This is a genomic window from Ferrigenium sp. UT5 (assembly GCF_045866295.1).
Taxonomy (GTDB): domain Bacteria; phylum Pseudomonadota; class Gammaproteobacteria; order Burkholderiales; family Gallionellaceae; genus Sideroxyarcus.
This window is the reverse complement of the sequence record NZ_BAAFRY010000007.1, coordinates 1-99,221: the sequence shown is the minus strand read 5'-3', so window position 1 is coordinate 99,221 and position 99,221 is coordinate 1. Positions and strand designations below refer to the sequence as shown.

Sequence of the window (99,221 nt, the reverse complement as noted above, 5' to 3'; positions counted from 1 at the left end):
GAGAAATCCTCCCGTTTCCCGCGACAGGTGCAGACCGGATTTTGCCAGATGCCACAAGGCTTGCAGAGGATTTCATGCTAAATTCTACCCACACTCTTTCACGAAGACCCACAAAATCAAAGATACCCAAAGTCGCGACGACGATGCCGCGACAGCTAGAACAAAGCAGTGCCAAGAAAAATATTCGGATGGTTATAGGCTACTCAAAGAGAAATGTCGTCAGCCAGTTCTCGTGGTTCCACCCAGAGCCCCCTCACGATAAAATCAACAAGCGGAATTAAAATGGAATGACAACTTGATCAGCGTTTCCCTAAATAATGACTTGGATGACAGCACTGGATTCCGGCATTCGCCGGCATGACGAAGGAGGGGCCATGCAGGCCAGCGAGAATCAGAACACCCATTACCAGCGCATCGGCGGCGAAGCTGCGGTGCGCCGTCTGGTGCAGCGTTTTTATCAGTTGATGGACGAATTGCCGGAAAGTCACGGCATCCGCAAGCTGCACCCGGCCGACCTGAAGACTTCCGAGGGCAAGCTGTTCATGTTTTTGTCGGGCTGGATGGGCGGGCCGCAACTGTTCATCGAAAAATTCGGGCATCCGCGTTTGCGTCAGCGTCATCTGCCCTTCGCCATCGGCGCGGCCGAGCGCGACCAGTGGATGCTGTGCATGACCCAGGCGCTGCACGAGGTGGTGGAAGATGCTGTCTTGCGCGCGGAATTGCAGGCGGCCCTGGGCAAAGTGGCCGACTTCATGCGCAATCAGGCAGAATAGCGTCATGCAGAACACCCTCAAGACAGCGGACAAACAACTCAGCCTGCGCATCGGCCTGGTTTTTGTGCTGCTCGCGCTGCTGGAATTGCTGCTCGTCCACAGCCTGTCTCCGCTGGAGAACCGCCTGTCCGATGTGTTCGTGCGCAGCCAGGCGCAGGCCCTTGCGCCCGATCCTGACATCGTCATCGTCGATATCGACGATGCCAGTCTGGCGCAATTGGAGGACGAGGCCGGGCGCTGGCCGTGGCCGCGCGCCATCCACGGCGAGCTGGTGCGCGGGATCGCGGCGCAGCAGCCGCGCGCCATCGTGTTCGACATTTTGTTCAGCGAACGCGACCCCTTCAGGCCGGATAGCGATGACGCCTTCAATCAGGCGCTGCAAGGCATCAACAACGTGTATTTTCCGATGGTGCGGCGCAACCCCGCCCTGGATGCGCAAGGCGCGCCCGCGGCACAGATCGCGCCTTTGCTCGGTCTGCAACGCGGCGCACAGGCCGACCCGCAGGCGCGCATCGCGGTGCTGCCGCCGCTGGCGCTCGATCCCGCGCATTGGCATGTCGGCACGATCAATTTCGAGGAAGATGCGGACGGCGTCGGGCGGCGCTACCAGCTCTACACCGATGCCTACGGCTGGCTGATTCCGTCCCTGCCCGCGCGCGTGGCGCAAGACCTTGGCTATGCCGTGCCGCAGCAGGCCGACCTGATTCTCGCCTGGCGCGGCCTCCCCAATTCCTATCGCCATATTTCATATTCCGACCTCTATGCGGACTTCAATCGCGAGCAGCGGCAGCGCCCCGCGGACGAACTGAAGGACAAGATCGTCATCATCGGCACGGCGGCGACTGGCATGCATGATGTGCGCGTGACGCCGCTGGCCAGCCTGTATCCGGGGGTCGAGATGCTCGCCACCGCCATCGACAATCTGAAGAACGGCCGCGCCATGCGCCAGGCGAATCGCGATTTTGCGCTCGGCCTCGCGTTGCTGCTGCTGGGGCTGTTGAGCCTTGCTTTCATGCGCGGCATCCACATCCTCAAGATTGGCGGCATCCTTGCTGCGGCCAGCGTCCTGTTGCTGGCCGCGGCCTATCTCGCCGTGGCGCAATTGCTGTTGTTGCCGGTGCTGTCGCCGCTGCTGCTGGCCTGGGCCGCCTATTTCACCTTTTCCCTGCGCGAGTACCTGCGCGAAAGAAAGTCGCGCGAACAGGCGGTGCAGATGTTCAGCCGTTTCGTCAATCCGCATGTGGTGCAGGAGCTCGTGGCGCACGGCGGCTTGAGTCGGGCCGGCGAGAGCCGCCAGGTCAGCGTGCTGTTTTCCGATATCCGCGGCTTCACCACGCTGTCCGAAAAACGCACGCCGGAACAAGTGGTCGAATTGCTCAACCGTTATTTCAGCCTGCAGGTCGAGGTCATCTTCCGCCACGGCGGTTCGCTGGACAAGTTCATCGGCGACGCGATCATGGCGTTCTGGGGCGCGCCGCTGGACGATGCGGAACACGCGCGCCATGCGGTCGAGGCGGCGCTGGAAATGGGCGAGGTGTTGCAGCGTTTCCGCCATGAGCTGGGCGAGGCGGATGCGAATTTCGATGTCGGCATCGGCATCCATTCCGGTCCCGCCGTGGTCGGTTTGATTGGCTCCGAGCAGCGGCGCGAATACACCGCCATCGGCGACACGGTCAATCTGGCCAGCCGCATCGAAGGGCTGACCAAGGGCGTCTCGCGCATCCTGGTGTCGCGCGAGACGATGCAGGCGTGCGGCGATGCGTTCGCATTCCAGTCGTTCGGTTCGTTCAAGGTCAAGGGGCGCGAGCAGGAGGTCGAGCTGTTCGCGCCTTCGCGCAAAGAGGAGAAAACGGAATGAGTAAATTTAAATTCCTTGTGTGGTGTTGTGCGTTGAGTTTTGTCGCGAGCGCGTGGGCGGCTGAAGAGGCTTATACGATCCGCGCCACCGAGCTCAAGGCCAAACCCTACAGCGATGCACAAACCCTGGTGACTCTGCCTGCGCGCAGCAAGGTGACGGTGGTGCAGCGGCGCGCGTCGTGGACGCAGGTCAGGGCGGGCGAGACGGCCGGCTGGGTCAAGATGTTGAGTATTCAACTGGCGCGCGGCAGCACCGGGCGCCGCGCCGATAATGGCCTGCGTTCCCTGTTCAATGTGGCGCGCAGCGGCGGCAGCGGCGCCACCGTGACCACCGGCGTGCGCGGACTGTCGGAAGAACAACTGAAGAATACCCGTCCCGACCCGCAGGCGCTGGAGAAGGCAAGACGCTATGCGGCGAGCAAGGCCGAGGCAAAGCGGTTTGCCGCCGAGGGCAAACTGAAGTCGCAGCAAGTGGATTATTTCGCTGCGGGAGGTGGGCGATGAACGCGTTGATACTTGTTCTTGTGTTGAGTGTGTCGGTCCCGGCACAGGCCTTCGACTTCGGCAGCATCGACTGGGACAAGGCCGTCAAGACGGTGCAGAAAGTGAAGAGGGCCAATGCCGATGTGAGCGAGCCGCAGGAGATCGAGCTCGGCGGCGGTATCGCCAGCAGTCTGCTGGGGGCGGCGCCCCTGCTCGACAACCCGCCGTTGCAGCGGTATGTGAACCGGGTCGGACGCTGGATCGCCCTGCACAGCGAACGCCCCGATCTGCCCTGGCAATTCGGGGTGCTGGATGACGCGGACATCAATGCCTTCGCCGCGCCCGGCGGCTATGTGTTCATCACCAAAGGCTTGCTGGCACGCATGAACAATGAAGCGGAACTGGCGGGGGTGCTGGCGCACGAAATTTCGCACGTGCTGCGCAAACATCATTTGCAGGCGCTGAAGAAAGGCGCGCGGCGCGAGCTGATGGCCGATCTCGCCGACGATGCGATCAAGTCTCGCGGCGGCGACGAGCGTCTGCGCAAGCTGGTCAGCGCCGGCACCGAACTGTATGCGCGCGGTCTGGACAAGGAGGACGAGTTTGAATCCGATCGCATGGGGGTGGTGCTGGCGGCGCGCGCCGGTTACGACCCGTACGGTTTGCCCGCCGTGTTGCAGACCCTGCAATCGATCAATCCGGCCGACTCCAATCTCGCGCTGATGTTCAAGACCCATCCGGGATTCGACAAGCGGCTGGAATTGCTGGGCCCGCTGATGTCGCCCGCGCTGGACGATCTGGAAGGGTTGCCCGATCTCGATCAGCGTTTCGCGGCGGCGCTCGGCGGCAAATAAGGCAGTCGTACCGCCTTCAGGATTTGGCGCCCAGTTGCAGGGCGCGCAATCTGCCCTGTTCCAGTTGTGCGGGATCGGGCGCGGCCAGCCAGCCGTGCAGGTTGTCCAGCACCAGTGCGGTCAGGGCGTGGATCCACTCTGGGCGCTCGTTGAGGCAGGGGATGTAGTGATACTCGCCGCCGCCTGCGTGCTGAAAATCCGCGCGGCCTTCCAGCGCAATTTCTTCCAGGGTTTCCAGGCAGTCCGCCACAAAGCCGGGACAGACCACATCCACCCGGCGCAGTTTTTGTTTGCCCCATTCCTGCAGGGTGGCGGTGGTGTAGGGTTGCACCCACTCGGCGCGGCCGAAGCGCGACTGGAAACTGAGCGCGTACTGTTCCGGTTTCAGACCGAGTTCCTGCGCCAGCAGGCGCGCGGTCTTGTGGCACTCGCAATGATAGGGATCGCCTTTTTCCAGGGTATAGCGCGGCAGGCCGTGAAAACTCATCAGCAGTTTTTCCGGACGCCCGTTCTTCGTCCAGTAATCATTCACATTGGCGGCCAGCGCCTGGATGTAGCCCGCATCGTCGTGGAAATGCTTTAGGGTGCGCAGGGCAGGGGTGTTGCGCCAGTGTTGCAGTTCGGCAAACACGACATCGGTCGCGGTGGCCGTGGTGCTAGCGGCGTATTGCGGGTACATCGGCACGACGAGGATACGCTGGCAGTTCTGGTCTTTCAGTTTCTTCAGCGCGGCCGGAATGGACGGGTTGCCGTAGCGCATGGCGTACTCGACCACCAACGGCGCCCGCGTCTTTTGGCTCAAATAACCCTGCAACAAAACCGCCTGCCTTTCAGTGTGGACGCGCAGCGGAGAACCTTCGGGCAGCCACACCGAGGCGTATTTCGCGGCGGATTTTTTCGGCCGCACGTTGAGGATGATGCCGTTCAGGATGAACCACCAGACCAGGCGCGGAATCTCCACGACGCGCGGGTCGCCGAGGAATTCCTTCAGGTAGGGGCGCACCGCTTGTGTGGTCGGTGCATCGGGCGTACCGAGGTTGATGAGCAGGATGCCGGTTTTTTCCGGGGTGCCGTGGGAGAAGCTTGGTTCTGTCTGATAGCTCATGTTGAATTTCAATGTTGTGAGAGCGCGTTGCTCAATAGTTTGGCGGTGATATCCACGATGGGCACGACGCGCTCGTAATCCATGCGTTTCGGGCCGACCACGGCCAGGGTGCCGACGATTTCGCCGTCGCCCGAGGTGTACGGGGCGCTGACCACGCTGCATTCGTTGAGGCCGGCCAGCCCGGATTCGTTGCCGACGAAGATGTGCACGCCCTGCGCGTGGCGGCCGGCATCCAGCAGTTGCAGCAATTCGGTTTTCTGCTCGAACACGTTGAACAGGTTGCGCAACTGTCCCATGTTGGCGGCGAGGTCGTTGCTGTGCAGCAAATTGCGTTCGCCGCTGATCACGTAATCGTCATGCTTGTGCGCCAGGGCCTCGTCGCTGGCGGCCATCGCCGCCGACATCAGCGCGGTCATGTCGTGCTGCAACTGGCGCAATTCGTTCTGCACGCGCCGATGGATGTCGCCGAACGCCAGGTTGGCGTAGTGATGGCTCAGAAAATTGCCGGCCTCGGTCAGCTGCGCCTGGCTGTAATCCTTGGGCGTCGCCAGCACGCGGTTCTCCACTTCGCCGTCCGGCATCACGATGATGAGCAGTACGCGCTTTTCCGACAGGCGCAGGAATTCGATCTGGCGCACGGTGATGCGGGTGCGTCTGGGCGTGGCGACCACGCCGGCGAAACGGGTGAGATCCGACAGCAGGTGCGACGCCTGGGCCAGCACCCGCGACGGGTTGTCCGGCAACAACTGGCTCTTCAGTTGCTGGATACGCGCGGCCGACAGCGGCTGCACCACCATCAGGGTGTCGATGAACAGGCGGTAGCCCTGCGCGGTCGGCATGCGCCCCGCCGAGGTGTGCGGGCTGGCGACCAGTCCCATCGCTTCAAGGTCGGACATCACATTGCGGATGGTGGCGGGGCTGACGTCGAGGCCGGAATATTGCTGCAGGGCGCGCGAGCCGACGGGCTGGCCGTCGCTGATATAGCGTTCCACCAGGGTCTTGAGCAGGATCTGCGCGCGTTCGTTGAGCATGGCGCGGATTCTAACAGGTGTGGCGTGGCTGTAACCTTGCGAGAGGCGATTTCATGGGAGCCCGATTGATCGGGCGAACAACCAGACACACCTGCACCCTTATCGTTTTGCCATCATTTGACTGGTATAAAGGGCGCTATGCTGGGGAGTGGATTGGAAAAGGGGAAGTGGAGAATGAAGATCGTCTATTTTTTTATGTTGCCGCTGATTTTATTGAGTGCCTGCGGCCAGGAGACGCCCGCGCCACCCGCTGCCGTGCGACCCGTGTCGATGTTTGTCATTGGCGACACGGCTGCCGCGCAAACGCATCTGTATAGCGGCGAGGTTCGTGCCCGTCATGAAACCGTATTGAGTTTCCGTACCGGCGGCAAGATCATGGCGCGTCAGGTGGAGGTGGGCGAGCGGGTCGCGGCGGGACGGGTGTTGGCGCGCCTGGATCCGACGGACAATCGCTTGCAGGAAGAGGCCAGCCGCGCGCAATACCGTCTGGCCAAGGATGAGATGGAACGCTATCGAGAATTACGGGACAAGGGCTTTGTCAGCCAATCGGCGCTGGATGCGAAAGAAGCTGCATTCAAGGCAGCCGCCGCACAGGCTGGAATGGCCGTCAATCAACTGGCTTACACTGAGTTGAGGACGGATCACACGGGCGTGATTACCGCGATTTTGGCTGAAGTGGGGCAGGTGGTGAGTGCGGGGCAGCCGGTATTCCATCTTGCGCAAACGGGCGAACGCGAGGTCGTGATTGCCATTCCGGAATCGCGCCTGGATGCTGTCAAGGTGGGGGCACCGGCGGTCATCGAGATCGGCGCGGCCGGGGATGGATCACACACGCTGAATGGAGACGTGCGGGAGATCGCGCCTGTTGCCGATGCGGCGAGTCGAACCTATGCGGCACGCGTCGCATTCAAGTCAACGGATGCGTCGGTCGCGCTGGGGATGACGGCACGGGTCTGGCTGGAGGAGGCGGGTCGAGCACAGCACGCACGGGCGTATCGCGTGCCCCTGACTGCCATTTTCCAGCAAGGCGAGCAGGCCGCGGTCTGGGTGATCGAGGCGGACAATACGATCTCGTTGCGTCCGGTCAGGATCGGTGCATATCGCGATGAGGGGGCGCTGATCGTGGAGGGGGTCGAGGCGGGGCAGCGCATTGTCAGTGCCGGGGTGCACAAATTGACCGCAGGTGAACGGATTCAGCCCGGTGCGGGGGGGAATCCGCAATGAAGTTACCCAATTTATCAGCCTGGGCACTCGAACATCAGCAGTTTGTCGTCTTTCTGATGGCGGTGCTGGCGATCGCCGGCATGGTGTCCTACTTTAGTCTGGGGCGAGCCGAAGATCCCGGGTTTACGTTCAAGGTGATGGTGGTTCGAACCCTGTGGCCGGGCGCGACAGCACAGGAAGTTGAGCGCGAATTGACCGAGCGCATCGAAAAAAAATTGCAGGAGACCCCTTGGGTGGATGTGTTGCGTTCAGCCTCCAAGCCGGGCGAATCGCTCATCTTCGTAGTGCTCAAGGATTACACCCCGAAAACCGAGGTGCCGGAATCCTGGCGTCAGGTGCGCAAAAAACTGGATGATATCCGGCATACATTGCCACCCGGGGTGCAGGGCCCGTTTCCAAACGATGAGTTCGGCGATGTGCAGATCAACCTCTTTGCCTTGACCGGGGATGGCTACGATCTGGCCGCACTGCGCCGCTACGCAGACCGCATGGCGCTGGAATTGCGGCGCGTCAGAGATGTGAAACGCGTTGAACTGATCGGGGTGCAGGAGGAAAAGATTTTTATCGATGTCGAGCCGCAGCGTATGGCGAGGCTGGGCATTTCGCCGTTGCAAGTGGCCGATGCGCTGCAACAGCAAAATGCGATCAGCCCGGGCGGTTTCATCGAGACGGACAGCGACCGTATTCATCTGCGGATCAGCGGCAGTTTTGACCGCGTCGAACAGGTGCGCAATACCGAATTGCGGGTGAATGGCCGACATTTTCGTTTGGCTGACATTGCCCGGGTGAGCCGGGGATTTGCCGATCCGCCCAGCCCGCGGATGCATTGGAACGGCCAGCCGGCGATCGGCGTCGGCGTGGTGATGGACAAGGGTGGTGACGTGATTGCGCTGGGCGGGAATCTGCACCGCGAGACGGCGCGAATCGGCGCCGAATTCCCGGCCGGGGTGGAAATACATACCGTCGCCGATCAGCCGCAAGTGGTGCAGGGCTCGCTCAGCCTGTTTCAGAATTCGCTTGCCGAGGCGGTGCTCATTGTGCTGGCAGTGTCGTTTTTGAGTCTGGGGGTGCGCACTGGGATGGTGGTGGCCTTGTCCATTCCGCTGGTGCTTGTGACCACCTTCTTTGCCATGAAACTGTTCGGGATCGATTTACAGCGCATCTCGCTCGGGGCGCTGGTTATCGCTTTGGGCCTGTTGGTGGATGATGCCATTATCGCGGCGGAAATGATGGTGGTAAAAATGGAGCAGGGCTGGGATAAATTCAAAGCCGCGACCTTTGCCTATACTTCGACGGCCTTTCCGATGCTGACCGGAACCTTGATTACGGCTGCCGCGTTCACTCCGGTGGGTTTCTCCAAATCGGCCGCCAGTGAATACACCGTTTCAATTTTTCAGGTGGTCACCATCGCGCTGGTAATCTCGTGGGGGGTGGCCGTTATTTTTACCCCGTACATCGGCTACCACGTGCTGGATCAGAAAGCGCTCATCGCCAAGGCGCAGCAGCATGGTGGAGACATTTATGACACACGGTTCTATCGGTTTTTCCGGGCGCTGGTCACGTGGTGTTTGCGCAATCGCTGGAAGGTCATCCTGGTCACGGTATTGATCTTTGTTTTGTCGATACTGGCGTTTGGGAAATTCGTGCAGAAACAATTTTTCCCGTCAGCCAGCCGCCTGGAACTGATGGTGGATGTATGGCTGGCGCAGGGCGCTTCGTTGCGGGCAACCGCACATGAAGTGGCGCGCATCGAGCAATTGCTTCAGAACGACCCCGCCGTGGTCTCTTCCTCCGCCTATATCGGGAATGGTGCGCCGCGCTTTTTTCTGTCGCTGGACCAGCAATTATTTGCCGACAATTTTGGCCAGCTGGTCATTGTCACGAAAGATCTGGCGGCACGCGAAGACCTCAAGCAACGCCTCGAACAGCGTTTTGCCGCAGCAGATTTTGCCGCGATCCAACTGCGCGTGGTGCGTCTGGAGAATGGGCCGCCGATCGGTTATCCGGTGCAATTCCGGGTGATTGGCGATGACCTGGTTGTGTTGCGCCAGGCGGCCGAGGACGTCGGCGCTGTCCTGCGTGCCGACCCGAGCCTGCGCAATGTCAATTTCGACTGGAACGAAAAAGTGAAGAGTGTGCGGGTCGAAGTGGATCAAGATAAAGCGCGCCGTCTCGGGGTTTCCAGCCAGGACGTGGCGCGCGCCCTGCAGGGCTGGCTCAACGGCCTTCCGCTCACCCAGTACCGTGAAGGTGACCAGTTGATCGAGGTGGTCTGGCGCGGGAAAAAATCGGATACCCGTTTCCTGAATCGACTGCCCGATCTGGACATTCCGCTGGCGGATGGGCGCTCCATACCGCTGGTGCAGTTGGCACGTCTGGTGCCGGTGCAGGAAGAAGGCATTATCTGGCGGCGCAACCGCCAGCCCACGCTGACCGTGCGTGCAGATATGGCGGATGTGACCCAGCCCGCCACGGCATCGGAACGGCTGAATCGGGAACTGGACGCGGTGCGGGCGCGCCTTGCCCCTGAAGTGCGCATCGAAATGGGGGGGAGTATCGAAGAGTCGGAAAAAAACGGAAATGCGATTGCTGCGGTGATGCCGTTGATGCTGGCAGGGGTCATCACCTTGTTGATGATCCAATTGCAAAGCATCAGCCGTACGGTGATCGTATTGCTCACCGCTCCCCTCGGCCTGATCGGCGTGGTACTGGCACTTTTGGTATTCCAGGTGCCGTTCGGTTTTGTGGCCAACCTGGGCTTCATTGCCCTGGCCGGCATGATCATGCGCAACTCGGTCATTTTGATCGACCAAATCAGGCAGGACGAGGAGTCTGGCATTCCGCGCCATGAGGCGATCATCGGCGCCACCGTGCGCCGTTTCCGCCCAATCATGCTGACCGCTTCGGCCGCGATTCTGGCCATGATCCCGCTGACGCGACAGGTGTTCTGGGGGCCGATGGCGGTTTCCATCATGGGCGGCCTGATTGTGGCCAGCGTGCTCACCTGCTTGTTTTTGCCGGCACTGTATGCCGCGTGGTTCCGGGTGCGGGAAGAAATCCCGGGCTGACGTGGCGGGCGTATCGCCGATATGGTTTAATCGCGCACCATGAAATTTCCTTTTGAAACCATCGCCATCATCGGCAAACAGAAGTCCCCGGACGTGGCCGTTCCCATGTTTCTGCTGGGGGATTTCCTGGCCGAGCGCGGCCTCAAGGTGGTGGTGGACGGGCTCTCCGCCGAGCATATCAAAGGCCATTCGTTTTCCGCGCTCAGTCTGGACGAGATCGCGCGCTCGGTCGATCTGGCCGTGGTCATCGGCGGCGACGGCACCATGCTCAACATCGCGCGCACCCTCGCGCCGCACGGCGTGCCCATCGTGGGCGTGAACCAGGGGCGGCTGGGTTTTCTCACCGACCTCAGCATGGGCAACATGATCGCCGGCATTGCCGCCATGCTGGACGGCCGTTTCGTGACCGAGCAGCGCCTGTTGCTGTCGGCCACGGTGGTGCGGGACGGGGCCGAGGTCTTCACCGGCCTGGCGTTCAACGAAGTGGTGGTGCACCGCAGCAACATCAGCAGCATGGTCGAGTTCGAGGTGCGCATCGACGGCGAGTATCTGTACAACCAGCGCGCCGACGGCCTCATCATCTCCACCCCCACCGGCTCCACCGCCTATGCCATGTCGGCCGGCGGCCCCATCCTGCATCCCGGTCTGGACGTGCTGCAACTGGTGCCGGTGTGCCCGCACTCGCTGAGCAACCGCCCGATCGTGGTCAAGGGCAGCGCCGAGATCGAGTTGCTGATGCACCGCACCGGCGACATCTGCGTGCGCTACGACAGCCACACCAACATCGACCTGCAACTGCACGACAAGATTCTCGTCACGCGCTATGCGCAGCCGGTGAACCTGCTGCATCCGGAGGGACACAGCTACTACCACACCCTGCGCGAAAAGCTGCTCTGGAACCAAACCCTTTAAGGCTATGCTGAAGTTTCTTTCCATCCGCGACTTCGTCATCGTCGATACGCTCGAACTCGAATTCTCCGCCGGTTTCACCGCGCTCACCGGCGAGACCGGCGCGGGCAAATCCATCCTGATCGATGCCTTGTCGCTGGCGCTGGGCGAACGCGGCGATGGTGGCATGGTGCGGGACGGTTGCGCGCGCGCCGAGATTTCGGCCGAGTTCGACATCAGTGGCTTGCCCCGGCTGCAGGCCTGGTTGAACGCGCAGGATCTGGCGGGCGACGCGGGCGTGTGTCTGCTGCGGCGCACGCTGGATGCCGCCGGGCGTTCGCGCGGTTTCATCAATGGCAGCAGCGCCACGCTGCAGCAGTTGCGCGAGGCAGGCGACCATTTGCTCGACATCCACGGCCAGCATGCCCACCAATCCCTGCTGCGCGCCGACGCGCAGCGCGAGCTGCTCGACGGCCATGCCGGACTGGCGGGGGACAGTGCACACGTGGCGGAACACTACCGGGCATGGCAAACCCTGCACCGGCGGCGCGTGCAACTGGAACAGAATGCGGAAGCCGTTGCCGCCGAGCGCGAATTGTTGCTGTTTCAGCGCGCCGAGCTGGAGGGATTGAATTTCACCGCCGAGGACTGGCTCGCCCTGCAGGCTGACCATGCACGCCTGTCGCATGCCGCGGCCCTGCTGGAAACGGCACAGTTCGGCGTGGACGTGTTGAGCGAGGCGGACAACGCCTGTCTGGCGCAGTTGAACACCCTGGCCTCGCGGGTGCGCGCGGAACTGGAATTCGACGCGGCCTTGCAGGACACGCTGGTGTTGCTGGAAAGCGCCCAGAACGAACTGCAGGAGGCGGTGTATGCCTTGCGCCATTACCAGGACAAGCTGGATGCCGATCCGCAGGCATTGCAGCAAATGGAGTCGCGCATCGGCGATGTGATGGCGATGGCGCGCAAATACCGCGTGAAGCCGGAGCAGTTGCCGCAGGCGCAGGCCGCCATCGTGGCGCGCCTGGACGAGCTGGGCGGCACGGCCGATGTGGCCGAGCTGGCCGCGCAGGAATCGGTCGCGCACCAGGACTATCTGACCCTGGCGAAAAAATTGAGCGCGGCGCGCAGCAAGGCGGCGGCCAAACTTTCCGCCGAGATCACGACCGCCATGCAGACGCTGGCGATGGAAGGCGGCCAGTTTGCCGTGGCGCTGTTGCCGCTGGATGAGGGCGATGCGCATGGCTTGGAAAACGTGGAATTGCAAGTCTCCGCCAATCCCGGTTCGCCGCTGCGCAGTCTGGCCAGGGTGGCTTCCGGCGGCGAACTGTCGCGCCTCAGTCTGGCGATCCAGGTTGCCGCCAGCCGTGCCGCCCGCGTGTCCACCCTGATTTTTGACGAAGTGGACAGCGGCATCGGCGGGCGCGTGGCGGAGATCGTCGGCCGGCTGTTGCGCCAGTTGGGTACGCGCCATCAGGTGCTGTGCGTCACCCACTTGCCGCAGGTCGCGGCGCAGGCCGACCAGCAATGGCGGGTGAGCAAGGCGGTGGAGCAGGGCGTCACTTTGAGCCATATCCAGGCGCTGCAAGGCGAACACCGGGTGGAGGAGATCGCGCGCATGCTGGGCGGCGCCAAAATCACCGAGACCACGCGCAAACATGCCGCGGAGTTATTGGGCGACGCCGCTTGAGGTATGATGCCGCCTGTTTTGTGAAAGTAAGCCATCCCATGCGTATCGCCGTCATCCTCTTTTCCGTGCTGCTCGCCGCGTGCAGCAACCCGGGCAAGTACCTGCCCACCTTTACCCCGCACAAGATCGACATCCGTCAGGGCAATCTGGTCACCCAGGACATGCGCGCGCGCATCAAGCCGGGCATGAGCGAGGCGCAAGTCAAAGCGGCGCTGGGCACGCCGCTCGTCAATGATGTTTATCATCCGGAGCGGTGGGACTATATCTATCGTCTGCAGCGACGGGGGCGCGTGATTGAGCAGCAGCGTCTGACGCTGTATTTCGAGAAAAATATCCTGGTGCGCATCGACGATGCCACGCCGTTACAGGCGGCGCTTCCAGCCGAGCCGCCGTCGTCCGCTTCTCCGCCACCTGCGGCAGCACCTGTCGCGGCACCTGTCGCGGCACCTGTCGCGGCACCTGTCGCGGCAGCGGAATCCGTTGCGGCGGCAGAACCGGTGGCATCCGTCGCCGCACCCGTTGATTCTGTGGCCGAGGTGCGTCAGCGCGTGCAGGACTGGGCAGCCGCCTGGTCTGCACGCAATGTCGATGCGTATCTCGCCGCTTATGCGCCCGCTTACCGCCCGGCCGGGCTGTCGCGCCAGCGCTGGGAAGCGTTGCGGCGACAACGCGTCAGTAAACCGCACGCGCTCCGGGTCGAATTGAGCGATATCGCGATCACGCTGGAAAATGCGCACCACGCTGTCGTTTCGTTCACCCAGGACTATCGCGCCGACCATTATCGTGATCGGGTGCGCAAGACACTGCGGATGGAGCAGCTCGACGGCCTCTGGCTGATCGTTGACGAACACGTAGATCAATAGGAGAGAACCGATGTCCGGAATCAGAACTGTCATCGCCGGCTGCGGCGGGCGCATGGGCAAAACCCTGCTGGAATGTGTGGCGCAGGCGGACGATCTGGTGCTGCATGGCGCGCTGGAACACGCGGGGAGCCCGCTGCTCGGCAACACCGTCGCCGCAGGCGTCAAGATCACGGACGACATCGAAGCGGCCTTGTCGGGGGCGGACGTGCTGATCGATTTCACCCGCCCTGAAGGGACGCTGCGCCATCTGGAGCTCTGCCGCAAACTCAAGGTCAACATGGTGGTCGGCACGACGGGACTGGATGCACGGCAAAAAACCAGACTCGGCGCGGCGGCGCAGGACATCGGCATCGTGTTCGCGCCCAATATGAGTGTGGGTGTGAACCTCGTCTTCAAATTGCTGGAGACCGCTTCGCGCGTGCTCGACAAAGGCTACGACATCGAGATCATCGAAGCGCACCACCGCCACAAGGTAGATGCGCCTTCCGGTACCGCACTCGGCATGGGCGAAGTCATCGCACGCACGCTGGGGCGCGATCTGGAAAAATGCGCCGTGTATGGCCGCGAAGGCGTCACCGGTGAGCGCGACCCTTACACCATCGGCTTCGCCACCGTGCGCGGCGGCGACATCGTCGGCGACCACACCGTGCTTTATGCGGGCACCGGCGAACGCATCGAGATCACCCACAAGGCCAGCAGCCGCGCCACCTTTGCGCTCGGCGCGCTGCGTGCCGCACGCTTCCTGCATGCGAACGGGGCGGGCCTGTACGACATGCAGGATGTGTTGGGGTTGAAGTAACTGACTTCTGTTTCCGGCATTTGCAGAGCCAATCGCAGTGATAGGGTTGAGTGTTAGCTCATCGGTCGCAGATTTTTTTCATGCTGCCGATAGGGGCCATTAGCAGCCGTTGATCTATCCTCAAACAGGTTTCCATCCAGCATCGGGACGCAACAAGGGCAATCCAAGTGAGTGATTCGGTACAATGCCGCAACACACACGATTGCAGCGAAGCCTTTTGACTATGAGCCTGATCAAATCTCGCCAACGCGTCGCCGACCACGGCGAGGTATTCACGCCCGCGTGGATGGTCGATGCCATGCTCGATCTGGTGAAGGAAGAGTCGGAGCGCATTGACTCCCGCTTTCTGGAGCCGGCCTGTGGCAGCGGCAACTTCATTGTGAAGGTCTTGCAGCGCAAGCTTGCGGCCGTCGAGCACAAGTTCGGGAAATCCGATTTCGAAAAGCAGCACTACGCGCTCTTGGCTCTGATGTGCATCTATGGGATCGAGCTGCTGGCAGACAACATAAAAGAGTGCCGCGAGAACATGCTGGAAATCTTCACGGGGTATCTCAACATCGACGAGTCGGATGATTTCTACCGCGCCGCATTCTATGTGTTATCGCAGAATCTGGTTCATGGTGACGCTCTGACCATGCGCGAAAGTAGTGGTGAGCCGATCTCTTTTGCTGAATGGGGCTACCTCGGCAAAGGCAAGTTCCAACGGCGCGACTTCCGTTTCGACGTGCTCACCGGTTCGTCGGCCTTCAGCGCGGAGGGCGATCTCTTCGCTCATCTCGGCAAGCACGAGATATTCTTGCCGACCAAGACCTACCCATCGATGACGGTGAGCGAGCTGGCGGCTAATTGTGGCGGATATGCCGCAATGGTGAATCAGGCGGAGGAAACGAGAACATGAGCGACAAGCCAGTGCGCCTGACCGCGCCGCCCGAAGGTTATGCCGACTGGCTGGCCGACCTGAAAGCCCGCATCCACAGCGCCCAACAGCGCGCCACGCTGGCGGTCAACCGCGAGCTGGTGCTGCTCTACTGGCAGATCGGGCGCGACATTCTGGCGCGGCAAGCCGAGCAAGGCTGGGGGGCCAAGGTGATCGAGCGGCTGGCGCAGGACCTGCGCAGTGCTTTTCCGGAAATGAAAGGGTTTTCCCGCGCCAACCTGATGTACATGCGCGCTTTTGCCGAGGCGTGGCCGGATGCCGAAATTGTCCAACAGGCTGTTGGACAATTGCCCTGGGGACACAATCTGGTGCTGCTCACCCGTCTCAAAGATGCACAACAGCGGCTGGCTTACGCCCAGAGCGCCATTGTGCACGGCTGGTCGCGCAACATGCTGGACATCCATATTGAAACCCGTCTGCTGGAACGCACTGGACAGGCGATCACAAATTTCGAGACCAGCTTGCCAAAACCGCAATCCGATCTGGCAAGGGAGTCATTAAAAGATCCCTATCGCCTTGATTTTCTCGGGCTGGGGCATGAGGCAGGCGAGCGCGAAATTGAAAGTGCCTTGGTGAAGCATGTCACCGAGTTCCTGCTAGAACTGGGCGCGGGTTTTGCGTTCGTCGGGCGGCAGGTATTGCTGGACGTCGGGGGTGACGAGTTCTTCATCGACCTGCTGTTCTACCACCTCAAGCTGCGCTGCTATGTGGTGATCGAACTCAAGGGCGGCAAGTTCAAGCCCGAGCACCTGGGACAGTTGAGCTTTTACCTTACGGCCGTGGATGAGCAAGTAAAGCACCCACAAGACAATCCTACGATTGGCCTACTGCTGTGTCGCAGCAAGAACAAAGTAGTTGCGGAATATGCCTTGCGCACCAATGCTCAACCCTTGGGCGTTGCCGAATACAAATTACTCGAATCCCTGCCTGCCGAACTTCAAACCAGCCTGCCCAGCATCGAACAGATCGAGCGCGAGCTGACGGGCGATGCCTGCCCAAGCAACGCCCCCTCTCCCCTTGCGGGAGAGGGTTGGGGAGAGGGGTGATGGAGCAACGAGAATTCGCCAGACACTTGCGCAGCCACATGACAGAAAGCGAAAAAAAGTTGTGGCGACAACTGCGTGCACACCGATTGAATGGCGAAAAATTCAGGCGCCAGCAACCCATAGGCCCCTATGTGGTAGATTTTGTGCACTTTGGCGCACGCCTGATCGTGGAGGCAGATGGCGGACAACATAACGGTGCGCCTCATGATGAACAACGCGACAACTGGTTGCGCAAACAGGGATTCACGGTAATGCGTTTCTGGAATAACGAGATCATGGGCAATTTGGATGGCGTGTTGGCAACCGTTATGAATGCAGTGACCAATCCCCCCTCTCCCCCAACCCCTCTCCCGCAAGGGGAGAGGGGAGACTCAAAGCCCACTCACCTCGCGCGCGATGCTGCCTCCAAGCCCCTCTCCCCAAGTGAGGGTGGAGATGCCGCTTCAAAGCCCCTCTCCCCTTGCGGGCGAGAAGATGCCGCCTCCAAGCCCCTCTCCCCTTGCGGGAGAGGGGTTGGGGAGAGGGGACAAAAGCACACAACCCCCCAACATTCAGGCGGCGAATCATGAATCAAGTCAGCTTCACCCTGCGCGGCCGCAACCCGGATGTGCTCACCTGCATCGCGAACCTTTCCAACGACGAAGTGTTCACCCCGCCGGAGTTCGCCAACCGGATGCTGGATACGCTTGCGGAAGCGTGGGCGGCCAGCCACAACGGGGCGAACCTCTGGGCGGACAAGACGGTGAAGTTCCTCGACCCGTGCACCAAGTCGGGCGTGTTCCTGCGGGAAATCACCAGCCGCCTCACCAAGGGGCTCACAGACGAAATGCCGAACCTTGAAAAACGGGTCCATCACATTTTGACCAAGCAGGTGTTCGGCATCGGCATCACGAATCTCACCAGCCTGCTGGCGCGGCGCAGCGTGTATTGCTCGAAACACGCCAATGGGCAGCACTCCATTGCCAAGGGCTTTGATAGTGAGGCGGGCAATATCTGGTTCGAGCGAATCGAGCACACCTGGGCCAATGGCAAATGCACTTTTTGTGGCGCCAGCCAGGCGGCGCTCGATCGCGGCGAATCGCTGGAAACTCACGCTTACGCGTTCATTCACACTGACAACATTACGACTCGGGCCGCCGAGTTGTTTGGAGGCAATATGCAGTTCGATGTCATCATTGGAAATCCGCCATATCAGTTGGACGATGGCGGCTTTGGTGCGAGCGCCATGCCGATTTACCAAAAGTTCGTTGAACAAGCGAAGGCATTGGAACCGCGTTTTCTTACGATGGTTATTCCATCTCGATGGCTTTTCGGCGGTCGCGGCTTGGATGACTTCCGCAATACGATGCTCAACGACAGGAGGATTCGTAAGCTTGTTGACTATCCAGATAGTCGCCAAGTGTTCCCCAGTGTCGATGTCGCAGGTGGCATTTGCTACTTCATTTGGGACAGGGAGAATCCTGGAGAATGCCGCGTAGTCGAATTTGAGCATGGCATGGAGCCGTCAGAGTCTGTGCGACCGCTTCTTGAAAAAGGTGCGGAAGTCTTCATTCGCAGCAATCGCGCGCTGCCGATTCTGAAGAAGATTGTTGAGATAGAGCGCCGCGACGCACAGCACAGCACAGCACAGCAGAATTATTCGCTCGCGCTGCCTGATAGCAAGCGCTTCGATCGACAGGTTAGTTCGCAAAAGCCATTTGGACTGCGCACATTTTTCAGGGGCGTGGAAAAGAAATCGTCAAAACATGACATCCTCGTTCTTCAGAGCGGAGGACGAGCATGGACATCTCGCGCAGAAATAACGACTGGCGAAGATTTGATCGACAAATGGAAGGTATTCACCTCCAAGTCATCGTCGGAGCACGCCGGTCAAGTTGACAAGAACGGGCAGCGGCGAGTGCTCTCGCTGTCGGGTGTCATTTCGCCAGGATCTGTGGTCACGGAGACATACATACTCCTCGGCGCATTCGATACAGAGAAAGAGGCGCGAAACTGCTTTTCGTATGTTGTTACGAGACTCTTTCGGTATCTCATCGCCGTGCGGTCATCCGCACAGGATCTTGCGCGCTCGGCCTACCAATTCGTGCCGATTCAGGACTTCTCAAGGCCGTGGACTGATCAGAGGCTGTTCGAAAAGTATGGGCTGACGGATGACGAGGTTGCCCATATCGAGAGGTTGATTAGACCCATGGAACTCGACGATGAGTAAGACCATCGAGGAAATCCTCGCCCCCAAGCCGGAAGCCCGGCCGCGTATCTACGCCTACTCGATCGCCGACGCGGCTCACAAGGGGCTGCTCAAGGTGGGGCAGACCACGCGCGACGTGAAGCAGCGCGTCGCGGAGCAAGTTGGCGAACCCAAAGGGGAAACCCGTGACACCGCTTGAGAATTTTTATACGGAAGACCCCCGGTGGCACGAAAAAATCGGCGCCATTCACGCCTTGCTGGAGCGCGTCAAGATCAGCGAGGAACAGTCGGGGGATGTGCTGCATCTGCGCAAGCTCAACCGCATTCTCTCGGTACACGCCTCCACCGCCATCGAGGGCAACCAGCTCACCTTGAGCCAAGTCACCGATGTCATCAACGGCAAGCCGGTGTGGGGGCCGCCCAAGGACATCAAAGAAGTGCAGAACGCGTGGCATGCCTACAACGAGATGCCTGGCTTTGACCCGTGGTCGGTGAGCGACTTGTTGCGGGCGCACGCGCACCTGACGGAGTCGCTGATCGGCGAATCGGGCCAGTTCCGTTCGGGCGGTGTGGCGGTGGTGGGCAGCGATGGCGCGCTGTTGCATCGCGGCGCGCGATCGGCACAAGTGCCCGACCTTGTCGCGCAGTTGCTGGATTGGGGGAAGTCCAGCGCGGCGCATCCACTCATCAAGAGCTCTGCGGTTCACTACCGGTTGGAATACATCCATCCTTTTCGAGATGGCAACGGAAGAGTCGGGCGCTTGTGGCAGACGCTGATTCTTTCCCGGTGGAATCCGTTGTTCGCCTGGATGCCGATCGAAACGCTGGTGCATCACAATCAGGCGCTGTATTACCAGGCCTTGCAGGATTCCCATGCCGGCGCGGTGGATTGCCGCCCGTTCATCGACTTTATGCTCGACGCCATCGCCAATTCGCTTTACAAATTTATCGATGTGGCCACAGAGACGGTGGCCGACGTCGGTGTAAATGTCGGTGTAAATGTCGGTGTAAATGTCGGTGTAAGCGACAAGATTTTGGAATTGTTGCTGCGGCAGCCCCAGTTGTCTGCCCGGGAGTTGGCGACCCTGTTGAACAAGACAACGAGGACCGTGGAACGCCATCTCAAGACGCTCCGCGAACAAGGCAGGCTCATCCGTGTTGGCTCCGACAAGGTTGGCCATTGGAAAGTCAGCGAAAAATTGCCATGAGTAAGCCCTCTATCGAAGAAATCCTCGCGCCCAAGCCCGAAGCCAGGCCGCGCATCTACGCCTACTCGATCGCCGACAAGGCGCACGAGGGTCTGCTCAAGGTGGGGCAGACCACGCGCGACGTGAAGCAGCGCATCGCGGAGCAGGTAAAGACCGCCGCCATCAAGAACTACAAAATCGAGCTGGATGAATCCGCCGCGCGCGACGACGGCACCCTGTTCAGCGATCACGAGGTGCGCGCGGCGCTGGTCAGGAAGGGCTTCGAGAACGTCGAGCTGGAGTGGATGCGCTGTTCGCTCAAGGACGTGAAAACTGCACTCATCGAACTGCGCACCGGCCAGTGCTTCACGGGCACGCACCACGAAACCTTCCCGATGCGTCGCGAACAGGCCGAAGCGGTGGACAAGACCTTTGACTACTACCAGTCAATCTGGGCCGAGCAGAAAAATGCTGCGCCGCGTTTTCTGTGGAACGCGAAGATGCGCTTCGGCAAGACCTTCACCGCCTATCAGTTGGCCAAGAAGCTCGGCGCGAAGCGGGTACTGGTGCTCACCTTCAAACCGGCGGTGGAAGATGCCTGGCAGACCGACCTGGAAAACCATGTGGACTTCAACGGCTGGCAATACCTCTCGCGTTCGTCTGGCAGCGATCCGACGCAGATTGACCGCAAAAAACCCGTCGTCTATTTCGGCTCCTTTCAGGACTTGCTCGGCCGCGATGCGGTGGGCAACATCAAGCCCAAGAACGAGTGGCTGCACACGGTGAATTGGGATTTGGTGGTGTTCGACGAATATCACTTCGGGGCGTGGCGCGACACCGCCAAGGAACTGTTCGAGGGTGAAGAGGAGTCCGTCGCGAAGAAGGAGGCCAAACTCGAATATGCCGCCGGGCTGGAAGACATGAACGAAGACTTCACCGTGCTTTCGGAGCAGGAAACCGAGTTCCTGCCCATCACCACGAAAGCTTATCTGTATCTCTCCGGCACGCCGTTCAAGGCGCTGGCGACGGGTGAATTCATCGAGGAACAGATTTTCAACTGGACCTACACCGACGAGCAGCGCGCCAAGGAGGCGTTCGCCGCGACGCATCCGGGCCAGCGCAACCCCTATGCGGCGTTGCCGCAGATGCGCTTGCTGACCTATCAGATGCCGGATGAGCTGCTGGCCATTGCCAGCGGCGGCGAGTTTGACGAGTTCGATCTCAATGCGTTCTTCGAGGCATCGGGTACGGGCAAGGCGGCGAAGTTCAAACACAAGAGCGATGTGCAGAAGTGGCTGGACATCATCCGTGGTGGTTACGCGCAGAAATCGGTCGAGCACCTGAAAACGGGCACGCGGCCGCCGTTTCCGTATTCCGATGTGCGCCTGCTGCCTTACCTGCAACACTCGTTCTGGTTCCTGCCCAACGTCGCGGCTTGCCATGCGATGGCGAACCTGCTGGCCGAGAAGCACAATGTGTTTTGGCGGGACTACGATGTGTTGGTTGCGGCAGGCGCCTCGGCGGGCATCGGGCTAGAGGCACTGCCGCCCGTGCGCCATGCCATCGGCAGCGGCTTCGAGACCAAGACCATCACGCTGTCGTGCGGCAAGCTCACCACCGGCGTCACCGTGGCGCAGTGGTCGTCCATCCTGATGTTGCGCAATCTCAAGTCGCCCGAGACGTATTTTCAGGCGGCGTTCCGCGTGCAGTCGCCGTGGTCGATCAAGAACCCCAACGGCGATAACCCGAGCGAGGAGGAAATCCTCAAGCCCGTCTGCTTCGTGTTCGACTTCGCGCCCACACGCGCCTTGCGGCAACTGTCGGAGTACGGCATCGGCCTGTCGCCCAATGAATCGAACCCGGAAAATGCGGTCAAGGAGCTGGTGTCATTCCTGCCCGTGCTGGCGTATGACGGCGCGAACATGACACAGATCGACGCCGGCGGCATTCTCGACATTGCGATGGCGGGCACCTCGGCCACGCTGCTGGCGCGCAAGTGGGAGAGCGCGCTACTGGTGAATGTAGATAACGACACGCTGCGGCGCATCATGGACAACGCCGACGCAATGGCGGCCGTTGAGCGCATCGAGGGTTGGCGCGCACTGGGCGACAACATCATCGAGACCATCATCAACAAGAGCGAGAAGGTCAAGGAACTCAAGAACAAGGCGAAGAACAAGGAGTTGACGGAGAAGCAGAAGAAGCAACTCACCGAGGAGGAGAAGGAATACAAATCCAAGCGCAAGCTGGTGCAGGAAAAACTGATCAAGTTCGCCACTCGCATCCCGGCGTTCATGTACCTCACCGACTTCCGCGAGAACACCTTGCAGGACGTGATCACCAAGCTCGAACCGGAACTGTTCCTCGCCGTCACCGGCCTGACGGTGCAGGACTTTCATCTGCTCGTCCGTCTGAAAGTATTCAACACCGAGCAGATGAATCAAGCCGTGTTCGCTTTCCGGCGTTATGAGGATGCGTCGCTACGCTATACGGGAATCGAGAGCCATGAGGGCTTAAGGCACTATGGGCTATATGACACGGTGGTGGCGAAGGATTGAGCGAAGTGACTCTAATGGCGGGAATCTGCCCGGTTGCTGTTGTGGGTGCGAATGTGGTCGGTCGTCTCCCAAGGCCGAGAAGTTGACGTGGGTTTCGGTTGAGGATGTGCTGATTTATTTGGCTTCCCCCGGTATGACGCATAAATCAGCGCTCCCTTAAGTCAATCATTTTTTGGGTGCACTGCCCGAGGTCACATCACCAGCATCTTCACCCCGATCAAAATCAACACCACCCCGCCGAACACCTCTGCCTTGCTCTCCAGCCAGGTGCCGCTCTTCTCCCCGATGCGCACGCCGAGCCAACTGAAAGCAAAGGTCGTCACGCCGATGATGAGGCAGGCCAGATAGATATTGATGTCCAGCAGGTTCAGGCTAAAGCCGGCAGCCATGGCGTCAATGCTGGTGGCGATGGCGAGCAGCAGCAGGGTCTTGTGGGTGAGGGCTTCGATGTCCTCCTCGATGTCGTCGCTCAATCCTTCGTGGACCATCTTGCCGCCGATCAGCGCCAGCAGGCCGAAGGCGATCCAGTGCGAATAAGCTTCCACCCAACTCAGCACGCCACGGCCACCGAGATAGCCGATGAAGGGCATCAATGCCTGGAATGCGCCGAAATAGAGCCCGGCCTTCAGGCCCAGGCCTTTGGTGTTGCCTTTTGAGCCCAGACCGATGGCGACAGCGAAGGCGTCCATGCTGAGGGCGACGGCCAATACCATGACTTCTAACATGCTGGGATGGAGAGAATGAAAAAGGGGGGCGGATTATACGGGGTCAACCAGGCGCGTTTGATACGTTTTGCCTGTGCCCCCGAAAAACGTATTTCTTAACGCGCCCGTTATGCGGTCTTCTCGATAAACAGTTGGAGGAAAAAAGGAGATTGACTTTGAAGGCGCGGTGTTTCAGGATTCTGGCGTAGTGGTGCAAGTTAACCGGCACTTATACGTGCAGCGAAAACGGTGTTGTGGGTCGGGTTTCACCCGGCATGTCGGACTGAAGTCCGACCCACAAAGGGCTCGGGTTTCACCCAAAGGGTGCGCGAACCCCTGCGAGGTAACCCGACCCACAAGTGCTTTCCACACCTTGGCATAAGTACCCGATCGTACACAACACTACATTAGCCGATGAAACCGCACACCATACGACAATATAAAAATCGGCGTGTGCCGCTGCTGATCCTGATGGGGATGTTGTCCGGCATGGCCTGGCCGGTGCTGGCGGATGAGACGGCGGATTTTCTGCGCCGTCATTGGGCGCAGCCCATTGCGCCGCAAGGCCGGGCCCCTCAATCCTTCTCCGCGCTGGAGGCCTCGCTGGAACCGGCTGCCTGCGGAACGTGTCATCGGCGCCAATGGCTGGATTGGCAAACCAGCCTGCATGCGCATGCCGTGGGGCCCGGCCTGATGGGGCAGCTCGTGGATGTGCCTGATACCGATGTACCCGCGCTGCGTGATTGCACGCGCTGCCATGCGCCGTTGGCCGAGCAGGAAGCCGATCTCATCCAGCAATTGCGCGGACAGAAAAACCACGCGGCCTTGCACCAACAAGGGCTGGTGTGTGCGGCATGCCACGTGCGCCAGCATGTCCGTTATGGTCCGCCTCCGCCCAAGCCTGCACCTGTTGGCAAGCCTTCGGGACCACACAATGGCTTCGTGAGTGCACCGGCCTTCGAAGACGGGCGCTTTTGCGCCACCTGCCACCAGTTTGGCGCGGATGGCTATGCATTGAACGGCAAACCGCTGGAGAACACCTATGCCGAGTGGCTGGCCTCTCCTTATGCGCGGCAGGGAAAACAATGCCAGAGCTGCCATATGCCCGGGCGCCGCCATCTGTGGCGCGGGATCCATGATGCGGAAATGACGCGCCAAGGGGTGACGATAGAGCCGGTTCCGCCCGTCCTTCGTGACGGGCGCGTGTCGGCGCAATTGGCTTTGACCAACCGGGGTACGGGACACCATTTCCCGACCTATGTGACCCCTCGGGTGCGGATGCAAATCTACCAGGCCGCCGTTGACGGCACACCCCTTGCCGGGACGTTGCGGGAGCTGATCATTGCGCGTCAGGTGACGGCGGACTTGTCGGCGGAGCTGTCCGACACCCGTCTGGCACCCGATGCGCAGGCCGTGCTGGCGTATCGCATCGCGCGCCATGCAGCGGCATCCGAGGTCGTCATGCGGGTTCGGGTTGAACCGGATTATTTTTATAGCGGTTTATATCGCGCCCTGTTGCGTAGTGCACCGGACGGCGAAGGGCGCGCGTTGCTGCAAACGGCGCTCGAGCATTCGCTCCAATCCGTCTACGATCTTGAGCTGCTGCACTACCCTTTGCCAACACCCACGGCGCAGTAAGGCCGGTCCGGATCAAACGCGGTTCACCCCGGATTGCGGCCGGAGCTGCCGACGCATCGCCCAATCCTGAAAATAAGCTACTTTCACCCGTTTATTCCGCAGATGCCTGGATTCCCCTGCTGTTAAGTTGGGCGCATGCCGTTTTGGGCATTGACGCACAGCGAGGTAAAACATGCCTGCCCCCAACAAGATCCGCCTGGTATCTTCCCGCGATGAAGAGCAACAAGCCGAATCCGAAGCCATTTTCGAATCGCGCAGCCGGGTCGAGGCCGAGATCGATGCCCAACTCGCAGTTCAGGCACGCGCCCGCGCCGAGGCGCATGCGCGCGCCATTGCACAGGGCAAAGCCCGTGGGGAGAGCGAGATTGCCGCGCAGATCGAACTGCGCAATCGCGCCGAGGCGCAACTCGTCGAGGAAGTGCGTGCCCGGCTGGAGCAGGAACGTGCCTTGGCTTTGGCGGCACAGGAGAAGTTGGCAGCGGAGGCTGAGCTGGCCGAGGCGGTGCTGGCCAGGCAACACGCCGAGCAAGTGGCACAACAGGAGTTGGCGCAACGGCTGGTCGCCGAGCAGAAATTGATCGACGAGCAGCGCCGGCGGGCCGAAGCTGAACATGAGGCCGCGCTGGTGGCACAGGAGCGGGCTGACCGCGAGGCGACCCTGACCCGGGTGGCGGCGGAAAAACTGAAGCAGGAAAAGGAAGTCGTGGCGCGGGTCAACGCCAAGCTGGCAGCGGAACGATCGGCGCAGGAGGCGATGGTCGCGCGCGAGCGCAGCGAGTCACTCGCGCTGGCCGAAACGCAAGCCAGAATCGCCGCGGAGCTGGAGGGTGAGCGGGCTGCCGCGGAGCGCGCCGAAGCGGAGCGCACGTTGACGGAAAACATCGAATTGCGCGCGCGTATCGAAGCACAAGCCCAGGAAGAAGCGCTTGCGCGCAATGCCGCCGAATGCCGTGCGGCAGAAGTGGCACGGCAGGCGCTGGAACAGGAACAGGCAGCGCGAGTCGGTGCCGAGCACAAATTGCGGGCCGAGCAGGAGGCGCTGCAATCGTTGAGCGCAAGAGCCGCGATCGAGCAGCAGGCGGCGCAAGAGCGGGAACAGGCCAACCGCCTGTTGCGCAAGGCCGAAGAGGATGCGCGTGTCCTTCTGGTGGCGGAGCAGCAAGCGCAACGCGCGGCGGCTGCACGTGCCCAGGCGCAGCAGGAACTGGTCAGCCAGGCGCAGCAAAGGGCAGAGGCGGAAATGTTCGCCGCGCGCGCCGTCGAACAACAACTGGCTGCGGAGCAGGAAGCGATTGACGCCGCCCTCAAACAGCGCGAGATGGCCGAGCGCGCCAGCGAATTGGCGCGGCAAAAAGCGGAATCCGAACGGCAACTTTATCTGGCCGCACAGCAGCAGGCGGCGAACGACAAGCAGGAAGCGCAGTTGCTGCAGCAGAAACTGGAAGCCATCAACAGCCAGTTGGCCGCTGCGGAAAACACGATCCAGCTTGCCTTGTCCGCGTACCAGGCCGAACAGGACAGGGTGGATGCCGAACTGGCTGAACAGCAGGCAGCACAACAGCGGATCGCCGCCGAAGCAGAGGCGGCCGCCGCCGCCACCCAACGTGCCGCTCTGGAAACGGAAGCGGCAGAGGCCGCGCAACAGCGCGCCATTTCAGAACAACAGGCCATCGAGACGATCACCGCGCGCATGGAGGCGGAGCTGCAGGCGATCGAGACCAACAATCGCTGTCTTGAGCGCGAGGTGCGGGCACAGGAGATCGCGGCGGCAAAACTGGCGGAAGACAAAATCCTGCTGGAAAACCTGCGCGAAAAAGAGGCGCAGAACCTGCGTGCGCTGAATATGGCAAAGTTGAAAGCGGAGACCGAAGAACAAGCGTTGCGCGCGGAAGAAGAGGCATTGCGTGCCGATGCGCGGGCAGTGGTGGCTGCACGCCAGCGCATCGAGGCGGCGCAGGCGGCAGCGCAGGCATCGGCACGAACGGTCATCGAGGAGAATGCGGCGCTGCAAGCAGAAATTAACGTACTGGAAAAGTCCGTCCTGCAGCGTGAGATGAGAAAAAACACGAAATTAAGAAATGCGCTACAACAAACACAGGCCCAGCTCGAAACGGAAATGCTGCTGGGTAAATTGCGCCGCAGCATGCGTTTCAATCGCGGCGCACAGGGGGTTTTTGCGCTTTCGATGATTTTCGGGGCAGGGTTGTGGTTGTTGCAACCGACCGCTCCGACCAGGCCGGCACCGGCGGTTGATGCCACCCGGGTACTGCCTCCCAGAACTGCGGGCGGCAGCGTGGAGAGTTTCAGACTCTCGACTGAATTGAGCCAACCTCCAGTGCGCGTGACGGCGGAGGACTGATCTGCCGGGGAAACAAAAAGCGATGGCATCGCCATCGCTTTTTTGACCGCGCATTTATTTAACGGGCATGGCGATTCTGCCACCCAAGACGATAAAACTTGCCATGCCCGTTTCGCCCTGTCCAGCTTTCCCCCGCAAGCGGGAGAAAGGGCGAACGAATCGCCGTGCGAGTTTCAGGCTAATGCGTGACGCGTACCACGCCGGCGCTGTCGATCACGCGCACCTTGTCGCCCACGGCAAAGGTCTCGTCGTTGACCGATTTGGCTTGTACGACAGAGATATGGCGGCCATCCTCAAGCTGGATGGCGAATTCGATGCCATCCTCGCGCGTATAGCCTTCTTCCGCCGCCGCTCCCACCACGCCCCCGACGACGGCCCCGAGAACACCCGCGACGGCGCTGCCCTTGCCTCTGCCGACTGAACTGCCAGCTACGCCGCCGACTACGGCACCCGCACCGCCGCCGATGGGGGTTTTAGTGCCCTCGATACGGACTTCGTGCAAGCCTTCGATGATGCCGACGCGGTAGGTCTGGATCTGCCGCACCTGGTCGCGCGTATAGACGTCGCCGGATTTTCCGCTGGCGCAGGCGGCCAGCAAGGTGACGATGCCCAGGGCAAGAACGAGTCTGGAATTCATGGTGTTTGTCTCCTGTAAAAATTAAATCCGGCTATCAGATGGATGCCGCGCGATTTGGTTCACTCGGCTGCCAGCGTTTCAGCAGCAGGGCATTGCTGACCACCGAAACCGAGCTCATCGCCATCGCCGCGCCGGCGATCACCGGATTGAGCATGCCCAGCACCGCCAGCGGGATGCCCAGCACGTTATAGGCAAAGGCGAAGAACAGGTTCTGGCGAATCTTGCGCAGGGTGGCGCGCGACAGCGAGATGGCATCGGCCACCGCCATCAGATCGTTGTGCATCAGGGTGATGTCGGCGGCTTCCAGCGCGATGTCGCTGCCGCTTTTCATGGCGAAGCTGACCTCCGCCGCCGCCAGTGCCGGCGCGTCGTTGATGCCGTCGCCCACCATGCCGACGATTTCATGCTCACCCTTGAGCGACCGGATCAATGCGGCCTTGTCCTGCGGCAACACCTCTGCACGGAATTCGGCGATGCCGGCCTGGTTGGCGATGGCCTGTGCCGTGGCGTGATTGTCGCCGCTCAACATCACGACGCGGATGCCCATGCCGCGCAATTTGGAAACGGCCCGGCGGCTGCTTTCGCGCAGGCCGTCCGCAAGGGCGAAGGTGCCGAGTGCGGTACCGTTGCGCGCCACCACGATCAGCGACTTTCCCTGCTGTTGCAGGGCATGCAGTGCGCTGTCATTGAGAGTGACGCCATTTTGCGCGGCAAAGGCGGGCGAGCCGAGCAAACAATCGGTGCCGTCGAGGCGGGCGCTGACTCCCAGCCCTGCATATTCGTGCAGGTCACTGACCTCGACGGTTTGCGCCGTGCCGAGAGGGTCGAGCAGGGCGCGTGCCAGCGGGTGAGTGGAGTGTTGAGCCAGCGCGGCGGCGGTGTGGCGCAACGCGTCGCCGGCGATTCCAGGAGCGGCGAGCACATCGGTGACGCTGGGCTTGCCTGCGGTCAGGGTGCCGGTCTTGTCCAGCGCCAGCACCGTGAGGGCGTGGGCGCGCTCCAGCGCGGCGGCATCCTTGACCAGAATGCCGGCGTGCGCGGCGCGTCCGGTGGCGACCACCACCGCCGTCGGCGTCGCCAGGCCCAGCGCGCAGGGGCAGGCGATCACCAGCACCGACACCGCATTGATCAGCGCCCCGCTGAATTCGCCGCCGATCCACCACCAGCCGATGAAGGTGAGCGCGGCAACGGCCAGCACAGCCGGCACGAACACCGCCGAGATGCGGTCGGCCAGGCGCTGGATCGCGGCTTTCGAACCTTGTGCCTGTTCCACCAGACGGATGATGGCGGCGAGCTGGGTGCGCGAGCCGACCGCCAGCGCGCGGCAGCGCAACAAGCCTTGCTGATTGAGGGTGGCGGTATAGACCTTGTCGCCCGCCTGCTTCATCTGCGGCAGACTTTCGCCGGTGAGCATGGCTTCATCCACGCTGGAACTGCCTTCGAGCACAATGCCATCGACCGGCATGCTTTCACCGGGACGCACCACGAAGATTTCGTCCGGGCGCAGGGAGCCGGCCGAGACATCGAGCAATTTTCCGTCGCGTTCGGTGTGCGCCAACTTCGGTTGCAGATTGATCAGCGCTTCCAGCGCGGCGGAGGCCTTGCCCTTGGCATTCGCTTCCAGCAGTTTACCCATCAGCACCAGGGTGATGAGCGTCGCGCTGGCCTCGAAATAAACCGCCTGGTCGAGCCCGAGCAGCCACACGGCACAACTCATGAAATAGGCGGCGCTGGTGCCGAGCGCGACCAGCACATCCATGTTGCTGCTGCCGGATCGCAGCGCACTCCAGGCGCCGCGGTAAAACCGCGCACCGGCCCAGAACTGCACCGGCGTGGCGAGCAGCCATTGCAGCCACAGCGGCAACATGACGTGGATACCGGCGAACATCAGTAGCATCTCGACGATGAGCGGCAGGGTGAGCAGCACAGCGATGAAAAACTGCCGGCGCTCGCGGCGCAGCACGGCCTGGCGCGCGGCCTTCTCGGCGGCGAAGTCGCGCGCCGGGTGGGCATCGAAGCCGGTTTTGCGCACGGTCTCGATCAGGATGTCGAGATCGGTGGCGGCAGCATCGAACGTGATGCTCGCCTTTTCCGTGGCGATGTTCACCACGGCGGTGACGTGTGGCAATTGGTTGAGGGATTTCTCCAGGCGCGCAGAACAGGATGCGCAGTGCATCCCGGTGATCTGCAATTCGGCGTGTTGGGTTTGTGGGGTCATCGGGTGCGGAATTTAGCACTTTCCACGGGGGCACGTAACGCGGATGCCAATAGGGTATTTTGGTGCGCGGGCAAAAAAATGCCCGACCAGGTCGGGCAAAACAGGGAGAAACGAATTACTTTTTTTCCAGCGGGCAGGTGCTCAAGCCAAACAGGGCATAGGCCGGGCAGAACTTGAAGAGGCCGGTGAGCAGAGGCACGACGCCGATATAACCCCACACGCCGACCGTGCCGCTGGCGGCGAGACCGATCAGAACCAGACCTGCGATGATGCGCAACACGCGATCCGTACTGCCAACGTTGAATTTCATGGTGTGCTCCTTTGGGTAAATGGTTGTAACGGAGGCTGCATGGTAGAGGGGGTTGGCTGAACTGTCTGTGAGAAACATCACCGAGGTTCGCTTGAGTCGGTCCGGGATTCCTGTTTCAATCCACATCCGTTTTCAGGCAGGGGATTGCACTATGGCACAGGCAAGTATCGGCATCATCGGCGGCAGCGGCGTGTATGACATCGCGGGGTTGGAGAACAAACGCTGGCAGCGGGTCGAGTCCGCTTTTGGCGAGCCGTCGGACGAGTTGCTGCTGGGTGAACTGAACGGCATCAAGCTGGCCTTTTTGCCGCGCCACGGGCGCGGACACCGGATCCCGCCGTCGGAGATCAACTTTCGCGCCAATATCGATGCGCTCAAGCGCGCGGGGGTGAGCGATGTCATCTCGGTCAGCGCGGTCGGCTCGTTGCGCGAGGGGCTGCCGCCCGGCACCTTCGTCATTGTCGATCAGTTCATCGACCGTACCTTTGCACGCGAGAAATCCTTCTTTGGCACCGGTCTGGTGGCGCACGTGTCGATGGCGCATCCCGTCTGTCATCGACTGGGCGATCATCTGGAGGCGGCCGCCCGTTCCGCCGGCATCCCGGTGGTGCGCGGCGGCACCTATCTGGTGATGGAAGGGCCGCAATTTTCCAGTCTCGCCGAATCCGAACTGTATCGCGGCTGGGGATGTGACGTGATCGGCATGACCAATATGCCGGAGGCCAAGCTCGCGCGCGAAGCGGAGCTGTGTTACGCCACGGTTGGGATGGTCACCGACTACGACTGCTGGCATCCGAATCACGATGACGTCACGGTCGAGCAGATTATCGGCGTGTTGCTAAGCAATGCCGACAAGGCGCGCACTCTGGTGCAACAGGCGGTGCCGCGCCTTGGCCACGACGCCACTGCGGGTGCATGCGGCTGCCGCAGTGTGTTGCAGCATGCGCTGATCACCGCACCCGAAGCACGCGATCCGGCGCTGGTGGCCAGATTGCAGGCGGTGGCGGGGCGGGTGCTGAAATGAGCGACGAACAGGCGTTGCGTGCGGCGCTGCTCGATGTCTCGCGGCGCATGGTCGAGCTGGGATTGAATCGCGGCACGGCGGGCAATGCTTCGGTGCGTTGCAGGGAGGGGGTGCTGCTCACGCCCTCGGCGGTGCCCGTGGCGGAGATGAGCCCCGCGAGCATGGTGCGGATGACACTCGACGGCACGGTGCAGCAAGGCGGCAGGCCCTCCAGCGAATGGCGTTTCCACTGCGACATTTTCAAGGCGCGCCCGGAGATCGGCGCGGTGTTGCACATGCATTCGCCGTTCGCCACCACCCTGGCCTGTTTGCGCCGCGAGGTGCCCGCCGTGCATTACATGATCGCGCTGGCCGGAGGGGATTCCATCCGCTGCGCGCCCTACAGCGTGTTCGGCGAACAGCAATTGTCGGACGATGCGCTGGAGGCACTGCAGGGGCGCAAAGCCTGTCTGCTTGGCAACCACGGCATGATTGCGCTGGGGAGCGATCTCGACGAGGCGCTGGCGGTGGCGCAGGAGGTCGAGTTTCTGTGCGAGCTTTATTGGCGCACGCTGCAGGCGGGCGTGCCGCAGTTGCTGACCACGCAACAGATGCATGCCGTCAAACAGAAGTTTGTTGATTACAAAAAACGCGATTAGGAAACCAATATGCCGATCAAATCACGTGTCCGCACTGTCCCGCATTACCCGAAGCCAGGCATCCTGTTCCGCGACATCACCACGGTGCTGAAAGACCCGGTCGGCCTGCGCCTGACCGTGGACGAACTCGCGCGCCGCTACCGCGACATGAAAATCGACAAGATCGCGGGCATCGAATCGCGCGGTTTCATCCTGGCGGCCCCGCTGGCTTATGTGCTGGGCAAGGGTTTTGTTCCCATTCGCAAGAAAGGCAAGCTGCCGGCCGCCACCATCGGTCACGACTACGAACTTGAATACGGCAGCGACCGCATCGAGATCCACACCGATGCGATCGAAAAAGGCGAGCGGGTGTTGCTGGTGGACGATCTCATCGCCACCGGCGGCACCGCGCAGGCTGCCTGCATCCTGATCGAAAAAATGGGCGGCCAGATCGTCGAGTGCGCGTTCATGATCGACCTGCCCGACATCGGTGGGCGGGCGCGGTTGGAGCAGGGCGGACACACGGTGTTCGCCCTGTGCGAGTTCGAGGGCGATTGAGTCCGCCCCGACCGGGATGAAGCGGGAGTGCGCCGGCGCAGTGTAGAATGCGCGCCGTTCGCCGGCCTTCATTCATGTCCTCACCCGTCAACTACCACTGGCGCATCGCCGGTTTCTATTTTTTCTACTATGCCTTCGTGGGGATGTTCTCGCCCTACTGGAGCCTGTATCTGCATTCCCTGCAATTCGATGCCATCGATATCGCGATCCTGATGTCGCTGCACCCCGTGATGCGCATGGTCGCGCCCAATGTCTGGGGCTGGCTGGCGGACCGGTCGGGAAAAAGGCGCGAGGTGGTGGTGCTGGCGGCGGGTTTGAGCGCGCTGTTTTATCTCGGCGTATTTGCCACCACCCGTTTCTGGGGGCTGTTCAGTGTGTTGCTGCTGATGAGTTTCTTCTGGAGCGCCTCGATGCCGCTGGTGGAGGCGACCACCTTGAGCTGGCTGGGCAAAAACACCGCGCATTACGGGCGCCTGCGGTCCTGGGGCTCGATCGGGTTTATCGTGTCGGTGGTGGGGCTGGGTTACGCTTTCGATTACATCGCCATCGCCTGGTTGTTGTGGGCGGGTCTGGTGTGCGAAGTGGGCATTTTCATCTTTGCCCGCCAGATCCCGCCAACCGAGGTGCTGGCGCACCATACCGATCAACAGCCGATCAAACAAATCGTGTTGCAGCCGCGCGTGCTGGCTTTGTTTGGCGCATGCTTTCTGATGGCGGTGGCGCACGGACCGTATTACACCTTTTTCTCCATTTACCTGGTCGAACACGGCTACGCCAAGAGCATGGTGGGCGGACTGTGGGCGCTGGGCGTGATCTGCGAGATCGGAGTGTTTTTCCTGATGCCCGCGCTGGTACGGCGGTATGGCTTTGTGCGCATTTTGTACCTCAGTTTTGCGGCGGCGGTACTGCGATTTTTCCTGATTGGCTGGGCCGTGGACAGGGTGCTGCTGTTATTGTTGGCGCAAGTGCTGCATGCGCTGACGTTTGGCGCTTACCATGCCGCCTCGGTGGGGCTGGTGCACGAATTCTTTCGCGGGCGCCATCAGTCCAGGGGGCAGGCGCTGTTCGGCAGTCTGACCTACGGGGCGGGCGGGGTGCTGGGCGGTCTGGCGAGCGGCCCGATCTGGCAGCATTGGGGCGCTGCGGCGCTGTATTCGTTCAGTTCCGTCATGGCATTGCTCGGCCTGATGTTGCTGGTCTGGCGGCTGCGCGGCTCGATTCCGGGAGCGCAATGATAAAATCGGACACTTTCCAAACCGTGACGACACCATGAATCGAGTCTTCCTGTACGACACCACTTTGCGTGACGGCACGCAGCGCGAGGATATCTCCCTGTCGGTTGATGACAAACTGGTCATCGCCAAACGCCTGGCCGATTTTGGCTTCCATTACATCGAGGGTGGCTGGCCAGGTTCCAACCCCAAGGATGCGGAATTTTTCGCGCGCGCGGCCAAACTGGATTTGGGACAAGCCAGACTTGCCGCCTTTGGCCGCACGCGCCAGAAGAACAAACCGTGCGAGCAGGACGGCAATTTGCAGGCGCTGCTGGAGGCCGCCACCCCGGTGGTGACCCTGGTGGGAAAAAGCTCGGATTACCACGTCAAGGTCGTGCTCTCCGCCACGCCGGAAGAGAACCTCGCGATGATCCGCGACAGCGTGGCCTACCTGAAATCGAAGGGGCGCGAGGTGATGTTCGATGCCGAACATTTCTTCGACGGCTTCATCGCGAACAAAGACTATGCGCTGGCGACCTTGCGGGCGGCGGCGGAATCGGGTGCGGACTGGCTGGTGTTGTGCGAGACCAACGGCGGCAAGCTGCCGTGGGAAGTGGAGGAGATCGTGCGCGAGGTGAAGCGGCAGATCAGCACGCCGCTGGGGGCGCATTGCCACAACGACAGCGGCTGCGGGGTGGCGAATTCGCTGGCGGCGGTGCGCGGCGGTTGTACCCAGGTGCAGGGCACGATCAACGGGTACGGCGAGCGCGTCGGCAACGCCAACCTGACCACGGTCATCCCCAATCTGCAACTCAAGATGGGCAAGCTGGCGGTGACCCCGGCGCAGTTGCGCGAGCTGACCGCGCTGGCGCATTTTGTCGCGGAGATGGTCAACTTGAAGCACTACAACCACGCGCCTTACATCGGCCACAGCGCCTTTGCGCACAAAGGGGGCATCCATGTCGCGGCCATGCTCAAGGCGGCCGACACCTACCAGCACATCGACCCGGCCCTGGTGGGCAACGAGATGCGTTCGGTGGTGTCGGAACTGTCCGGGCGCGGCAACATCCAGTTCAGCGCGCAGGCGCTCGGGATCACGCTCAACAATGAAGACGCCCAGCGCGTGCTCAATCACATCAAGCATCTGGAACATGAGGGTTTCACCTTCGAGGCGGCGGAAGCCAGCATGGAGCTGATGCTGCATCGCCTGCGCCCCGGGTACACGCAACCGTTCGAGCTGATCGATTATGTGGTCATTACCGAGCGTCGGCAGAGCCGCGGCCTGCTGTCGGAAGCGACCGCCAAGGTGAAGGTGGGCGACGAAGTGAAGTTCATGGCGGCGGAAGGCAACGGCCCGGTCAACGCGCTGGCCGGCGCCCTGCGCAGCGCGCTGGCCGCCGCCTATCCCGTGCTGAAGGCCGTTCGCCTGATCGATTACAAGGTGCGCATCCTGGATAGCGCCAATGGAACCTCCGCGCAGGTGCGCGTGCTCATCACCTTCCAGGGCGGCGGCCATGTCTGGACCACGGTCGGCGCGAGCAGCAACATCATCGATGCCAGCTGGCACGCGCTTTCCGAAAGTCTGGAGTATGCCCTGGTGAAATTGGCCGATACCCCGGCCTTGACCGATTGAACTTTGTTATGGGCGCGATACGCTGTGGCATAATCGCCGGCCCGCGAAAGTATAAAAAATGAACGCACAAACACTTTACGACAAACTCTGGAACAGCCATCTGGTTCGCACCGAGCCGGATGGAACGTCATTGATCTATATTGACCGCCATCTGGTGCACGAAGTGACCAGTCCGCAAGCCTTTGAGGGCATGCGCCTGGCACTGCGCAAACCGTGGCGTACCGGTTCCATGCTGGCGGTGCCGGACCACAACGTGCCGACGACCAAACGCGGCGGCGGCATCGTCGATCCCATCTCGCGCCTGCAGGTTGAAACGCTGGATGCGAACTGCGCCGAACTAGGCATCACCGAATTCAAGATGAACGACATCCGCCAGGGCGTGGTGCATGTGATCGGCCCCGAACAGGGCGCGACCCTGCCCGGCATGACCGTGGTGTGCGGCGATTCCCACACCAGCACGCATGGCGCATTCGCGGCGCTGGCGCACGGCATCGGCACTTCCGAGGTCGAGCATGTGATGGCGACGCAATGTCTGGTGGCGAAAAAATCGAAGGCCATGCTGGTCAAGGTGGAAGGCAAGTTGGGGCACGGCGTGACTGCAAAAGACATCGCGCTGGCGATCATCGGCCGGATCGGCACGGCGGGCGGCACCGGCCATGCCATCGAATTCGGCGGCGACACGATTCGCGCCTTGAGCATGGAAGGCCGCATGACCCTGTGCAACATGGCGATCGAGGCGGGCGCGCGCGCCGGCATGGTGGCCTGCGACGACACCACCCTCTCCTACATCAAGGGGCGGCCGTTCGCGCCACAGGGCGAGAACTGGGACAAGGCCGTAACTTGCTGGCGCACGCTGCACAGTGATCCCGGGGCAAAATTCGATACCACGATCGAAGTGGATGCCACCCGGATCAAGCCGCAAGTGACCTGGGGCACTTCGCCGGAGATGGTGCTGCCCGTTGACGGGAGCGTGCCGGATCCCGCCACCTTCGGCGATGCCGTGAAGCGCGGCGACGTTGAGCGCGCGTTGCAGTACATGGGGCTGCAGGCGAACACGCCGATCACCGCGATCAAGATCGACAAGGTGTTCATCGGCTCCTGCACCAATGGTCGCATCGAAGACATGCGCGCGGCTGCAGCAGTCGCCAAGGGCAAAAAGGTCGCGGCAAACGTGAAGCTGGCGCTGGTCGTGCCGGGTTCGGGTTTGGTCAAGGCCCAAGCCGAGCAGGAAGGATTGGACAAAGTTTTCCTCGCGGCCGGTTTCGAGTGGCGCGACCCGGGGTGCTCGATGTGCCTGGCCATGAACGATGACCGGCTGGAACCTGGCGAGCGTTGTGCCTCCACTTCCAACCGCAACTTCGAGGGGCGGCAGGGACAAGGCGGCCGCACCCATCTGGTCAGTCCGGCCATGGCTGCGGCCGCGGCGATTGCCGGGCATTTCGTCGATGTGAGCAAATGGTGAAAGGTGCAGGCATGAAAAAAATTGTGATCGGTGTGGTGGTTCTGGTGGTGCTAGCCGGTTGTAATACGTTTAAGGGTTTGGGTGAGGATATCCAAAAAGGCGGGCAAGCGATCGAGAAAGCGGCCACCAAATAACCATGCAAAAATTTGAAAAATTCTCCGGTTTGGTGGCGCCGCTGGACAGAGCCAACGTGGATACCGACGCGATCATTCCCAAGCAATTCCTGAAATCGATCAAGCGTTCCGGCTTCGGTCCTTACCTGTTCGACGAGTGGCGCTATCTCGATCACGGCGAACCCGGGATGGATTGCCGCAACCGTCCATTGAACCAGGACTTCGTGCTGAATCAGCCGCGCTATCAGGGCGCCCAGATCCTGCTGGCGCGCGAGAATTTCGGCTGCGGTTCGTCGCGCGAACACGCGCCCTGGGCGCTGGCAGACTTCGGCTTCCGCGTCATCATCGCGCCCAGTTTTGCCGACATCTTTTTCAATAACTGTTTCAAGAACGGGTTGCTGCCGATCAAGCTGGGTGCGGAGAAAGTGGATGCGCTGTTCAAGGCGGTGGCGGCGAACAGCGGTTATACGTTAGACGTCGATCTGGAACAGCAAACGCTTACCGCAGCCAATGGCGTCAGCTATGCTTTCGAGGTGGACGGATTCCGCAAGCACTGCCTGCTGAACGGGCTGGATGACATCGGGCTGACGCTGCAGCATCAGGACGACATCCGGGCGTTCGAGGCAAAGCACCGTGCCGCGCAACCGTGGTTGTTTGCATAATTCAAAAAGGTAATCAAATGAAAATCGCAGTTTTGCCGGGTGACGGCATCGGGCCGGAGATTGTCGCGCAGGCGGCCAAAGTGTTGGAAGTGTTGCGCAGTGACGGTCTGAAAATCGAGTTGGAATACGCAACCATTGGCGGTGCAGGCTATGACGCCGCCGGTGATCCTTTTCCGCCGGCAACCGAAAAATTGTCCAAGGAAGCCGATGCGGTGCTGCTGGGTGCGGTGGGCGGCTATCAATACGACACCCTGCCGCGGCCAATGCGTCCGGAACAAGGATTGCTGCGGATTCGCAAGGGGCTCGGCCTGTTTGCCAACCTGCGCCCGGCGATGGTGTATCCGGAGCTGGTGAATGCTTCGACGCTGCGTGCCGATATTGTGTCCGGTCTGGATATTTTGATCGTGCGCGAGCTGACCGGCGATGTCTATTTCGGCCAGCCACGCGGCATCCGTACCTTGGAAAACGGCGAGCGCCAGGGTTTCGATACCATGCACTACAGTGAATCCGAAGTGCGCCGCGTGGCGCATGTCGGATACCAGATCGCAATGAAGCGCGGCAGGAAATTGTGTTCGGTGGACAAGGCCAATGTGCTGGACACCAGCATGTTCTGGCGCGAGATCGTGAGCGAGGTGGCCAAGGAATATCCACAGGTAGAGACCTCGCACATGTATGTCGATAACGCAGCGATGCAATTGGTGCGGGCGCCGAAACAGTTCGACGTGGTCCTCACTGGCAACCTCTTCGGCGACATTCTGTCGGATGAGGCGTCGATGCTCACCGGCTCCATCGGCATGCTGCCCTCGGCTTCGCTGGATTCCAACAACAAGGGGCTGTACGAGCCCTGTCACGGTTCCGCGCCCGATATCGCCGGCAAGGATATTGCCAATCCGTTGGCGACGATCCTGTCGGTGGCGATGATGATGCAGTACACCTTCAACCTCCCCGACGTCGCAAACCGCATCGAAGGCGCGGTGCACAAGGTATTGCAACAAGGCATTCGCACCGGTGACATTTATGAATCTGGCATGCGCAGGGTCGGTTGTGCGGCGATGGGCGATGCGGTCGTTGCTGCGCTTTAACTCACAAGGAAAGTCATGAAAGTCGGTTTGATCGGTTGGCGCGGCATGGTGGGCTCGGTGCTTATGCAGCGGATGCGTGAAGAACAGGATTTCGATTTATTCGAGCCGGTATTTTTTACCACGTCCAATGTTGGCGGCGCGGCGCCTGCCGAAGGCCGTGGCTTGCCGTTGCGGGATGCGCACAACCTCGACGCACTGAAGTCGATGGATGCGGTCATCTCCTGTCAGGGCGGGGATTACACCACCGCGATATTCCCCCGGCTGCGGGCTGCGGGATGGCAGGGCTACTGGATCGATGCGGCTTCCACATTGCGCATGGAAAAAGACGCGGTGATCATCCTCGACCCGGTCAATCTTGACCTCATCAAGAAATCATTGGCAAACGGCGGCAAGAATTTTATCGGCGGCAATTGCACCAACAGCATCCTGTTGATGGGCTTGGGCGGCCTGTTCCATGCGGGCCTGGTGGAGTGGGTTTCTTCCATGACCTATCAGGCGGCGAGCGGTGCGGGCGCGCAGAACATGCGCGAGTTGCTGGTGCAGATGGGCGTGGCATATGCTTCCGTGGCTGACTTGCTGGATGATCCAAAATCTCCCATTCTGGAAATCGATCGGCGTCTGTCGGAAAAACTGCGTTCGAGCGAGATGCCGACCGCCAATTTCGGGGCGCCTCTTGCGGGCAGCCTGATCCCCTGGATCGACAAGCAACTCGACAACGGCCAGTCAAAAGAGGAATGGAAGGGATGCGCCGAAGTCAACAAGATACTTGGCACGGCGCAAGTCATTCCGGTGGATGGTTTGTGCGTTCGCATCGGTGCGATGCGCTGCCACAGCCTGGCGCTGACCCTCAAGCTCAAACGCGATTTACCCTTGACGGAGATTGAGGCGTTGATCAAGGGTGCCAATCCATGGGTCAAGTTCGTGCCGAACCAGCGCGAGTTGACGGTGCGCGAACTCAATCCTGTTGCGGTTGCCGGCAAACTGGATATTGCCGTGGGCCGGGTGCGCAAGATGGAGATGGGCGCGGAATATGTCAGCGCTTTTGTTTGTGGCGACCAGTTGTTGTGGGGCGCGGCGGAACCACTGCGTCGCATGCTGCGTATTTTGCTGGACCAGTAGCTCTGGAAAATTGTGGTTGATTACCGCCATTTAGTGCCAAAACCTAGAGGGTGGATGAGCTTGCATCACTAACCCTCTGATGTTAGTCTGATTATTGTCAGGGAAAGAAAAAGGTGGCAGCGTGCTGAAAACAATCTTTAAGAAATCCGGACTCGTGGCTTGTTGGCTGCTTGCATGCAGTGTGGCCAATGCGACGGGACTGGGCGGGATTACCGTTACGTCCAATCTGGGGCAACCGTTGCGGGCGGAAATCGAACTGCTTTCAGTGGATAAGGCGGATCGGTCCAATATTTCGGCCAAGCTGGCGGCGCCGGAAATGTTCAAGAGGGCCGGAGTCGATTTTCCATATGAGCTGCCGCGTCTCAAGTTCGAAATCGTCGATCGCGAGACCGATCGGCCACGCATCAAAATCTCAACCCTCCAGCCCGTCAATGAGCCGTTTGTCACGCTGCTGGTAGAAGTGATGTGGTCGTCCGGCAAGTTGCTGCGTGAATACACTTTCCTGCTTGATCCGATCGGCTTCAACATGCCCGCGCAACCCGCTGCGGAAATTATTCCGGTGGCTCCCGCCGTTCCGGCAGTGGTTACTGCGGAACAATCGCCTCAATCCGAAATTCCTGTCGTGCCCAATGAGGCTGAAGCTGCGGCGGCATCTGCGCCTGCGGTGCCGGTGGCACTCGAATCCGAGGCTGTTGCCGCAGGCCCGGCAGAAGCGGTTGCGGGTCAGGCTGGCGCAGTGCCGGCGGACACATCGCCTGCCGAGCTGGGGGGGCAAGAAAACGGATTGAGCACGGAAGCGTCGCGACCTGTGGTGGAAACGCAAAACGCACCCATCGCTGTCGTGCGAGGTGATACTTTGAGCAAGATTGCGTTGAAAACCAAACCGGCAGAGGTGAGTCTGGAACGCATGCTGGTGGCGCTGTATCGTGCAAATACCGAGGCATTCAGCGGTAAAAACATGAATCGATTGCGGGCCGGAAAGATCATTCGTCTGCCGGATGCTGCCGAGATCGAGGCAATCGGACAACGCGAGGCCAAACAGGAATACCGTGCCCAAGTCAGGGAGTGGAACAGTTATCGCCAGCAATTGGCTGCCGCACGCGCGCAAGCCGTTGAGCAGGGCGCGGCGCAAGCCGCATCGGGCAAGGTTACCGCCGCCGTTGCCGAAACCGCCACTGCGCCAAAAGAACCCGCCAAAGAGATCCTGAAACTGTCCAAGGGACAGGCGCCGGGAGACACGGAAGTCGCCGGAAAGTCGAGCGTCCAGGCAGAAGATGCGATTGCCCGTGAGAAGGCTTTGCAGGATGCGCAAGAGCGCGCAGCGTTGCTGGAAAAAAACGTAAAAGATTTGCAGCGCTTGGATGCGCTGAAGCGGGAGCAGGCTCAATCGGCCGTACTTGAAGTGCCTGCTTCAGCATCTGCGGCAACGTCAGTGGTTAACCCGGCTCCCGCAGCGGTCAAGCCGGTCGCAAAACCGGCTGTTCCGGCACCGCTTCCGGTACCCGAGAAAAATGCGCCCTCCTTCCTGGATGAATTGCTGGAGGCCCCGATCATGTTGGGCGGAGGCGTTGTGATTTTGTTGCTGCTGTTGGTTGGTGGGGTGTGGCTCTCACGTCGGCGCACGCTGCGATCGACAAAAAACACCTTGGGAGAAGACGAGGGGAGCACGACCGGGCGAATCACCGTACCCGTGGCGCCCTCGCCAGAAACCGGTGACTTTACGCACGTTCTGGTTGAGCAAGATACGGCGGTAAAGTCGGACAGCGAGGACGTTGATCCGATTGCGGAAGCAGACCTGTTCCTGTCGTTCGGCCGTGATGTTCAGGCAGAGGAGGTGCTGAAAGACGCCCTTGCGGACAAACCGGGCGATTTGCCCATTACCCTCAAACTTCTTGCCATCTATGCCAATCGCAAGGATGCCGAGTCCTTTCTTGCCTACGCGCGCCAGGTCCAGGCTGACGGAGATGAATCCGCGTGGAATCAAGTGGCCGCAATGGGGCGCGCGCTGGAGCCGAATAACCCGCTGTACGGTGGGGACGGGGAATCGGTGTCCGAACCGCCTGCGGCGGCGCCGGCCGCAGAGGCTGCGGTGGATTTCGACCTCGGCTTTGGAGGGCAGTCGCAACCGACAGATTTCTTGGATACCGTGATCTCCGACCGTCCGCCGGCAACAGCGCAAGACAATCCTCCTGCGCCTGAGAACCGGGTTGAGAAGTCAAATGCAACACCGCAACAGGAATCTACGACGATCCTGTCCGCCGATGAACTGCGGGCGGCACACGGAATGGCTATGGATTTTGATGTTACCGGAACCCGGCCACCCGTGGCTGCAACAGACGAGGGGGCGCCGGTCGCGACAGACGATCTGATCTTTGATGTGACCGCGACGAATCCGGGCAGAGGAACGAGTGTGGCAGAGAGGGTGGATGCGGAAGTGCCACCACAGCATGTGGGTGATCTGCAGTTCGATGTGACGGCGAAGCCGGAAATCATGGCGATGGAAAAATCGAAGCAGCCTGCCTTGGATGAGCCGTTGGCATTCACGCTGGACATTCCTGATGATTCCAGCCAGGCCGCACCGGCGGAAACGGAAGCGCCGCTCGATATCGGTCTGGGTGATATCAGTCTGAATCTGGGCGGGATTGGCACCGGGGCGAAGGAAGGCGAAACCGGAAGCAAGGATGAGCGGTGGCAGGAAGTCGCCACCAAACTCGACCTGGCAAAAGCCTATCAGGAAATGGGCGATGCCGCGGGGGCACGCGAGATTCTGGACGAGGTCATGCGCGACGGCGACGAGCAACAGCGTGCAAATGCCCAAGCCATGCTCGCCCAACTTTGAGCCATGCGCCTGATCGCAACGGCAGCCGTCCGGCTGCCGTTTTCTTTTGAGTGAAGCGACGATGATGCCGCACCCGGCCGTACAGATTCTGCTCTGGCTGTCCCTGGCATTTCTGGCGCAACGCCAGCCGGCTCTGCACGTGGCAATTCTGTGTGTGCTGCTGCTGGTATTTGCCTTGCATCTCTGCCCGCGGCAATTGCGGCAATTGCTGCGCCGCACGCGCTGGATAATGTTTTCGCTGTTGCTGATCTATGCTTACTCGACGCCGGGGACGGCGCTGGTGGCAGCCTGGGGAGTCTATGCGCCAACCCTTGAGGGATTGACGGATGGCGCCCTGCAACTGGGGCGTTTGCTGGCCACGTTGTCGGGTTTGGCAATCCTGTTGGCGCTGCTGAAGCGCGAACAATTCATCAGCGGCATCTATGCGCTGGCGTATCCCGTGCGCTGGATCGGTATTTCGCGCGAACGTGCTGCCGTGCGTCTGGCCTTGACCTTGCATTATGCCGAACCGGCCATGGGCGACACGGCAGCGGACTGGCGCGGCACGATCCGCAATGCCTTGCGTCGCCCGAAAATGGCAGCGGGACAGATCGAGTTGCCGCGCCAGCCTTTGCGCAGGATCGATGCCATGCTGCTGGTGTTCAGTCTGGCGCTCATGGTTTGGGGGGGGCGATGAGGATCGCGCTGGGGGTGGAATACGACGGGCGCGCCTACAACGGCTGGCAGAGCCAGCCCGATGTGCCGAACGTGCAGGATGCGCTGGCCGCGACGTTGTCCAGGATCGGCAGCGAACCGGTCACGGTGCATGCGGCCGGCCGTACGGATACCGGGGTGCACGCGCTGGAGCAGGTCGTGCATTTCGACACGGCGATGGTGCGCCCGCTTTCTGCCTGGGTACGCGGGGTGAATGCCCTGTTGCCGAAGGATATTGCCGTGCTCTGGGCGCACCCGGTGACGGACGAATTCCATGCGCGCTTCTCGGCGCAGGCGCGCAGTTATCAGTATGTGCTGGTCAACCGTCCGCAACGCTGCGGTGTGCATCACGGCAAGGTGGGCTGGTTTCATGCACCGCTGGATGTGGCAAAGATGCGTCAGGCCGCGCAGTATTTGCTGGGCGAGCACGATTTCAGCGCCTTCCGCGCCGCCCAATGCCAGGCCAAATCCCCCGTCAAGCGTTTGCAGCAACTCGACATCCGGCAGCGGGGGGACACGCTTTTTTTCGAATTGACCGCCGACGCTTTTTTGCACCATATGGTGCGCAACATCGTCGGCTGTCTGGTTTATGTGGGCAAAGGAAAGTATCCGCCGCACTGGTTGCAGGGCGTGCTGGCGGAACGCGACCGCCGTCTTGCCGCGCCCACCTTCGCGCCGGACGGTTTGTATCTGAAACACATCCGCTATGAGGCCAAGTGGGGTTTGCCACAGCTGCAGTTTGATTAATGGGTAAAATGCCCGCATGGCCAAAAGCTTTCGAACACGGATAAAAATTTGCGGCATCACCCGTGCCGAGGATGTGCATGCGCTAGTTGCCGGCGGGGCAGACGCGCTTGGGCTGGTGTTTTATGAAGCCAGTCCGCGCCATATCACGATCCCCCAGGCTGCCCATCTTGCCCATGCGTTGTCGCCTTTCGTCAATACCGTGGGGCTGTTTGTCAATCCGCAGGCCGCGGAGGTCGAGACGGTATTGCGCTTCGTCGCCTTGGATACCCTGCAATTCCATGGTGATGAATCGCCCGAGTTCTGCGCGCAGTTCGGCAAACCCTATCTGAAAGCGATCCGGGTAACTGCAGAAACGGATTTGGTAGAATGCGCGGCCCGCTATGCCGCTGCGCAGGGTTTGCTGCTCGACGCCCATGTCGAGGGCGTGCGGGGTGGCAGCGGGGCGACGTTCGACTGGCGGCTGATCCCGCCCGACCTGCCGTTGCCGCTGATCCTGTCCGGCGGCCTGCATGCGGGCAATGTGGCAGAAGCGATCAAACAGGTGCGCCCCTACGCGGTGGATGTGTCCAGCGGCGTGGAGGCGGCAAAGGGAATCAAGGATGCGGTGAAGATCGCGGCATTCGTCAATGAGGTCAAACGAGCAGATGTACAACTATCCAGATAACAGCGGCCACTTCGGCCAGTTCGGCGGAACCTACATGGCCGAGACGCTGATTCCCGCGGTGGAGGAATTGACCGCGCAGTATTTGCGTTTTCGCGACGACCCGGAGTTCCAGGCCGAACTGGCGTACGAGCTGAAACATTACGTGGGCCGCCCCAGTCCGATTTATCACGCCAAACGTCTGTCCGAGCATCTGGGCGGCGCGCAGATCTATCTCAAGCGCGAAGACTTGAACCATACCGGCGCGCACAAGATCAACAGTGCCATGGGGCAGGCGTTGCTGGCGCGGCGCATGGGCAAGCGGCGCGTCATCGCCGAGACCGGGGCCGGCATGCACGGCGTGGCGACGGCCACCGTGGCCGCACGTTTCGGCATGGAGTGCATCGTGTACATGGGCGCGGAAGACATCCAGCGCCAGGCGCCGAACGTGTTTCGCATGAAGCTGCTGGGCGCGACCGTGGTGCCGGTCGAGAGCGGTTCCAAAACGCTCAAGGACGCCTGCAACGAGGCGATCCGCGACTGGGTCACCAACGTCGAGAACACGTTTTACATCTTTGGCACGGCGGCCGGCCCGCATCCCTATCCGATGATGGTGCGCGATTTCCAGAGCATCGTCGGCAAGGAAGCGAAAGTGCAGATGCCGGAGCTGATCGGCCGTCAGCCGGATGCGCTGATCGCCTGCGTCGGCGGCGGTTCGAATGCCATCGGCTTGTTCCATCCCTACATCGACGAGCAGGGCGTGCGGATCATCGGGGTGGAGGCCGGCGGTCACGGCATCGCCAGCGGCGCGCATGCGGCACCGCTCACGGCGAATGCGAAGGTGGGCGTACTGCACGGCAACAAGGTCTATCTGATGCAGGACGAGAACGGTCAGATTACCGAGACGCATTCCATTTCCGCGGGTCTGGATTATCCCGGCGTCGGCCCGGAGCATTGTCTGCTGAAGGAGATCGGACGCGCGCAATATGTCGCCATCAACGACGACGAGGCGCTGGCGGCGTTTGATGCGCTGTGCCGTTTCGAGGGCATCATCCCCGCGCTGGAATCCAGCCATGCGCTGGCGCATGCGCTCAAGATCGCACCGGCCATGGACAAAGACAAAGTGCTCCTGGTCAACCTGTCCGGGCGTGGCGACAAGGACATGAATACCGTGGCCGAGATCAAGGGCATCACGCTATGAGCCGCATCGATACAACTTTCGAGAAACTGAAGCAGCAGCAGCGCAAGGCGCTGATCCCTTTCATCACCGCAGGTGACCCGGAACAGGCACTCACCGTGCCGCTGATGCACGGGCTGGTGGCGGCGGGTGCAGACGTGCTCGAACTGGGGGTGCCCTTCTCCGATCCGATGGCGGATGGCCCGACCATCCAGCGCGCATCCGAGCGCGCGCTGAAGAACGGCATGTCGCTGCGCGGCGTGCTGGAGAGGGTGGCCGAATTCCGCAAACAGGATACAACCACGCCGGTGGTGCTGATGGGCTACGGGAATCCCATCGAAGCGATGGGCTGGGAAACGTTTGCAAAGCGTTGCGCCGAGGTCGGCGTGGACGGGGCACTGACCGTGGATTTTCCTCCGGAAGAAAGCCACGAGGCATTCGAGCATCTGCAGGCGCATGGCATCGCACCCATCTTCCTGCTGGCGCCGACCACCAAGGAAGCGCGCATCGCGCAGGTCGCCAAACTGGCGCGCGGTTATGTGTATTACGTCTCGCTCAAGGGCGTGACCGGTGCGGGCAACCTCGACCTGTCGGCCATCGAGGAAAAGATGCCGCAACTGCGCAAGCACATCAAACTGCCCATCGGTGTCGGCTTCGGCATTCGCGATGCGGCGACGGCCAGGGCCGTCTCGAAACTCTGCGACGGCGTGGTGGTCGGCAGCCGGATCGTTGAAGAGATCGAGCACTCGAGCCAACAAAAAGTAGTCGCCAATGTCATGCGGCTGGTGCAAGAATTGCGACAGGCAATCGATCAATAGACGCAACGCGCACGCGTTGCATAAGCACCAAACAACGAGAAACACTACACGGGAAGGGAGTGGAAATTATGGGCTGGTTTCAGAAATTATTGCCGCCGAAGATCAAGCGCCGGGAAGGCGAGGACAAGCGCAACGTGCCGGAAGGCCTGTGGTTCAAGTGTCCCGATTGTCAGGCGGTGCTGTACCACGCCGACCTTGAAAAGAACCTCAGCGTGTGTCCGAAATGCAACTATCACCACCGCATCACCGCGCGCACCCGTCTGGACTGCCTGCTTGATGGCGAGGGGCGTTTCGAGATCGGCGCGGAGATATTGCCGGTCGATACACTCAAGTTCAAGGACCAGAAAAAATATACCGAACGCCTGGTGGCTTCGAAAAAAAGTACCGGAGAAGACGATGCACTGATCGTGATGCAGGGCAGTATCCATGCATTGCCGGTGGTGGCGGCGGCGTTCGAATTCACGTTCATGGGCGGCTCGATGGGATCGGTGGTGGGGGAGCGTTTCGTGCGCGGCGTACAGGTTGCGCTCGAACAACAATGCCCGTTCATTTGCTTCTCCGCCAGCGGCGGCGCGCGCATGCAGGAAGGCCTGCTGTCGCTGATGCAGATGGCCAAGACCAGCGCCGCGCTGACGCAGTTGAGCGAAGCCAAGCTGCCGTTCATCTCCGTGCTCACCGACCCCACCATGGGCGGCGTCTCGGCGAGTTTTGCGTTCCTGGGCGACGTGAACATTGCCGAGCCCGGCGCCCTGATTGGATTTGCCGGGGCGCGCGTGATCCAGCAAACCGTGCGCGAGACCTTGCCGGAAGGTTTCCAGCGGGCCGAATTCCTGCTGGAGCATGGCGCCATTGACATGATCGTTGACCGCCGCCAGATGCGCGATCAGCTGGCCACACTCATCACGCTGCTGACCAAGCAGGATGCGGCCGTGAAGCTGGAGGCGGCTTAAGGCAGATGCTCTACTACGCGCTCAAGGTCGGAATTTCCGCGCTGGTTATCGTGGCGATTGCCGAAATCGCCAAGCGCAGTACCGGGTTTGCTGCACTGCTTGCCGCCTTGCCGCTCACCTCGCTGCTGGCATTCATCTGGATGCATTTTGACGGCGTGGCCCCTGCACAGATCGCCGAACTTTCGGGACAAATCTTCTGGCTGGTGTTGCCATCGCTGGTTTTGTTTCTGTTGCTGCCGCTGCTCCTCAGGCTGGGTTTCGGATTCTGGCTTGGTCTCGGGATTTCCGTTTCGGCCACTGTCGTTTGCTACTTGGTCATGTTGCCGGTATTGCGCAAGTTCGGGGTACAGTTGTAATCCCAGACTCACAGAAATGCCCAATACATTAGCCGGCTGGCTGACCTACCTCGAATCCCTGCACCCCAAAACCATCGCGCTCGGTCTGGAGCGCGTGGCACAGGTCAAGCAGCGGCTGAACCTCGATCCTGATTTCCCCCTCATCATCGTCGGCGGTACCAACGGCAAGGGCTCGGTGTGCGCGATGCTGGAAGCCATCCTGCATGCCGCCGGCTACAAGGTCGGCTGCTACACTTCGCCGCATCTGCTGCATTACAACGAACGCGTGCGCATCGCCAAGCGACAGGCGAGCGATGCGGAGTTGTGTGCTTCGTTCGCGGCGATCGAGCGGGCGCGTGTAGGTCGGGTTTCAACCCGACAAGGCGATGTCGGGATGAATCCCGACCTACAGATTCCGCTCACTTATTTCGAATTCGGCACGCTGGCGGCCATGCAGTGTTTCCTCTCCCACAAGGTGGATATCGCCATCCTCGAAGTCGGGCTGGGCGGCAGGCTGGATGCGGTGAACGTGTTCGATGCCGATGTCGCGGTGGTGACCGGCGTGGATATCGATCACGTGGATTATCTGGGCGACACGCGTGAGCAGATTGCTTTCGAGAAGGCGGGCATTTTTCGCCCAGGCAGAGTGGCGATCTGTGCTGATACGGATGTGCCACAGGCTTTGCGTGCGCATGCGAGCAACATCGGCGCGGAACTGTGGTGCCTCGGCAGTGAATTCGGTTTCAGGCCGCATCAGGGACAGTGGGACTACTTCGGCAAGGACGGGGGGCGCAGCGCCTTGCCGCTTCCGGCTCTGCGCGGTGCGTTCCAGTTGCACAACGCCAGTGCGGTGCTGGCCGCGCTGGATGTCTTGCAGGTCCGATTGCCGGTGAGCATGGCTGCGGTGCGGCGCGGGCTCACCGAAGTCGAGCTGGCGGGGCGCTTCCAGTTCGTGCCGGGCAGGCCGCAACTGATCCTCGATGTGGCGCACAACCCGCAGGCGGCGCGCGCGCTGGCGCAGAATCTGGCCAATCTGCCGCCGGCCAGGACTTTTGCGGTATTCGCCATGCTGAAAGACAAGGATATGGCGGGGGTGGTGCGTGCGCTGGATGCGCAGATCGATGTCTGGCTGGTTGCCGGGATCGATGCGCCGCGCGGTGCCACCTCGGACGAACTGGCGCGGGTAATGGCAGAAAGCGGCATACGCGGTGAGATCGTGGTGTGCGCCTCCTTGGCGGAAGCGCTGCAAGAGGCGAGCAATCGCGCGGGCGAAAATGATAGAATCGCCGCCCTCGGATCATTCTATACGGTAGCGGAAGTCATGCGTGTGCGCGGGGTGCGCGGTGCATGAGTTCCCCCGATTTCCAAGATGGCAAAACAGATCAGGACCGACGACGAATTTAACTTGCAACGCCAGGCCAGACGCCGTTTGATCGGGGCGATTGCCCTGATGCTTGCGGTGGTGATCTTCCTGCCGATGATTTTCGATGCCGACCCGGGCGCAACGGTGAAGCAGGATATCGAACTGCGCATCCCGGAAAAAGCGGCGCCGCTGCCGGCGGCGGAAAGTGCGCCGCAAAAAGTTGAAGCAACGGCGGCTGATGCCGTTCCCGCCCCCTTACCTGTAGTCGCGGTCGAACCCGTACCCGCGCCGGTCGTTGCTGAGATGCCGATGGCGCAGCCGGTGGAGAAACCGCTGCCGAAGCCGGAAGCAAAACCGGTCGTGAAGCAGGTGCCTGCCGCACCCGCCAAGCCGGCCAGCCAACGCGCCGGCTGGGTGGTTCAGGTCGGTGCGTATTCCAAGGCGGATGCGGCCAAACAAATGGCGGCGAACCTCAAGCAACGCGGTTATCCGGTTTACACCGAGCAAGTCGGCAGCATGGTGCGGGTGCGGGTCGGGAGCTATCCCGGCAAGGCGGCGGCGGACAAGGTGCGTGCCAAGCTTGAAGCCATCGGTTTGCATCCGAACGTGCTCAATCTGGAATAGGCATCCATGACGATTTTTGATATTGCGGTTGTCGCCATCCTGATCCTGTCGGCCTTGCTCGGCTGGTGGCGCGGATTCATGTATGAGCTTTTTTCGCTGCTCGGCTGGGTGGCCGCCTATGTCGTGGCGCGCACGTTCTCGGCGCAGGTGACCCCGTATATTCCGCAGGCAATCGGTGCGGACAGCCTCCGTTCGGCGACCGCTTTTGCGCTGGTGTTCATCGTGGTGCTGATCGTGGGGGCGGTGTTTGCCTGGTTCCTGTCGAAACTGGCAAAATTTGCCGGACTGGGCGGAATGGACGGCAAGTTCGGCGCAATGTTCGGGGCGATGCGCGGCATCCTGGTGGTGCTTGCGCTGGTATGGCTGGCGGGGCTGACCCAAATACCCCAGCAAGCCTGGTGGAAGAATGCCTGGACCAGCAAACCGTTGCAACAGGCGGCGCTGTACGCCAAAGATTTCGTGCCGGAAAATGTGGCGCCGAAATAGTCCGATCAACGATACGAAATAACGGGAACGACCATGTGCGGGATTCTTGGGGTGGTGGCGAATACACCGGTGAACCAGTTGTTGTATGACGGTTTGCAGGTGTTGCAGCATCGGGGGCAGGATGCTGCGGGCATCGCCACGCTGGAGGGGCGGACTTTCAATCTGCACAAGGGAAACGGCTTGGTGCGAGACGTGTTCCGTACCCGCAACATGCGCGCGCTCAAGGGCAATGCCGGTATCGCGCATGTGCGCTATCCGACCGCAGGTTCGGCGGTCGATCACAATGAGGCGCAACCGTTTTACGTCAATTCGCCGTTCGGCATCGTGCTCGGGCACAACGGCAATCTCACCAACACGGATGAGTTGCGGCGCGCCATGTACCAGCAGGACTTGCGCCACATCAACACCGGTTCTGATTCCGAAGTGCTGCTGAACGTGCTGGCGCACGAACTGCAGGAAAAGGCCACCGGCTTCAAGCTCGACCCGCAGAAGATATTCGCCGCCGTGTCCGGCGTGCATCGCCGTTGCCAGGGCGCCTATGCGGTGGTGGCGATGATTGCGGGCTATGGCCTGCTCGCCTTCCGCGATCCGCACGGTATCCGTCCGCTGGTGGTCGGCCGCAATCCGGCGGCCGACGGGGTCGAGTATCTGGTCGCATCCGAATCGGTGGCGCTGGATACGCTGGGTTTCAAGTTCCTGCGCGACATCGCGCCGGGAGAAGCGGTGTTCATCGACCTTGAGGCAAATTTCCACAGCCAGCAATGCGCCGAGCATCCCCGCCTCAATCCCTGCATCTTCGAATACGTCTATTTCGCCCGGCCGGACTCGGTGATGGATGGAATCTCGGTCTATGCCACGCGCTTGTTCATGGGCGAGTATCTGGCGGAAAAGATCCGTCGCGAATGGCCGGATCACGATATCGACGTGGTGATCCCGATTCCGGATTCCAGCCGCCCGAGCGCGTTGCAACTGGCCAACCATCTGGGAATTCCTTTCCGCGAAGGTTTCGTCAAGAACCGCTATATCGGACGGACTTTCATCATGCCGGGGCAGACGATGCGCAAGAAATCCGTGCGCCAGAAACTGAATGCCATCGGCATCGAATTCAAGGACAAGAACGTGCTGCTGGTGGACGACTCCATCGTGCGCGGCACCACCAGCCGCGAGATCGTGCAGATGGCGCGCGATGCCGGCGCGCGCAAGGTCTTTTTCGCTTCCGCCGCGCCGCCGGTGAAATTCCCCAATGTGTACGGCATCGACATGCCGACGCGGCAGGAACTGATCGCGACCGGCCGCAGCGACGAGCAGATCGGCCAGGAAATCGGCGCCGATCGCCTGATCTATCAGGATCTGGACGATCTCAAGGCGGCCGTGAGCAAAGCGAATCCCGACGTAACCGTTTTTGACGCATCCTGTTTCGACGGCTGTTACATCACCGGCGACATCACCGCGGAGTATCTGGATCACGTCGAGGCCGCGCGCAACGGCCATGGCAAGGAAGCGACAACGGACGACGAGCAGATGGAACTGGATCTGGTGATGAGCGCGTCGTCGATGTGAGTTGACGGTTTGCGGCGGGAAGTGCTACTTTTCGCCTGCGCCGATTTGAGGAACAGCTTGCGGGCGCATTACAAATACAGCTAAAGCGGGGAGAACCCGGTTTGGCGCCAAGCTTTCCGGGTTTTTTGTTGCGCGCGCGATCTGCCGCGCGGGAGGTGATGATGTCTGATTCCGAATACCAGCTTGAAACTTTGGCCGTCAGGGCGGGGCGCGTGCAAACCCCTTTCATGGAACATGGTGAGGCGATGTTCCTGACTTCGAGTTTCACTTTTGACAACGCCGCACAGGCGGCCCGGCGCTTCATCGGTGAAGAGCCGGGCAACATCTACGCGCGCTTCACCAATCCCACGACCAGCATGTTCGAGGAACGGTTGGCCGCGCTGGAAGGGGCGGAGCAGTGCGTGGCGACCTCAAGCGGCATGTCTGCCATCCTGTCCTGTTGCATGGGCTTGCTGAAGGCAGGTGATCACATCGTCGCCTCGCGCAGCCTGTTCGGTTCGACCATCAACCTGTTCAACAACTACTTCAAGAAGTTCGGTGTGGAGACGAGTTACGTCTCGGCAACCGATGTCGCAGAATGGCAGGCGGCGGTGCGGCCGAACACGAAACTGTTTTTCCTGGAGACGCCGTCCAATCCGCTGACCGAGATCTCCGACATTGCCGCCATCGCGGCGGTGGCCAAGAAATGCGGCGCGCTGCTGGCGGTGGACAACTGTTTCTGCACGCCCATCCTGCAACGCCCGCTGGAGCTGGGCGCGGACATCGTCATCCATTCCGCCACCAAATACATCGACGGACAGGGGCGCGTGCTGGGCGGCGCGGTGCTGGGCAGCAAGAAACTGATGGAGCCGGTGTACGGCTTTCTGCGCACCGCCGGGCCGACCATGAGCGCGTTCAACGCCTGGGTGTTCCTGAAGGGGCTGGAGACGCTCAAGCTGCGCATGGACGCGCACAGCGCCAATGCCTTGCAACTCGCGCAATGGCTGGAGCAACAGCCGAACGTGGCGCGCGTGTTCTATCCCGGCTTGCCGTCGCATCCGCAACATCAGCTTGCGATGAAGCAGCAGAAGACCGGTGGCGGCATCGTGGCGTTCGAGGTGAAGGGCGGCAAGGAAGCGGCGTGGCGGGTGATCGATAACACCAAACTGTTGTCCATCACCGCTAACCTCGGAGACACCAAGACCACCATCACCCATCCGGCGACCACCACCCATGCGCGCATCTCGCCGGAAGCGCGCGCGGCGGCCGGCATCACCGACGGCTTGATCCGCATCGCGGTCGGGCTGGAGGCGGTGGTGGACATTCAGAACGATCTGGCGCGCGGCCTTTAGTGGGCGCAAAAAACAAGACAATAATTTAGGCGCTGCTATCTGAGATAGAGCGGCGACGCCTCAAACAAAGCTCTGGATTTTGCGCTTCATCTTGGGAGGGTTTTCTGCGCAACAAGATTCGTGCGATACAAGGCAAGGCCGCGAAAGCAAATATCGGCCTGCATTTTTCTGCCGATTGCGACGATGCCGATACGACGCAGTTGCCGCGTATTGAGCGCAAGCTGAATCCGGTGCGGAACGAAAGCCGTGAAGGGGATGCGCAGTGTTTGCCAATGCGCACCAGCGGTAAAGCTGTGGCGGTAGGACTGCCAAACCCTTTGCGTATCGGCAGTCCGTAGATGCAGGTTGTAGCGGTCATTGTTTCCGCACACCTCGATTTCGATGCCATCAAAACCGCTGGCATCCAGCAATCCATCCGTCCCCAGATCAAGGCTGGCTTGCACAAAGCCGCCGTTGTTCTCCAGGCGTACTTCACCGCTTAAACGCAGGCACGGCTTGCCGTCAACCATCGTGGCGTGCAATGCCGCTTGCGATATTCCGCCCATGACGGTATCCGTCACCGCTCGCCACGGCTTGCCCTGGTTCGCGAACGCATCATCGCGCTCCCGGTTGTCGAGGCTGAAAGTTGATGTCTCGGGCATGGGGTGCGCCTAGCTTTTGAACCAGGACAACAAAGACTTTGGCTTGTCTTCTGCGCGATTTGAATTGGCGAGGGTGTGTGCCACTTCATGCAAAAACGCATTCGCTTGGGCCGCGTTGAAATCATAGGGTTGGAACAGGCCATTTTCGCTGTAGCGCAAGACCATTTCGTTGTTGTTGCCGTTGAACGCGACATAATCCATGGACCAGGTCGGGAACAGGCGCGCACTGATTTCGCTATAGTCGATCAGCACGCACTTGGAATGGCGCGGGTCACTGCTGATGCGCAAGTAAGTCTGGTTCACATCGCGCCGTTCACCTTCCAGGCATTGGAAGAAATAGCGGTCCGAGTACATCAACATGCCGGTGACGAATTTGCTCTTGTTGTTGATTTTGGATTTTTCCAAAATCTGTTTAAGGTCTGCTTCAGACACGTCATTTTTGGAATAACTGATGTAGATCAAGCGAACGAGCATGGCAATTCCTTTCTTGAGTTGGTTAGAGTGTACGGGGGGTTTTTTGCAGGCTGGCAGGCATCGTCAGGGTTTGCATGTCCCATTTTTCCAGCAGCAGAATCTCATGCAAACACGCTTCGAGTACCGCATGCGCGCGTTCTGCATCGGATGCGATGCGCTGATGGACCGCGACATCGGTGTCGGTTTGATTGAGGCAAGCTTGTTGGTAAGCGAAAAGGTCGCGCAGACCGATGATGTGTTTTGCCACTTGTGCCGGGCAGGCACATTGATAGATCAATGACTGATCCAGGATGTGACTGAGTTGGGCATCTGAAAATTGTGTGTTCAAGGTAGCTCCTTTTTTTTCGGATGAATGTGGGCACAGGCGACAGGTGTCTTGAAACCGCGCACGGAAATGGTTTCGGCGACAGGGGCGGCTAAAAAATCAAAGCGTGCACGGTTCGCCACCTCTTGGGTTGCCAGGATTTCCCGGCCTTGCGCGAGGGCGCACAGGCGCGCAGCCAGATGCACATGGGCGCCAACCACATCGAAATGCACATGCTCATACGTGCCCAGGAGTCCGGTCAGAATCAGGCCGTCGCTGATGCCGATGCCAACTTCAACTTCGTCAATGCGGGGCAGGGCCTGTATCGCATGTGCACACTTCAATGCCAAATGGCAGCGTGCCGCGCCTTCGAACACCGCCAGCAACCCATCTCCGGTTGTTTTCACCACCATGCCGTCATGCATACGGATGAGCCGGGCTTGTTCTCCGAGGGTGCGATTCAGCCGCGCAAAATAGTCTTGGGCCGAGCTTTGTTCGATATGGCGTGACGAATTGCGGATGTCGGTGAACATGACCGTCATGTCAAACAGCTCGGCCCGGCCCGGTTCGGGTTGCTTGAAGATACGGCGCAGCCCGCCGGTGGGGAAGAAGCGCAGCAGGTCCAGGTGCTCCGCATTGAGCTGGCGCGAATCACGCTGTCTGTGCAGTTCCTCTTCAATATGTTTGGCAAGCGCATCCGGATCGATAGGTTTTTCAATCAGCGCATCCACTTTCCCGCTTTGCCGCAAGGGTTCGAACGCCTTTTTCTGTACGCCGGGACTGACGATGACGATCAGATGCAGCGAGGGCCGTTCCTGCTTCAAGCGGTCCAGGAGCGCAGAAGGTGGCGCGTTCGTCGTGTGATGATTCAGCAGCACAATCCCCGTCGCGCTTGGGAGTGGTGCGGTTGCCAGCGAATCCAGGGTCTCGTGGGCATGTAAAGTACAGCCCGCGATCCGGGCGATGCGCTCAACCAGCAAGGAGCGCGTGTAGACACCGCTATCCGCGATAAGAATGCCGATATTCTGCGGCAACGGCGTGTTTGGCATGGCGGCAGACGGTTTCATGGGCCATTCACCGCTTTGCACAAAGGTGTTCTCGCGGTAAGGATCGGGGTTTGTGTCGTGGTCAGCAGGCTGCATGTGTCGTAGCCATTGGATTGCAGACGGTTCGCGATTGCAGTCAGGTCTTGTGCGCTGATTTGCGGGGTTCTGGCCAGCACCCATGCGTATTCTCGACCGGGGTGGCCGACCACGGCATAGCGATAATCAGGTGCAAGATCGATGATCCAGTAATCGCCGCCGAATAGATAACGCCATCCAAACAGATTGACAAAGGTCACTTCCAGCTTGGCATTGCTTTGGGTATCCACGATGCGTGCCTGGCCTTGTGCCTCGGAAATCTCGCCGGATGCCGTGGCGCAACGGTTGATGACCGAGAGTGCACCGTGCTTGAGCGCATATTCAGCCGTGACATCGCGCACGCACTGGCGTTGAAAGTACTGGGGAATGCTGGCGATCTCGTACCACTTGCCGACGTAGCGATCCAGATCGACCTGCGCAACCGTGGCCGGCGGCTGGGCCAGTGCCAGGGCGGGCAATAGCCAAAACAGGCCAAAACACCACTTGCCTTTACGCATCGCCGCTTCCTTCATCAAGGCTGATGGGCGATACGGATGCGGTGCGCCACTTTGCCAGCGCATCGCGCAGGTCGGACAGTGGCCCCATCAGCATCACTCCCTCAATGGCAGGTGGCTGTTTTAACACGCCTGATCCGCCCGCCCACAAAGCGATGGGGGCGGGAAGCGCTGCGCGCGCCTGCTGCAGGCCGGTTTTAACCTGGGCGGCGGAAACCGCTTCAGTGAAAGAAAGCACCACGATATCGGAACGATGTGCGCTCGCGGCTGAAACGATTTCCCGGATGGGGGTCTGCACGCCCAAATTCACACAACCCGCGCCGTAAAGACTTAAGGTGGCTTCGGCCATCATCAGGCCCAGCGCATGTTCTTCGCCGGGAAGGGTGGTGAGGAGCACGCGCGGTGACGCATCGGGATCGCGCAGTGTCGAGATGGCGTTGCGTAACACATGGGTGATCTGCTCGCTATACAGATGTTCTTCAAAGATGCGGATCTCGCCGCGCATCCAGGATTCCCCGACCAATTGGTTGAGCGGATCGATTGTCTTGGACAAAAAATCATCAAGTCCTTGTTGCAGCAACGTGCGGTTCAACGCGGTGCGCAGCGCGGGGCCCTGGTGGGCTTTGACGAGTTCTATCAAGTGAACGATGTGGGCGGGCTGATCCGCCCTGTCTGGCTTCGATTCGGCAAGGAGCGCATCCAACTCGCTGGCAGCCAGCCCGACCACCTTGGAAGGGCGCAAGCCATTGCCTAGCAAACGTTTTATTAACCTTAGCTGCTCGACTTGAGCATGCGGATAGAGGCGTTCGTCGCGTTCGGCGCGAACAGGAACGGGAAATCCGTAGCGTTTTTCCCACACCCGAAGGGTGTCTTTGCCGATGCCGGTTTCGCGCTCTACGCTGGCAATGTCGAAAAACTGATCAGTCGTTTTCATTATCTGTCCTAGACAAGTTTGACAATTAAAGCATAATTGCTCTATTCTCGCACCATAAAATTTAATTTGTCTAGGACATTGTGATGGTAGATCGCACTTCAAGCCTGCAAATCGCCGTTATTGGCTCGGGTATTTCCGGCCTGGCGGCGGCCTACCGTCTAGGACAGGCGGGTCATGCCGTGACCCTGTTTGAGGCGGAAAGCTACTTTGGCGGGCATACGCATACCTTCGATGTGAGCTTGGAAGGGTTGCGCTATGGCGTGGATACCGGCTTTCTGGTTTTCAACCACAAGACCTATCCCAACCTGGTCCAGTTGTTCCAGGAATTGAATGTTGACACTGTGGCGACGGAGATGTCGTTCTCGGTCAAGTTGCCTTTGGCCGGGAGAACGCTGGAATGGTCGGGCGGCAACCTGGATACCGTGTTCGCGCAGCGTCGCAATCTGTTCAACCCGCGCTTCATCCGCATGCTGCGAGACATTCTGCGCTTCAATAAAGCGGCCACGCTGCTGGCGTTGAATCCCCGGCATAAAGATCATGCGCAGTCGTTGGGCGATTACTTGAGCACACATCACTACAGTGCCGAGTTTCGTGACTGGTATCTGCTGCCGATGGCAGGTTGCATCTGGTCATGCCCAACCCGGCAGATGCTGGCTTTCCCGCTATTGACTTTTGTACGCTTTTGCCACAACCACGGCCTGTTGCAGGTGAATGACCGGCCGCAGTGGCATACGGTGAAGGGCGGGGCTCGACACTATGTGGACAAGATGCTCGCCGCCATCCCGGACAAGCGCTTGAACTGTCGCGTGCAGGGCGTGACACGCATCAATCAATTGGTGAAACGTCAAGTCTTGGTGGAAAGCGATGCCGGCAAAGAATGTTTCGACCACGTGGTGATGGCAGGACATAGCGATCAATCGCTGAATCTGTTGAAAGATACTTCGGAAGAAGAGCGTGGCCTGTTGTCTGCTATCGGCTATCAACCCAATCTGGCGGTGCTCCATACCGACGCCAGCTGCTTGCCCGAGAACCCCAAGACCTGGTCGGCCTGGAACTACCAGAGCAGAGGGGGCGCGGAGCCGCAAGTGTGCGTGCATTACCTCATCAACAAGTTGCAGCCGTTGCCGTTCAAAGAATCCGTCATTGTCTCGTTGAATCCGATCGATCCACCCGATCCTTCCAAGGTGATCTCAAGTTTTGACTATGCGCATCCGGTTTTCGATGCGGCCGCGATTGCCGCGCAAGACAGGCTGCATGAGATTCAAGGCGAGCGCAACACCTGGTTCGCCGGCGCGTGGACGGGCTATGGTTTCCATGAAGATGGATTGAAATCCGGCCTGGCCGTGGCGCGCGCCATTGCGGCATTGGGAGCATGCCATGTCTAGCGCGCAACTGTGCTTCGGCAACGTCCACCATACCCGCTTGAGCCCCGTGCGCAACCGCTTCAACTACGGCGTTTATTTTTTGCGCCTGCCGTTGCGCGAGCTGGAAGCCCGTCCGGCCCAGTCGAAACTGTTTTCGCGCAACCGCTTCAATCTGCTGTCGCATTACGACAAAGATCACGGCGACGGCGAGCAACCCTTGTTGGCCTGGATAGAAGGCGTGCTCAAGGCACAAGGTATCCACGATGCCGATGGCGAAGTGTGGTTGCAGACATTCCCGCGCGTGCTGGGCTATGTGTTCAATCCCGTGTCGTTCTGGTTTTGCCATCGCCGCGACGGCGAACTGCGCGCCATTCTGTGCGAAGTCAGCAACACCTTCGGCGAGCGCCATTGCTACTTGCTGGATGAGGGCGGGCCGATCGCCAATGCGACCGAATTGAGTGCGAAAAAAATCTTTCATGTATCCCCCTTCTGCGCGGTGGAAGGTCGCTATCGCTTCCAGTTCATCAAAAATCAGCGTGCCGCGCATGAGGACACTTTGGCACGCATCGACTATCACACCGCTGCGGGCGCCTTGCTGCTCACCAATATCAGCGGCAGTTCACGGCCTTTGACGGATGCCAACATCGTGCGGGCGCTGCTGCGTTACCCCTTGATGACCTTCATGGTTATCGCCCGCATCCATTGGCAGGCACTGAAACTGTGGATCAAACGTGTGCCTTTCTATCGCAAACCCGCGCCCCCCATTGAGGAGTTGAGCAAATGAACACGCAAACCCTGACTGCCAACCTGCCGGCTTCCCAACGGGCCTCGCACGCCCTCAATACGCAGGGCTATCCATCTCGCGCCTGCTTCATTCTGAAGCTGCTGGACCAACTCAAACACGGCGCCTTGCATCTCCAATTGCCGGATGGACAGTCGGCGCATTTTGGCGATGACTCCTATCCCGTCACCTTGCATCTGCGCGATTGGTCGCTGTTCGATGCGGTGATGAAGTACGGCGACATCGGCTTTGCCGAGACCTATCTTGCCAACGGCTGGACGACGGACAATCTGACGGGATTGATCGAGCTGTTCATCAAGAATCGGGAACAAATCGAAACCCTCATCTATGGCAAATGGTGGGGCAACCTGCTGTACCGGCTCCGTCATCTCTTCCATCGCAACAGCCGCAGTGGCAGCCGCAAGAATATCCATGCCCACTATGACATCGGCAACGATTTCTATCGGCTGTGGCTGGATCCGTCGATGACCTATTCCAGCGCCCTGTTCGATCACGGCAATACGGACGATCTGCAGGCCGGACAACTCGCCAAGTATCGCCGCATCGTGCAACAACTGCGCTTGCAACGGGGCGACAGGGTGTTGGAGATCGGATGCGGCTGGGGTGGCTTTGCCGAAGTGGCGGCGCAAGAGGCTGGCGTGCGTATCACCGGATTGACGCTGTCCACCGAGCAGCTGGCCTACGCGCAACGACGCATGGACGCGGCGGGATTGTCCAACCAGACCGAGCTCAAACTGCTGGACTACCGCGATTGCCACGGGAAATACGATGCCATCGCCTCCATTGAAATGTTCGAGGCGGTGGGCGAAGCCTACTGGCCAAACTATTTCGAGTGTGTCGCGCGCAATTTGAAACTGGGCGGCCGCGCCTGCATCCAGACCATCGTCATCGCCGACGCGCTGTTTGAGCGCTACCGCAGCAGCACCGATTTCATCCAGCAATACATCTTTCCGGGGGGCATGTTGCCGTCACCCGGGGTGTTCCGGGAACAGGCGGCGCGGCAAGGATTGCGGGTGGTGGATGAGTTTGCCTTTGGCCTGGATTACGCGCGCACCCTGGCGGAATGGCGCACCGCATTCTACAAACAGTTGCCGGAAGTACGTGCACAAGGTTTCGATGAACGCTTCGTGCTGACCTGGGAATTCTATTTGTGTTACTGCGAAGCCGCCTTCCGCGCGGGCAGCACCAATGTCATGCATTTCACGCTGGAAAAAGCATGAGAGCGCTTGCCATCGCGGTCGCCTTGTTGATGCTGTGCATCGGTTCGGCGCGCGCGGACGGCTTGAATGTAAAGGATGAACTTGCTCAAGCGCATCTGGCCGGTCAGGGAAGCTATCGCTGGTTCGGCATCAAGCTGTATGAGGCTTACCTGTGGCGGGAGCAAGACGTTGCGGCGGAGGCGTTGCTGGATGGAAGCTTTGTGCTGGAACTGGTGTATGCGCGGGCGCTGCAAGGTGAAAAGATCGCCGCATCCAGCATCGACGAGATCCGAAAACTCAATTTGGGATCGCCCGCGCAGCACGGCGCCTGGTTGAGCCTGATGCGGCAGGTATTTCCAGATGTGCAGGCTGGCACCCGTTTGAGCGGCGTGTATCAGGCAGGGCAGGGCGTGCGCTTCTACCGTGATGGCGTGTTGCTCAAAGCGATCAACGATGCTGATTTTGCGCGCGCGTTCTTTTCGATCTGGCTGGATGAGCGAACCAGCGCGCCGCGCTTGCGCAGGCAATTGTTGGGGCAGGCTTCATGATTGCCTTGAGCCGAAGCGCATTGTGGCACTACGGCGTGTTCGGCCTGCCGCTCGCTTTGGTGGCTTTGCCCATCTATGTCTATGTGCCGCAGTACTACGCGAGTCAGACCGGTCTTTCGCTGGCGATGATCGGCGCGATTCTGCTCGTTGCACGGGTGCTGGATGCCTTTATTGATCCGCTCATCGGGGTGTGGTTGGATAGCCGGAAACGTGACTACGCACACGGCATTCTGCTGGCGCTGCCCTTGCTCGCGCTGGGGTTCATCGCCTTGTTCCACCCGCCGGCGCTGTTCGGTCTGCGGGCGATGACCTGGTTTCTTGCCAGCCTTATCGTGGTCTATCTGGGCTTTAGCCTGGCCAGTATCGCCTACCAAAGCTGGGGTGCCGCACTGACCCAGGCGCGCGAACAACGAACTTCACTCACCGCAGTGCGCGAGGTCTGCGCCTTGCTCGGCGTCATCATCGCGGCCGCTTTGCCTACGTTCACCTCGATCAGTTTCCTGTCCGTGTTCTTTGTGGCGTCTTTGCTGATCAGCGCCTACTTTTTGCTGCATCGTGCCCCGCGTGCCGCTTTCATCGGCAACCCGGTTGTCGGGTGGGCAGGCTTGCTGCGCCCGCTGCGAAATGTCCATTTTCGCTGGTTGTTCGCGGTATTCATGTTGAACGGCATCGCCGCCGCCATCCCTGCCACCCTGTTCGTATTCTTTGCTCAGGATCGCCTGCAACTTGCGCCCTACGCAGGCGGATTTTTGATCCTGTATTTTTTGGCCGCCGCGCTGGCCATGCCGCTGTGGGTGGCGATCGCAAAACGAAAAGGCGAAAAACACGCCTGGCTTTTCGCGATGGGGCTCGCCATCGCCAGTTTCGTTTGGGCTTATCTTTTGGGCGCGGGCGACATCACCGGTTTCGCCGCCATCTGCCTCTTGTCCGGCGCAGCGCTGGGCGCCGATCTTGCCTTGCCGCCCGCGTTACTTGCCGCAGTCATCGGGCATGCCAGGCATGTCGGTCAACACGAGGGGGCGTACTTCGGATTGTGGAACTGGGCGACCAAATTGAATCTTGCCCTGGCGGCGGGGATCTCGCTCCCGCTTCTGCAGTGGCTGGGTTATCAAAACGGAACGACCGACGCAGTCGGTTTGCATGCATTGGCGGTGGCGTATGCGCTACTGCCTTGCCTGCTGAAATTGTGCGCCGCGTATGTGCTGTGGCGTGCGCCTTTGAATGGAATCTAACGGTGAGGGAGAACCAAAATGAAATGGCGAAATTTCGTGGCATTGCTACTGGGGGCGCTGATGTTGTCCGCCTGTAAAACAACCGATATGGCGCAGTATGCCAAAGAGAAGCCGGTGCTGGATATGCAGCAGTATTTCAAGGGCACGGTGGATGCGTGGGGGATGTTCCAGAATCGAAAAGGCGAAATCGTCAAACGTTTCAACGTAGTCATCCGCTGCAGTTGGCAGGGGGATGTGGGCACGCTGGATGAAGATTTCCGCTATTCCGATGGCACCCAACAAAAACGGGTGTGGACACTGAAGAAGCAGCCGAACGGACAGTACATCGGCACTGCGCCGGATGTGGTGGGTGAGGCGGTCGGCATCGTATCCGGCAATGCGCTGAACTGGAATTATGTCCTGGCGTTGCCGGTGGATGGAAAAGTCTATAACGTCAATTTCGACGACTGGATGATCCTGATGGACGACACTGTGATGCTGAATCGCGCGGTGATGAGCAAGTTCGGCTTCAAGCTGGGCGAGGTCACCTTGTCGTTCCGCAAGCGGCCATGAACCCTAAAATAAAAGACTGGCACGGCCAACGTGTGTGGCTCATCGGTGCATCCAGCGGCATCGGGGCCGCCTTGGCGCGTGAGTTGCGTGGGCGTGGGGCCAGGTTGGCACTGTCCGCGCGTAACGCCGAGGCGTTGCAGTTGCTTGCCGCGGATGAAGCGAGCGCGCTGGTTTTGCCATTCGACATCACCCGGGCAGGGGCGGCGTTGCGGGCGCGTGATGAGATTTTGGCCAACTGGGGCGGCATCGATCTGGTGCTGGTCGTCGCCGGCACCTATCAAAAGATGCGCGCGGATGACTTTGATTTGAGCGCTGCCAGACAATTGGTCGAAACGAATCTGAATGGGACATTGAGTTGTCTGGATGCCGTATTGCCGACCCTGCTCGCGCAGGGTTATGGCGCTATTGGAATCGTTGCATCGGTCGCAGGCTTGAGCGGCTTGCCGCAAGCCTTGATCTACGGCCCGACCAAAGCGGCACTGATCAACCTGTGCGAGTCACTCTATCTTGATCTGCGCCCGCGCGGCATCGGGGTGTATCTCATCAATCCCGGTTTTGTCGCCACCACTTTGACTGCCAACAACGATTTTTCCATGCCGGCTCTAATCTCCGCAGAAACAGCAGCGCATGAGATATTGCTTGGCATCGAGCGCGGTGCCTTCCACATTCATTTTCCGCGCCGCTTTACCAATGGGCTGCGCGTGTTGCGCCTCTTGCCGTACCGACTGTATTTTTGGCTGATCCACAAGGTGACTGGGCTATGACGCATCGAGCTGCGCTGGATAATGTGCTGCACTTCTTTGAACACGTGTCGCCGCAAAGTGTGCAAGAGATCGCAAAGTTATACGAGGCGGATGCCTATTTCAAAGACCCCTTCAATGAGGTGCGTGGGCAAGCCAACATCATGCACATCTTCGAACACATGTTCAGGCAGGTGGATGCTCCACGCTTCATCATCAGGCAGTTCCTCTTGCAGGAGGCCGATGCGTTCATCGTGTGGGATTTTCAGTTCTGTCTGCGCGGCCATCAAAAATCGCATGAAATCCATGGCGCATCCCATGTGCGGTTCAGCGCGGCGGGCAAGGTGGTCTATCACCGCGATTATTGGGATGCAGCCGAAGAGTTGTATGAAAAACTGCCTGTGCTGGGGAGCCTCATGCGCTTCATCAAATGCAGGGTGCGCAGTTGAAGTGCCACGTATAATTCCCGCTTGGTGAATTTGGTGATTGATCGATGGATATTCTTGCGGCTCAAGTTGGCGGTGCACTCAAGGCGCACGGGCTGCTGCTGGCAACGGCGGAATCGTGTACCGGCGGCGGGGTGGCGCAGGCCATCACCGCGATTGCCGGGAGTTCGGCCTGGTTCGAACGCGGTTTTATTACCTATTCCAATCTATCCAAGCAGCAAATGCTGGGGGTGGCGGAAGCCACGCTGATTGCGCATGGCGCAGTGTCGGAAGCTGTTGTGCGCGCTATGGTGGCCGGTGCGCTCGAGCAGAGCGGGGCGCAGGTGGGGCTGGCGGTGAGCGGCATCGCCGGGCCGGATGGCGGTACGCCGGACAAGCCGGTGGGAACGGTCTGGTTCGCCTGGGGAATCGAGCATGGCGCGACCTTTGCCCGTGTGCATCAATTGCAGGGAAACCGTGCCGAAGTGCGCGCGCAGGCGGTGCACATCGCCCTGCAAGGCGTGCTGGAGTTGCTGCAACAGACCGCTTCCGCCGCCTGAAAAATAATCAAGAACGAACGTTCTGTACAACGGCGAATGGCTGTGCCACAATCCGCCATCGATTTATTGAAAGGGGTTCAACATGGACGAAAACAAAAGCAAGGCGCTCGCGGCGGCATTGAGCCAGATCGAAAAGCAGTTTGGCAAGGGCTCCATCATGCGCCTGGCCGAGGGTGAGGCAATCAAGGATGTCGAGGTCGTATCCACCGGTTCGCTGGGGCTGGACATCGCGCTGGGTGTCGGCGGGTTGCCGCGCGGCCGCGTGATCGAGATCTACGGCCCGGAATCCTCCGGCAAGACCACACTCACGCTGCAAGTCATCGCCGAGATGCAGAAACTGGGCGGCACTGCGGCCTTCATCGACGCGGAACACGCGCTCGATCCGCAGTATGCGCAAAAGCTGGGCGTGCGCGTGGAAGACCTGCTGATCTCGCAACCTGACAACGGCGAACAGGCGCTGGAGATCGTCGATATGCTGGTGCGTTCCGGTTCGGTGGATGTCGTGGTGGTGGACTCTGTCGCCGCACTGACCCCCAAGGCCGAGATCGAAGGCGAGATGGGCGATGCGCAGATGGGGCTGCATGCGCGCCTGATGTCGCAGGCCCTGCGCAAGCTGACGGCCAATATCAATCGTTCCAAGACCATGGTCATTTTCATCAACCAGATCCGCATGAAGATTGGCGTGATGTTCGGCAACCCGGAGACCACCACCGGCGGCAACGCGCTCAAGTTCTACGCCTCGGTGCGTCTCGACATCCGCCGCATCGGTGCGATCAAGAAGAGCGATGAAGTGATCGGCAACGAAACCCGCGTCAAGATCGTGAAAAACAAGGTTGCCCCGCCGTTCCGCGAAGCGCTGTTCGACATCCTGTACGGCGAAGGCATTTCGCGCGAAGGCGAAATTATCGACTTGGGCGTGCAGCACAAACTGGTGGAAAAGTCCGGTGCCTGGTACGCGTACAAGGGCGAGAAGATCGGTCAGGGCAAGGACAACGCGCGCGAGTATCTGCGCGAGCATCCGGAGATCGCGCGCGAGATCGAAAACAAGGTGCGCGAGGCGGTCGGCGTGGCTTTACTTGAACCCGTGGCAAAAGCCCCCGCCAAAGTTGCGGAAAAAGCGGGCGAAAAAGCCGCTGCAAAAGCAGGCAAAGCCGTTGAGGAAAAAGCCTGAATCAAGTTTGCGCGCCCGCGCCCTGCAATGCCTGGCGCGCCGCGAATACAGCCGCGCGGAGTTGCGCACAAAGCTGTTGCCGTATGTGCAAAAAGCGGATGAATTCGAACTGCCAACGGATTCCTCCGGGTTGTCCGGGCTGGATGGGTTGCTGGATGATCTGACCGCGTGCGGCTGGCTGTCCGATGCGCGCGCCACCACGCAGTGGGTACACGCCAAACGCGGCCGCTTCGGTACACAACGCATCGCGCACGAATTGCGGCAACGCGGAATAACCGAGGACTTGATCGAGGCGGCGTTGCCTGCATTAAAAGAGTCGGAATTGGAAGCGGCGCGCGAGGTGTGGCAGAGGAAGTTCGGTGTTTTGCCGCAGGATGCCAAGGAAAAAGCTCGCCAGATGCGTTTTCTGCAATCACGCGGTTTTTCCATCGATACGGTGCTCAAAGTATTCAGGTCTGTCGCTGCCAGCAAGGTCGGCGAAGACTGATACGCCGCGCCTCAACCGCATGCCAGATGGTATGATTCGCGCCGAGATGCCGCCCCGGGGCGGCGTGTTTATTGAACGTTCGCGCCGATCGGTGACCAGATGAAAAGCAGTGAAATCCGCCAGAAGTTCCTCGACTATTTCGCCTCCAAGGGGCATACCGTGGTTCCCTCCAGTTCGCTGGTGCCGCATGAAGACCCGACGCTGCTATTCACCAACGCGGGCATGAACCAGTTCAAGGACGTGTTCCTCGGCTTCGACAAGCGCCCCTATACCCGCGCCACTTCCAGCCAGAAATGCGTGCGCGCCGGCGGCAAGCACAACGACTTGGAGAACGTCGGCTACACCGCGCGCCACCACACCTTCTTCGAGATGCTTGGCAACTTCAGCTTCGGCGATTACTTCAAGCGCGATGCGATCCAATACGCCTGGGAGCTGCTGACCGAAGTGTTCAAGCTGCCGAAGGAAAAGCTCTACGTTACCGTGTATGCCGAGGACGACGAGGCATACGACATCTGGACCAAGGAGATCGGCCTCGAAGCTGCCCGCGTGATCCGCATCGGCGACAACAAGGGGGCGCGCTACGCTTCCGACAACTTCTGGATGATGGGCGACACCGGCCCCTGCGGCCCCTGTACCGAGATTTTCTACGACCACGGCGCACACATTCCCGGCGGCTTGCCCGGCACCCCGGAAGAAGACGGCGACCGTTACATCGAGATCTGTAACAACGTGTTCATGCAGTACAACCGCGACGAAGCGGGGGTGATGCATCCGCTGCCCAAGCCGTCGGTGGACACCGGCATGGGGCTGGAGCGCATCTCGGCGGTGTTGCAGGGCGTGCATGCCAACTACGAGATTGACCTGTTCCAGGCGCTGATCAAGGCCGCAGCGCGAGAGACCCATTGCACCGATCTGGATTCGCCCTCGCTGAAGGTGCTGGCCGACCACATCCGCGCCTGTTCCTTTCTGATCGCCGACGGCGTGATCCCCGGCAACGAAGGGCGCGGCTACGTGCTGCGCCGCATCATCCGTCGCGCCATTCGCCACGGTTACAAGCTGGGTGCGCGCGAGGCGTTCTTCTACAAGATGGTGCCCGATCTGGTGGACCAAATGGGCGCGGCCTATCCCGAACTGGTCGCCGAACAGGCGCGAGTGAAGGGCATCCTCAAGCTGGAAGAAGAGCGCTTCTTCGCCACGATCGAGAACGGCATGGCCATCCTCGACGCCGAACTGGTCGAGATGGAAAAGGCGGGCGTTAAAGTTTTCAACGGCGAGACTGCGTTCAAGCTGCACGATACCTACGGCTTCCCGCTGGACCTTACTGCCGACATCTGCCGCGAGCGCGGCGTGACCGTGGACGATGCCGCGTTCAACGCGGCGATGGCGCGGCAGAAGGAACAGGCGCGTGCCGCCGGCAAGTTCAAGATGGCCGCGAACCTCGAATATTCCGGCCCGGCGACTACCTTCCACGGCTACGATGCGCTGGAACACAAGGGCAACATCCTTGCGCTGTATAAGGATGGCGCGGAGGTGAACGAACTGGTCGAGGGCGATCTAGGCGTGGTGGTGCTGGACGACACTCCGTTCTACGCCGAGTCCGGCGGCCAGGTGGGCGACAGCGGCGAGTTGCGCAGCGCGCAAGCGATCTTCGCGGTGGAAGACACGCAGAAGATTCAGGCCGCGGTGTTTGGCCATCACGGCGTGGTGAAGACCGGCAAGCTGACGGCGGGAAATGGCGTCACGGCCCGGGTGGATGTCGCTTCCCGCAGCCGCACCATGCGCAATCACTCCGCCACCCACCTGATGCACAAGGCATTGCGCCAGACACTGGGCGAGCACGTCCACCAAAAGGGTTCGCAAGTGGATGCCGACAAGACGCGTTTCGACTTCGTGCACACGCAGCCGATGACCGATGCAGAGATCCGCAAGGTGGAAGCCATCGTGAATAGCGAGATACTCGCCAACGCAGAGTGCCGGGCGCGCGTGATGGACATCGAGTCCGCGCAAAAAACCGGCGCGATGATGCTGTTTGGCGAAAAATATGGCGACGAAGTACGCGTGATCGACATCGGTTCATCGCGCGAACTGTGCGGCGGCACGCATGTGCAGCGCACTGGCGACATCGGCCTGTTCAAGATCGTGGCCGAGAGCGGCGTGGCGGCCGGCGTGCGCCGCGTCGAGGCGGTGACCGGCGAGGGGGCGCTGGCGCTGGTGCAGCAGCAGGAAGAACAACTGCAACAAGTGGCCGATGTTGTGAAGGCACAGCCGCAGGAAGCCGCCGGACGTGTGACGCAGATCATGGATAACGTGAAGTCGCTGGAGAAGGAAATCGCCGCGTTGAAGTCGAAACTTGCGTCGGCTCAGGGCGACGAACTCGTTAATCAGGCGCAGGACATCAACGGCGTGAAGGTGCTGGCCGCGAAGCTCGACGGCGCGGACGTGGCGATCCTGCGCGAGACCATGGATAAGCTCAAGGACAAGCTCAAGTCTGCCGCGATCGTGCTGGCCTCGGTGCAGGACGGCAAGGTGTCGCTCATCGCCGGCGTGACAGCGGATACGACAGCGAAGGTGAAGGCCGGCGAACTCGTCAATTTCGTGGCACAGCAGGTCGGCGGCAAGGGCGGCGGGCGACCTGACATGGCGCAAGCCGGCGGCACGCAGCCGGAGAATTTGGCGGGTGCGTTGGCGTCCGTTTCAGGCTGGGTGGCGACGAAGTTGTAGCCAGGAAGAAACGAGGCTCTGCACATCAACGTGGCTAGGCCGCACCTCATTCATGGCGATGGCAAATAGCATAACGGCTGAATTTATAGCGGGTGAGTTGGTTGTTGCTGCCGATTAGTTTAACGCCCCCCTAAAGGACCTATCACCCTCCTCGCTTTTAGGTGAGGGGGGTTAATTCGGGCGCCCGTATCCGGCACAAAATGGTGAATTTCGAAAGATTAAAACGGGACTTTACCAAGCCCCGCTGATTAGCATTCCACCGCTTCTACCTTCCACCCAAGGGGTCAGTTGCACTTTGTCGTTGAGGGCATCGGTGAAATACCAGCCGCTTGCGCTACCGAGCGCAGCGCCGGCACCGACGTCCCACCAGTGGTGCTTCCTTGCGGCAACCCGGGCGATGCCGGTCAGCGCTGCAAATCCGTAAGCCGGGAAACCAATCTCCCAGCCGTAACGACGGTTCAGCGTGGTGGCCGAGGCAAATGCCAAGGTGGCATGGCCCGACGGGAAACTCTTGTCATCGCTGTGATCCGGGCGTTGCTCGTGGATGGTGGCCTTGAGCAGTTGCGAAGCGCCACTGGCCACGACATCGCTGAGCGCTGCCTGCCCCAAGCCCTGCCAGTCGCCCCGAATCGTGGGTATGCCCAAGGCGCCGACAACGGTAATCCCGAGTGTCGCGTCGCTGATGTTGGACCAGGAGTTGTTGCTGATCGCATTGGCGGGAGGGATGAGGCCGAACACGAGCAGAAAAACCGAAGACGCATAGCGGAGATTCATGACCAACTCCTTAAATGAGATTCGCGCGCGCATTGTGTGGTTCAGCCCTGCGAAAAGTCAATGCCGCTCCCGCAGGCCTGCAAGAATATTTGCATCGCTTTCTTGCCGTTCAGATTAAAGACCGTTTAGTGTGTGCGGGTGCGCGCATCAAACACAATCATGGAAACCCGTAATAGATCGCAGATGAAGGGCGTCGAGAGCCTGCTATTGGCGGTGTTGATCGCGGTTATCGCCTGCGGCTTCGCCTTGACGCGATACGGCCAGCCCGGATTCGACGAGCATCTGCTGTTGTGGTTTCGCGTCAGCGGCGAAACAGGCCGACTCGCGGGTCCGGAATGGGCGGGCTCATTCTGGCACGGCTTGAGCTGGCTGGGGAATACAGTCCCCCGTCTGGTGCTGGCCGGGTGTGGAATGATGGGGTTGGTCCTGCTGCATCGTTGGCGCAGCGCCTTGTTTGTGGCCGGAGTTTTGTCCAGCGGAATCGTGCTGTCAAACGCGCTCAAGTACTGGATCGGGCGGCCGCGACCGCACTTGGTCGCGCATCTGGATTCAGTGAGTACCGCCAGTTTTCCCAGCGGCCATGCGCTGAACAGCACCCTGTTCTATCTGCTGTTGGCGCTCATCCTGACACGTTTTATACACTCGCGATCCGCACGCTGGATGCTCTATGCCATCGCGTCAGGTTTGGCGCTACTGACCGGCATCTCACGCATCGCGCTGGGCGTGCATTACCCGAGTGATGTGATGGCAGGCTGGATGATTGGCGGTGCATGGATGGGGTTGTGGGTTGCTGTGGTCGGCACAGGGTTGCTGGATGAAAACGGCCGGAGTTGAATATCTTCCGCCTCGTCATTTTCAGGTAATCGACATGTCGCTGATTCTTCTTGACTGAGCCTGACTCATTCCCTGTTGGGAATATGCAATCGCTTCAGAAGCAGTTCATACTGCGAAGAGGGCACAACCAGTGCGGCCCTTCGGACTCATCTTTGTTCAGACTCATCGAATGGCCAATGAATGAGGTAGGTATAGGTCATCGATGCAATTTCGACTGACTGGTCAAAAAGCTCGGATGCTATCGCATCGTTCCTCCCTGACCTGCAATCATTGGAAATTGCCATTCAATTTTTAAACCCAATTCAGCATTTTGGACTGACATTTCTGTAGATTGTCGTTGCCAGTATCGTCATCTGGCGTTACAGTTTGTGCCATCCACAGGAGATAACAAGAGGTTAAAAAATGCTCATATTGATTACGGTGGTACTGACAGTCTTCTTGTTCCTCGCATTTTTTAGGGCATCAATTTGGAGTTGGTTAATCGCCATTTCGGTGATTGTGCCTGTGGTGGCGGTACAGAGTCGCATCTCCGACAACGCCCTGGAAACGGTCTGTATTGCCTTGGTCATCTTTGTGCTGATGCTGGGCGTTCCACAGTTGCGCCGCCCGCTGGTCAGCAATTTCATCCTCAAGCTCTTCCGCCGGATACTTCCCGGGATTTCGCAGACCGAACAGGAGGCGCTGGACGCCGGAACCGTGTGGTGGGACGGCGAGCTGTTCAGCGGTCGTCCGCGCTGGAGCCGCTTGTTGGCGATGCCGAAGACCGGCTTGAGCGTGGCGGAACAATCCTTTCTGGACAACGAGGTCGAACAGTTGTGCGCCATGCTGGACGACTGGGAGATCACGCACAAACGCGCTGATCTGTCGCCCGAGGCGTGGCAGTTCATCAAGGACAAGGGATTCTTCGGCATGATCATTCCGAAGGAATACGGCGGCCTGGAATTCTCCGCGCAGGCGCATTCGGCGGTGGTGGCCAAGGTGTCCTCGCGCAGCGGTACTGCCGGCGTGACGGTGATGGTGCCGAACTCGCTCGGACCGGCGGAACTGTTGTTGAAATACGGCACGCAGGCGCAAAAAGACCAGTATCTGCGTCGTCTGGCGCAGGGTCTGGAAGTTCCGTGCTTCGCGTTGACCGGTCCCTTCGCCGGCTCGGATGCGGGCGCGATCCCCGATTACGGCATCGTGTGCAAGGGCGAATTCAACGGCCAGCAGGATGTGCTGGGCATGCGCGTGACCTGGGAAAAGCGTTACATCACGCTGGCCCCGGTGGCGACGCTGCTCGGTCTGGCCTTCAAGTTGTATGACCCGGATCATCTGCTGGGGGCGGAAACCGAACTCGGCATTACGCTGGCGCTGATCCCGACCAACACGCCCGGCGTTCAGGTCGGCCGCCGCCACTTTCCGCTCAACTCCGCCTTCCAGAATGGCCCAACCAGCGGCAACGCGGTGTTCGTTCCGATGGAATACATCATCGGCGGCATGACGCGCATCGGCCAGGGTTGGCGCATGCTGATGGACTGCCTGTCGGTGGGACGCTCGATCTCGCTGCCGGCCAGCGCCGTCGGCGGTGCCAAGCTGGCGGTGCGCAGCTGCGGCGCCTACGGCCGCGTGCGCAAGCAGTTCCATGTGCCGGTGGGCAAGTTCGAGGGGGTGGAAGAGGCGCTGGCGCGCATCGGCGGCAATACGTATGTGATGGACGCGACGCGCCGGATGACCGCGCTGGCGGTCGATCTGGGCGAGAAGCCGTCGGTGATTTCTGCCATTGCCAAGTACCACTGCACCGAGCGCGGCCGCCAGGTGATCAACGACGCGATGGACGTGCACGGCGGCAAGGGCATCTGCATGGGGCCGGATAATTATCTGGCGCGCATGTACCAGCAGACCCCGATCGGCATCACGGTGGAGGGCGCGAACATCCTCACCCGCAGCCTGATCATCTTTGGCCAGGGCGCGGTGCGCGCCCACCCTTACGTACTGAAAGAGATGCAGGCCGCGCACGACCAGAATGCGGCGCGCGCCTCGGTGAATTTTGATGCGGCTTTTTTTGGCCACATCAGTTTCAGTTTGAGCAACGCCGTGCGTTCATTGTTGTACGCGCTCTCCGGCGGACGCCTGATCCGGGTACCGACCGGCGCGCCGACGCACCGTTATTACCAGGTGCTGACGCGCTATGCGGCCTCGTTTGCCTTTGCCGCAGACATCGCCATGCTGTCGCTGGGCGGTGCGCTGAAGCGGCGCGAAAAACTTTCCGCCCGCCTCGGGGACGTATTGAGCCAGCTCTACCTGTGTTCGGCGGTGTTGAAAAAATTCGAGGACGACGGCCGGCCGCAGGAAGACGAAGTGCTACTGCACTGGGCCTTGCAGGACAACCTGTTCCGCCTGCAAACCGCGTTCGACGGCGTGATGCAGAATTTCCCCAACCGTTTCTTTGCGCTGTTGTTGCGCGTCATCGTCTTTCCGCTCGGACAATGGAGCAAGCCGCCTTCCGATGCGCTGGGGCACCGGGTCGCCGCGCTGATGCTGCAACCGGGCGCAGCGCGCGACCGTTTGACGGCGGGCATGTTCATCAAGCGCGATGAGGAAGATGCGATCGGTGCGCTGGAAGCGGCGCTGGCGAGCACGCTGGTGACCGAGCCGCTGCAAGCCAAACTGGCAGAGGAGGCCAAGGCCGGAAAGTTGTCTGCCCTGGACGAATTGGCACGCATCGCCGAGGCGCGCGACAAGAATCTCATCACCGCCGAGCAGGCACTGCAACTGCAACGCGATTACGCGCTGCGGCGCAAGGTCATCATGGTGGACGATTTCGCGCCGGAACAGTTGCGGGCGGGGGGGTGATTGAAGTTGGTATATCGGATTGCGTGTCTGACTTCAGTCCGACAAAGCGTGTCGGGTTGAAACGCGGCCCACAGGAGCGTGAGGAATGTCCAACTTGAAAGGTAAAACCGTCTTCATCACCGGGGCCACGCGCGGCATCGGGCGCGAAATCGCCTTGCGCTGCGCGCGCGACGGGGCGAAGGTTGTCGTCACCGGCAAAACCGTGACGCCGCACCCGAAGCTGCCCGGCACCCTCCATACCGTGGCCGAGGAAGTCATCGCGGCGGGCGGGCAGGCGCTGGCAATCCAGCTCGATGTGCGCGATGAGAACGCCATCGCGGCAGCGGTGCGGCAGGCGGCGGAACAGTTTGGCGGCATCGATGTGCTGGTCAACAACGCCAGTGCGATCAGCCTCACCCCCACGCTGGAAACGAGCGCAAAACGACTCGACCTGATGTGGGACGTCAACATGCGCGCCACCTTCCTGGCATCGCAAGCCTGCATCCCGTATTTAGAGAATGCGGTGAATCCGCATGTGCTGACGCTTTCGCCGCCGCCCAATCTCGACCCGAAATGGTTCTCGCCGCATGTCGCCTACACGCTGTCCAAGTACGGCATGACGCTGTGTACCCTGGGCATGGCACACGAATTCGCCGCCGCCGGCATCGCCTTCAATTGCCTGTGGCCGCGCACCACCATCGCCACCGCCGCCATCGAGTTCAATTTTCCGCCGGAGATCCTGCGCGCTTCGCGCAAGCCGGCCATCGTCGCCGATGCCGCACACACGATTCTGATGCGCGATAGCAGCACCTGCAGCGGACAGTGTTTCGTCGATGAATCGGTGTTGCGCGAGACGGGAGTGACCGATTTTTCGCCTTATGCCGTTGATCCGGGCACGCCGCCATTCAAGGATCTGTTTCTTGATTAACCGGGGAGGCCAGAACATGAACGACCATGACGATAACGTAATCACGCCGCAACAGGCCGGCACCCTGCATGGGCTCTTTCTGGAACGGGTGAAACGCACGCCGGATGCCGAGGCTTACCGGCATTTCGACGCTCTCAAAAATGCATGGGTCTCGTTCACCTGGCGGCAGATGGCGGCGGAAGTGGCGCGCTGGCAGGCAGCGCTGGCGAAAGAGAATCTGCCCAAGGGCGAGCGCGTGGCCCTGATGCTGCGCAACTGCCCGCAATGGGTGATGTTCGACCAGGCGGCAATGTCGCTGGGCCTGGTCACCGTTCCGCTCTATACCGTGGACCGCGCCGAGAACATCGCCTACATCGTCAACGATGCTCAAGCCAAAGTGGTGCTGTTCGAAACCGCGGAGCAATGGCAGGAGTTGCGTGCCGTGCGCGATAAAATGGCGTGTGTGCAGCGTTTCGTCGCACTGAATGAAGTGGCGGGGGACGATGAACGCCTGACTTCGGCGGCACGTTATCTGCCGGGGAGCGTGACGCTGCAACCCCCGGTACCCTGTGACATCGACTCGCTGGCGAGCATCATCTATACCTCCGGCACCACCGGCAAGCCCAAGGGCGTGATGCTGAGCCACCACAACATGTTGAGCAATGCCTACGATGCGCTCGAAGCCTTCGTGGTGTATCCAACCGACCTGATGCTGTCTTTCTTGCCGCTCTCGCACACCTTCGAGCGCACCGTTGGCTATTACCTGCAGGTGACGACCGGCGCGACCGTGGCCTATGCGCGTTCCATTCCGCTGCTGTCGGAAGATTTGTTGACCATCCGCCCGACCATTCTGGTCTCGGTGCCGCGCATCTACGAACGGGTGTATGCGGCGATTCAGACCAAACTCGACGAAGGGTCGCCGCTCAAGCACAAGCTGTTTGATCTGGCGGTGCGCACGGGTTGGTTGCGTTTCCTGAAGGCACAGGGGCGCGGCGGTTGGCATCCTTCCTTCCTGTTGTGGCCGGTTTTGCAGCATCTGGTTGCGCAGAAGATTCTGGCGCGCTTTGGCGGGCGTCTGCGCGCCGCCGTTTCCGGCGGCGCGGCCCTACAGCCCGAGATTTCACAGATGATGATCGGCCTCGGCCTGCCGGTGATGCAAGGGTACGGACTGACCGAAACCAGCCCCATCGCCACCGTCAACAAACTCCACCACAATTTTCCGGACAGCGTGGGGCAGCCGATCCGCAACGTGCAGGTCAAGCTGGGCGCGCAGAATGCACTGCTGATCAAAGGGCCGAACGTGATGATGGGTTACTGGAACAATCCGGAAGCGACCCGCGCCATGATCGACGCGGACGGCTGGCTCAATACCGGCGATATCGCGCGCATTTCAGATACCGGGCACGTCTATATCACCGGACGGCTGAAGGAGATCATCGTGCTGGCGAACGGGGAAAAGTTGCCGCCCGCCGATCTGGAAGCGGCTATCGTGCAGCATGATCCGCTGATCGATCAGGTGATGATTTACGGCGAAGGCAAGCCCTATCTGGTGGCGCTGGCCGTGCTCAATCCGGATGTCTGGAAAGCGGTTGCCGCCAAGGTGGGGGTGCCGCCGGAGATGCCTGAATCGCTGACCGACAGCAACGTCGAAGCCAAGGTGTTGCGCCGCATCGCGCGCAATATAAAAGACTTCCCGGGCTATGCCAAAGTCAACCGGGTGTTGTTGCTGACCGAGCCGTGGACCATCGACAACGGCATGCTCACCCCGAAGTTGAGCCTGAAGCGCAACAAGGTGGTGGAAAAATTCAGCAGTGAAATAAGCACCTTGTACGCGGGACATTAAATCATGCCGGACACGGATACTTTACCCGCGCGCGAGCCGACGATTCGGGTCGCGGCGATGCCGTCGGATGCCAATTACACGGGAGATATTTTTGGCGGCTGGCTGATGGGCCAGGTGGACATCGCCGGCAGTATTCCCGCCGTGCAATATGCCCGGGGGCGCGTGGTGACGGTTGCGGTGAATTCCTTTGTTTTCAAGCAACCGATTTTCGTCGGGGATATCGTGAGTTTCTACACCGCGATCATCAAGACCGGGCACACTTCGGTGACGGTGGCGGTGGAGGTGTTTGTGCAACGCAATCCGGCAAAACCGGAATGCGTCAAGGTGACCGAGGCGACCCTGACCTACGTCGCCGTGGGCGAGGATCGCAAGCCGCGCGCCTTGCCGCAAACGGAAGGCTAGAAGGGCGCGTTGTGGGTCGGACTTCAGTCCGACAGGACACGATGAATGCAAACCCCTGTCGGGTTAAAACCCGACCCACAGGGAGCGGCGGTGGGTTTTGTGGGTCGGGCTTTAATCCGACCTTTCAATGGGGGTGAGTTTTTGGGTGTTTTTTTTAATGACAAGGGAGAAGCGATCATGACGTTGAAAAAATCTGTGATGAGTGTGGCAGTGGCCGGCGCCTTGCTGGTGATGGCAGGGCAGGCGGGGGCTTCCGGCTTCGCCCTGATCGAACAAAGTGCCAGCGGCATGGGGAATGCCTTCGCCGGCGGTGCAGCCGGGGCGGAAGATGCCAGCACCGTGTTCTTCAACCCCGCCGGCATGTCGCGTATCAAGGGCAGCCAGGTGGCGGTTGCGGCGCACGCGATCAAGCCGAGTTCCAAGTTCAAGGATGGCGGTTCCACCGGTGCGGCCCTGCAAACTCCGGGCGGCAACGGCGGCGACATCGGCAATTGGGCGCTGGTGCCGAATGCCTATGCCACCACCCAGATCAACGATGCGCTGCATGTCGGCATCGGCGTCAATGCCCCGTTCGGTTTGCAGACCAAATACAACGCCGACTGGATCGGGCGCTTCCAGGCGGTCAAGTCGAAAATCGAAACCGTCAACATCAATCCTTCGCTGGCGTACCAGGTGAATGACCAGTTGACCCTCGGCCTGGGCCTTGATTACCAACATATCAAAGGCAAATTGACCAGCATGACCAACTACAGCGCAGCGGCGTTCGCTGCTGGCGGAGCACCTTTACTGGGTGCGATTGGAGGTCCGGGCAAGGAGGGGCTGACCACCGTTACCGGCAATGATTCGGCCTGGGGCTATAACCTCGGTGCGCTGTTTGAATTTACCCCGCAGACCCGGGTTGGCGTGCAGTACCGTTCGCAGATTGATTACACCCTCAACGGCAACGTCAGTTTTGCCAATGTTCCGGCGCCTTTGGCGGCTGCCCTGCCCAATGGCAGGGTCAGGCTGGATATCACCATGCCCGAGTCATATTCGATCAGCGGTTTCCACCAACTGAACGAGCGCTGGGATGTGATGGCGGATGCGACGCGCACCAACTGGAGCGTGTTCAAGGAGCTGAAGGTGGACCGCGCCTCGGGTGCCAATCTGACTACGGTCAATGAAAGTTGGGACGACACCTGGCGTTTCTCGGCGGGTGCGAACCATCACTACAACGAGCAATGGACAGTCCGGGTCGGTGCGGCATATGACCAGACCCCGACCAACAATGCCAACCGTACCGCCCGCATTCCTGGTAATGACCGCACCTGGGTGACGCTGGGTGGGCAGTACAAGCCCGGCAGTTCATCGGCGATTGATTTTGCCTACGCGCACCTGTTCCTGAGCGACCCCAAGATTTCCAAAGATGGAAGCGCGGCAGGCGCCGGCAATCTGATCGGCAGCTACAACGAAAGCGTGGACATTTTGAGTGTGCAATACACGCAAAACTTTTAAGGCATGATCCGGGCGACGGCTGCGGCCGTCGCCGCTTGTGTTCAGCGCGGAGGTTGCATGATGAATGACACAATCAGAATACGTAAAGTGGCCGTCCTGGGTGCCGGTGTGATGGGCGCGCAGATCGCCGCGCACCTGGTCAACGCCAATGTGGAAACCCTGTTGTTTGATTTGCCGCCGAAGGAAGGCGACCCCAACGGCATCGTCAACAAGGCACTCGACGGATTGAAAAAACTCGATCCGGCACCCATCGCCAGTCCGGCCAAAATCAGCTATATCGGGGTGGCGAACTACGGGCAGCATCTGGAAAAATTGCGCGAGTGCGACCTCATCATCGAAGCCATCGCCGAGCGCATGGACTGGAAGTCCGACCTGTATCGCAAGGTCGCGCCGTTCGTGAATGCGAATGCCATCTTCGCCACCAACACCTCCGGCCTTTCCATCAACAAACTGGCGGAAGCCTTCCCCGAGAATCTGCGTCACCGTTTCTGCGGCATCCACTTCTTCAACCCGCCGCGCTACATGCACCTGGTCGAGTTGATCCCGTGTGCGGGTACCGAGGCTGGCTTGCTCGACCCGTTGGAAACCTTCCTCGTCTCCACGCTGGGCAAAGGCGTGGTACGCGCCAAGGACACACCGAACTTCATTGCCAACCGCATCGGCGTGTTCTCCATGCTGGCGACCGTGCATCACGCGCAACGCCTGGGTTTGGGCTTCGAGACGGTGGATGCGCTGACCGGGCGTTACCTCGGCCGCCCCAAGAGCGCGACCTTCCGCACCCTGGATGTGGTGGGGCTGGACGTGTTCGCGCATGTGGTGCAGACCATGCAGGATAATCTTGCCGACGACCCGTGGCATAGTTATTTCAAATCGCCGGACTGGATGAGCAAGCTCATCGCCGATGGCGCGCTGGGACAAAAAGCCAAACGCGGCGTGTATCAGAAGATAGGCAAAGACATCCACGTGATGGACTTGGCGAGCGGTGCGTATCGCCTTTCAAGTGGCAAAGCCGATGACGAAGTGAAAGACATGCTGCGCGAACGCGATTGGTCGGCCAAACTCTCCAAATTGCGCGACAGCCAAAATCCGCAGGCGCAGTTCGTGTGGTGCATCCTGCGCGATACCTTCCATTACTGTGCCGTGCAACTCGGGAACATCGCCAACAACGCGCGCGACCTCGATCTGGCTGTGCGTTGGGGTTTCGGCTGGGATAGCGGCCCGTTCGAAATCTGGCAGGCCGCAGGCTGGCAACAAGTGGCCGGGTGGATCAACGCCGACATCGCGGCGGGCAAGACCCTGTCGAACACGCCGCTCCCTGCATGGGTGACCGAGGCGGGTCGCACGGGCGTGCACACTGCGCAAGGTTCGTTCGCTCCCGTGGGTCGGACTTTAGTCCGACAAGAAAATGGCGGGTTAAAACCCGACCTACAACCCCGTTCCTCCCTCCCGGTTTATCGCCGCCAACTCTACCCCGATGCCTTGCTGGGCGAGGTGCGCAGCTACGGCGAGACTGTGTTCGAGACCGACGAAGTGCGCCTGTGGCACACCGGCGACACCATCGCCATCTTGAGCTTCAAGAGCAAGATGCACACCGTCAACAACGAAGTGCTGGACGGTGTGTTGCGCGCGGTGGACGAAGCCGAAGCCAACTTCAGCGCACTCGTCCTGTGGCAGACCGAGCCGCCGTTCTCTGCGGGCGCAAATCTGCTGCAACTGATGCAGGGCGTGCAGGAAGCACCAGCAGAAACAGGTCTGTTCGGCAAACTCAAAGGCGCGGTGAACCGCGTGAAATACACCGCAGCAGGTGGTGGCGGCATGGGCGATCTGTTCAACGCGGCCACCGGCAACGTGCCGCATGTCGAAGCGGTCGTCGCCAAATTCCAGCAGACTTCCATGCGCCTCAAATACGCGCAGATTCCCACCATCGCGGCGGTGGACGGACTGGCACTCGGCGGCGGCTGCGAATTCTCCATCCATTGCACGCGCATCGTCGCCACGCTGGAAAGCTATATCGGCCTGGTCGAAGTGGGCGTCGGGCTGCTACCCGCAGGCGGCGGCTGCAAAGAGATGGCACAACGCGCCGCCGCCGAAGCGCGTGGCGGGGACATCTTCCCGATCCTGAAACGCTACTTCCAGAACATCGCCATGGGCGAAGTCGCCAAGAGCGCAGAGATGGCGCGCGAGATGGGTTACCTGCGTGCCTCGGATCGCATCGTCCTCAACAAATTCGAGTTGTTGCACATCGCCAAGGAAGAAGCCAAAGCCCTCAACGCCACGGCCTACCGTCCGCCCTTGCATCAACGCCAAATCCCCGTCGCAGGCCGCACCGGCATCGCCACCTTCAAAGCCTCGATGGTCAACATGAAGGAAGGCGGCTTCATCTCCGAACACGACTACAACATCGGCTGCCGCGTGGCGGAAACGATGTGCGGTGGAGATGTGGAAACAGGCAGTCTGGTGGACGAGACCTGGCTACTCGACCTGGAGCGCAAGAACTTCATGGAACTGCTGGCGACCGACAAGACGCAGGCAAGGATTGAGCACATGCTGAAGAACGGGAAGCCGTTGCGGAATTAAACTGTGTTTTGTAGGTTGACGAAAAGTTTGTAGGTGGCAATAGGCGGCATGATGAAAAATTATATAGGGCGCCTCCGTTTTTCGACTGGCGTCCTTATATCGAGAAGGAGGCTGCGCATGTCTAAGGGTGCTGACCGCGAGTGGCGGTTCCATTTGGACGACATGATCAACTTTGCCGAGAAGGTCATCGGAACAATAGGGGACGTACCCCGGTTTTATTGGAAGTGTCACTGAAAACAGAGTCGATTTCATAATTTCCACCAGAAACCGTGACCGTTGCCGAGACCTGTTCGGCGTGCTATCTTGAGTGCCATTAAGAGACCTGGAGAAAAAAATGGCGAGTGTGATCCTGGCGGAAACGACCGCGAGTGTTTCCGAACTGAAAAAGAATCCGATGGCGACGGTGGCGGCGGGTGAAGGGTTTCCGGTGGCGATTTTGAATCGCAACGAGCCGACTTTTTATTGCGTTCCCGCCAAAGCATATGAGGCGTTGATGGACAAGCTGGAAGACATGGAACTGAATACGCTTGCCGATGCGCGTTTAAAGGACGGCAAGCGTCTGGTGAAAGTCACGCTCGATGAGCTATAAGCTGAGTTTCCATCCCGATGCGCTGGTGGAATGGCGCAAGCTGGATGCGACGGTAAGCGAGCAATTCAAGAAAAAATTGGCGGAGCGATTGCAACATCCGCGCGTGCCTTCATCGCAATTGTCTGGTCATAAAGACCGCTACAAAATCAAGCTGCGTAGCGTGGGCTATCGCTTGGTGTACGAAGTGAGGGATGCCGTGTTGTTGGTGATCGTGGTTGCGGTTGGCAAGCGCGAACGCAATGCGGTTTATCGTGTGGCGGCAAAACGTTAGACAGAGGGAGTTACACCATGAGCAAACAAGTCCAGGAAGCCTATATCGTCGCCGCTACGCGTACCCCCGTGGGCAAAGCGCCGCGCGGGATGTTCCGCAACACGCGCCCCGACGATCTGCTGGCGCACGTCATTAAAAGCGTGTTGGCGCAAGCCCCGACGCTCGACCCTGCCAGCATCGCCGATGTGATCGTTGGTTGCGCGATGCCGGAGGCGGAGCAGGGCACGAACGTGGCGCGTATTTCGCTGTTGCTGGCGGGGTTGCCGCACACGGTGCCGGGCGTGACGGTGAACCGTTTCTGTTCCTCCGGGGTGCAGGCGGTGGCGATGGCGGCGGACCGCATCCGTCTGGGCGAGTGCGACGTGATGCTGGCGGGCGGGGTGGAGAGCATGAGCATGGTGCCGATGATGGGCAACAAGATCGCGTTCAATCCCGCCATCTTCGAGAACGAGCATGTCGGCATCGCCTACGGTATGGGGCTGACAGCGGAGAAGGTGGCGGAGCGCTGGAAGGTTTCGCGCGAAGCGCAGGATGCGTTTGCCTTGCAGAGCCATCAGCGCGCGCTGGCAGCGCAGGCGGCGGGCGAATTCAACGACGAGATTTCGCCCTACCCAATCAGCGAACACGTGCCCGACATGAGTTCGCGCGAAATCAAAATCAAGTCGCGTTCGGCGACACAGGACGAAGGCCCGCGCGCGGATACGTCACTCGAAGCGTTGGGCAAATTGAAAACCGTGTTCGCGCAAAAAGGCTCGGTAACGGCGGGCAACAGTTCGCAGATGTCGGACGGCGCGGGGGCGGTGTTGCTGTGTTCCGAGGCGGCATTGCTTCGCTACAACCTCACCCCTATTGGCAAATTCCACGGTTTCAGCGTGGCGGGAGTACCGCCCGAGATCATGGGCATCGGTCCGAAAGAAGCGATCCCGCGTGCGTTGAAACAGGCAGGTTTGAGCTTGAACCAGATTGACTGGATAGAACTCAACGAAGCTTTCGCCGCGCAGTCGCTGGCGGTGATTGGCGATTTGGGATTGGATCCCGCCAAGGTCAACCCGCTCGGTGGCGCGATTGCGCTGGGTCATGCGCTGGGGGCGACGGGGGCGATCCGCACTGCGACCCTGTTGCACGGGTTGCGCAGGCACAAACAGAAATACGGCATCGTGACCATGTGCATCGGCACGGGTATGGGCGCGGCCGGGGTGTTCGAGGCCTTGTGATGTGTGCATTTTCGGAATATCTCTAACGATTCACTACAATTGAAAGGGATGGAAATGAACAGGATATTTCTGGCTGGATTGCTGTGCATGTTTGCCTTGCCCGTTTTTGCCGTGGAAGTGGCGGGCGTAAAAATAAATGACAGCGTGCAGGTTGGCACGCAGGCACTGGTGCTGAACGGCGCGGGAGTGCGCAACAAATGGATGTTCAAGGTCTATGTCGGGGCGCTGTATCTGCCGCAAAAACAAGCCTCGGCCGAAGCGGTCATCGCCGATGAACATGCGCACCGCGTGGTCCTGCACATGCTGCGCGACCTGGGCAGCAAGAAATTGTACGGGGCATTCAGCGAGGCGATCGAGGCGAACCATACCCCCGCCGAGTTGCTTGCGCTGGAGGCGGAGTTAAAACAAATGGCACAAATCTTTGAGTCCATCGGCAAAGCGGTACAGGGCGATGTCATTGCGCTTGATTATCTTCCCGGCAATGGCACGCAGATCAGCGTGAATGGTGCGCCGCGTGGCACGATTGCAGGCTCTGCTTTCAATCGCGCTTTGCTGAAAATCTGGCTGGGGGGCAAGCCGGCACAGGAATCTCTGAAGAAGGAGATGCTGGGTGGTTGATGCGCTTGTGCCAAGCGCGGTGAACGGGGAGGCGAGGGAAAATGAATCGGCCGCGCAACTGAATGGCCGATGCGGGGAGGGCGCGGGAATCGATGAGGCGGCCTTGCAACGCGTTTTGCGGGAACAGGGCGCGGCATGGCATGCGCTGGTTATGGAACGGTGTTCGCACCTGTTTTCGGCCGCACCGGTTTTCATCAGCGCAGCACAGTTGCAGCAGATGCGTGCGGTGATCGCGGCCGTGGAGAACGTGGTCGGAGCGCCGGAGCCGCAGGCGGCGCGCGGCGTTTTTTACGGCTACGATTTCCATCTCAATGCGGACGGCGCGCATCTGATCGAAATCAACACCAACGCGGGCGGGGCATTCCTCAACGCGTTGCTCATTGAGAGCCAGCGCGCAACGGAATTGCCCGGGGCCCCGGTCTCGCTGAAAAACATAGAACAATGTTTCCTTGAAATGTTTCGCCACGAGTGGCAGTTGGCCCGTGGCAGTGCGCCGTTGCAGACGGTCGTGATTGTGGACGAACAACCAGATGCGCAATATCTCTACCCCGAGTTCCTTCTCGCGCAGCGTCTGTTCGAGCACGCCGGCCTGACGGCGCTTGTCGCCGATCCATCTGCGCTGCAAGCGCGCGAGGACGGCCTGTATTGCGACGACCGCCGCGTCGATCTGATCTACAACCGGTTGACCGATTTCGACTTGCAACAGCATCCGCATCTGCGCGCTGCCTGGATACAGAAACAAGTTGTGTTCACCCCGGATCCGTCGCATTACGCCCGTTATGCCGACAAGTGCAACCTGACGCGCTGGAGCGATGCGGCGTGGCTGCGCGCGACCGGATTGGTGCAGACGGATATCGACGCATTGTTGCGCGGAATCCCGTCAACCCAATCCGTGCAGACCGCTGATGCCGCGCAATGGTGGGCGGAACGCAAGGCATGGTTCTTCAAGCCGGAGACCGGGTATGGCAGCAAGGGGGCATACCGCGGCGACAAGCTAACCCGGCGCGTGTTCGATGAGATCATGCAGGGCGATTATGTCGCGCAGCGCCTCCAGCCGCCGGGTGAGCGCGTGGTTTGCCTGGGGGAGAACGGACCGCAACCGCTCAAGTACGATGTGCGCTGCTATGTCTATGACGGGGTGTTGCAACTGGCGGCAGCGCGTCTTTATCAAGGGCAGACCACCAATTTCAGAACGCCGGGCGGCGGCTTCGCGGTGGTTCGATTGCTGGCCTGAAACGGGTTCGCATCGTGGTATAGGCCGCGATATAGGCATGGGCATAGACCTTTTTCCCTATTGCTAGGGCAGCGGTGCGATTGCAGAATGGGTCGCAGAATTTCGCGGAGAGCGCCATGCCTGTTTCAACATCGTCTTCAACCCATCAATCCGCACCCGGCAAATCACTGGACTGCATCCGCACGATGCAGGCGCTGATCGATCATCACGAACAGCTCGAACATTTCCTGCTGGGGCAGACGACTGAAAAGCCGGTCCTGGCCGAGCCCTGTTATCCGGAATGCATGCTGGCAAAATACATGCATGGCGAGCAGAACACCGATCCCTCCCTGCATCGGCTGTTTGAATCAACGTGCAGGCAGTGCGAGACTTTCCACGAGTCGGCAGGCAGGGCGGTGGCGCGCAAAGAGAACGGGCACTACACATCGGATGGCGAGTTGTTGCACGCCGTGCAGTCGCTGCGCGCAACCTCCGAGCGTTTGCAGGAACACCTGGTCAACTGGTATCTGCATCACCCGGTCTCTGCTTGACCCGCCGCTCACCGCCCGGACAAGACCAGCGGGATGCGCTGCCGCCCGAACTGCTGCTCGAATTTGCCGAAATGCCCCGCCAGCGGGGTGCCACAGTGCGGGCACGTGCCCTTTTCCGTTACCTCATAACACCGGATAAGATGCCAGTCGCGCACAATCAGCGCCTGATGGCAGTGTGCGCAATAGGTCGTGCCGCCGTCGAGGTCGTGCACATTGCCGGTATAGACATGCAGCAGCCCCGCGGAATGCGCGATCTGCCGCGCCTCGGTCAGCTTGGCTGAAGGCGTGGCGGGAATCGAGGTCATCTTGTAATCGGGATGGAATGCGGTGAAATGCAGCGGTACTTCCTCCCCCAGCTCTCGGGCGATCCATTCGCACATCTGTCCGATCTCGTGCGCGCTGTCGTTGAGGCTAGGGATCAGCAGGGTCGTCAGTTCCACCCAGACGTTCGTTTCTTGGTGCAGATATTGCAAGGTTTCCAGGATCGGTTGCAGGTGCGCGCCGGTCTGCTTGAAATAGAACGCGTCGGTGAACGCCTTCAGGTCAACATTTGCCGCGTCCATCGCGGCGAAGAATTCGCGCCGCGGCTGAGCATGAATATAGCCCGCCGTCACCGCCACCGTCTTGATGCCGGCTTCGTGGCAGGCATCGGCCACGTCCATCGCGTATTCGGCAAAGATCACCGGGTCGTTGTAAGTGAACGCGACACTCTTGCAGCCCAGTTCGAGCGCGGTACGGGCGATGGCCTGCGGTGATGCCTGATCGGCGAGCCGGTCGAAGCTGCGTGCCTTGGAAATATCCCAGTTCTGGCAGAATTTGCAGGCGAGGTTGCAGCCGGCCGTGCCGAACGACAGGATGCTGCTGCCGGGATAAAAATGGTTGAGCGGTTTTTTTTCGATCGGATCGACACAAAAACCGGAACTGCGCCCGTAAGTGGTCAGCACCATTTCGTCGTTGATGTGGCCGCGCACGAAGCAGGCCCCGCGCTGGCCTTCGTTCAGCTTGCAATCGCGCGGACACAGGTCGCACTGGATGCGGCCATCGTCCAGCTTGTGCCAGTAACGGGCGGGATAGCGTTCCTCGATGCCGATCGGCGCGTCCATCTCATTTCCCCTCGCTGAATTTCTGCACGGTGTAACGCGCCAGGCGAATGTCGTCCGACCAGAAATCTTCCGGCAGTCTGGCCTTGCGTTTCAGATGGGCAAGGAAACGCTGCGGCTGCGGCAGGTCTGCCCATACTTGCGGCAGGAAGGTGGCGCGGTGCGGGCCGTATTCCAGAATGATGCCATCCACGTTGGGGCGTAGTTGCGCAAGCGCATCCGCTTCGTCAAAGCAGTCCATGGGCGTGGTCGCAGAAAGCAGCGAGACTTCGACTTCGATCCCGTTCAATTCGGCAGGGGTCAGCGGCGGGAAACGGGGATCGCGCACCGCGGCCGCCACGGCGTTATGGACCACGTCGTCATACAGCGCTTGCCTCGCTTCGAGCGAGCCGATGCAGCCGCGCAGTTGGCCGTGCGCTTTCAGGGTCACGAAACACGCCCCGGTTTTTTCCAGCCAGTCGGCGCGCGGCGGTAGCTCGGCGGTCATGCCCAGCCGGAGCGAGATTGCGGCGCGTGCCAGTTGCAGCAGGACTTTGCCCTCAATGGACATGGTCGTTCTCCCCGGTCAGGGCAAAGGCGGCGTAGCCCACCACGCTGTCATGCGGACCGGCGGTGTCGCCGGAGTTGCGCAGGTCGAGCAAGTGCGGCACCAGATGATGCCGGCGCGCGGCCAGCAGCAGTCCGTTGACCGGCGTTGCGCCGCAGGCTTGCTGATGCGAGGGAACCGGATGCAGGTGCAGGATTTCGTCCGCCGTCGCGCGGTCGATCCGCTGCGCCACTTCGGCGGGCAGGTAGTGCGACAGGTCGGAGCTGATGACGATCAGGGTTTCCGCTCCGCCCCAGACCTGTTCCAGCACGGCGGCGACTTCCCCGGCCGTGGCCTCTCCCACCGCGAGCGGGACGAGGGTGAAATCCTGCAGCACGGTCTGCAGGAAAGGCAGTTGCACTTCGAGCGAATGCTCCTGCGCATGCACCGCGTCGCTCACCACCACCTGCGGCAAGCGCGCCAGTTCACGCATCGCGCCGGTATCCAGTTTGATTTCGCCCAAGGGTGTAGTGAAGGTTGTTGCAGCGGGCAGTGCCAAGCCGCTCACCGCGACGCGGTGGGTCGGCCCCAGCAACACCACGCGCCGGATGCGTGCGGCGATCGGGCGCAGTGTGGCGTAGGCGGAAGCCGCGATGGCGCCGGAATACATATAACCGGCATGCGGCACGATCAGCGCCTTAACACGAAACTCGCGCAGCAATCCGCCCGCCCCCTCTCCCTCCGGGAGAGGGTTGGGGTGAGGGAAACGGACTGGTTTCACTGCCTCCAGAAAATGGCGCAGTTCAAGTGTGAGCCGCCCGGGATCGGCGGGGTAGAAAGAACCGGCAACGGCAGGTGGACGATTGGCGGACATGATGCGCTCCCTCGATTGGATGCTGGCTATATGAGGGAGGGTGTGCGCAAATCAAGGCCGCCGCAATGCGGTTCTATCCCAGCAGATGCTTCACCATCTCGCGCTCGCCCAGCAGTTCCTGATAGCTTTCCTGCATGTGCCGCTTGCCTGTTTCGCTGATGGATAGCCCCGGCACGATGGTGTAGTGGCCATTGCGGCAGGTGACGGGGAAACCGTACATCACGCCTTCCGGAATTCCGTAACTGCCGTCGGACGGCACGCTCATGGTGACCCAGTCGTTGTGGTGCGAGCGCAGCAGCCAGTCGTGCACGTGGCTGATCGCGGCATTGGCGGCACTTGCGGCACTGCTCAAGCCGCGCGCCTCGATCACCGCAGCGCCGCGTTTCTGCACGGTCGGGATGAAGGTGTTTTCGATCCAGTCCTGATCCTGCAGGACTTCCAGCACCTTGCGCCCGCGAATCTCGCAGTGCGACAGGTCGGGATATTGCGTGCCGGAATGGTTGCCCCACACCACCATTTTCTTGATGTCCTGAATCGGCTGGAACAGTTTCAGCGCAACCTGCGCGATGGCGCGGTTATGGTCGAGGCGCATCATCGCGGTGAAGTTGCGCGGGTCGAGATCGGGGGCGTTCTTCATGCAGATGAGCGCGTTGGTGTTGGCCGGGTTGCCGACCACCAGCACTTTCACTTCGCGCGAGGCGACCTCGTTCAGGATGCGCCCCTGTTCGGTGAAGATGGCGCCATTCGCCTGCAGCAGATCCTTGCGCTCCATGCCCTTGCCGCGCGGCCGCGCGCCGACCAGGATGACTACCTCCGCATCGCGGAAAGCCACGCGCGGGTCGTCGGTGGTGATGACCTGCTGCAGCATGGGAAACACGCAATCTTCGAGTTCCATCGCCACGCCGCGCAGCACCTGCTGCGCCGGGGGGATGTCCAGCAATTGCAGAATGATCGGTTGTTCGCGCCCCAGCATATCGCCGTTGGCGATGCGGAATAGCATGTTGTAGCCGATCTGTCCTGCCGCGCCGGTGATCGCCACTCGGATGGGAGCTTTCATAGTGTCCTCACTTTGAAGTTGTCAAAAAAATCAAGCCGCACAGAGTATAGCCAGAAGCAGTATTGGAAACGCAACAACCGATTATTAAATTCCGGCTGCATCATATTCCTTTCGCTTTTCACTCGCCATGCACGGGTGTAGGATTGCGCCATCCGATTTTAGTGCGAGATAGAAAGCGATGAATAAACCCCGTCCCAAGCATCTCGACTTGATCAGAATCAAGTTGCCCCTTCCCGGTTTTGTTTCCATCCTGCATCGCGCCTCCGGCGCGTTGCTGTTTCTGGCGCTGCCCTTGTTGCTGGCCGCATTCGACCAGAGCCTGCGCTCAATCGAGACCTATACCTCGCTGACCGAGTTCCTTGCGCATCCGCTGGCCAAGCTTTGCGTGCTCGGTGCGGCGTGGGCGCTGCTGCACCATTTCTGCGCCGGCCTGCGCTATCTTGCCCTTGACCTGCATCTGCTGCACGGGCTGGCGGGCGCCCGCGCCAGCAGCAAGTGGGTGCTGGCCGTGAGTTTGCTGTTGACTGTCCTGGTGGGAGTGAAATTATGGTGAACCGTATTGTCACCGGCGCGCATTTCGGCCTGCGCGACTGGTTGGTGCAGCGGGTGACCGCCGTGGTGATGGCGCTGTACATGCTGGCCCTTGCCGGCGTCTTGCTGTGGCAGCCGTCCTTCGGCTATGACACCTGGAGCGAGCTGTTTTCCGGCAATGTCATGCGCAGTCTTTCCCTGCTGTTCCTGTTGAGCGTGTTCTACCACGCGTGGATCGGCGTGCGCGATATCGTGATGGACTATGTGAAACCCGCGGGCATCCGCCTCGTGATTCATGTGCTGGTGATCCTTGCACTGCTGCTTTATACGATCTGGTCGGTACAAATTCTGTGGGGACTCTAAATGTCAGTCAGCAAAAGAACGTTTGATGTGGTGGTGGTGGGCGCGGGCGGCGCCGGCATGCGCGCGGCGCTGACCCTGTCCGAAGCAGGTCTGAAAGTTGCCGTGCTGTCCAAGGTCTTTCCGACCCGGTCGCACACGGTGGCGGCGCAGGGCGGGATCGCCGCCTCGCTCGGCAACGTCAACGAAGACAACTGGCACTGGCACATGTACGACACGGTGAAGGGTTCGGACTACCTCGGCGACCAGGATGCGATCGAATACATGTGCCGTGCCGCCCCCGAGGTCGTGTATGAACTGGAACATTTCGGCATGCCGTTCGACCGCCTGGACAGCGGCAAGATCTACCAGCGCCCGTTCGGCGGGCACATGCAGGATTACGGCAAGAACCCGGTGCCGCGGGCCTGTGCCGCCGCCGACCGCACCGGTCACGCGCTGCTGCACACGCTGTACCAACAGAACGTCAAAGCCAACACCAATTTCTTCGTCGAGTGGATGGCGCTGGATCTGATCCGCGACGAGGACGGCGATGTGCTGGGCGTGGTGGCGATGGAGATCGAGACTTCCGAAGTGATGATTCTGCAGGCGCGCGCCACGCTGTTCGCCACCGGCGGCGCGGGGCGCATCTTTCAGGCCAGCACCAATGCCTATATCAACACCGGCGACGGCCTCGGCATGGCGGCACGCGCCGGCATCCCGCTGGAAGACATGGAGTTCTTCCAGTTCCACCCGACCGGCGTGTACGGCGCGGGGGTGCTCATCACCGAAGGCGTGCGCGGCGAGGGCGGCTATCTGCTGAACAAGGATGGCGAACGCTTCATGCCGCGCTACGCGCCTTCCGCCAAGGACCTCGCCAGCCGCGATGTGGTGTCGCGCGCGATGGCGACCGAGATCAAGGAAGGCCGCGGCTGCGGCCCCAACGCGGACCATATCCTGCTGAAACTGGATCACCTCGGTGACGAGGTGATCCGCCACCGACTGCCCGGTATCCGCGACATCGCCCTCAAGTTTGCCCATGTCGATCCGGCTAAGGCGCCGATCCCGGTGGTGCCGACCGCGCATTACATGATGGGCGGCATTCCGACCAATTATCACGGCCAGGTGGTGGCGCCGCACGGCACCGCACCGGAAGACGTGGTGCAGGGTTTTTATGCGGTGGGCGAATGCGCCTGCGTGTCGGTGCACGGCGGCAACCGCCTCGGTTGCAATTCCTTGCTCGACCTGATTGTGTTCGGGCGTTCGGCGGCGCGGCAGATCATCGAAGACCTAAAGGCCAATCCGAATCCGAAGCCGTTGCCCGCCAATGCGGCGGAGCGGCCGCTGGCGCGTTTGGCGCGCCTGGAAAACCAGAAGAGCGGCGAGTCCGTGGCCGAGGTCGGCACCGCGATGCGCACGGTGATGCAGACCCACTGCGGCGTGTTCCGTTTTCCCGACCTGATGGCGGAAGGGGTGAGCAAGATTCGCGAGGTGGCAGAACGCGTGCGCCATACCGAGATCAAGGACAAGAGCAAGGTTTTCAACACGGCGCGGGTCGAGGCGCTGGAACTGGACAACCTGATCGAGGTGGCGCAGGCCACCATGACGGCCGCCGAAGCGCGCAAGGAAAGCCGCGGCGCCCACGCGCGCGCCGATTTCCCCGAGCGCGACGACAAGAACTGGTTGAAACATTCGTTGTATTACAGCGAAGGCTATCGCCTCGATTACAAGCCAGTGCGGCTGAAGCCGCTGACGGTCGAGACCTTCCCGCTTAAAGCCCGCGTGTACTAGGAGCGACGAGATGAAATTTAGAATCTACCGCTACAACCCGGAGACGGACACGGCGCCCTACATGCAGGACTACGAGCTTGATCTGCAGGCCGGCGATGCCATGCTGCTGGATGCGCTGATGCTGTTGCGGCAGCAGGACGACAGCCTCGGCTTCCGCAAATCCTGCCGCGAGGGTGTGTGCGGCTCGGATGCGATGAACATCAACGGGCGCAACGGTCTGGCCTGCATCACGCCGCTGTCATCGCTCAAGCAACCGATCGAATTGCGTCCCTTGCCGGGACTGCCGGTGATCCGCGATCTGATCGTCGATATGACGCAGTTCTTCAAACAGTACCATTCGATCAAGCCCTATCTCATCAACAGCGATCCGCCGCCGGAGACCGAACGCCTGCAATCGCCCAAGGACAGGGCAGAGCTCGACGGTTTGTATGAATGCATCCTGTGTGGCTGCTGCACCACAGCCTGCCCCTCGTTCTGGTGGAATCCGGACAAGTTTGTCGGCCCCTCGGGCCTGTTGCAGGCTTACCGCTTCCTCGCCGATACCCGCGACCAGGCGACCGCCGAGCGCCTGGATAATCTGGAAGACCCGTACCGCCTGTTCCGTTGCCATTCCATCATGAACTGCGTCGATGTCTGTCCTAAGGAACTGAACCCGACGGAGGCGATCGGCAAGATCAAGGACATGATGGTGAAGCGCGTGGTATGAGTATCGAAGATCCGGTTTATCTGCAGCGCGTGCGCTGGCGTTGCCGGCGCGGTCTGCTGGAACTTGATATCGTGCTGGGCCGCTTCATCGACCAGCATTACCCGTCACTGAACGAGGCGCAGCGCCTCGCGTTCGACGAATTGCTCGATTTGCCGGATACCGAGTTCTGGGATTTGATTACGGGCAACAAGGAGCCGATACATCCGCAGCAGCGTGCTGTATTGGAATGTCTTCAGGAAGTTTGATTGAGTCGAGGAAAAAATGGAAAGCAAACGCATCGCAACACTGACCCTGGATGATGGCCGCACGATTGAACTCCCTATCCTCTCTGGCACTCTGGGGCCCGACGTGATCGATATCCGGGCCTTGGGCAAACTGGGCGTCTTTACCTACGACCCCGCGTTTTTTTCCACCTCCAGTTGCACCTCGGAAATCACGTTCATTGATGGCGATGCCGGGCTGCTTTACTACCGGGGTTACCCCATTGAGCAACTGGCGGAGGAATCGGATTTTCTGGAAGTGTGTTATCTGCTGCTGAACGGGGAATTGCCTGACGCGCAACAAAAATCCGAGTTTGTTTCGAGCATCACGCATCACACGATGGTGCACGAGCAGCTGGCCCGTTTCTTCATGGGCTTCCGCCGCGATGCGCACCCGATGGCGGTGATGGTCGGTGTGGTGGGTGCGCTGTCCGCTTTCTATCACGACTCGCTCGACATCAACAATCCGAAACATCGTGAAATCTCCGCCCGCCGTCTGCTGGCAAAAGTCCCGACCATTGCAGCGATGGCGCACAAGTATTATGTCGGCGAACCGTTCATGTATCCGAAGAACAAGTTAAGCTTCGTCGAGAATCTGATGTACATGATGTTTGCCACTCCGGCGGACGACTATGTGCCGAACCCGGTGCTGGTGCGCGCGCTGGAACGGATTCTAATTCTGCACGCCGATCACGAACAGAACGCCTCGACCTCGACCGTGCGCCTGGCCGGTTCCAGCGGCGCCAATCCGTTTGCCTGTATCGCCTCCGGTATCGCTGCCTTGTGGGGGCCGGCACACGGCGGCGCGAACGAGGCGGCGCTGAAGATGCTGGAAGAGATCGGCGACCCGGCGCGGGTGCCCGAATATGTGCAGGGCGTGAAGGACAGGAAATATCGCCTGATGGGTTTCGGTCACCGCGTCTATAAAAACATGGACCCGCGCGCCAATGTGATGCGCCAGACCTGCTACGAGGTGCTGAAGGAAATGAAGCTGGAGAACGATCCCTTGTTCCAGTTGGCGATGACCCTGGAAAAAACCGCGCTGGCCGATCCCTATTTTATCGAGCGCAAACTGTATCCTAACGTGGATTTCTACTCCGGTATCGTGCTGCGCGCGCTGGGCATCCCGACCAATATGTTCACGGTGATCTTCGCAGTGGCGCGCACCATCGGCTGGGTGTCGCAATGGAACGAGATGATCGCCGATACGGAGCAGAAAATCGGCCGCCCGCGCCAGTTGTACCGCGGTGCGGTACGGCGCGATTTTGTGCCGCTGGATAAACGTTCCTGAACGGGGCAACACCATGAACGCCCCGGATGAAAAAAATTATCTGCAGGCGATGCGGGATTCTTCCGCCCTGTTCGGCGGCAACAACGCGTTCGTCGAAAGCCTGTATGAAGATTACTTGAACGATGCCGGCAGCGTGCCGCCCGCATGGCGCACCCTGTTCGAGCGTTTGCAGGCCACCGGGAGCGGGCCGGACGTGGCGCACTCGCCGATCCGCCGGCACTTTCTGCAGACTGCAGCCGTGCCTGTCGCCGTCGCACCCTCCGCGGCAATTGCCGACGAGATGCGCAAACAGGCATCCGTCCTGCAACTGATCAATGCGCACCGCTTTCTCGGTTTGCGGGTGGCCGACCTTGATCCCCTGAAGCGCAATCCGCCGCCTGAAGTGGTCGAACTGAATCCCGCCTATTACGACCTGACCGAGGCCGACATGGACCACAAGTTCAATACCGGTTCGCTCGTCGGCGGCGAACGCATGACGCTGCGCGAGATATTGCAGCGGCTGCGCCGCATCTATTGCAGCACCATCGGTGCCGAATACATGTACATCAGCAGTGTGCCGCAGAAACGCTGGATTCAGGCGCGCCTGGAGGGGGCGGGCGGGGTGATCGCTTATCCTGCGGATACCCGGAAACGCATCCTGGAGCGCCTGACGGCGGCGGAGGGGTTGGAGCGTTACCTGCACACCAAATATGTCGGGCAGAAACGCTTCTCCCTCGAAGGCGGCGACACCCTGATCCCGCTGCTCGACCACCTGCTGCAACGCGCCGGCGCGCAGGGCGTAAAAGAGACCGTGATCGGCATGGCTCACCGCGGACGCCTGAACGTGTTGGTCAACACCCTGGGCAAATTGCCGAGCGAACTGTTTTCTGAGTTCGAGGGGATACACAAGGAACATCTCGGCTCTGGCGATGTGAAGTATCACCAGGGATTTTCCTCCGACATCGACACGCCGGGAGGCGCGATGCACCTCACGCTGGCCTTCAATCCCTCCCATCTGGAGATTGCCAATCCGGTGGTGGAAGGCTCCGTGCGTGCGCGTCAGCATCGCCGCCGCGACCTTAAAGGCAAGCAGGTCATGCCGGTTCTGCTGCACGGCGATGCGGCATTCGCCGGGCAGGGCGTCAATCAGGAAACCCTCAATCTGGCACAGACCCGTGGGTTTCGCACCGGCGGCACGGTCCACATCGTGGTCAACAACCAGATCGGTTTCACCACTTCCGACCTGCGCGATGCCCGTTCGTCGAATTACTGCACCGATGTGGCCAAGATGATCGAGGCGCCGATTTTCCATGTCAACGCAGACGATCCGGAAGCCGTCCTGCGGATAACGGAGATCGCGCTCGACTACCGCATGCAGTTCCGCAAGGATGTCGTGATCGACATGGTGTGCTTCCGCAAGCTGGGGCACAACGAACAGGACGAGCCTCTGGTAACCCAACCCCTGATGTATCGCAAGGTCAATCAGCACCCGGGCACCCGCGCGCTGTATGCGCAGCGCCTGGTGGACCAGGGTGTGTTGAGTGCGGATGAAGCGCAGGCCAAGATCAAGGCTTACCATGCCGCGCTGGACGAGGGGCGCAATCCCGTACAGCCGGTGCTGACCGACTTCAAACACGAGTTTGCCGTGAGCTGGTCGAAATATCGTGGCGATATTTCGTGGACGATGCCGGCGGATACGCGTTTGTCTCTGGTGCGCCTGCAAAAACTGGCGCAGCGCCTGACGGAGGTGCCGCCGAATTTCAAGCTGCATTCGCGGGTGGAAAAGATCATTGCGGATCGCCGGGCGATGGGGAACGGCGAACTGGCGCTGGACTGGGGGATGGCGGAGAACCTGGCCTACGCCAGCCTGCTGACCGAGGGATATCCGGTGCGTTTGTCCGGCGAGGATTGCGGGCGCGGCACTTTCTTCCACCGCCACGCGGTATGGCACGACCAGCAGCGGCAGCAATGGGACAAGGATGACTACATCCCGCTACAGCACCTCGCCGATGACCAGGCCGATTTTGCGGTGATCGACTCCATTCTGTCGGAAGAGGCGGTGCTGGGATTCGAGTATGGCTATGCCACGGCTGAGCCGGACGGCTTGACCCTGTGGGAAGCGCAGTTCGGCGATTTTGCCAACGGGGCACAAGTTGTCATCGACCAGTTCATCGCCTCGGGCGAAGCCAAATGGGGGCGGTTGTGCGGCCTTGTGCTGCTGCTGCCGCACGGCTACGAAGGGCAAGGGCCGGAACACTCCTCCGGTCGGATCGAGCGCTATCTGCAACTGTGTGCCGACTACAACATCCAGGTTTGTGTGCCATCGAACGCGGCGCAGATTTTTCATCTGTTGCGCCGCCAGATGCTGCGCCCGTTCCGCAAACCGCTGATCGTCTTTACGCCCAAGAGCCTGCTGCGCAGCAAGGATGCCTCATCGCCGTTCAGCGATTTCACCGAGGGTGTGTTTCAGCCGGTCATTGCCGACATCGACCGCCTGGACAACGACAGGGTGCGCCGCATCATCGCCTGCAGCGGCAAGGTGTATTACGACCTGCTCAAGGCGCGGCGCGAACGCGGCATCGCCGATATGGCGATCATCCGGCTGGAGCAGTTGTATCCTTTTCCGCATGATGATTTTGCCGCACAGATCGCGGCCTATCCGCAGGCAAGCGAAGTGGTGTGGTGCCAGGAAGAGCCGGGCAATCAGGGCGCGTGGCATCGCATCCAGCATTATCTGTTGCGCCATTTGCGCCCGGGCATGCGCTTGGGATACGCGCTGCGCCCGTCGTCAGCGTCGCCGGCCGCAGGCTACCTGTCTGTCCACGTGGAGCAGCAAAAAGCGGTGATCGAAGCGGCTTTCCGCCCCGATCTCGATATCAAGAACCGACCAGGAGTCCGCCATGAGCATCATTGAAGTCAAAGTCCCGCAACTGTCCGAATCGGTTTCCGAGGCCACTTTGCTGACCTGGCACAAAAAGCCCGGTGAAGCGGTGAGCGAGGGGGAGAATCTGATCGACGTCGAAACCGACAAGGTTGTGCTCGAATTGCCGGCGATCAAAAGCGGGGTGTTGCGCAAGATCATCAAGGCTGACGGCGCCCAGGTGGGTAGCGGCGAAATCATCGCCGAGATCGACACGGAGGGTGTCGCACAAACCGGCCAGGCTGCACCCGTGCCGGCCGCCGTCGTCGCCGCCGCGCCCGTTGTTGCCGCCCCGGCGGCGAGCACCCCGTCCGCGCGCAAGCTGGCGCATGCGCATGATGTCGATACCGCCACGCTGCAGGGCAGTGGCCGCCACGGCGTGGTGACCAAGGAAGATGTACTGCATGCGGTCAAGAGCGAACCGCCCGCCGCTTACGTGGTGACGCCCGTGGCCCAGGGCGAGCGCACCGAGCAGCGTGTGCCGATGACGCGCATCCGCCAGCGCATCGCCGAACGGCTGCTGCAATCGCAGGCGAATGCAGCCATCCTCACCACATTCAACGAAGTGAACATGCGGCCGGTGATGGAACTGCGCAGCCGCTACAAGGACACGTTCGAGAAAAAACACGGGGTCAAACTCGGTTTCTCCTCCTTCTTCGTCAAGGCGTCCGTGTATGCGCTGAAAAAATTTCCCGTCATCAATGCCTCGGTCGATGGGAAAGACTTTATCTATCACGGCTATTTCGACATCGGCATGGCGATCGGCAGCGAGCGCGGCCTGGTCGTGCCCATCTTGCGCGATGCAGACCGGATGTCGTTGGCCGACATCGAAAAGCGCATCGCGGATTTCGCCGCGCGCGCCAAGGACGGCAAGATCACCATGGAAGAATTGACCGGCGGCACCTTCTCCATCACCAACGGTGGCGTATTCGGTTCCCTGCTTTCCACCCCCATCATCAACCCGCCGCAAAGCGCCATCCTCGGCATCCACGCCACCAAGGATAGACCCGTGGCGGAAAATGGCCAGGTCGTCATCCGCCCGATGAACTACCTTGCACTTTCCTACGATCACCGCATCATCGACGGACGCGAAGCGGTGCAGTTCCTGGTCGCGATCAAGGAATTTCTGGAAAACCCGGGACTGGTACTGCTGGATCTGTGATGAACCGCTTCCGCGCATTCCGGATTTTTGACGAAGACGGAAAATCGCAGGGCCGTCTGGTGGATCTTGCACTGGACGACCTGGACCCTGGCGAGGTGCTGTTCCGCGTCGCCTATTCCGCGGTCAATTACAAGGATGCGCTGGCCGCCACCGGTACCGGCAAGGTGATCCGGCGCTTCCCCTGTGTCGGCGGCGTTGACGCGGCGGGGGTGGTGGATAGTTCTGCCGATCCCCGCTTCAAGGCGGGAGACCCGGTGCTGGTGACGGGATATGACATGGGCGTGGCGCACGATGGCGGTTTCGCCGAATATGCCCGCGTCCCGGCCGACTGGGTTGTGCCGTTGCCGCAAGGCTTGTCGCTGTTCGAAGCCATGGCGTTGGGAACGGCAGGATTCACTGCGGCACTGGCGATTCACCGTCTGGAGCAGAACGAGCTGACCCCGGAGGCTGGCCGCGTGATCGTGACCGGTGCGACCGGCGGGGTCTCCGGCCTGGCGATACAGATGCTGGCGCAACTCGGCTATCACGTGGTGGCAATGACCGGCAAGGAGCAGGAAGGCGGCTATCTGGAGTCGCTCGGTGCACGCGAGATTCTGCTGCGCAGCACGGTCGATCTGAACGGCACGCGCCCGCTGGAAAAAGCGCAGTGGGCCGGCGCCCTGGATGCGGTGGGCGGGACGACCTTGGCCTGGCTGACCCGCAGCATGCAGCAGGACGGCGCCATCGCCAGCTTTGGCAATGCCGGCGGCGTCGAATTGCACACCACGGTGTTTCCTTTCATCCTGCGCGGCGTGAAGTTGCTGGGGGTGGATTCGGCGCTGACCGCCATGCCGTTGCGCAGGATGATCTGGCAGCGGCTGGCCAACGATCTGCGACCGCTGCATCTGCACGACATGATCCGGCGCGTACCCTTGGCCGATTTGGCGCACGTCTTTCCGGCCATGATCGCGGGCCAGGCGCGCGGTCGCACCGTGGTGGAAATCGCAGCAATCTGAACATCGCGCCGCTATAATTCGCGCCTCCCACGCGGAAGTGGCGGAATTGGTAGACGCACTGGATTTAGGTTCCAGCGCCGCAAGGTGTGCAGGTTCGAGTCCTGTCTTCCGCACCAAGGCTCAATTTCAAACGGCCGTTTCAGGTGTTTAATAACCCGTTCGGGTCACAAAAATCCTGCTTTTCCCCCCCTTTAAGAGCCGGGAATTCCTTGCCGGTATTGTGTACGAGTAAGTATCCCCCGGCAAAGCCGGGGGCTTTATTTTGTGAGCCGCTCAAAGCGGCTTAACGTGGTCGCTTACGCGGCCCCTGCTCTTGTGGCCACCTGAAGGTGGCTGGT

Annotated in this window: 94 protein-coding genes, 1 tRNA gene and 1 riboswitch; of the genes, 78 read left to right on the top strand and 17 right to left on the bottom strand. The window is 60.5% G+C overall.

What is annotated here, in order from left to right; all coding sequences use genetic code 11:
• The 5 genes from ACKTSJ_RS04255 to ACKTSJ_RS04235 form a co-directional block, all read left to right on the top strand.
• A partial coding sequence (locus tag ACKTSJ_RS04255; protein ID WP_407897723.1) for a hypothetical protein occupies window positions 1-281 on the top strand: 281 nt, incomplete at its 5' end.
• 93 nt (window positions 282-374) lie between these two features.
• A complete protein-coding gene (locus tag ACKTSJ_RS04250; RefSeq protein ID WP_407897725.1) occupies window positions 375-773 on the top strand; it encodes a group II truncated hemoglobin in 399 nt (132 codons plus the stop codon).
• A 4-nt stretch (window positions 774-777) separates the two neighbouring features.
• A complete protein-coding gene (locus tag ACKTSJ_RS04245) occupies window positions 778-2,631 on the top strand; it encodes a CHASE2 domain-containing protein (RefSeq protein WP_407897721.1) in 1,854 nt (617 codons plus the stop codon).
• Complete coding sequence (locus ACKTSJ_RS04240) at window positions 2,628-3,134, top strand: SH3 domain-containing protein (protein ID WP_407897719.1); 507 nt, start codon at window positions 2,628-2,630, stop codon at window positions 3,132-3,134. The genes ACKTSJ_RS04245 and ACKTSJ_RS04240 overlap by 4 nt, the downstream gene beginning before the upstream one ends.
• Window positions 3,131-3,967: a M48 family metalloprotease gene (locus ACKTSJ_RS04235; RefSeq protein ID WP_407897717.1), complete on the top strand. Its 837-nt coding sequence runs from the start codon at window positions 3,131-3,133 to the stop codon at window positions 3,965-3,967. Before ACKTSJ_RS04240 ends, ACKTSJ_RS04235 begins: the two co-directional genes overlap by 4 nt.
• A gap of 16 nt (window positions 3,968-3,983) precedes the next feature.
• On the opposite strand, the gene hemH is transcribed toward ACKTSJ_RS04235, so the two are convergent.
• Together hemH and hrcA are read right to left on the bottom strand one after the other, a co-directional pair.
• On the bottom strand, window positions 3,984-5,072 hold the full coding sequence (gene hemH, locus ACKTSJ_RS04230; protein ID WP_407897716.1) for a ferrochelatase: 1,089 nt from the start codon (window positions 5,070-5,072) through the stop codon (window positions 3,984-3,986).
• 8 nt (window positions 5,073-5,080) lie between these two features.
• The gene (gene hrcA, locus ACKTSJ_RS04225; RefSeq protein ID WP_407897714.1) at window positions 5,081-6,103 is read right to left on the bottom strand and encodes a heat-inducible transcriptional repressor HrcA; all 1,023 of its coding nucleotides are present in this window, start codon (window positions 6,101-6,103) and stop codon (window positions 5,081-5,083) included.
• A 174-nt stretch (window positions 6,104-6,277) separates the two neighbouring features.
• Between hrcA and ACKTSJ_RS04220 the strand changes: the two genes are divergently transcribed.
• The 13 genes from ACKTSJ_RS04220 (at window position 6,278) to ACKTSJ_RS04160 (ending at window position 22,551) form a co-directional block, all read left to right on the top strand.
• Window positions 6,278-7,327 carry an efflux RND transporter periplasmic adaptor subunit gene (locus ACKTSJ_RS04220; RefSeq protein WP_407897712.1) on the top strand — a complete coding sequence of 350 codons (1,050 nt, stop codon included), beginning with the start codon at window positions 6,278-6,280 and terminating at the stop codon, window positions 7,325-7,327.
• Entirely contained in the window at window positions 7,324-10,395 is a 3,072-nt protein-coding gene (locus tag ACKTSJ_RS04215) for an efflux RND transporter permease subunit (RefSeq protein ID WP_407897710.1), read from the top strand. Before ACKTSJ_RS04220 ends, ACKTSJ_RS04215 begins: the two co-directional genes overlap by 4 nt.
• Window positions 10,396-10,434: 39 nt before the next feature.
• The gene (locus tag ACKTSJ_RS04210; protein ID WP_407897708.1) at window positions 10,435-11,307 is read left to right on the top strand and encodes an NAD kinase; all 873 of its coding nucleotides are present in this window, start codon (window positions 10,435-10,437) and stop codon (window positions 11,305-11,307) included.
• 4 nt (window positions 11,308-11,311) lie between these two features.
• Window positions 11,312-12,973, top strand: a complete 1,662-nt coding sequence (gene recN, locus ACKTSJ_RS04205; RefSeq protein WP_407897706.1) for a DNA repair protein RecN — start codon at window positions 11,312-11,314, stop codon at window positions 12,971-12,973.
• Between the two features lie 38 nt (window positions 12,974-13,011).
• Window positions 13,012-13,836 (top strand): outer membrane protein assembly factor BamE, encoded by an 825-nt coding sequence (locus ACKTSJ_RS04200; protein ID WP_407897704.1) that lies wholly within the window; start codon window positions 13,012-13,014, stop codon window positions 13,834-13,836.
• A gap of 10 nt (window positions 13,837-13,846) precedes the next feature.
• Window positions 13,847-14,635: a 4-hydroxy-tetrahydrodipicolinate reductase gene (gene dapB, locus ACKTSJ_RS04195; RefSeq protein ID WP_407897702.1), complete on the top strand. Its 789-nt coding sequence runs from the start codon at window positions 13,847-13,849 to the stop codon at window positions 14,633-14,635.
• A 223-nt stretch (window positions 14,636-14,858) separates the two neighbouring features.
• Window positions 14,859-15,533, top strand: coding sequence for an N-6 DNA methylase (locus ACKTSJ_RS04190; RefSeq protein ID WP_407897700.1), 675 nt, complete (start codon window positions 14,859-14,861; stop codon window positions 15,531-15,533).
• Window positions 15,530-16,618: a YhcG family protein gene (locus ACKTSJ_RS04185; protein WP_407897698.1), complete on the top strand. Its 1,089-nt coding sequence runs from the start codon at window positions 15,530-15,532 to the stop codon at window positions 16,616-16,618. Before ACKTSJ_RS04190 ends, ACKTSJ_RS04185 begins: the two co-directional genes overlap by 4 nt.
• Window positions 16,618-17,187 carry an endonuclease domain-containing protein gene (locus ACKTSJ_RS04180; RefSeq protein WP_407897697.1) on the top strand — a complete coding sequence of 190 codons (570 nt, stop codon included), beginning with the start codon at window positions 16,618-16,620 and terminating at the stop codon, window positions 17,185-17,187. Before ACKTSJ_RS04185 ends, ACKTSJ_RS04180 begins: the two co-directional genes overlap by 1 nt.
• Entirely contained in the window at window positions 17,184-18,827 is a 1,644-nt protein-coding gene (locus ACKTSJ_RS04175; RefSeq protein WP_407897695.1) for an Eco57I restriction-modification methylase domain-containing protein, read from the top strand. The genes ACKTSJ_RS04180 and ACKTSJ_RS04175 overlap by 4 nt, the downstream gene beginning before the upstream one ends.
• Entirely contained in the window at window positions 18,820-19,005 is a 186-nt protein-coding gene (locus ACKTSJ_RS04170; RefSeq protein WP_407897693.1) for a GIY-YIG nuclease family protein, read from the top strand. The genes ACKTSJ_RS04175 and ACKTSJ_RS04170 overlap by 8 nt, the downstream gene beginning before the upstream one ends.
• A complete protein-coding gene (locus tag ACKTSJ_RS04165) occupies window positions 18,992-20,014 on the top strand; it encodes a Fic family protein (protein ID WP_407897691.1) in 1,023 nt (340 codons plus the stop codon). Before ACKTSJ_RS04170 ends, ACKTSJ_RS04165 begins: the two co-directional genes overlap by 14 nt.
• Window positions 20,011-22,551 (top strand): DEAD/DEAH box helicase family protein, encoded by a 2,541-nt coding sequence (locus ACKTSJ_RS04160; protein ID WP_407897689.1) that lies wholly within the window; start codon window positions 20,011-20,013, stop codon window positions 22,549-22,551. Before ACKTSJ_RS04165 ends, ACKTSJ_RS04160 begins: the two co-directional genes overlap by 4 nt.
• A 191-nt stretch (window positions 22,552-22,742) precedes the next feature.
• On the opposite strand, the gene ACKTSJ_RS04155 is transcribed toward ACKTSJ_RS04160, so the two are convergent.
• Window positions 22,743-23,276, bottom strand: a complete 534-nt coding sequence (locus tag ACKTSJ_RS04155; RefSeq protein ID WP_407897688.1) for a manganese efflux pump MntP family protein — start codon at window positions 23,274-23,276, stop codon at window positions 22,743-22,745.
• Between the two features lie 432 nt (window positions 23,277-23,708).
• On the opposite strand from ACKTSJ_RS04155, the gene ACKTSJ_RS04150 reads away from it, so the two are divergent.
• Together ACKTSJ_RS04150 and ACKTSJ_RS04145 are read left to right on the top strand one after the other, a co-directional pair.
• Entirely contained in the window at window positions 23,709-24,893 is a 1,185-nt protein-coding gene (locus tag ACKTSJ_RS04150; RefSeq protein WP_407897686.1) for a multiheme c-type cytochrome, read from the top strand.
• Between the two features lie 172 nt (window positions 24,894-25,065).
• Window positions 25,066-27,252 (top strand): hypothetical protein, encoded by a 2,187-nt coding sequence (locus ACKTSJ_RS04145; RefSeq protein ID WP_407897684.1) that lies wholly within the window; start codon window positions 25,066-25,068, stop codon window positions 27,250-27,252.
• A 178-nt stretch (window positions 27,253-27,430) separates the two neighbouring features.
• On the opposite strand, the gene ACKTSJ_RS04140 is transcribed toward ACKTSJ_RS04145, so the two are convergent.
• The 3 genes from ACKTSJ_RS04140 to ACKTSJ_RS04130 all read right to left on the bottom strand — a co-directional run bounded on the left by ACKTSJ_RS04140 (window position 27,431) and on the right by ACKTSJ_RS04130 (window position 30,417).
• Window positions 27,431-27,889, bottom strand: coding sequence for a glycine zipper 2TM domain-containing protein (locus ACKTSJ_RS04140; protein WP_407897682.1), 459 nt, complete (start codon window positions 27,887-27,889; stop codon window positions 27,431-27,433).
• Between the two features lie 34 nt (window positions 27,890-27,923).
• On the bottom strand, window positions 27,924-30,107 hold the full coding sequence (locus tag ACKTSJ_RS04135) for a heavy metal translocating P-type ATPase (protein ID WP_407897680.1): 2,184 nt from the start codon (window positions 30,105-30,107) through the stop codon (window positions 27,924-27,926).
• Between the two features lie 115 nt (window positions 30,108-30,222).
• On the bottom strand, window positions 30,223-30,417 hold the full coding sequence (locus ACKTSJ_RS04130; protein WP_407897678.1) for a DUF2892 domain-containing protein: 195 nt from the start codon (window positions 30,415-30,417) through the stop codon (window positions 30,223-30,225).
• A 151-nt stretch (window positions 30,418-30,568) separates the two neighbouring features.
• On the opposite strand from ACKTSJ_RS04130, the gene ACKTSJ_RS04125 reads away from it, so the two are divergent.
• From ACKTSJ_RS04125 to ACKTSJ_RS04015, 23 genes are all read left to right on the top strand, one after another.
• On the top strand, window positions 30,569-31,441 hold the full coding sequence (locus ACKTSJ_RS04125; RefSeq protein WP_407897676.1) for an S-methyl-5'-thioadenosine phosphorylase: 873 nt from the start codon (window positions 30,569-30,571) through the stop codon (window positions 31,439-31,441).
• On the top strand, window positions 31,438-32,079 hold the full coding sequence (locus tag ACKTSJ_RS04120; protein WP_407897675.1) for a class II aldolase/adducin family protein: 642 nt from the start codon (window positions 31,438-31,440) through the stop codon (window positions 32,077-32,079). The genes ACKTSJ_RS04125 and ACKTSJ_RS04120 overlap by 4 nt, the downstream gene beginning before the upstream one ends.
• Before the next feature lie 9 nt (window positions 32,080-32,088).
• Entirely contained in the window at window positions 32,089-32,616 is a 528-nt protein-coding gene (locus ACKTSJ_RS04115) for an adenine phosphoribosyltransferase (RefSeq protein ID WP_407897673.1), read from the top strand.
• Window positions 32,617-32,690: 74 nt separating this feature from the next.
• Window positions 32,691-33,851 (top strand): MFS transporter, encoded by a 1,161-nt coding sequence (locus ACKTSJ_RS04110; RefSeq protein ID WP_407897671.1) that lies wholly within the window; start codon window positions 32,691-32,693, stop codon window positions 33,849-33,851.
• Between the two features lie 34 nt (window positions 33,852-33,885).
• Window positions 33,886-35,463, top strand: coding sequence for a citramalate synthase (gene cimA, locus ACKTSJ_RS04105; RefSeq protein WP_407897669.1), 1,578 nt, complete (start codon window positions 33,886-33,888; stop codon window positions 35,461-35,463).
• A gap of 58 nt (window positions 35,464-35,521) precedes the next feature.
• Window positions 35,522-36,925 carry a 3-isopropylmalate dehydratase large subunit gene (leuC, locus tag ACKTSJ_RS04100; RefSeq protein WP_407897667.1) on the top strand — a complete coding sequence of 468 codons (1,404 nt, stop codon included), beginning with the start codon at window positions 35,522-35,524 and terminating at the stop codon, window positions 36,923-36,925.
• 11 nt (window positions 36,926-36,936) lie between these two features.
• Entirely contained in the window at window positions 36,937-37,059 is a 123-nt protein-coding gene (locus tag ACKTSJ_RS04095) for an entericidin A/B family lipoprotein (protein WP_407897665.1), read from the top strand.
• A 2-nt stretch (window positions 37,060-37,061) separates the two neighbouring features.
• Window positions 37,062-37,700 (top strand): 3-isopropylmalate dehydratase small subunit, encoded by a 639-nt coding sequence (leuD, locus tag ACKTSJ_RS04090; RefSeq protein WP_407897663.1) that lies wholly within the window; start codon window positions 37,062-37,064, stop codon window positions 37,698-37,700.
• Window positions 37,701-37,717: 17 nt separating this feature from the next.
• A complete protein-coding gene (gene leuB, locus ACKTSJ_RS04085) occupies window positions 37,718-38,782 on the top strand; it encodes a 3-isopropylmalate dehydrogenase (RefSeq protein ID WP_407897661.1) in 1,065 nt (354 codons plus the stop codon).
• A 15-nt stretch (window positions 38,783-38,797) separates the two neighbouring features.
• Complete coding sequence (asd, locus tag ACKTSJ_RS04080) at window positions 38,798-39,901, top strand: aspartate-semialdehyde dehydrogenase (RefSeq protein WP_407897659.1); 1,104 nt, start codon at window positions 38,798-38,800, stop codon at window positions 39,899-39,901.
• Window positions 39,902-40,022: 121 nt separating this feature from the next.
• The gene (locus ACKTSJ_RS04075) at window positions 40,023-42,740 is read left to right on the top strand and encodes a FimV/HubP family polar landmark protein (RefSeq protein WP_407897657.1); all 2,718 of its coding nucleotides are present in this window, start codon (window positions 40,023-40,025) and stop codon (window positions 42,738-42,740) included.
• Window positions 42,741-42,786: 46 nt separating this feature from the next.
• Entirely contained in the window at window positions 42,787-43,416 is a 630-nt protein-coding gene (locus tag ACKTSJ_RS04070) for a CbiQ family ECF transporter T component (protein ID WP_407897655.1), read from the top strand.
• Entirely contained in the window at window positions 43,413-44,180 is a 768-nt protein-coding gene (gene truA, locus ACKTSJ_RS04065) for a tRNA pseudouridine(38-40) synthase TruA (RefSeq protein ID WP_407897653.1), read from the top strand. Before ACKTSJ_RS04070 ends, truA begins: the two co-directional genes overlap by 4 nt.
• A 16-nt stretch (window positions 44,181-44,196) precedes the next feature.
• On the top strand, window positions 44,197-44,844 hold the full coding sequence (locus tag ACKTSJ_RS04060) for a phosphoribosylanthranilate isomerase (protein WP_407897651.1): 648 nt from the start codon (window positions 44,197-44,199) through the stop codon (window positions 44,842-44,844).
• The gene (gene trpB, locus ACKTSJ_RS04055) at window positions 44,807-46,021 is read left to right on the top strand and encodes a tryptophan synthase subunit beta (RefSeq protein WP_407897649.1); all 1,215 of its coding nucleotides are present in this window, start codon (window positions 44,807-44,809) and stop codon (window positions 46,019-46,021) included. The genes ACKTSJ_RS04060 and trpB overlap by 38 nt, the downstream gene beginning before the upstream one ends.
• Window positions 46,018-46,815, top strand: a complete 798-nt coding sequence (gene trpA / locus ACKTSJ_RS04050) for a tryptophan synthase subunit alpha (protein WP_407897647.1) — start codon at window positions 46,018-46,020, stop codon at window positions 46,813-46,815. Before trpB ends, trpA begins: the two co-directional genes overlap by 4 nt.
• 68 nt (window positions 46,816-46,883) lie before the next feature.
• Window positions 46,884-47,765, top strand: a complete 882-nt coding sequence (accD, locus tag ACKTSJ_RS04045) for an acetyl-CoA carboxylase, carboxyltransferase subunit beta (protein ID WP_407897645.1) — start codon at window positions 46,884-46,886, stop codon at window positions 47,763-47,765.
• A gap of 5 nt (window positions 47,766-47,770) precedes the next feature.
• Entirely contained in the window at window positions 47,771-48,121 is a 351-nt protein-coding gene (locus ACKTSJ_RS04040) for a hypothetical protein (RefSeq protein WP_407897643.1), read from the top strand.
• Window positions 48,122-48,137: 16 nt separating this feature from the next.
• A complete protein-coding gene (gene folC / locus ACKTSJ_RS04035) occupies window positions 48,138-49,451 on the top strand; it encodes a bifunctional tetrahydrofolate synthase/dihydrofolate synthase (protein WP_407897641.1) in 1,314 nt (437 codons plus the stop codon).
• Between the two features lie 18 nt (window positions 49,452-49,469).
• Window positions 49,470-50,087 (top strand): SPOR domain-containing protein, encoded by a 618-nt coding sequence (locus tag ACKTSJ_RS04030; protein WP_407897639.1) that lies wholly within the window; start codon window positions 49,470-49,472, stop codon window positions 50,085-50,087.
• A gap of 6 nt (window positions 50,088-50,093) precedes the next feature.
• A complete protein-coding gene (locus ACKTSJ_RS04025) occupies window positions 50,094-50,573 on the top strand; it encodes a CvpA family protein (protein ID WP_407897637.1) in 480 nt (159 codons plus the stop codon).
• 33 nt (window positions 50,574-50,606) lie between these two features.
• Window positions 50,607-52,133, top strand: a complete 1,527-nt coding sequence (purF, locus tag ACKTSJ_RS04020; protein WP_407897635.1) for an amidophosphoribosyltransferase — start codon at window positions 50,607-50,609, stop codon at window positions 52,131-52,133.
• Window positions 52,134-52,160: 27 nt separating this feature from the next.
• Window positions 52,161-52,234, top strand: a riboswitch (SAM riboswitch).
• A 60-nt stretch (window positions 52,235-52,294) separates the two neighbouring features.
• Window positions 52,295-53,464, top strand: coding sequence for an O-succinylhomoserine sulfhydrylase (locus tag ACKTSJ_RS04015; RefSeq protein ID WP_407897633.1), 1,170 nt, complete (start codon window positions 52,295-52,297; stop codon window positions 53,462-53,464).
• Between the two features lie 86 nt (window positions 53,465-53,550).
• Here the strand turns inward: ACKTSJ_RS04015 and ACKTSJ_RS04010 are convergent, their stop codons facing one another.
• The 6 genes from ACKTSJ_RS04010 to ACKTSJ_RS03985 are packed head-to-tail and all read right to left on the bottom strand — an operon-like array spanning window position 53,551 to window position 57,555.
• Window positions 53,551-54,105: a CIA30 family protein gene (locus tag ACKTSJ_RS04010; protein WP_407897631.1), complete on the bottom strand. Its 555-nt coding sequence runs from the start codon at window positions 54,103-54,105 to the stop codon at window positions 53,551-53,553.
• Window positions 54,106-54,114: 9 nt separating this feature from the next.
• Window positions 54,115-54,579: a BLUF domain-containing protein gene (locus tag ACKTSJ_RS04005; RefSeq protein WP_407897629.1), complete on the bottom strand. Its 465-nt coding sequence runs from the start codon at window positions 54,577-54,579 to the stop codon at window positions 54,115-54,117.
• Between the two features lie 22 nt (window positions 54,580-54,601).
• Complete coding sequence (locus tag ACKTSJ_RS04000) at window positions 54,602-54,907, bottom strand: hypothetical protein (protein ID WP_407897627.1); 306 nt, start codon at window positions 54,905-54,907, stop codon at window positions 54,602-54,604.
• Complete coding sequence (locus tag ACKTSJ_RS03995) at window positions 54,904-55,950, bottom strand: adenylate/guanylate cyclase domain-containing protein (protein WP_407897626.1); 1,047 nt, start codon at window positions 55,948-55,950, stop codon at window positions 54,904-54,906. The genes ACKTSJ_RS04000 and ACKTSJ_RS03995 overlap by 4 nt, the downstream gene beginning before the upstream one ends.
• Entirely contained in the window at window positions 55,947-56,522 is a 576-nt protein-coding gene (locus ACKTSJ_RS03990) for a lipocalin family protein (protein ID WP_407897625.1), read from the bottom strand. The genes ACKTSJ_RS03995 and ACKTSJ_RS03990 overlap by 4 nt, the downstream gene beginning before the upstream one ends.
• On the bottom strand, window positions 56,515-57,555 hold the full coding sequence (locus ACKTSJ_RS03985) for a MerR family transcriptional regulator (RefSeq protein ID WP_407897624.1): 1,041 nt from the start codon (window positions 57,553-57,555) through the stop codon (window positions 56,515-56,517). Before ACKTSJ_RS03985 ends, ACKTSJ_RS03990 begins: the two co-directional genes overlap by 8 nt.
• Here ACKTSJ_RS03985 and ACKTSJ_RS03980 point away from each other — a divergent pair.
• From ACKTSJ_RS03980 to alaS, 12 genes are all read left to right on the top strand, one after another.
• Complete coding sequence (locus ACKTSJ_RS03980; protein WP_407897622.1) at window positions 57,537-58,838, top strand: NAD(P)/FAD-dependent oxidoreductase; 1,302 nt, start codon at window positions 57,537-57,539, stop codon at window positions 58,836-58,838. The two genes, ACKTSJ_RS03985 and ACKTSJ_RS03980, sit on opposite strands and share 19 nt — an antisense overlap.
• Window positions 58,831-59,601 carry a DUF1365 domain-containing protein gene (locus ACKTSJ_RS03975; RefSeq protein ID WP_407897620.1) on the top strand — a complete coding sequence of 257 codons (771 nt, stop codon included), beginning with the start codon at window positions 58,831-58,833 and terminating at the stop codon, window positions 59,599-59,601. The genes ACKTSJ_RS03980 and ACKTSJ_RS03975 overlap by 8 nt, the downstream gene beginning before the upstream one ends.
• Window positions 59,598-60,839 (top strand): class I SAM-dependent methyltransferase, encoded by a 1,242-nt coding sequence (locus ACKTSJ_RS03970; RefSeq protein ID WP_407897618.1) that lies wholly within the window; start codon window positions 59,598-59,600, stop codon window positions 60,837-60,839. Before ACKTSJ_RS03975 ends, ACKTSJ_RS03970 begins: the two co-directional genes overlap by 4 nt.
• A complete protein-coding gene (locus tag ACKTSJ_RS03965) occupies window positions 60,836-61,366 on the top strand; it encodes a chalcone isomerase family protein (protein WP_407897616.1) in 531 nt (176 codons plus the stop codon). The genes ACKTSJ_RS03970 and ACKTSJ_RS03965 overlap by 4 nt, the downstream gene beginning before the upstream one ends.
• Window positions 61,363-62,598, top strand: coding sequence for an MFS transporter (locus tag ACKTSJ_RS03960; protein ID WP_407897614.1), 1,236 nt, complete (start codon window positions 61,363-61,365; stop codon window positions 62,596-62,598). The genes ACKTSJ_RS03965 and ACKTSJ_RS03960 overlap by 4 nt, the downstream gene beginning before the upstream one ends.
• A gap of 18 nt (window positions 62,599-62,616) precedes the next feature.
• Entirely contained in the window at window positions 62,617-63,150 is a 534-nt protein-coding gene (locus ACKTSJ_RS03955; RefSeq protein WP_407897612.1) for a DUF3833 domain-containing protein, read from the top strand.
• Complete coding sequence (locus ACKTSJ_RS03950) at window positions 63,147-63,914, top strand: SDR family NAD(P)-dependent oxidoreductase (protein WP_407897610.1); 768 nt, start codon at window positions 63,147-63,149, stop codon at window positions 63,912-63,914. The genes ACKTSJ_RS03955 and ACKTSJ_RS03950 overlap by 4 nt, the downstream gene beginning before the upstream one ends.
• Entirely contained in the window at window positions 63,911-64,339 is a 429-nt protein-coding gene (locus ACKTSJ_RS03945; RefSeq protein ID WP_407897608.1) for a nuclear transport factor 2 family protein, read from the top strand. Before ACKTSJ_RS03950 ends, ACKTSJ_RS03945 begins: the two co-directional genes overlap by 4 nt.
• A 44-nt stretch (window positions 64,340-64,383) precedes the next feature.
• Window positions 64,384-64,875 (top strand): CinA family protein, encoded by a 492-nt coding sequence (locus ACKTSJ_RS03940; protein ID WP_407897606.1) that lies wholly within the window; start codon window positions 64,384-64,386, stop codon window positions 64,873-64,875.
• Between the two features lie 82 nt (window positions 64,876-64,957).
• Window positions 64,958-66,046 carry a recombinase RecA gene (gene recA, locus ACKTSJ_RS03935; RefSeq protein ID WP_407897604.1) on the top strand — a complete coding sequence of 363 codons (1,089 nt, stop codon included), beginning with the start codon at window positions 64,958-64,960 and terminating at the stop codon, window positions 66,044-66,046.
• Complete coding sequence (recX, locus tag ACKTSJ_RS03930) at window positions 66,030-66,533, top strand: recombination regulator RecX (RefSeq protein WP_407897602.1); 504 nt, start codon at window positions 66,030-66,032, stop codon at window positions 66,531-66,533. Before recA ends, recX begins: the two co-directional genes overlap by 17 nt.
• Before the next feature lie 99 nt (window positions 66,534-66,632).
• Window positions 66,633-69,254 (top strand): alanine--tRNA ligase, encoded by a 2,622-nt coding sequence (gene alaS / locus ACKTSJ_RS03925; protein WP_407897600.1) that lies wholly within the window; start codon window positions 66,633-66,635, stop codon window positions 69,252-69,254.
• Between the two features lie 231 nt (window positions 69,255-69,485).
• On the opposite strand, the gene ACKTSJ_RS03920 is transcribed toward alaS, so the two are convergent.
• Window positions 69,486-70,028, bottom strand: coding sequence for a phosphatase PAP2 family protein (locus ACKTSJ_RS03920; protein ID WP_407897598.1), 543 nt, complete (start codon window positions 70,026-70,028; stop codon window positions 69,486-69,488).
• Between the two features lie 159 nt (window positions 70,029-70,187).
• Between ACKTSJ_RS03920 and ACKTSJ_RS03915 the strand changes: the two genes are divergently transcribed.
• The 13 genes from ACKTSJ_RS03915 (at window position 70,188) to ACKTSJ_RS03855 (ending at window position 85,355) form a co-directional block, all read left to right on the top strand.
• Window positions 70,188-70,862, top strand: a complete 675-nt coding sequence (locus ACKTSJ_RS03915) for a phosphatase PAP2 family protein (RefSeq protein ID WP_407897596.1) — start codon at window positions 70,188-70,190, stop codon at window positions 70,860-70,862.
• A gap of 402 nt (window positions 70,863-71,264) precedes the next feature.
• On the top strand, window positions 71,265-73,697 hold the full coding sequence (locus ACKTSJ_RS03910) for an acyl-CoA dehydrogenase (RefSeq protein ID WP_407897594.1): 2,433 nt from the start codon (window positions 71,265-71,267) through the stop codon (window positions 73,695-73,697).
• A gap of 85 nt (window positions 73,698-73,782) precedes the next feature.
• Window positions 73,783-74,604, top strand: coding sequence for an SDR family oxidoreductase (locus ACKTSJ_RS03905; protein WP_407897592.1), 822 nt, complete (start codon window positions 73,783-73,785; stop codon window positions 74,602-74,604).
• Window positions 74,605-74,620: 16 nt separating this feature from the next.
• A complete protein-coding gene (locus ACKTSJ_RS03900) occupies window positions 74,621-76,426 on the top strand; it encodes an AMP-dependent synthetase/ligase (RefSeq protein WP_407897590.1) in 1,806 nt (601 codons plus the stop codon).
• A 3-nt stretch (window positions 76,427-76,429) separates the two neighbouring features.
• Complete coding sequence (locus ACKTSJ_RS03895; RefSeq protein ID WP_407897588.1) at window positions 76,430-76,828, top strand: acyl-CoA thioesterase; 399 nt, start codon at window positions 76,430-76,432, stop codon at window positions 76,826-76,828.
• A gap of 177 nt (window positions 76,829-77,005) precedes the next feature.
• The gene (locus ACKTSJ_RS03890) at window positions 77,006-78,322 is read left to right on the top strand and encodes an OmpP1/FadL family transporter (RefSeq protein ID WP_407897586.1); all 1,317 of its coding nucleotides are present in this window, start codon (window positions 77,006-77,008) and stop codon (window positions 78,320-78,322) included.
• Window positions 78,323-78,379: 57 nt separating this feature from the next.
• Window positions 78,380-80,899: a 3-hydroxyacyl-CoA dehydrogenase/enoyl-CoA hydratase family protein gene (locus ACKTSJ_RS03885; protein ID WP_407897584.1), complete on the top strand. Its 2,520-nt coding sequence runs from the start codon at window positions 78,380-78,382 to the stop codon at window positions 80,897-80,899.
• 334 nt (window positions 80,900-81,233) lie between these two features.
• Window positions 81,234-81,488, top strand: coding sequence for a type II toxin-antitoxin system Phd/YefM family antitoxin (locus ACKTSJ_RS03880; RefSeq protein WP_407897582.1), 255 nt, complete (start codon window positions 81,234-81,236; stop codon window positions 81,486-81,488).
• Window positions 81,478-81,759 (top strand): type II toxin-antitoxin system RelE family toxin, encoded by a 282-nt coding sequence (locus ACKTSJ_RS03875; RefSeq protein ID WP_407897580.1) that lies wholly within the window; start codon window positions 81,478-81,480, stop codon window positions 81,757-81,759. The genes ACKTSJ_RS03880 and ACKTSJ_RS03875 overlap by 11 nt, the downstream gene beginning before the upstream one ends.
• A gap of 17 nt (window positions 81,760-81,776) precedes the next feature.
• Window positions 81,777-82,973 (top strand): acetyl-CoA C-acyltransferase, encoded by a 1,197-nt coding sequence (locus ACKTSJ_RS03870; RefSeq protein ID WP_407897578.1) that lies wholly within the window; start codon window positions 81,777-81,779, stop codon window positions 82,971-82,973.
• Window positions 82,974-83,027: 54 nt separating this feature from the next.
• On the top strand, window positions 83,028-83,591 hold the full coding sequence (locus ACKTSJ_RS03865; protein WP_407897576.1) for a chalcone isomerase family protein: 564 nt from the start codon (window positions 83,028-83,030) through the stop codon (window positions 83,589-83,591).
• The gene (locus tag ACKTSJ_RS03860) at window positions 83,584-84,825 is read left to right on the top strand and encodes a hypothetical protein (protein ID WP_407897574.1); all 1,242 of its coding nucleotides are present in this window, start codon (window positions 83,584-83,586) and stop codon (window positions 84,823-84,825) included. Before ACKTSJ_RS03865 ends, ACKTSJ_RS03860 begins: the two co-directional genes overlap by 8 nt.
• Window positions 84,826-84,941: 116 nt before the next feature.
• Complete coding sequence (locus ACKTSJ_RS03855) at window positions 84,942-85,355, top strand: hypothetical protein (RefSeq protein WP_407897573.1); 414 nt, start codon at window positions 84,942-84,944, stop codon at window positions 85,353-85,355.
• A gap of 8 nt (window positions 85,356-85,363) precedes the next feature.
• Here the strand turns inward: ACKTSJ_RS03855 and amrS are convergent, their stop codons facing one another.
• The 4 genes from amrS to ACKTSJ_RS03835 all read right to left on the bottom strand — a co-directional run bounded on the left by amrS (window position 85,364) and on the right by ACKTSJ_RS03835 (window position 88,912).
• Window positions 85,364-86,458, bottom strand: a complete 1,095-nt coding sequence (gene amrS / locus ACKTSJ_RS03850) for an AmmeMemoRadiSam system radical SAM enzyme (RefSeq protein ID WP_407897571.1) — start codon at window positions 86,456-86,458, stop codon at window positions 85,364-85,366.
• Between the two features lies 1 nt (window position 86,459).
• Entirely contained in the window at window positions 86,460-87,005 is a 546-nt protein-coding gene (amrA, locus tag ACKTSJ_RS03845) for an AmmeMemoRadiSam system protein A (RefSeq protein WP_407897569.1), read from the bottom strand.
• Entirely contained in the window at window positions 86,995-87,855 is an 861-nt protein-coding gene (gene amrB, locus ACKTSJ_RS03840; RefSeq protein ID WP_407897567.1) for an AmmeMemoRadiSam system protein B, read from the bottom strand. The genes amrA and amrB overlap by 11 nt, the downstream gene beginning before the upstream one ends.
• Window positions 87,856-87,928: 73 nt before the next feature.
• A complete protein-coding gene (locus ACKTSJ_RS03835) occupies window positions 87,929-88,912 on the bottom strand; it encodes a malate dehydrogenase (protein ID WP_407897565.1) in 984 nt (327 codons plus the stop codon).
• A gap of 178 nt (window positions 88,913-89,090) precedes the next feature.
• On the opposite strand from ACKTSJ_RS03835, the gene sdhC reads away from it, so the two are divergent.
• The 10 genes from sdhC (at window position 89,091) to ACKTSJ_RS03785 (ending at window position 98,999) form a co-directional block, all read left to right on the top strand.
• Window positions 89,091-89,465 (top strand): succinate dehydrogenase, cytochrome b556 subunit, encoded by a 375-nt coding sequence (gene sdhC, locus ACKTSJ_RS03830; RefSeq protein WP_407897563.1) that lies wholly within the window; start codon window positions 89,091-89,093, stop codon window positions 89,463-89,465.
• On the top strand, window positions 89,459-89,806 hold the full coding sequence (gene sdhD, locus ACKTSJ_RS03825) for a succinate dehydrogenase, hydrophobic membrane anchor protein (protein WP_407897561.1): 348 nt from the start codon (window positions 89,459-89,461) through the stop codon (window positions 89,804-89,806). The genes sdhC and sdhD overlap by 7 nt, the downstream gene beginning before the upstream one ends.
• Window positions 89,807-91,570: a succinate dehydrogenase flavoprotein subunit gene (gene sdhA, locus ACKTSJ_RS03820; RefSeq protein WP_407897559.1), complete on the top strand. Its 1,764-nt coding sequence runs from the start codon at window positions 89,807-89,809 to the stop codon at window positions 91,568-91,570. It abuts the gene before it with no gap.
• A gap of 10 nt (window positions 91,571-91,580) precedes the next feature.
• A complete protein-coding gene (locus ACKTSJ_RS03815; protein WP_407897557.1) occupies window positions 91,581-92,276 on the top strand; it encodes a succinate dehydrogenase iron-sulfur subunit in 696 nt (231 codons plus the stop codon).
• Window positions 92,273-92,521 carry a succinate dehydrogenase assembly factor 2 gene (locus tag ACKTSJ_RS03810; protein ID WP_407897555.1) on the top strand — a complete coding sequence of 83 codons (249 nt, stop codon included), beginning with the start codon at window positions 92,273-92,275 and terminating at the stop codon, window positions 92,519-92,521. Before ACKTSJ_RS03815 ends, ACKTSJ_RS03810 begins: the two co-directional genes overlap by 4 nt.
• 16 nt (window positions 92,522-92,537) lie before the next feature.
• Window positions 92,538-93,827, top strand: coding sequence for a citrate synthase (gene gltA, locus ACKTSJ_RS03805; protein WP_407897553.1), 1,290 nt, complete (start codon window positions 92,538-92,540; stop codon window positions 93,825-93,827).
• A 13-nt stretch (window positions 93,828-93,840) separates the two neighbouring features.
• A complete protein-coding gene (locus ACKTSJ_RS03800) occupies window positions 93,841-96,720 on the top strand; it encodes a 2-oxoglutarate dehydrogenase E1 component (RefSeq protein WP_407897551.1) in 2,880 nt (959 codons plus the stop codon).
• On the top strand, window positions 96,707-97,888 hold the full coding sequence (gene odhB / locus ACKTSJ_RS03795) for a 2-oxoglutarate dehydrogenase complex dihydrolipoyllysine-residue succinyltransferase (protein WP_407897549.1): 1,182 nt from the start codon (window positions 96,707-96,709) through the stop codon (window positions 97,886-97,888). The genes ACKTSJ_RS03800 and odhB overlap by 14 nt, the downstream gene beginning before the upstream one ends.
• The gene (locus tag ACKTSJ_RS03790) at window positions 97,888-98,883 is read left to right on the top strand and encodes an oxidoreductase (RefSeq protein WP_407897547.1); all 996 of its coding nucleotides are present in this window, start codon (window positions 97,888-97,890) and stop codon (window positions 98,881-98,883) included. Before odhB ends, ACKTSJ_RS03790 begins: the two co-directional genes overlap by 1 nt.
• 31 nt (window positions 98,884-98,914) lie before the next feature.
• Window positions 98,915-98,999 (top strand) — tRNA-Leu (locus ACKTSJ_RS03785).
• The last annotated feature ends 222 nt before the right edge of the window (window positions 99,000-99,221 follow it).

Coding starts and splice junctions, on each gene's coding strand:
- trpA (WP_407897647.1), top strand. CDS start 46,018: ATGAGCCGCATCGATACAACTTTCGAGAAACTGAAGCAGCAGCAGCGC.
- ACKTSJ_RS03790 (WP_407897547.1), top strand. CDS start 97,888: ATGAACCGCTTCCGCGCATTCCGGATTTTTGACGAAGACGGAAAATCG.
- ACKTSJ_RS04220 (WP_407897712.1), top strand. CDS start 6,278: ATGAAGATCGTCTATTTTTTTATGTTGCCGCTGATTTTATTGAGTGCC.
- ACKTSJ_RS03885 (WP_407897584.1), top strand. CDS start 78,380: ATGATGAATGACACAATCAGAATACGTAAAGTGGCCGTCCTGGGTGCC.
- ACKTSJ_RS03950 (WP_407897610.1), top strand. CDS start 63,147: ATGAACCCTAAAATAAAAGACTGGCACGGCCAACGTGTGTGGCTCATC.
- ACKTSJ_RS04160 (WP_407897689.1), top strand. CDS start 20,011: ATGAGTAAGCCCTCTATCGAAGAAATCCTCGCGCCCAAGCCCGAAGCC.
- ACKTSJ_RS04245 (WP_407897721.1), top strand. CDS start 778: ATGCAGAACACCCTCAAGACAGCGGACAAACAACTCAGCCTGCGCATC.
- ACKTSJ_RS03915 (WP_407897596.1), top strand. CDS start 70,188: ATGGAAACCCGTAATAGATCGCAGATGAAGGGCGTCGAGAGCCTGCTA.
- ACKTSJ_RS03955 (WP_407897612.1), top strand. CDS start 62,617: ATGAAATGGCGAAATTTCGTGGCATTGCTACTGGGGGCGCTGATGTTG.
- leuD (WP_407897663.1), top strand. CDS start 37,062: ATGCAAAAATTTGAAAAATTCTCCGGTTTGGTGGCGCCGCTGGACAGA.
- ACKTSJ_RS04175 (WP_407897695.1), top strand. CDS start 17,184: ATGAATCAAGTCAGCTTCACCCTGCGCGGCCGCAACCCGGATGTGCTC.
- ACKTSJ_RS03855 (WP_407897573.1), top strand. CDS start 84,942: ATGCCTGTTTCAACATCGTCTTCAACCCATCAATCCGCACCCGGCAAA.
- gltA (WP_407897553.1), top strand. CDS start 92,538: ATGGAAAGCAAACGCATCGCAACACTGACCCTGGATGATGGCCGCACG.
- ACKTSJ_RS04125 (WP_407897676.1), top strand. CDS start 30,569: ATGGCACAGGCAAGTATCGGCATCATCGGCGGCAGCGGCGTGTATGAC.
- ACKTSJ_RS04120 (WP_407897675.1), top strand. CDS start 31,438: ATGAGCGACGAACAGGCGTTGCGTGCGGCGCTGCTCGATGTCTCGCGG.
- sdhD (WP_407897561.1), top strand. CDS start 89,459: ATGGTGAACCGTATTGTCACCGGCGCGCATTTCGGCCTGCGCGACTGG.
- ACKTSJ_RS04040 (WP_407897643.1), top strand. CDS start 47,771: ATGCTCTACTACGCGCTCAAGGTCGGAATTTCCGCGCTGGTTATCGTG.
- ACKTSJ_RS04025 (WP_407897637.1), top strand. CDS start 50,094: ATGACGATTTTTGATATTGCGGTTGTCGCCATCCTGATCCTGTCGGCC.
- amrA (WP_407897569.1), bottom strand. CDS start 87,005: ATGTCCATTGAGGGCAAAGTCCTGCTGCAACTGGCACGCGCCGCAATC.
- ACKTSJ_RS03940 (WP_407897606.1), top strand. CDS start 64,384: ATGGATATTCTTGCGGCTCAAGTTGGCGGTGCACTCAAGGCGCACGGG.
- ACKTSJ_RS04190 (WP_407897700.1), top strand. CDS start 14,859: ATGAGCCTGATCAAATCTCGCCAACGCGTCGCCGACCACGGCGAGGTA.
- odhB (WP_407897549.1), top strand. CDS start 96,707: ATGAGCATCATTGAAGTCAAAGTCCCGCAACTGTCCGAATCGGTTTCC.
- amrS (WP_407897571.1), bottom strand. CDS start 86,458: ATGGACGCGCCGATCGGCATCGAGGAACGCTATCCCGCCCGTTACTGG.
- ACKTSJ_RS03835 (WP_407897565.1), bottom strand. CDS start 88,912: ATGAAAGCTCCCATCCGAGTGGCGATCACCGGCGCGGCAGGACAGATC.
- leuC (WP_407897667.1), top strand. CDS start 35,522: ATGAACGCACAAACACTTTACGACAAACTCTGGAACAGCCATCTGGTT.
- ACKTSJ_RS04215 (WP_407897710.1), top strand. CDS start 7,324: ATGAAGTTACCCAATTTATCAGCCTGGGCACTCGAACATCAGCAGTTT.
- alaS (WP_407897600.1), top strand. CDS start 66,633: ATGAAAAGCAGTGAAATCCGCCAGAAGTTCCTCGACTATTTCGCCTCC.
- ACKTSJ_RS03995 (WP_407897626.1), bottom strand. CDS start 55,950: ATGAAACCGTCTGCCGCCATGCCAAACACGCCGTTGCCGCAGAATATC.
- ACKTSJ_RS03910 (WP_407897594.1), top strand. CDS start 71,265: ATGCTCATATTGATTACGGTGGTACTGACAGTCTTCTTGTTCCTCGCA.
- ACKTSJ_RS04140 (WP_407897682.1), bottom strand. CDS start 27,889: ATGAATTCCAGACTCGTTCTTGCCCTGGGCATCGTCACCTTGCTGGCC.
- ACKTSJ_RS03800 (WP_407897551.1), top strand. CDS start 93,841: ATGAACGCCCCGGATGAAAAAAATTATCTGCAGGCGATGCGGGATTCT.
- ACKTSJ_RS04180 (WP_407897697.1), top strand. CDS start 16,618: ATGGAGCAACGAGAATTCGCCAGACACTTGCGCAGCCACATGACAGAA.
- ACKTSJ_RS03980 (WP_407897622.1), top strand. CDS start 57,537: ATGGTAGATCGCACTTCAAGCCTGCAAATCGCCGTTATTGGCTCGGGT.
- hemH (WP_407897716.1), bottom strand. CDS start 5,072: ATGAGCTATCAGACAGAACCAAGCTTCTCCCACGGCACCCCGGAAAAA.
- recN (WP_407897706.1), top strand. CDS start 11,312: ATGCTGAAGTTTCTTTCCATCCGCGACTTCGTCATCGTCGATACGCTC.
- ACKTSJ_RS03895 (WP_407897588.1), top strand. CDS start 76,430: ATGCCGGACACGGATACTTTACCCGCGCGCGAGCCGACGATTCGGGTC.
- ACKTSJ_RS04240 (WP_407897719.1), top strand. CDS start 2,628: ATGAGTAAATTTAAATTCCTTGTGTGGTGTTGTGCGTTGAGTTTTGTC.
- ACKTSJ_RS03960 (WP_407897614.1), top strand. CDS start 61,363: ATGATTGCCTTGAGCCGAAGCGCATTGTGGCACTACGGCGTGTTCGGC.
- folC (WP_407897641.1), top strand. CDS start 48,138: ATGCCCAATACATTAGCCGGCTGGCTGACCTACCTCGAATCCCTGCAC.
- ACKTSJ_RS03900 (WP_407897590.1), top strand. CDS start 74,621: ATGAACGACCATGACGATAACGTAATCACGCCGCAACAGGCCGGCACC.
- ACKTSJ_RS03815 (WP_407897557.1), top strand. CDS start 91,581: ATGAAATTTAGAATCTACCGCTACAACCCGGAGACGGACACGGCGCCC.
- ACKTSJ_RS04095 (WP_407897665.1), top strand. CDS start 36,937: ATGAAAAAAATTGTGATCGGTGTGGTGGTTCTGGTGGTGCTAGCCGGT.
- ACKTSJ_RS03945 (WP_407897608.1), top strand. CDS start 63,911: ATGACGCATCGAGCTGCGCTGGATAATGTGCTGCACTTCTTTGAACAC.
- cimA (WP_407897669.1), top strand. CDS start 33,886: ATGAATCGAGTCTTCCTGTACGACACCACTTTGCGTGACGGCACGCAG.
- sdhC (WP_407897563.1), top strand. CDS start 89,091: ATGAATAAACCCCGTCCCAAGCATCTCGACTTGATCAGAATCAAGTTG.
- ACKTSJ_RS04210 (WP_407897708.1), top strand. CDS start 10,435: ATGAAATTTCCTTTTGAAACCATCGCCATCATCGGCAAACAGAAGTCC.
- ACKTSJ_RS04130 (WP_407897678.1), bottom strand. CDS start 30,417: ATGAAATTCAACGTTGGCAGTACGGATCGCGTGTTGCGCATCATCGCA.
- ACKTSJ_RS04185 (WP_407897698.1), top strand. CDS start 15,530: ATGAGCGACAAGCCAGTGCGCCTGACCGCGCCGCCCGAAGGTTATGCC.
- ACKTSJ_RS04010 (WP_407897631.1), bottom strand. CDS start 54,105: ATGCCCGAGACATCAACTTTCAGCCTCGACAACCGGGAGCGCGATGAT.
- ACKTSJ_RS03970 (WP_407897618.1), top strand. CDS start 59,598: ATGAACACGCAAACCCTGACTGCCAACCTGCCGGCTTCCCAACGGGCC.
- hrcA (WP_407897714.1), bottom strand. CDS start 6,103: ATGCTCAACGAACGCGCGCAGATCCTGCTCAAGACCCTGGTGGAACGC.
- ACKTSJ_RS04015 (WP_407897633.1), top strand. CDS start 52,295: ATGTCTGATTCCGAATACCAGCTTGAAACTTTGGCCGTCAGGGCGGGG.
- ACKTSJ_RS03865 (WP_407897576.1), top strand. CDS start 83,028: ATGAACAGGATATTTCTGGCTGGATTGCTGTGCATGTTTGCCTTGCCC.
- dapB (WP_407897702.1), top strand. CDS start 13,847: ATGTCCGGAATCAGAACTGTCATCGCCGGCTGCGGCGGGCGCATGGGC.
- ACKTSJ_RS04155 (WP_407897688.1), bottom strand. CDS start 23,276: ATGTTAGAAGTCATGGTATTGGCCGTCGCCCTCAGCATGGACGCCTTC.
- sdhA (WP_407897559.1), top strand. CDS start 89,807: ATGTCAGTCAGCAAAAGAACGTTTGATGTGGTGGTGGTGGGCGCGGGC.
- ACKTSJ_RS04170 (WP_407897693.1), top strand. CDS start 18,820: ATGAGTAAGACCATCGAGGAAATCCTCGCCCCCAAGCCGGAAGCCCGG.
- purF (WP_407897635.1), top strand. CDS start 50,607: ATGTGCGGGATTCTTGGGGTGGTGGCGAATACACCGGTGAACCAGTTG.
- amrB (WP_407897567.1), bottom strand. CDS start 87,855: ATGTCCGCCAATCGTCCACCTGCCGTTGCCGGTTCTTTCTACCCCGCC.
- asd (WP_407897659.1), top strand. CDS start 38,798: ATGAAAGTCGGTTTGATCGGTTGGCGCGGCATGGTGGGCTCGGTGCTT.
- ACKTSJ_RS03810 (WP_407897555.1), top strand. CDS start 92,273: ATGAGTATCGAAGATCCGGTTTATCTGCAGCGCGTGCGCTGGCGTTGC.
- ACKTSJ_RS04135 (WP_407897680.1), bottom strand. CDS start 30,107: ATGACCCCACAAACCCAACACGCCGAATTGCAGATCACCGGGATGCAC.
- ACKTSJ_RS04235 (WP_407897717.1), top strand. CDS start 3,131: ATGAACGCGTTGATACTTGTTCTTGTGTTGAGTGTGTCGGTCCCGGCA.
- truA (WP_407897653.1), top strand. CDS start 43,413: ATGAGGATCGCGCTGGGGGTGGAATACGACGGGCGCGCCTACAACGGC.
- ACKTSJ_RS04250 (WP_407897725.1), top strand. CDS start 375: ATGCAGGCCAGCGAGAATCAGAACACCCATTACCAGCGCATCGGCGGC.
- accD (WP_407897645.1), top strand. CDS start 46,884: ATGGGCTGGTTTCAGAAATTATTGCCGCCGAAGATCAAGCGCCGGGAA.
- ACKTSJ_RS03990 (WP_407897625.1), bottom strand. CDS start 56,522: ATGCGTAAAGGCAAGTGGTGTTTTGGCCTGTTTTGGCTATTGCCCGCC.
- ACKTSJ_RS03870 (WP_407897578.1), top strand. CDS start 81,777: ATGAGCAAACAAGTCCAGGAAGCCTATATCGTCGCCGCTACGCGTACC.
- ACKTSJ_RS03965 (WP_407897616.1), top strand. CDS start 60,836: ATGAGAGCGCTTGCCATCGCGGTCGCCTTGTTGATGCTGTGCATCGGT.
- leuB (WP_407897661.1), top strand. CDS start 37,718: ATGAAAATCGCAGTTTTGCCGGGTGACGGCATCGGGCCGGAGATTGTC.
- ACKTSJ_RS04145 (WP_407897684.1), top strand. CDS start 25,066: ATGCCTGCCCCCAACAAGATCCGCCTGGTATCTTCCCGCGATGAAGAG.
- recA (WP_407897604.1), top strand. CDS start 64,958: ATGGACGAAAACAAAAGCAAGGCGCTCGCGGCGGCATTGAGCCAGATC.
- ACKTSJ_RS03890 (WP_407897586.1), top strand. CDS start 77,006: ATGACGTTGAAAAAATCTGTGATGAGTGTGGCAGTGGCCGGCGCCTTG.
- ACKTSJ_RS04005 (WP_407897629.1), bottom strand. CDS start 54,579: ATGCTCGTTCGCTTGATCTACATCAGTTATTCCAAAAATGACGTGTCT.
- ACKTSJ_RS03920 (WP_407897598.1), bottom strand. CDS start 70,028: ATGAATCTCCGCTATGCGTCTTCGGTTTTTCTGCTCGTGTTCGGCCTC.
- ACKTSJ_RS03880 (WP_407897582.1), top strand. CDS start 81,234: ATGGCGAGTGTGATCCTGGCGGAAACGACCGCGAGTGTTTCCGAACTG.
- trpB (WP_407897649.1), top strand. CDS start 44,807: ATGAGGTCAAACGAGCAGATGTACAACTATCCAGATAACAGCGGCCAC.
- ACKTSJ_RS04200 (WP_407897704.1), top strand. CDS start 13,012: ATGCGTATCGCCGTCATCCTCTTTTCCGTGCTGCTCGCCGCGTGCAGC.
- ACKTSJ_RS04060 (WP_407897651.1), top strand. CDS start 44,197: ATGGCCAAAAGCTTTCGAACACGGATAAAAATTTGCGGCATCACCCGT.
- ACKTSJ_RS03905 (WP_407897592.1), top strand. CDS start 73,783: ATGTCCAACTTGAAAGGTAAAACCGTCTTCATCACCGGGGCCACGCGC.
- ACKTSJ_RS04030 (WP_407897639.1), top strand. CDS start 49,470: ATGGCAAAACAGATCAGGACCGACGACGAATTTAACTTGCAACGCCAG.
- ACKTSJ_RS03875 (WP_407897580.1), top strand. CDS start 81,478: ATGAGCTATAAGCTGAGTTTCCATCCCGATGCGCTGGTGGAATGGCGC.
- ACKTSJ_RS03975 (WP_407897620.1), top strand. CDS start 58,831: ATGTCTAGCGCGCAACTGTGCTTCGGCAACGTCCACCATACCCGCTTG.
- ACKTSJ_RS04110 (WP_407897671.1), top strand. CDS start 32,691: ATGTCCTCACCCGTCAACTACCACTGGCGCATCGCCGGTTTCTATTTT.
- ACKTSJ_RS04115 (WP_407897673.1), top strand. CDS start 32,089: ATGCCGATCAAATCACGTGTCCGCACTGTCCCGCATTACCCGAAGCCA.